The following is a 111649-nucleotide window of genomic DNA, read 5'->3' on the forward strand; positions in this document are numbered from 1 at the left end:
ACCGCACCAGTTGGTCGGTCTCACGAGCGCCGTCACCACGCACCTCGAGTCCGCGCGAGGGCCGGTAGAGCACGAACACCGGCTTGCCTGCCACGAGTTCCGGCTCCACCCGGCGCGGCTGCGGCGGGACGGCGGGCTGCGCTGCCGACGGTGCCGACGGCGCCGACTGTGCCGGCACGTAGGGCTGCTCGGCGCCCGCGGTCGAGGAGGTGATGCGGGACGGCACGACGAGCGGGTCGGCGTCGTCGGCGCGGTCCCAGCCGCGGTCGGTCACCGGGACGGTGTCCACCCGCCTGCTGGGTACGGAGATCGTGCGCTGCTCGCCGGGTCCGCGGCCGGGCGGGAACGCCGCGAAGGCCCCGGCCTGCGCACCGCCGGCGGCGGGCAGCGCGGGTCGGTCCGCGGCCGGACCGGCAACGCCCGGCCAATGCGCGGAAGGGTGCATACCACCGGCCACCGGCGCGTCGAGCCGCTGCGCGTTGGCGAACACCGTCGCCTCCGGCCGGAACCTCCTGCCCGCCGTCGCGCCGCCGTGCCCGCGGGTTCCGGCGCCGCCTTCGGCCTCGTCGGTGTCGCGGACGTTCCGCCAGAACTCGTCCTGCGGCGTCGGCTCGGTGGAATGCTTGCGGAACCGCGAGAACAGCCCGCCGCGGGGCGTCGGCACGGCCGAACCGACCATGCCGACCGACATCTCCACCATCTGCCACAGCCGCCTGGCCGGCCGTCCCACCAGGAACAGCAGGATCGTCACCAGGCCCGCCAGCACCATCTGCGTTAGCATCGACAACGACGTCCCCGTCGCGAAGATCGCCTGCAGAAGCAGCGCGTGCACGCCGGCAAGCACCGACAGCACGATGAGGTTGAACGCGACCGCGCCGACCACCCGGCCGACCCGGCGCAGGATGTCGTGGTGCAGGATCGCCACCAGGCCGATCAACGGCGCGGTGAGCGTGAACAGCCGCACCAGGATCTGCGCCAGCAGCACGGCCGCCTTGGCGAAGAGCTGGAACAACGCGTAGGCCAGGCTCTGCAGCAGCGACAGGAATCCGGCGCCCGTGCGGCTGCCGTCCTCGCCGGTGAAGTAACCGCTGGCGGGGCCGAGCTGGTTGGCGATGCTCTTGAACTCTTCTTTCTTTCCGTTGATGACGGCCTCGTCGGCGTCGTCACCGTTGCGCAGCTGTTCCCACGTGAACGCCTGCGCGTCCAGCAACCGCCTGCCGAACTGCTCGGCCTGCGGCGCATCCGGCGAGCCGAACTCGCCGCGCAGCCAGTTCTCGTAGACCACCTTGGTGTGCAGGTCGGTCGGCAGCACGTGCCGGACGACCCGGTCCTCGGCCTCGTCGACGAACCCGGCCTGGATGTTCGTGGTCGTCTGGACGATGGCCCGATCGATCTCGTCGTAGTAGCGCAGCAGCGCCAGGGACGACGCCGCCAGCCACACGCCGCCGAGCGCGAACAACGCCCGCTTGCTGACGGTCGCGAGGTCACCGCGCCAGATGTTGCGGAACAGGAAGATGGCCAGCAGCAGCGCGACGAGCCCGAACAGCTGCATGTAGACGTTGGTGTAGACGGCTTCCGCGCCGGAGGCCACGGCGTTGTAGATCGGGTTGAGCAGACCGCCCTCGAGCACCGTGTAGTGCAGCGAGTTGGTGGCGCCGACGATGTTCTTGCCGATGTTGAACAGCTGGTTGCCCGCCCACGTGTCCACGGTCGTGTTCGGGTCGGTCATCCCGAGCGCGCCGCTGTCGCAGTCGTAGACGTTCCAGACCATTCCGGCGTAGCCGTAGTCGAGGTAGGCGCTGCCGGCTTCGCCCTGGCCCGTGGTGGGGTCGAGCGCGCCGACCATGCCCGACCCCGGACGTTCCGGGTTGGGCGCCTCGCACCCGTCGGCGAACGCGGGCGGCGCGGTGGCCACGGCCTGCAGGCCGAGCAACGCGATCGTGGCGATCAACGCCGGATACCGTTTCCGCGCGACGGCGGGCTCGCCCTGACCGCGCCGCCTGTTTCGCGCGCGGTGCCACATCCGGGCGCCCAGGAGCAGGGCGAGCAGCGTCAGCAGCGTGGTCATGCCGCGTCCCTGCCGGTGCCGTTCTTCCCGGCGCCCGCACGCTGTTCCTGCTTGTCCCGGTCGGGCGCACCATCGGTCTCCTCGAGCACCTGCTGCTCGGTGAGGCCGACCTCGAGCTCGGCGGCGAGTTCGAGGTCCTCCTCCAGGTCGTCCTCGGGCGGCTCGGGCACGTGGTACTCGGCCTCCGGCTTCTCGTCGGCGGCCGGTGGGGCCGCCCGGTCCGGCACCGAACCGGGCGTGGTGTCCAGTGCCTCGCGCAGGTGTGCGAGGTGCGGCCCGGAGAAGTCCACCCGGATCCGCTCGACGCCGCCCGCGCCGTCGCCGAAGATAAACTGCCGCGGGTCGCGGTCGCGTTCCGCCTCACGGTGGGCGCCGGGACGCCTGCCCAGCGCGGACACCACCTGCTCGTACCCCACGCCCACGGGAACCTTGAGCAGCCGGAGGGCGTCGGCCTGCGCCTCGTCGTCGTCGAGCCGGCCGACGAACACCGAGTCCAGCAGTGCCACGAAACCCTGGATCTTCAGGAAGTCCGACGGAATCTGCGACGACAGCAGCACCCGGACGTTCCACTTTCGCGAGTCACGCGCGAAGCGGTTCATCAGGACCCGGCCGGTCGGCACCTCGGAGAGGAAGAACGCCTCGTCGATCCAGACACCCTTGCGGTGTGCCTTGGGCTTGTCGTACACGGACCGGGCCGTCAGCCACGCCGCGAGGTTGAGCATCTCGACGCCGAGCGCCTCGGCGTCGGTCCAGTGCTCGCGGCCGACACCTTCCTTCGGCAGCGTGAGCCCGGCCATGGTGAGCACGGTGAGCCGGTCGTCGCGCGTGTCGGAGTACGGGTCGGCGCCGGCTTCCGGAATGAGCAGCGACATGCGCTCGCGGAGTTCGTCGAGGAAGTCGGCGACCACGACGGCATGTTCGTGGTGCTCGCTCGCGTCCCGGCGCAGGGCGTCGATCACCTGGCCGGGATCGGCGTCGTAGCGGCCACCGACCGCGCGCACCGCGCGCAGCAGCACGATCCGGGTCTGCGGCATCCGCGCCACGTCGTAGGGCAGGACGCCGGTGAGCACGTCGAGCACCAGCCGTCGCCGCGTGGCGCCGGCGAGCGCCCGCTCGCGCCGCCATGCCCGTTCCGGGTCCTCCTCGTCCAGGAAGTGCTCGAGCTGCGGCTCGGCCACCACGCGGTAGGGGTTGAGGATGCCCGGCTGGGCGTTGAGCAGGTTGATCGGCCGCGCGTAGGGCCGCAGCTCCGGCAGTTCGCACAGCCGCGACAGCGGGCCCGACGGGTCGAGCACGGTCCAGTGCGCCCCCGCCCGCAGTGTCTTGTAGACGATGCCGCCACCGAGGAACGACTTGCCGCCGCCGAGACCGGCGACCATCGCCGTCAGACCGGAGCCGTCCCGGATCTCCTGCGCCATCCACGGATCCCACGCCACGGGACGCCGCGTCGCCGTGCACGTCTCGCCGAGCAGAATGCCGCGCCGGTCGCCGACCTCCGCGGTCGCCGTCGGCACCGAGGCCGCGGCCCAGATCACCGAACCCCGTCGCATGTACGCACCGGACGACAACGGCTCACCCGGGATGAACTCCCGCGCCAGCGCGTACTGCGCCTCGGGATGCTCGATAGCGATCTTCGGTTTGTAGAGGTCGAGCAGTTGCTGCGCCAGCCGCAGCGCCTCACGTTCGGTGTTGCCCGACACCGCCAGCCGCCACCACGACCGCACACGCGTGGCCAGCGCGGTGAAGCCCGTGGTCATCTCGTCGTCGATCTCGAGCACGCGGGACGCCTGGCGCGCAAGCGATTGCGGCGGTTCGAGCTCGTGCTCGTCGGTGTAGTGCTTGACCTGCGAGCGCACCTTGTTCATCTGCCGCTGCAGCTCGCCCGCGACCTCCTCGGGCCTGCGGACATAGATTCGCGCCGACCATTCGACCGGCGCGGGCAGGCGATCGGCGTGCTGCACCCACGGATCGTCGACCTCGGGGATCTGCAGGCCGTGCATCTGCCCGACGGTGAGCACGGCCACGTGCCTGCGGACGCCGGCGTTGGATCCGGTGCGCCCGCGCACGGTGACGGTGGGCGCGTACGGCTCGGCGTGGAAGTCGGCGGCGTCGGTGAAGCTGGCGAGGTCCTCCGGTTCCCATTCCGAGCCCGGCACCGCGGGCAAGTTGCGTGGAGCGGGCAGGCCGAGCGAGCACGACCGGTGCATCAGCCAGGACATCTCCTCGGCGCTGACCGGCCTGCCCTCGAGCCCGGACGAGCCGATCACCTGGTCCAGGTGCTCGACCTCGGAGTCCAGCGCGGCCAGTTCCGCGTCGACCGCCTCGGGCAGGATCTTGCGCAGCAGCGGAGCCGCCCGCTCGACGGCGCGGTCCACCACGCGGCGGGTCTGGACCTGTACGCCGAGGTAGACCTCCTTCTCCGCCATGGACCGGCCCATCAGCTGTTGCTGCTCACCGACGAGGTAGTCGTCGAACGACATCGCGCCCGGGACGTCGGCGGGGCGGTCGAAGGCGTTGTGCACGTGCGCCTCGGCCCACATCCGGATCGGGTACGGGCGCGTGGTGACGCGCAGGTGCATCCAGCGGCCCTGCAACTCGGCGTACTGGCCGGCGATCGCGGCGATCAGGTCGCGGCGCTGGGAGTCGGAGCGGAACGACCAGCGCTGCGGGGCCAGGCGGTACCAGGCGTAGACCTCGTGGCCGGTGCGCAGCAGGTGACCGTCGATGCTGCGGGCCGCGATCGACGGCGTGTACGTGGGTATCGCCTGCTCACCGGGCAGCCGCCTGCCACGGCGGCCGCCTTCGGCCTGCTTCGACTGGGCCGGCTGCTGGGTGTTCCGGCTGCGGTCGCGACCGAACAAGGACTACCTCCCGACCGGCGCCGAGGTTCGGCGGCGGCGCGCTCGTGCTGTGCTCTCTCGTGACGGATGGTGGGACCGGCGGTTCGCGTCCGGGCGGGACCCTCCTCGCTTGCGTCCGGGCCGCGGCCGCTCGGCGCGCACTTTGATCTTGCTCGCACTCGCCGCGCCACCGGCGGCCCGGGTCTTCTCGCGGGGCGTCTGCAGTTCTCGCAGCCACATGGTGAAGACCGCACCGAGCGGCCGCTCGTGGCTGATCTTCGAGGTGATGAGGCGGGTCAGCGCGATCGTGATGACGAACGCCCACGCCGTACTGAAGAACCCGAAGCCGATCCCCAGCTGTCGTTCGACTCCGAGAACCACCAGAAAGAGTGGTACGCCGACGCCCCACGCCACATAGCGGGCACGCCACGGGAACGTGGCCTTCGGCGGGCCGAGCCAGACGGCGTCGACCCGGTAGACCTCGTCATCGGTACGGATGCGCACGTCCGCGAGTCCCGGATCAGCTTGTGAACAAGCCGGCGATCCATTCGCCGACGTCGACACCCATTCCGCTCACGGCAAGCCCGATGATCGCGAGCGCGATCACCACACCCGCGAGCCTGCGCATGACTCCGGCGTTGTCGCCCTTGCCGCCGCCCAGCCAGAGCAGCAGCAGCGCGACGGACAGCAGCACCAGCGGAACGATGTTCTCCAGGAGCCAGTCCCGGACTCCGCGCGTGCCGAGTTCTCCTTGCGCCAGAGCCGCAAGCGTCATCGTGGTCATCGACTACTCCCGAGTGCCCGGAGTGTGGTACGCGGCACAGTGGTTTGCACCGCGCAAGGGATCCAGCACTTGCCGTGTTCGAACAACATCATGGCGTCACGACGTGTAGTGGTCAAAGGCCCATGTGGGTGCGACAGCCCGACCGCGGGGGTACGTGTCGTAAGCGCGCTCACCGAAATCGTCCGTCCTCCATCTTCGCCGTAACGGCCTCCAGGATTAACCCTGAACACCCGGATTTCCTAGTGTGCGCATGGCCTCACTCACACGCCTAGATCGTTCTCACTGTGGGTCCGACGTTCACCGCTCGATGGTGGCGCGACCAGTGAACCATGACCCGTTCGGCGGTATGACAGGGCTCCACTCGGTGACAGGGCTTCACACACGCGAACGCGTCGATCTCCATCCCATCGAGCGATTGCGGTTACAGCGCGCACTAGCCGAGCCGCCACTTTGGACACTCTGCGTGACACATCGCCCGTTGCGGGGGTTTTCGGTGATGTTCACCTACCGTCGGCGAACAAGCCGGGAGGGAAGGCACCGGCGGACTGGACCACCGCCGAGAGCTCCCCGCCGAGCCGCTCGATGCGGGCGACCGTCTCGGCCCCGGCCATCGCGTACGGTGCTGCCGCCGCGGCGTCGGTGTCCTCTTCGATCCGGCGGCGCGCCTCGGCACCGGCATCGGTAAGCCCGTGCTCGTCGAGGAGCCCTTGCTCCCGCAGTTCCTCGGCCGCGCTCGCCCACTGCTCGTCGGACCAGCCGCGCAGCTTCTTGGCGTTCGCTTCCGTGAAACCCTTGCCCGTCACCGTGTGCGTGACGAGTGCGGGCAGACCGGCGAAGCCGTGGTTCACCAACGCCGCGATGTGACCGTCACCGCGGTACTCCCGCAGCAGGGTCGTCGCGTGCCAGAGTTCGATCAGGGAACCCTTGGGCCACTCGAGGTCGGCGTGCGCGGCGTACAGCGGCCTGCCCTCGGGGCGGCAGGCGTCGGCCACCCCGCGCAGCAGTCCGGCAAGCTCGGCGACGGCCTCCGACTCGGCGCGCTCCTCGCCGAGCAGCCTGCGCAACGCGCGGTCGGCCACCTCGAACCTGGCGTCGACCACGTCCGCGGGCGCGGCGTGCGACCACGCCCGCGGAATGTGGCGGGCGACGAGCTCGGGGTTGAACGAGTAGAAGGTCGCGGCGATCACTCCCGGCCCGACGGCGCCGAGCGGTCCGCCCCGGCTGGCGAAGTAGGCCATGCGACCGGGTTCGAGGCCCAGCGAGGCGTAGACCTGCTGCGTCTCGCTCGCGAAGTAGACCATCGCGTGCAGCGGTTCGAGGACGGCGTGGCAGCGGCGGGCGGCTTCGCGCGCATCATCGCGGTTCATGGCGGCAGCGTACTGGCCGGATCGCCGGTGGGGGAAAGCTCACGACGAACGCGGTGCGAAGCGGGCACCGTGCCCGGCCGGCTGGACACGGTGACGGCCGGCCGGGATCACCGATCACCGCGAACCCGCCGCGCGACGATGGCGGCGTGGGGTCGACGGCCCGGGTCGACGCGGCTTTCCGTTGCCTCCACGTGGAAACCCGCCTCCCGGAGGCGCTGCGACATCTCCCCGATCGACCAGAAGTAGGCGGTCGTCACGGCGTGCGGGAACGGCTCCACCCGTGGGCCCTCGAACATGCCGAGCAGCAGGCTGCCGCCATCGCCCAGGCACCGTGCGAACTCACCGAGGATGCCGGGCACGAGCCCTGGGTCGGCGTGGATGACCGAGTACCACGAGAGGATCCCGGCCACCGAGCCGTCGGGCACGCCGAGATCGTCCAGTTCGCCGACCCGGAACGCCGCGCCGGGAAACCGCGACCGGGCGATGTCGACGAATCGCGGCACCAGGTCCACACCCTCGATGTCGCAGCCCTGGCCGCGCAGCAAGTCGGTCCACTGCCCCGGCCCGCAACCCGCGTCGATCATGCGCCCGGATATCTCGCCGGCCCACCGGGACACCAACGTCCGGTCCGGCTCGGGCATGGCCTCCCGTGAGCCGAACAGATCCGCGTACTCCGCCGCCCGCCGGCCATACGCGTCTCGCACCTCGTCCACCGACACCGGTCACCCCCAGGATCCTCGGTCACCCCCGGCGGCACGTGACCGGCGCCGGCACCGAGACGATCTCGGCGCCGACATATTCCCACCGTTCGCTGCAGACCCGCCGCCGCATCGGCAGTCATGAGAAGAGGACGAGTTGGCATGTAAGCCGGATTCTGTGCCACGGCGAGGCCGTGGCGGCGACCATCCATCTCGGCCTGCCGTCGCCGACAGGCTCCAGCGGCCTACCCGCAGGCATCGGACGGGCCGCCCTCGAACGCCTGCGCAGGAGCCGAAGCTCCCTCTTGGCCTTGCTCCGGGTGGGGTTTACCGAGCCGCCCCGGTCACCCGGGACGCTGGTGGTCTCTTACACCACCGTTTCACCCTTACCTGACGCCGGGCGCCAGGCGGTCTGTTTTCTGTGGCACTGTCCCGCGGGTCACCCCGGGTTGCCGTTAGCAACCACCCTGCCCTGTGGAGTCCGGACTTTCCTCGATACCGCGCCCTCGCGGGCACGGCGTCGCGGCCGCCCTGCCAACTCGTCCATGGATCGAGGTTACCCCTCACCCGGCCGCGATTCTCAGCGCAGGTGGGAGATGTCGTTGACCAGCCGGACGCTCGCGTTGCCGTCGGGGTAGAAGTCGACGATCGAGAGCGACGCGGGGTCGAGGTGCAGCCGGAACAGCAGGGAGGGACCCGCGTCGAGGGCGATCCGCAGCAGCGATTTGATCGGCGTGACGTGGCTGACCACCACGATCGTCCGGCCGCCGTAGCGTTCGCAGAGCTGGTCCATGGCCTGCGCCACGCGCCGGTGCACCTGGTCGAAGCTCTCGCCGCCGGGCGGAGGCACGGACGTGTCGCTCATCCACTGCCGGTGGACGTCGGGGTCGCGCCGGGCGGCCTCGCCGAACGTCAGGCCCTCCCACTCGCCGAAGTCGGTCTCCCGGAGCGTCTGCAAGGTCTCGACCCGGCTGCCGAGCGCGTCGGCCACCGCCTGAGCCGTCTGCACCGCGCGCGTGAGCGGCGAGGACACCACGGGCAGCGGCTCGGCGCCGAGCCCGTCGAGACCTGCCAGCCGCTTCGCCGCCGCCTGCGCCTGCCAGCGACCCTGCTCGGTGAGCGACACGTCACCCGCGCCGGAGTAGCGCCGGTCCACCGACATCTCGGTCTGGCCGTGCCGCAGCAGCAGCAGGCGCGTGGGGGTGCCGGTCGCACCGGTCCAGCCGGCCGGCGACACCCGGTCGTCCCGGCGGGGTGCGGGTTCGGGTTCCGGCTCCTCGGCGGGCGCCGAGGAGCCGGAACCCGCCTGGGTGTCCATCGCCTCGTTGGCGAGCCGGTCGGCATGGGCGTTCTTCGCCCGCGGCACCCACTCGTACCGCACCCGGGAGAACCTGCCGGCCAGGTTGCGCGCTTCGAGTGCGAGCGGCTGCAGCGCCGCGTTCTTGATCTTCCACCGGCCGGACATCTGCTCGACCACGAGCTTCGAGTCCATCCGCACGTCCACAGTGGACGCGCCGACCTCCGCGGCCGCCTGCAGGCCCGCGATGAGCCCGTTGTACTCGGCCACGTTGTTGGTGGCCACGCCGAGGCCCGCGCGGCGCTCGGCGAGCACGCGGCCGGTCTCGGCGTCCTTCACCACCGCGCCGTACCCCGCCGGGCCCGGGTTGCCCCGCGACCCGCCGTCGGCCTCGACGATGACATGCTCGCTCACAGGCCCGACTCCAGGGTCCGCACCAGGATGGCGCCGCAGTTCTCACACGTGACGACCTCGTCGTCGGCCGCGGCCTTGATCTCCGAGATCTGGCTGCGGTCGAGCTCGAGCTGGCAGGCCCCGCAGCGGCGCGCGCGCAGCAGCGACGCGCCGATGCCCTTCTGCTCCCGGACCCGCTCGTAGAGCTTCAGCAGCGGCTCCGGAAAGCGCGGCGCCAGGCCCGCGCGGTCGGCCTCCCGGCGTGCCTGCGTGGTGTCCAGGTCGGCCAGTGCCTCGTCCCGGCGCTTGGCGGCGTCGGCGAGATCCTGCTCGGCCTTGTCCACCTCCGCGGCGCTGCGCTGGACGTCGGCGCCCACGGCTTCCCGGCGCTCCATCAGTTCGAGCAGGTCGTCCTCCAGCGCCGCCTGCCGCCGGGCGAGGGTCTCCAGCTCGTGTTCGAGATCGGTGAGCTGCTTGGAGGAGACCGAGCCCGACTCCATGAGCTTGCGGTCCCGGTCGGCGCGCGCACGTACCGACTCGACCTCGCGCTCCTGCCTGCTCACCTCGCGGTCGAGGTCGGAGGCCGCGGTCTGGGCGGCCACCAGGGCGTCGCGCCGCTCGCGCAGGGTCTTCTCCGCCTCGGCGATCTCGGTCAGCTCGGGCAGGTTCCGGCGCCGGTGCGCCACCCGGGAGAGCTCGGCATCGACCTTGGCGAGCTCCAGCAACTCGCGTTGCAGGGACGGGTCTGCCTTCACGTCGTACTCCCGTTCGCTCGGACGTTCCACGGATCCGTGCATCGCGTGGAGACGTGGACCTCGACGGTACCCGCACGCCGGATGACCTCGGCGGCTTGCCCGCACCACGGCCATTCGCTCGCCCAGTGGGTCACGCCGACGAGCGCGGGAACCGGGCCGCGCTGTTCGAGGTGCTCGCCCGCCGGGTGGTGCCGCAGATCCGCGGTGACGTAGGCGTCGACCCCGGCTTCGGTGGCGGCGGCCAGGTAGCTGTCGCCCGCGCCGCCGGACACGGCCACGGTCCGGATCGGACGGTCGGGATCGCCGGCGCCGTACACGCCAGGGCTCGTGGCGGGCAGCGCAGCACCGACCCGCTCGACGAACGCCGAGAACGGCTCCGGCTCGGCCAGGACGCCGATGCGGCCGATGCCGGTCTCGGCCCCGTCGGCGTGCGGGGCGAGCGGCCGCCGCACGGTCAGGCCGAGCGCGCCGGCGAGCGCGTCCGACACGCCGGGGTTCGCGGCGTCGGCGTTGGTGTGCGCGCAGAACAACGCGACCCCGGAGCGGATCATGCGGTGCACCAGCGACCCCTTGCTGGTGTCGGCGGGCACACCGTGCACGCCGCGCAACAGCAGCGGATGGTGCGCGACGATCAGCTGGGCTCCGAGCTCGACGGCCTCGTCCACGGTCGCCGTGACCGGGTCGACGCACACCAGCACGCGCTCCACCGGTTCACCGGGGTCGCCGCACACCAGGCCGACGGCGTCCCACGACTCGGCCAGCTCGCGGGGGTAGGCCGCGTCCAGCGCGGCGATCACGTCGGAGACTGTGGCTGGCATGGGCCCGATCCTCCCATGCCTGCTCGTGCCCGGGCCGACCGTCCGGTGACCGTTCGGCACACTGGGGGCCATGCACGTGTGCTTCGTCTGCTCCGGCAACATCTGCCGCTCCCCGATGGCGGCCGTGGTCTTCCGGGAGCACTTGCGCAGGGCCGGTCTCGCCGACGACGTCCGCGTGACCAGCGCGGGCACCGGACCGTGGCACGTCGGCGAGCCCGCCGACCCGAGGGCGCGGTCCACCCTGGTGGCGGGCGGCTACGCCGGCGAGCACGTGGCCGCGCAGATCGGGCCCGAACACCTGGACGCCGACCTGTTCGTGGTGGCCGACAAGGGACATCTGCGAGACGTCCAGGCGCTCGTCGACGACCCGGATCGGGTGGTGCTGCTGCGTGGTTTCGACCCGTCCGCGCCGCCGGAGGCCGAGGTGCCCGACCCCTACTACGGCGACGGCGACGGGTTCGCCGACGTGCTCGCCATGATCGAGCGCGCGATGCCGCGGCTGGTCGACTGGGTGCGGGAGCGGCTGTGAACGGCGCCGGCGACGCCACCGCCCTGGCCGCCGTCCGCCGTTACACGGACGCGACGCCGTTGCACTGCTACCGCCTCGGAGGTGGCGCGGCCGTGGTGAGCCTCGACGGTGGCGGCCAGGTCGTCGCCAAGGAGGGTGCCGGGCCGAACGCCGCGCGGGCCGAAGCGACCGGGCTGATGTGGCTGGGCGAGTCCGGCGACGTGCCGGTGCCGGCGGTTCACGGCTACGGCGACGACTGGGTCGTCATGGACTACGTCCCGCCCGGACCGGCCCACCCGGAGGCGGCCAAGGCGTTCGGCCGCGGGCTCGCGGCCCTGCACCTGCGGGGCGCACCGGGTTTCGGGTCACCACCGCCGGACGGACCGGCCGACGCGTGGATCGGTCTGGCCCCCATGCGCAACGAACCGCACGTGGACTGGCCGTCCTTCTACGCGAGCACCCGGATCGAGCCCTACGTCCGCACCTGTGTCGACCGCGGGGTTTACGACACCGACGAGGCCGCCGTGTTCGACGCCGTGTGCGCGCGGCTGCCCGAGCTGCAAGGCCCGCCGGAACCACCCGCCCGGCTGCACGGTGACGCGTGGAGCGGCAACGTGCACTGGTCCGACGACGGCCGGGCCTGGCTGATCGATCCGGCGGCCCACGGCGGTCACCGCGAGACCGACCTGGCCATGCTGCGCCTGTTCGGCACGCCGCTGCTCGAGCACATCCTCGGCGGCTACGCCGAGGGCGCCGCGGACGCGGGCAGCCCGCTGGCGGACGGCTGGCAGGATCGGGTGCCGCTGCACCAGTTGTTCCCGCTGCTGGTGCACACCGTGCTGTTCGGTGGCGGCTACGCCCGGCAGGCGCTGAGGGCGGCGCGCGCGGCGCTCGGCTAGCCACGTCGGCAGCCCGTCGCGCCGGTCACCCGCGCTGGGAGTGACGGTGCCGAGCGCATACCGTGGACGTGTGCGGTGGAAGCTCCTGCTCAAGCCTGGCTGGCTGGCGTTGACGTTGGTGGTGTTCGTCTTCGCCACCGTCTGCTACACGCTGCTCGCCCCCTGGCAGTTCCACCGGCACGAGGAACGCGCGGCCCAGAACGCCGCCGTCTCGGCGTCCACCACCGCCCCGTCGAGGCCGCTGTCGCAGGTGCTGCCCGCCGGACAGGCACCGACGGAGCGGACGCAGTGGCAGCGGGTGCTCGTCACGGGCACGTATCTCCCGGACGCCGAGGTCATCGCCCGGTTGCGCACCGTCCAGGGTGAGCCGGCCTTCGAGATCCTCACCCCGCTGCGCACCACGGACGGCCAGATCGTCCTCGTCGACCGGGGTTTCGTGCGCCCGGACAACGACACGGGCGTCCCGCGCTACGCCGCGCCGCCGCGCGGTCAGGTCACCGTGGAAGCGCGGCTGCGGCTGGACGAGCGCGACCCCGAGGCCCGGGACGCCTTCGCCGACGCCACGACCAAGGGCAGGCTGCACGCGTACACGGTCGACTCGCAGGTGGTCGGCCGTGCGACCGGGCTCGACATCCGGCCCGGCTACGTGCAGCTGGAGCCCGGCCAGCCCGGCGTGCTCACCGCGCTCCCGCTGCCCCAGCTCGAGGCAGGCCCGTTCCTCTCCTACGCCCTGCAGTGGATCGCCTTCGGCACGATGACGTTGCTCGGCTGGCTGTACTTCACCGTCCGCGAGCTCAAGCCGGGCGGCGCGCTCGCCGGCGACCAGGGCGGCAAACGCCCGGCCCCGGAGCGGCGCAAATCGGTGGCGCAGATCCTCGCCGAGGACGAGGAACGCGAGCAGGCCGGAACCCCGTAGCAGGCTGGGAGACCTACCCCGGCCGGAGGTCGCGACCCCACTTTCGGCGTGAGCTGTTCGTCGGAAATTTACCGATTTCGCGTGTATGCGGTGATCGTCCGCGGGAGGTTGCCCGCGTGCCGAACCCCCACGGCACTGGACAACCTGCGGAGGTTCCATGCGAACACGGATGTACTCCCTGCTCGCCGTTCTGGCCTTGGTGGTCGGCGGCCTGACGGCGGCGACGATGGTCACCCCGGCCACCGCCCACGCCGACGACTGCTACACGTGGGACCGCACCCTGCAACGAGGTGCGAGCGGCTCCGACGTGGCCGAACTGCAGATCCGGGTCGCCGGCTGGGTGGCCTCGGGCGAGCACCTGGTCATCGACGGCGAATACGGCCCGGCCACGGAGGCCGCCGTGAAGCGGTTCCAGGAGGGCTACGGGCTCGGCGCCGACGGCGTCGCGGGCTCGCAGACCTTCAACAAGATCTACGAGCTGCAGGACAGCGACTGCACCCCCGCGCACTTCGACTACTCGGAGTTCGACGACAACTGCGGCGCCAACAACTTCGAGGGCGGCAAGGTCTCGGCCGCGACGGCGAAGGAGAACACCCGGCGCGTGATGTGGCAGCTCGAGGCGATGCGGCACAAGCTGGGTGACCGGCCGATCGTGGTGACCTCCGGATTCCGCAGCGTGTCGTGCAACGCCTCCGTCGGCGGCTCGTCGAGCAGCCGCCACATGTACGGCGAGACCGCCGACATGGGCGCGGCGAGCAACTCGATCCCGCAGTGCGAGCTGTACCACGCGGCGTGGAAGGCCGGGTTCACCGAGATCCTCGGGCCGGGCTACCCCGGGCACAACGACCACGTGCACGTGGCCAACGACCCGAGCCCCTTCCGGAGCGCGCCGAACTGCTAGGCCACGCCGAGTCCCTCCCTGGACGAGACGTCGCGTCCGCCCGGGGAGGGTCGCCTGGGTGCAGCGTGGAGCCGGACCTGCTGGGCAGCGACCGCCGGGGACAGCGCACGACGCTCTCCGGCTTGGCCACGCGGGTGGAGATTTCCGGGAAGCTGTGTTGCGCGTACTGCGCGAGCGGCAGACACGGCGACGTGGGCGGCGCACACGGCTACCCCAACGGCAGACACGGCTACCCAAACGGCGCACACGGCGGCGTGGGCAATACCGCCCGCCTTGCCGGGCCGGGCGGGCTACCGGCCGTTGCGGCGTCGGCGCAGCCCCAGCACCAGGGCGAGCGCGGCCGACGCCGCGCCCGTCAACCAGCCGACCACCCGCGACAGCTCCACCGCGCGGGTGACGTGGCCGGCGTCGGGGTTGCGGCCGATGCCGAGCACCGGCAGCTCCTCCACACCGTGCGGGTAGGCCGTCCGCCCGCCGAGGCGAATCTCGAGCGCCCCGGCGAACGCGGCCTCCACCCGGCCCTCGTTGGGGCTGGGATGCACCACGGTGTCGCGCCGCCAGGCCTGCCAGGCACAGCTCGCCGAGCCGCCGACCACCGGGGCCCCGGCCGTCGTCAGTGCCGCGGCCGCGCGGGTCGGCACGAGGTTGACCAGTTCACCGAGGCGCACGGCCACCCACCCGAACCGCCGGTACCGCGGCGCGCGGGTCGGGGCCAGCCCGCTCAGCACGGTCACGGCGCGGGCCCCCAGCAGCCCGGGCACGCCCGCCACGGCGCCCCAGAACAGCGGCGCCACGACGGCGTTCGCCGTCTGGTGCGCGACGACCTCCACAGCGGCCCGCGAAAGCCCGGTGACGTCCAGCTCGTCGGCGCACCGCGAGTCCACGGTAGACAGACGCGTGCGTGCGGCGCCGAGGTCACCGGATTCCAGCTCCCGGACGAGTTCCGTGCCGGCGGTGGCGATCCGCGCGCCGCCGAGCACCGCCCACGTCCCCAGCGCCGTGGTGGCGAGCCGGAGCACGGGATGCCGCCTGCCCACACGCTCGATGAGCACGCCGACGAGCACCGCACCGCCGGCCACGGCACCGGTACAGGCGGCACCGGCGGCGTGGTTGTCGGCGTAGAGCCTGCCTTCGAGGGCGCGTGCGGCCTTCGTGAAGGCTGTGACGCAACGTCCGTTCCGCGGGTCGCCGACGGCACCGTCGGCGGCCACGCCCAACAGCAGTCCGATCGCCCGCGCCGCGCTCAACTCGACAAAGCCCCCTGATCCGCCCCGATGGATGCGGCGAGACTATCGAGTGACGCTCAGGCCTCCGCCTGTGCCCACGCCTTGAGCATCACGTAGGCGATGGAGGTGCTGCCCGGCAGCATCAACGTGTCGCTGGTCCCGGCGAAGGCCGCCCGCAGCTCCGCCCGGGAGCACCACCGCGCTTCCTCGATCTCGCCGTCGGCCGGCCGGAGCTGGGCACCCGCGTCCGCACGGGCGGTGAAGCCGAGCATGATCGAGCGCGGGAACGGCCACGGCTGGCTGCCGAGGTAGCGGATGTCGCGCACCTCGACGCCGACCTCCTCGCGGATCTCCCGCTCGACACAGCCCTCCAGCGACTCCCCGGCCTCGACGAACCCGGCGAGCACCGAGTACCGCTTCGGCGGCCACACCGGCTGGCGGGCGAGCAGGACGTGCTCTCCGTTGACGCCGACGTCGTCGTGCACCAGGCAGATCACCGCGGGGTCCGTCCGCGGGTACTCCTCGCGTCCGCACTGCTCGCACTGTGTCGCCCAGCCGAACTGCCGCCGGTGCGTCCGGCCGCCGCAGCGGGCGCAGAAGTGTGCCCGCCAATGCCAGTTGCGCAGCGCCTCGGCCGTGGTCAGCAGGCCCGCGGACGTGTCGTCGAGCAGCGCGCCGTGGCCGCGCAGTTCGATCCACGCTTCGCCCTCGGCGGCGGGCGCCTCCTGCGACACTCCCCAGCCGCCGTCCACGCTCACCGAGGCGGCGTCCTCGGGCGGGCTGCCCGGCAGCATCCAGTAGTCGGCACCGTTCCACTCGCCGAGGAAGCAGGCCTCCTCGGGCGGCTGTTCACCGAAGCCGATCGCCTTGCGCGGGGCCAGCGGGATGCCGCCGGGGGGAACGTCGTGCACCGCGTCGAGCGGCACCGGCGAGCGGCCGAATCGGTCGACCACCAGCACGCGGGCGTCCGGCCAGCGTGCGCGCAGCCGCTCCGGGTCGGAACGCAGCATCTCCTGACGGTCCACAGTGGACCTCGACAGGGCGGGCAGGCCGCCGAGCCGGAAGGGTTCTGTCGTCATGAGGCGGAATCGTCCACTCGCACACCACCGAGCGCCGACAGCTGCGGTGCGAGCGTCTCGGCATCTCCCACGACGACCCCGGTGAAGCGGGCGGGCGCGAAGAACTCCAGCGCTGCCGCCGCCACCTCCTCGGTGGTCACCCGGGCCACCCGCTGCGGGTGCTCGAGCAGCCAGTCGAGACCCAGCCCCACGACGGACAGGCCCAGGAGCTGGTTGGCCAGCCCGCCCTGCGACGACGACCCGATGAGCAGCGAGCCGATGGCGTACTGCCGCACCGACTCGATCTCGGCGTCGGTGGGCGGCACGAGACCGAGCCTGCCCAGCTCGTAACGGGTCTCCAGCAGCGCGGCCGCGGTGACCTCGCTCGCGGTGTCGGCCTCGACCTGCACGGTCGCCTTCTCCCCGGTGAACTCGAACCCGGAGTGGGCGCCGTAGGTGTAGCCCTTGTCCTCTCGGATGTTCTCCACCAGCCGTGAGGAGAAGTAGCCGCCGAGGGTCAGGTTCGCCAGCTGGAGGGCCGCATAGCGCGGATCGGTCCGCGGGACGGCCTGCGCCGAGAGCCGGATCTGCGACTGCACCGCGCCGGACCGGGGCACCAGCAGCACGTCACCGCCGGCAAGGTCGGGCAGCGGTGGCAGCTCGCGGGCGGTGGCGTCCGACCGCCAGCCACCGAGCGCCTTCTCGATGTCGCCGACCGCGGCGTCCGGATCGATGTCCCCGACGAGGACGAGCACCGAGCCCCTCGGCAGCACGGCGGCCGGGTGCAGCGCGCGCACGGCCTCCGGGGTGACGGCCTCCACGTCCGCGGGCTGCGGGACCTCCCGGGTGCAGGGGTGGTCGCCGTAGCGGTGCCGCTGCAGCGCCTCGCGCGCGATCACGCGCGGCTGCGTGCGGGCGACGGCCAGCCGCTCGACGAGGCGGGCGCGCTCCCGCTGCACCTCGTTGTCCGCGTAGGACGCCTCGGTGAGCACGTCGGCGAGCACGTCCAGCAGCGTCGGGAGTCCACTGGCGAGGGCGCTGCCGGAGATCGACAGGTGCTCCGGGTCGACCCCGGTGCCGAGGTCGCCGCCGATGAGCGCGAGCTCGGTGTCGATCGCCACCCGGTCGCGGCGCCGAGTGCCGGTCACGATGGTCTCGGCGAGCACCTCGGCCGTGGCGGCGTGCAGCGGGTCGTCGCCCGCGAACGGGATCGCCAGCCGCAGCTCCACCAGCGGGACGTTGGCCTTGCGGACCGCGACCACGCGCAGTCCGTTGCCCAGCACCGTGTCGACGTGGGCCAACTCGGCGGCGGGCCGCTGCTCGCCCAGCGGCGGCAGCTCGCGCGGACCGGCGGCGGTGCGGCCGATCTCCTCCGCGCTGCGATGTGACTGGCGAGTCGCTGACGTCACTGGGCACCTCCCTGTTCGGGGTGGACGACGAGGACGGCACGCGCATCCGGCCGCAGGTTCTTGGCGGCCTCGGCCACCTGTTCGGCGCTCACGGCGGCGATCCGGTCGGCGACCCCGTAGGCCAGCGCCGGGTCACCGTAGAGCAGCTCGAACGCGCCGAGCGTGAGCGTGCGCGACACCAGCCGGTCGTGGTCGGAGTGCAGGTTGGCGCTCCACCGGGCGGTGACCTTGGCGAGCTCCTCCTCCCCCGGCGGGGTGCTGGCGAGAGCGTCGAGCTCCTCGTCCAGTGCGCCGAGCACGCGGTCCGCGGAGACGTCGGGCGCGTGGATGGCGGTGACCGAGAACGTGTCCGGGTCCCGGGCCTCGAAGGGGCCGAACAGACCCGCGCCGGCGTTGATGTCGGTGACCAGCGGCTCCCGGTGCACGAGCCGCTGTTGCAGCCGCGAGCCGTCACCGTCGGCCAGGACACCGCCCAGTACCAGGTGCGCGAGGTAGCCGTCGAGCTCGTTGATCGGGTCGGGCATCCGGTAGCCGACGGCGAGCGCGGGCAGCGGCGCGTGCGGGTCGACGTGGGTGTCGCGCAGCTCGCCGGTGGGCCGCGGCTCGGAGAACGAGGGCCGCTGCGGACGCGGGCGCGCGGGCACGTCCCCGAAGTGCTTCTCGACGAGTTCGCGGGCGTGCTCCGGCTCGAAGTCACCCGCCACCGTGAGCACCGCGTTGGCAGGCGCGTAGAAGGTGTCGAAGAAGGCCGCGCAGTCGTCGAGCGTGGCCTGTTCGAGGTCGGTGAAGTCGCCGTAGCCGTTGTGCGCGTTGGGGAAGGTCGAGTACAGCACCGGTGGCAGGAGGATCCACGGGAACCCGCCGTAGGGCCGGTTCAGCACGTTGAGCCGGATCTCTTCCTTGACCACGTCGATCTGGTTGGCGAGGTTCTCGCGCGTCAGTTTCGGCGCCCGCATCCGGTCGGCCTCGAGGAACAGGGCGCGCTCGAGCGCGGCCGAGGGCAGCACCTCGAAGTAGTCGGTGTAGTCGGGGTGGGTCGAGCCGTTGAACGTTCCCCCACTGCCCTGGATGTGCCGGAAGTGCGCCAGCTTCTCCAGACTCTCACTGCCCTGGAACATCAGGTGCTCGAACAGGTGCGCGAACCCCGTCCGCCCCTCCGGCTCGGAGCGGAAGCCCACGTCGTAGTGCACGCTCACGCCGACGACCGGCGCGCTCCGATCCGGTGCGAGCACGACCCGCAGGCCGTTGTCCAGGGTGAATCTGTGTAGCTCGGGTACGGCCATGTCCACACCCTACGGGAGTGCCGGTGGTCTCAGCGTGCGGTTCCGTGGGTCAGGCGCCGATAGCGTGATCTTGGTGAGGGGGCGGCTCCCGCGAGACCCGCCACCGGACGCAACGTGGCCGCTGCACATGTTTCCGGGTGGCTGTGCCGTCTGGTGTTGCCCTCCGGCGGCCCCGCGCACCGCGTGCACGTCCACGAGTTCTTCCGCGGCCCGAGCCCCGGGGGGCGATGGCGTGCACTCGCCGGGTGCTCCCCGGACGTGCGGCAGCTGTTCGCCAACCTCCTCGACCTCGCCGACCTCGCCGACGTGCTCGCCGACCGCGACATCCCGCTCGTCCTCATGGGTGCCGCCCCGCTGCGGGATGCGCTCGCGGGCGAGAACCTTGCCTACGACATGGAGCGCACCGCGAGCAGGCCGGGTCTGCTGCGCGAGGGGTGACGCCGGGAGGGAAGGTGCCTCATGCGACCACTGTCCGAACAGACCATCCTCATCACCGGAGCCACGAGCGGGCTCGGCCGCCACGTCGCGGCCGAGCTGGCGCGGCAGGGGGCGCACGTGCTCGCGCACGGCCGCGACCTCGACCGGCTGGCCGCGCTGCGCGAGGAGCTCGACGTCGACACCGTGCGGGCCGACCTCGCCGACCTGCGCCAGGTCGAGCGGCTGGCCGAGGAGATCACGCAGCGCCACGAGCGGCTCGACGTGCTGGTGAACAACGCCGGCGTGGGCTTCGGGGCGGACGAGTCCCGGCGTGAGGAGAGTGCCGACGGCATCGAGCTGCGCTTCGCCGTGAACTACCTCGCCGGCTACCACCTCACCCGCAAGCTACTGCCGTTGCTGGCCGCACCCGCGCGCATCGTCAACGTCGCCTCGGCGGGCCAGCACGAGATCGACTTCGCCGACCCGCTGCTGCGCCGCCGCTACAGCGGCACCCGCGCCTACGGGCAGAGCAAGCTGGCGCAGGTCATGTTCACCATCGACCTCGCCGAGGAGCTGCACGGCGCGGGTGTGACGGTGAACGCGCTGCATCCGGCGACCTACATGGACACGACGATGGTCCGGCAGGCCGGGATCACGCCGCTGAACAGTGTCGGCGACGGCGCCGAGGCCACCCTGCGGCTCATCACCGACCCCGATCTGGGCGCCGTCACCGGCCACTTCTTCAACGGCCTGCGCCCGGCCCACCCGCACCGGCAGGCCGAGGATCCGGTGGCCCGGCAGCGGCTGCGGGAGCTCAGCGACCGGCTGATCGCCGAGGCCCTCAGTTCGGCGGGGTGAACGGGGTGTCGCCGGGCGATTCGGGGTGCCTGCGGTCAGGTTCCGGTGCGGGTTCCGGCCGGCCGGGCTGGGCGCTTCCCGCGTTGGGTGCGGGCCACCTCTCACTGCCTCCCGCGCCTCGCCGGTCCGGCTCCGGTGCGGTCCACCCGGCTGCCGGAGCACCGAGTTCCCGGCGGGGCGCCGCGAGCGAGACGCGCGCGTACTCGCGGGCCTGGCGCTCGGCCAGCACGGCGGAGAGGTAGGCCCACGGCGGGGTACCGGGCGGCACGGGCGTGCCGATGCGGTGCGCGACCTGCGCCGCCAGCTCACCGCCCACTCTCTCCCGTGCGCCCGCGTTGAGCTCATGGTAGCGCCCGAGGTACTGGCGGGAGCGCAGCGCGAGCACGTCCGGCAACCCGGCCAGATCGAGCGCGCCCGCCCACGACGCCAGCGCGGGCGGCATCGCGATGCCCTCCGGGTCCGCGCTCGGCACCCGCTCCCGGATCACCACGGTGCCCGCCAGCACGTCACCGACCCGCTTGCTCCGGCGCGAGACCAGTGAGGCCATGAACCCGACGACGCTCCACGCGCCGAACGGTCCGAAGTCGACGAACGCCCCCGCGAGCGCGCGGACGAGCGCGTGCCGGAACCGGATCGGCCCGCCGTCGTCGCGCACCACCCGCAGTCCGCAGGCGATCTTGCCGAGCGTGCGGCCGCGCGTGAGCGTCTCGCACACGGCGGGGTAGCCGACGAGCACGCCCAGCTGCACCACCGTGATGACGGTGACCAGCAGTGCCGTGTCGTCCGGCACGCCGGCCACCGCGAAGATCACGGCGAGCAGCAGTAGCGACACCACCTGCACGAGCACGTCGATCCCGTACGCGACGGCCCGGCTCGCCGAGCGCGCGAGCTGCAGCTCCAGCACGACGGCGTCGCCGGTGACGAGATCGGAATCGGGTGGCACACCGCCCAGTATCGTGGCGACGACGGCGCCAACCGAGCGGCAGGGGTGTACGCGTGGACCTCGACGTGTTCGTCGCCACCCACAACGCCGAGTGGCAGCGGCTCGCCGACCTCGTCCAGCGGGCGGGCCGGCTGACCGGCGCCGAGGCCGACGAGCTGGTGCGGCTCTACCAGCGCGCGGCCACCCATCTGTCGATCCTGCGTTCCACGGCACCCGACCCGGCCGTGCTGGCGCGGCTGTCGTCGCTGGTCGCGCGGGCGCGGTCGGCGGTCACCGGCACGCACAACCCCGCCTGGCGCGAGGCAGCGCTGTTCTTCTCGCGCCGGTTCCCCGCCGCGCTGTACCTCAGCCGCGCGTGGTGGGGCGCGACCGCCGCGGTGTTCCTCGTGGTCACCGGCGTGCTCGCCGTGTGGATCGCCGGCGACGAACGGGTACGCGCGACCATCGCGGCGCCCGAGCAGATCCGCGCGATGACCCGGCCGGGCGGCGACTACGAGACCTACTACTCGAGCGAGGCGGCCGCGTCGTTCGCCGCGCAGGTGTGGACGAACAACGCCCGCGTGGCCGCTGCCTGCCTGCTGCTCGGGGTGCTGCTGGGCGTTCCGGTGCTGCTGGTGTTGTGGCTCAACGCGCTGAACCTGGGCGTCGGCATCGGCCTGATGTCGGCCGCGGGACGGGGCGAGTTCTTCCTCGGCCTGCTCGCTCCGCACGGCCTGATCGAACTGACGGCGGTCTTCGTCGCCGCGGGCGCGGGGCTGCGGCTCGGCTGGACGGTGATCGACCCCGGGGGCCTGCCGCGCACGGTGGCGCTGGCCAGGGCAGGCCGGTCGGCGGCGGCGCTCGCGCTCGGCCTCGTGTGCGTGCTGTTGGTATCTGGTGTCATCGAGGCTTTCGTGACACCGTCGGGATTGCCCCCCCTGGGCGCGGGTCGGCATCGGCGTAGTGGCCGAGGCCGCCTTCCTCGGCTACGTGTTCGTGCTCGGCAGGCGCGCTGCCCACGCGGGCGAGACCGGCGACGTGGACACCCGCCACGCCGGCGACATCGTTCCTTCGGCCGGGTGAGGAGGCCGTCATGGACAAGCAGCGCGTCGAGGAGTTCGCCGGCAGGCTGTTCGGGTTCTACACCGGTGCCCTGCTCAGTGATCTCATCGCCATCGGACACCGGACCGGCCTGTTCGAGGCCGCCGCGCAGGGCCCCGCGACCAGTGCCGAACTCGCCACCCGCGCCGGCCTGCAGGAACGCTATGTGCGGGAGTGGCTCGGCGCGATGGCCACCAGCGGGGTCCTCGACTACGCCGCGGCCACGGCGGCGTTCACGCTGCCCGCCGAGCATGCCGTGTGCCTGACCGGTCCCGCCTCGGCCAACCTCGCGCCGTTCAGCGAGGCCACGACGTTGCTCGGGCAGCACGTCGACGGCGTCGAACGCGCGTTCCGCGAGGGCGGCGGGGTGCCTTACGAGGAGTTCCGGCCCCGGTTCACGGCCGTGATGGACGGGCTGAGCCGTGGCGTGTTCGACGAGCAGTTGCTCACCGCGATCCTGCCGGTGACGGGCGAGCTGCCTCGCCGGCTCGAGCAGGGCGTGCGTGCGGCCGAGATCGGCTGCGGCACCGGGCACGCGCTCACCCTGCTCGCGCGGGCGTTTCCGGCGTCGGAGTTCACCGGCTTCGACCTCGCCGCCGACGCCATCGAGCAGGGCCGCGCCGAGGCCGCCGACCAGGGCCTGACCAACGTGAGCTTCGAGGTGCTCGACGTCGCCGAGCTGCCCGCCGACCCGGTGTTCACGGCCGTGTTCGCCTTCGACACCATCCACGACCAGGCGACCCCCGCCGCGGTCCTGCGCCGGGTGCACGAGGTCCTGGAACCGGGCGGCTGGTTCGTCATGATGGACACCAAGGCGGCGACCGATCTGGAAGCGAACCTGCAGAACCCGTTCGCCCCGCTGCTCTATTCGATCAGCACCCTGCATTGCATGACGGTGTCGCTCGCGCGGCGCGGTGCGGGCCTCGGCACCGTGTGGGGCGAGCAGCTGGCGAAGACGATGTTCGCCGACGCGGGGTTCGGTGCCGTGGACGTGCACGACGTGCCCGACGATCCACTGGACGCCGTGTACGTCACGCGCAAACCCGCGTGACGGCGTGTCTGCCGTTCCGGTCGCCGTGTCTGCCGCCTGCGTCACCATGAGCGCCGCTCACAGCTCGCCGGCCGCCTTCAACGCCAGGTAGCGATCGGCCAGTGCGGGCGGCAGCCGGTCGGGCTCGGCGTCCACGACGTCGGCGCCGTGCCGGGCGAGCAGCGCGGTGACGTGCCTGCGCTCGGCCAGGGTGCGCTCGGCGGCGGCCGCCCCGTACACGGCCTCGGCGTCGCCGCGGGCGCGGGCCATCCGCGTGACGGCGGGATCGGCGACGGCGGCCACGAGCAGCCGGTGCCGTGCGGTCAGCGACGGCAGGGCCGGCAGCAGGCCCTCCTCGACCGGCGCCGGGTCGAGACCGGTCAGCAACACCACGAGGGAACGCCGTCGAACCCGGCGCAGCACCTCGCCGACCATGCCTCGCGCGTCCGGCTCCACCAGTTCCGGTTCCAGCGGAGCCATCGCCGTCACGAGCGCGGGCAGCAGCTCCGCGGCCGAGGCGCCCGCGACGGCGGCCCGCACGCGGCGGTCGTAGGCCAGCAGGCCGACGCGGTCACCGGCCCGGGAGGCCAGCGCCGCCAGCAGCAGTGCCGCGTCCATGGCGGCGTCGAGCCGAGTGCCGTCGCCGACCCGCCCCGCGGCCGTGCGCCCGGTGTCGAGGACGAGCAGCACGTGCCGATCACGTTCGGGCCGCCAGGTGCGCACCATGACCTCCGGCGCGCGGGCCGTCGCTCGCCAGTCGATCGAACGCACGTCGTCGCCGACGACGTACTCGCGCAGCGAGTCGAATTCGGTTCCCCGGCCGCGGACGTGCGCGGCCCGACGGCCGTCGAGCTCGCGGAGCCGCTCCAGCCGGGCGGGCAGGTGGCGCCTGCTGTGGAACGGCGGCAGCGCGCGCAGGGCCCACGGCACGTCGTGCGAGCCCTGCCGGGCGGCCACGCCCAGCGGGCCGACGGCGCGGACGGTGACGCGGTCGGCGCGCCGGTCGCCGCGGCGGGTCGGATGCAGCCGGGTCACCACCGTGCGCGCCTGCCCGGCGGGCACGCTGAGCCGGTGCCGGTCGGTCACCACCCCGGCGCTGGGTGGCCAGGCGTCGCGGAGCATCCCCCGCACCGGACGGCGACCCGGGTTGGCGACGCGCAGCGACACCTCGGCGTCCTCGCCGAGCCGTACCGTGCCGGCGCCGGAACGCGTGAACGTCAGCGTCCGCACGCTGCCCGCCAGCACCAGGTCCACCGCGATCGCCGCGAGCACCACCCCGCACACCGCCACGACGCCCGCCCACGACGGCCACAGCAACGCCACGACGGCCGCGCCCACCAGGGCGAGCAGCCCGGCCCGTGCGGTGAGAGCCATCAGCGCGGCACCGGGACGGTCGCGAGGAGCCGGTCGAGCACGCCGTCGGCACTCGCCCCCTCCAGCTCCGCCTCGGGCCGCAACTCCAGCCGGTGGCGCAGTGCGGGGCGGGCGAGCGTCTTCACATCGTCCGGGGTCACGTACGCGCGGCCGGACAGCCACGCCCACGCGCGGGCCGCCGCCAGCAGCGCCGTCGCGCCGCGAGGCGAGACGCCCAGCCGCACGGGCGGGGCCTGCCGGGTGGCCCGGCACAGGTCGACGATGTAGCCGGTGACCTCGGGGCCGACGGCCACCGTCCCGACGGCGGCGCGGGCGGCCTCCAGGTCGGCGGCTCCGGCGACGGGACGCACGCCCGCGGCGTCCAGGTCACGGGGGTCGAACCCCGCCGCGTGCCGGGTCAGGATCGCGATCTCGTCCTCCCGCGCCGGCGCGGGCATGGTGAGCTTGAGCAGAAACCGGTCGAGCTGGGCCTCCGGCAACGGATAGGTGCCCTCGTACTCCACCGGGTTCTGGGTGGCGACGACGACGAACGGGTCGGGCAGCGCGTGCGGTTTGCCGTCGATCGACACCTGCCGCTCCTCCATCGCCTCCAGCAGCGCCGACTGCGTTTTCGGCGGGGTGCGGTTGATCTCGTCGGCGAGGAGCAGGTTGGTGAACACCGGGCCCTCGCGGAAGGAGAACTCGGCGGTGTGCGCGTCGTAGACCACCGACCCGGTGACGTCGCCCGGCATCAGGTCGGGAGTGAACTGCACGCGCGTGGTGCGTAGTTCGAGTGCCGCGGCCAGAGCCCGCACAAGCAGGGTCTTCGCCACGCCCGGCACGCCCTCCAGCAGCACATGGCCCCGGCAGAGCAACGCGAGGACGAGCCCGGTGACGGCGGCGTCGTTGCCCACGACGGCCTTGCCGACCTCGGCCCGCAGAGCCACGAGTGCCTGGCGTGGATCGCCCGGTGCGGAAGCAGTCACTGACCAACCTCGTTCTCGAGTGCGTCCAGGGAACCGGCGAGCCGCACGAGCGCGGCGTCGTCGGCGGGTGAGGGACCGTACAGCACGTCGTGTGCGTCGCGGCCGGTCCGCGCCGCGACGGCGGCGACCACGGCCTCGGGCTCGGCGTCGGCGGGCAGCCCGAGCGCGGGCAGCAGCCGGTCGCGGGTGGCCCGGCGCAGCGCCTCGGCGGCGTGGTCGCGGGCGCCGGCCCGGCGGTACAGGCGGGCCCGGCCCTCCACCGTCTCGGCACCCCGCACCACCACCGGCAGCGGCTCGGTGACCACCGGGCCGAGCCTGCGCGCCCGCCACAGCGCGAACAGCGCCGCCGCGACCCCGAGCTGGACGGCGCCGAACACCCAGCTGCCGGGCAGGAGGTCGTAGAGCGACTCCTGGCCGCCTCGCAGCCCGGGGTCGCCCGCCGACGGCTGATACCAGACGAGCCGCTCGTGGCCGCCGAGCAGGCGCAGCGCGAGTGCGGCGTTGCCCTCGTCGTCCAGCGCGGTGTTGGTGAGCGGGTGGCCGCTGCCGAGCACGGTGACGGCGTCCGAGGCGGCCAGCGCGCCGTCGTAGCACGTCGCCGGTGCGCGGTAGGCGGTGCCGCCGAGCGTCACCGGTCCGGCCGCGACCGCGTCGGCTCGGCCGCAGCCGGGGTGCCTGGTCGTGGTGGTGAGGACATCGCCCGCCGTCATGCCGGGAGCGACCGCGTCGAGCGCCCGCTGATCGGGTGCGATCAACACGACCGACGCCGCCTCGGCCGCGAGCGTGCGCAGGGCCGCGTCCGCGACCAGGCCGGGCGAGGTCACGAGCAGCGTGGCCCCGGCCGCGGAGACGTCGGCGCTGCTGGTCACCGGCTCCACCCGCACGCCCTGGGCAGCGAGCAGCCGCGCGAGGGCACGGCTGCCGCCGGGCTCGGCCGAGGCAGGATCGAGGTCGCGGCCGTCGCCGCCGCTGCGGGCAAGACTCAGCACCACGCCCGTCAGCAACACGAGGACCACGATGACGACGGGCGTGCGCGCCGCGCGCCACACCGCCCGGGCGTCGGCGGACACGGAGGTGGTCACCGCGGCACCGGCCTCGGACGGGCCCCGCGGACGGCTTCCTCGAGCGCGGCGAGGCGCGTGCAGGCGGCCAGGTCGGCGTGCCGTCCGCCGTAGTGCACGTCGTCGAAGAGCGCCGCGGCCGCACGCAACCCGGCCGCCTCGGCGGGCAGCTGCCGCCCGGCTTCGGTGGCGGCCTCGGTCGCGGTCCGGCCGGAGCGTTCGTCCAGCACCCCGCGTTCCTCCAGTGAGCGGACGATCGCGCGGAACCACTCGCGCACGGCCTCGTCGGCGTCGCCGCGGGCCTGGGCGGCCTCGGCGGCCTGCCGGTGCGCCGCCGCGGTCCGCACAGTGCCGTCGAACACCCGGCCCGGCCGGAGCCGGGCAGGTCGCGCGATGCGGCCCGCCCGCAGCCGGATGACGACCACGAGCACCACCAGCACCACGGCCAGCACCAGCAGGCCGGCGCCGCCACCCGGCGGGAGACCACCGAGCAGGCCGAAGACGTCGGCGAGCCGGTCGCCGATCCAGTCGACGACGCGGGCGGGCAGTGACGGCTCGGCCTCGGCGTAGACCGGGTCGGCCAGTTCCTCGGCGGCGGCGCGGCGGGCGTCGTCCCGTCCGACGTCCACGGGCACGCCTGCCCGCGCGGTCATGCCTGGCCGGCCGCGCGCGCGAGCTCCAGGTCGAGACCTTCCCGGCGCATCCGCTGGTCGATGTAGATCAGTGCGGTCACCGCGGCGGAGAAGGGCACCGTGATGGTCGAGGCCACCGCGTAGCCGAGCTCACCGATCAGCAACTGGCCGACCGAGGCGTCCTGGCCGATGTCCGCGCCACCGAGGAACCCGAACGGCAGCTGGATCACCAGGCTGATGACGAACGCGATCAGCATGGCCAGCACGAGCAGGCCGAACACCCGCCACCACGAGCCGCGCACCAGCTCCGTGGACCGGCGCAGCGACATGCCGACCCGGCCGCGTTCGAGCACGAGCGCCGGCGTCGCCAGGCTGAGGAACACGTACGCCGCGATGCCGGGGATGATGAACAGGAACGTCCCCACCGTCACGATGACGGCCACCAGCACGGTCAGTCCCAGCAGCGGCAGAAGCCGAGGTTTGAGTTCCTCCCACGCCTCGCCGAACGTGATCCGCCGGCCGAGCACGGCCTTGCCGACCACCACCATCAGCAGCCCGGTGAGGAACGTCTGGGTCAGCAGCGTGACCACCAGCACGACGCTGTTGGCGGCCAGGGCGTCACCGAGCGCCGACCACAACTGCTCGAGCTGCTGCTGCTCGCTGGCGTTCGGGTTGATCGTCACCGGTTCCACGCGGTCGAGCACCCACAGGTCGGCGGCCAGGAAGAGCAGCGCGCTCACCAGCGCGACGGCGGCCGACGAGCCGAACACGATGCCGGCGTGCTTGCGCATCGTCGCGATCGCACCGTCCAGGATCTCGCCGACTCCCAGTGGACGCAGCGGGATCACACCCGGCTGCCCGCGGAAACCCTGGCCACCCTGCTGCGGGTGGCGCGGGTATTGAGGCGGCTGCTGCGGCCGCGCGGGCCCGTCGTCCGGGTCCGGCGACGACCAGCCACGGGAATCACTCATGGGCCAATCCTCGCATTCCCGGCCCACCGGGCGGGTGCCACGCTTCGCCGCGGTTCGCCGAAGCCACGCCTGCGCCCGGGGTGCCGTCGTTATGCTGATGCGCCGAAGTCGATCTACTGCCGGGGACACCACATGACGCAACCGCCGCAAGGGCCGCAGGGCCCTCAGTGGCCTCATGGACCTCAGGGGTACGGCCACCAGCCGCCCGGCCCCTACCCCGGTCAGGCCGGGTTCGGCTACCCGCCACCCGGATATCCGCCGCCGCGGCCGCCCAACCGCGGACCGATCATCGCGGTGGCCCTCGGCGCCGTCACACTGCTGGCGCTGGCGTCGGTGCTCGTGGTCACCCTCGCCTCCGGCGGCGACGACGACAACTCCGCCTACGGCTACACCAACAACGGCGCAGGCAGCACGGCCACCTCGACCACCACGACCACCACGTCGAGCACGCCGCCGACCACCACGACGACGACCACGAGCAGCGAGACGTCGACGTCGAGCAGCAGCGTGAGCGCCCCCGAGGGTCCGCGCAAGATCCTCAAGCTCGCCGACCACCCCATCCTGCAGGACCCGAACGCGGGGCTGCAGAACCGCGCGTGCCACCTGCCTGCCTGGCAGAGCACCCCGGCCGCGGCCGAGGCCTTCTTCACCGCCGCCGCCGACTGCCTCGACGCGGCATGGGGCCCGTTCCTGGAGTACTACAACCTGCCGTTCTCCTCGCCGGTGCTGCACTTCCCGGCAGGCGAGAGCTTCCGAACACCGTGCGGCACGATCCAGGTCGGCATCGCCACCGCCGCCTACTACTGCGAGAACAACCTCTACGTGCCCTTCGCCGGCCTGCAGACCGACCAGTACGGCGACAACCCCGGCGTCTACCTGGCCCTGTTCGCCCACGAGTACGGCCACCACGTGCAGGAGGTCGCCGGGATCATGGACGCCGCGTGGGAGCGCATCTACGCGGCGGGCCAGAACAGCCCCGAAGGGCTCGAGATGTCGCGGCGCAAGGAACTGCAGGCGCAGTGCTTCTCGGGAATGTTCCTGGGCGCGCACGTCGACCGGGGCGGCTCCATCACCCGCGACATGTACGACAAGGCCTGGTACGACCAGGAGACGCGCGGCGACGACACCTCGGGCACCCAGGACCACGGCAGCAACGCCAACTACGCCGCCTGGTGGCGGGCCGGTGCCTACGACAACCGGATCGTCGACTGCAATACCTTCGCCGCTTCCAGCGCCGACGTCGCCTGAGTCCGTCCGGAAGCAGAGGCGGCGAGGTGGCGGGCCGCTCGCGTGTTCCGGGTCAGGCGAGCGCGAGCCGGCGCGGCCCCCGCGCGAGCAGGTAGGCGTAGGTGGCGCCGGCGGCGCAGCCGAGCACCAGGAGCGCGAGACCGACCGGCCTGCGCAGGTCGCTGGTGCCCGGAGCGGTGCTGGCGAGCTGCACGTCGATGAGCCCGTCGGGCGGATCGTGCGGCACGGCGATCTCGACCTGCTCGTCCCGGTTGTGCCCGCAGCCGCTCAGCGTGCCGTTGCGGGTGGCCCCGTCCAGCTCGAAGCGGACCGTCTCCTCCGCGTTCGGGTTGGTGCACTCCGCGGGCAGCGTCACCGTGGCCTCGACGGTGCGGGTCTCCGCTTCGGGGGCGCTGCCGAACAGCGACGGACCGGCCCACCACGCCAGAAGCACGACCAGGATGCCGGTGACGGCGGCGACGCCGAGAACCCGCCAGGTGAGCGGCGGCATGTGCCGCCCTGTGTTCACTCGCTGCCGCACGGCGCCAATCGTTCCAGATCCTCACGCGCCGGCACAGAAACCAGCGGTACCCGCAACATCACACGACCGCGCGATCAGCGGTTCCGGTTCTCCGGCGGCGCGACTTTGCGCACATACAGCAGCCGGTCGCCGGGCTCGATCGCGTCGGCCTCGGGCGCGTCCACCCGGTAGAGCTGCCCCGCGCGCACCAGCCCGAGCACGATGTCGGGCAGGTGCCGCGGCGACCCACCCTCCTCGGACGGCTCCACCGGGCGTTCCGCGATGGCGAGACCGGTCTCGGGGGTGAGCAGGTCCTCCACCATGTCCACCACGAGCGGGGTACGGGTCGCGATGCCGAGCAGCCGGCCCGCCGTCTCGCTGGAGACCACCACCTGGTCGGCGCCGGACTGCTTGAGGAGGTGGACGTTCTCCGCCTCCCGCACCGAGGCCAGAATGCTCGCCTTCGGTGCGAGCTCCCGCGCCGTGAGTGTGACGAGCACGGCGGTGTCGTCGCGGTTCGGCGCGATGACGATCGCCCGTGCCCGCTGCACGCCCGCGACCCGGAGCACGTCCGAGCGCGTCGCGTTGCCGTGCACGGTGATGAGGTCCAGCGCACTCGCCGAGTCCAGCGCCTGCTGGTTGGTATCGACCACGACCACCTGGTTCGGCTCGACGTCCTGCTCGGCGAGCAGCGCGTTGATCGCCGAGCGGCCCTTCGTACCGAACCCGACGACCACGACATGGTCCCGCACCCTGTTCCTCCACTTCTGGATCCGCAGCGCCTGGCGGGAACGCTCGGTCAGCACCTCCAGTGTGGTGCCGACCAGCACGATCAGGAACATCACCCGCAGCGGTGTGATGACAACGATGTTGACCAGCCGGGCCGTGCTGGTGACCGGCGAGATGTCACCGTAGCCGGTGGTCGACAGCGACACGGTGGCGTAGTAGATGCAGTCCAGGAAACTCAGCCCGTCGCCGTTCGCGTCGCGGTAGCCGTCGCGGTCGAGGTAGACAATGAACACCGCCGCGAACAGGAACAGCAGCGCGCCGACGATCCGCCGGACGATCGCGTTCAGCGGACTGACCTTCGCATCCGGCATCCGGATGACGCCGACGAGCGCGTGGCCCGGCTGGTCGGACAGCGGCCGCTGCCGGAGCAGACCCTTGATCACGCTCCGCAACTCTAGCCCTCCCGTCTCCCCCCACCACCCAAACGGTCCCTCCGGGGCCGACTCGATCTTCCGTCTCCCCCCACCACCCAAACGGTCCCTCCGGGGCCGACTCGATCTTCCGTCTCCCCCCACCACCCAAACGGTCCCTCCGGGGCCGACTCGATCTCCCGTCTCCCGGAGTCGGCACGTTCCCCGGCTGACTCCGGCTACTCCGCGGGCACCGACCGGAGCAGCGCGCGCAGCCCGTCCGCGTCGAGCAGGTCGACCGGGCGCAGGGTGTGGTCGTGCCGGACGTAGTGGAACGCCGCGCGCACCTTCTCCAGCGGAGTGCCCGACAGCCCCGCCCAGGCCAGCCGGTAGGCGGCGAGCTGCACCGACAGCGCGGGAAGCCGGGTCTCGTCGGGCACCGCGCCGGTCTTCCAGTCCACGACTGTCCAGCCGCCGTCGGCGTCGGCGAACACGGCGTCCATCCGGCCGCGCACGGTGACGCCGTCGATGACCGTGGAGAACGGCACCTCCACCTCGTGCGGTGTCCGGTGCGCCCAGGCGCTGCGCTCGAACGCCTCCCGCAGCGCGTCCAGCTCGGCGTCGCTCGCCGCGCCGACGTCGGCGGCGCCGGGCAGGTCGTCGATCTCCAGCAGCCGCTCCCCCGCGAACCGCCGTTCGAGCCAGCCGTGGAAGGCCGTGCCGCGCCGGGCGAACGCGTTGGGCGGGAACGGCAACGGGCGGCGCAGCCTGCGGGCCAGCTCCTCGGGCTCCCCGGCGAGCTCGACGAGCTGGCTCACCGACAGGTGGCCGGGCAGGGCGATCTGTTCGGTCCGGCCCGACGCGCGCTCCCGTTCGGCGAGCAGCACGTCGGTGTCGGCGATCCAGCCGTCCGGGTCGTCCTCGTCGATCGGCAGGTCGAGCTCCTCGAGCGCCGCCAGCACCAACCGGGCGCCCTCGGCCACGGCGGCGCGCCTGGCTCCGAGCGGGTCGGCAGGCCACACCGCCGAGTCGGACGCGGTGACCAGCGGGTTCTGCAACTCGTCGGGCTCCTGCGGCTCGGGTGCCCAGTGCGCGATCGTGCCCACGCGGTCGTCGGCGGCGATGGTCTCGGCGAGCTCGGTGAGGAACTCCGACGGTCCCTTGGGCCGCGAGCTCGTCTCGTTCCACCAGTGTCCGGAGGCGAACAGGTAGTGCTCGCTGCGGGTGAGCGCCACATAGCAGAGGCGGCGTTCCTCATCGGCGTGCCGCGCGGCGAAGGCGCTCTCGTGCTCGGCGCAGGCCTCCTGTACCTCCTTGCGGTCCTCGCCGCCGTGCAGCCGGAGCTCCGGCAGGTCCTGGCTGTCGCCGCGCAGCGGGGCGGGCAGCTCCGTGACGGTCCTGAGCCACGACGACGACCTGCGCTTGCCGGGAAAGGTGTCCTTCACCAGGTGCGGCACGGCCACCACGCGCCATTCGAGGCCCTTCGCGGAGTGCACGGTGAGCACCTGCACCCGGTCGGCGACCACCTCGACCTCGCCGGGCGGCAACCCGTCCTCGGCGTGCTCGGCCGTGGCGAGGTAGTCCAGGAAGGACATCAGGGTGCCGGTGGGCGAGTTCTCGGCGTATTCGGTGACGACGTCGGCGAAGGCGTCGAGGTGTGCGCGGCCCGCACCGCCGGGCCGGGACATGGCCTCGACGTCGAGCAGCATGGTGCGTTCGACGTCGGCGACGAGCTCGGGCAGCGGCTGGTCGAGCCTGCGCCGGAGGCCCTCGAGCTCCCGGCTGAGCCGGCGGATCCGGGCGTAGCCCTCCTCGGAATAGCGCGCCGGATCGCCGGGGTCGTCGAGCGCGTCGACGAGCCCGGCCTGCTCGGCGCGTTCGGCGACGACGAGGTCGCCCGCGGCGGACAGTTCGCCCGCCCGGCGCCACAACGCGGCGAGGTCGGCGGCCGCGAGCCGCCAGCGGGCGCCCGTGAGCAGCCTCGCGGCGGCGGTACCGGACAGCGGCTCGGACAGCACGCGCAGTGTCGCGACGAGATCGGCCACCTCGGGTTCGTCGAGCAGCCCACCGAGCCCGACCACCTCCACCGGCAGGCCGCGCGCGCGCAGCGCGGCGGCGATGGGCGCCATATCCGCCCGGCGGCGGACGAGCACGGCCGCCGTCGGCGGTGTCCCCCTCTCGGCCCGCTCGGCGAACCACACGCGCGCCATCTCGTCGGCGAGCCACTCACGTTCGGCCCGCACGTCCGGCAGCAGGGCGCACCGCACCTCCGCCGGGTGGGCCCCCTCGCGGGCACGCAGCTGCTGCACACCCAGCCCCTGGGCACGCAGCGGCTCCGCGATGCCGTTGGCCAGGGTGAGCACCTCGGCCGGGTTGCGGAAACTCGTGAGCATGCCGTACTCGCGGGCAGGCCGCAGTCCCTCCGGGCCACGCCGGGGGAAGTCGGTGGTGAACCGCGGCAGGTTGGCGGCACTCGCGCCGCGCCAGCCGTAGATGGCCTGCGCGGGGTCGCCGACGGCGGTCACCGGCAGCGGGTCCCCGGCGGGCTCCCCGCCGAAGAGTGCCCGGAGCAGCACGCGCTGGGCGTGGCCGGTGTCCTGGTACTCGTCCAGCAGCACGGCCCCGTAGCGTTCCCGCTCCCCCGCGACGACTTCCGGATGTGCCTCGGCCAGCCGCGCGGCGAGCGACATCTGGTCGGCGAAGTCGAGAGCACCCTCGGCGCGTTTGCGCTGCCGGTACGCCTCGACGAGCGGCAGCAGCTCGAGCCGGAACCGTTGCGCCGCCAGGATGTCCTTCAGCTCACCGGGAAGCTCGTGGCGCTGCCGCTTGGTCTTCGGCGCGTTCTCGATCAGCGAGCACAGCCATGTGGTGTACTCACGCAGCTTCTCCGGCTCGACCAGGTGCTCTCCCAGCTCGCCCGCGAGGCCCAGCAGGGCGGCCGTGACGGTCGGCGGGATGCGGTCGGTGTCCAGGTCGTTGTCCCATGTCGACACCACGCGGTGGGCGAGCTGCCAGGAGGCGGTCTCCGACAGCATCCGCGCGCCGGGCTGCACGGGCAGCCGCAGCCCGTGTTCGGCGAGCAACCTGCCCGCGTACGCGTGATAGGTGAGCACGGTGGGTTCGCCCGCCAGGACGGCGGTCCGCCGCTCGCCACTCGGGTCGAGCCGGTCGAGCAGACCCGATCCGGCGAGGCGGCGCAGCCGCGCCCGCACCCGGTCGGAGAGCTGCCGCGCGGCCTTGCGCGTGAACGTCAGCCCGAGCACCCGCTCCGGCGTGACGAAACCGTTGGCCACCAGCCACACCACGCGGGCCGCCATCGTCTCCGTCTTGCCCGCCCCCGCGCCCGCCACGACGAGCGCCGGCTCGGCGGGTGCGGCGATGACGGCGGCCTGCTCGTCCGTGGGCGGGTGGATGCCGAGCGCGTCGGCGACCTCGGCCGGGCTCACCAATTCCGTCACGGACCCGTCACCTGCCTGCCTTCCGGCCGCAGCGGGCACGACGTGCGCGCGGGGCACCGATCGCAGTCGGCGTTCTGCTGCGCCGTGTACTCGGGCCCGGCGGTGGCCGCGGCGGCCTGCCGCACGAGCTGCAGCCACTGCCTTCCCGCCTCGTCGTCGAGGGGTGGCTGCTCGCGCTGGGCGGCGCCGGTCTTGGTGTTGGCCTTGGCCACGTAGACGAGCTTGGCGCCGCCCGGTGTGGCCCCGGATCGTTCGAATGCTCCGAGCAGCACCGCCAGCTGGTACGCGGCCAGCTGCGGGTGCTTCTCCGCGTCCGTGCCGCTGATCGGGTTCTTGCCCGTCTTGACATCGACGATGACGGGCCGGCCCTGCCGGTCGACCTCCAGCCGGTCGACGCGCCCGGTGAGCTTCACGCGCAGCTCGCCGGTGGCCTCGGCGTCCCCGGTGCCGGTGTCGGCAGGCGGCAGCTCCACCTCCATGTCCTGCTCCACGCCGACCTGCGTGAGCTCGGACCGGCTCTGCCGCAACCACGCCAGGAAGTTCTGCATCATCTGGTCGACGCGCCTGCGCTCCCGGCGGGAGAACCACGGGGCGCCCGCGTCGACCTTCGCCCACTCCGCGTCGAGCTGGGCCTTCAGTTCCGCGTCGTCGGCACCCGAGGCCGCCGCCTGCGCCAGCGCGTGCACGAGCGTCCCGGTGACGGCAGCGAGCTGCGCCGGGTCGCTGCCACCGTGCCGTTCGAGCAACCAGCGCAGGGGACACTTCGCCAGGATGTCCACAGTGGACGGGGAGACGCGGACCAGCTCGCCCGGCTGCCGCAGCGGCATGGTCGTGCTCGGCTCGCGGAGCCCGTACCACTGGTCCGGGTGCGCACCAGGCACGCCCGCCCGCGCGAGCCGCGCGAGTTGCCGCACCGCCAGCGCGCGCCGCTTCGGCTCGGCCTCCGCGTCGCACGCCACCGACCGCAGCTCACCGACGAGCTCGGAGAGCACCAGCGAACGCTCGCGGGTGTAGGTGCGCACGTCCGGCCCCGCGCCCGCGACGTCGGTCTCGCCGATCAGCTCCTCCACGAACCGCGACGGCTGCTCGTCCTCGCCCTGGACGGCCGACACCAGCAGCACCCGGCGGGCCCGGCTCGTCGCGAGATAGAAAAGCCTGCGCTCCTCGGCCAGCAGCGGGGCCGTGATGGAGACGTGCTCGTCGTCCACTCCGGACAGCAGGTCGACCAGCCGCTCGACACCGAGCAGCGTGCCGCGCGGGCGGAGATCCGGCCAGCTGCCCTCCTGCGCGCCGGCGACGGCGACGACCGTCCATTCGCGACCGGCTGCGGCGTGCGCGGTGAGCAGCGAGACGCCCGTGCCGCGCGCGGCGACCGGGGCGAGACTGTCCCCCGCGATGTGCTGGGACGTCAGGTACTCAGCGAACCCGGCCACGCTCGCCCTGGGCAGCCTGTCGACATAGCGCCCCGCGGCGTCGAACAGCGCCACCACCGCGTCCAGATCCCGGTCGGCCTGCGCGGCCAGCGACCCGCCGCGCTCGATCTGCCGCAGCAGACGGCGTTCCAGCCCGCTGGCCTGCCACACCCGCCACAGCACGTTCTCGACGTCGGCACCGCTGTCCACGGCCTCGGCCGCGGTGGCCAGCAGGCCGCCGACCCGCCGCACGGGCGCCGCTTCGGCCTCGGCCAGCCCGGCGAGCTTGTCGTTGTCGCGCAACGCTTCCACGAGCAGCTCGTCACTGGAGCGCTCCCCGCCCGCGGCGAGCTCGAGCCTGCGCAGCCCGCGCCGGAGCCTGCGCAGCGCGAGCGGGTCGGCACCACCGAGCGGCGACGACAGCAGCATCTCGGCGAGGTCGGCGTCGAGCACATCGGGATCGGTGGCCAGCCGCAGGATCGCCAGCAACGGCCGGACCCCGGGCTGGCGGGCGAGCGGCAGTTCGTCCGTGGCCGTGGCGATCGGCACGCCGGCCGCCCCGAGCGCGCGTTGCAGCACCGGGAACGACCGCGTCGGCGACCGCACGAGCACCGCCATCTCCGACCAGGGCACCTCGTCGAGCAGGTGGGCGCGGCGCAGCTGGTCGGCGATCCAGCTCGCCTCGGCGGCGGGCGTGGGGAACAGCCTGGTCCGCACCACACCCTCGGAGTCGTCCGCGGCAACGACGTCCCGGTGCGGCCCGGTGCCGGGCAGCCCGGCACCGACGCGGGTGACGGCCGCGTGCACGGCCTGGGTCATCCGGTGGCTGCGGGTGAGCGTGATAGTGCGTGCGGCGGCACTGCCGGAGTCGGCGAACAGCCGGGGATCGGCGCCCCGGAAGGAGAACACGGACTGGTCCGGATCACCGGCGAGCACGAAGTCGTCGGCCGCGCTTCCGAGCAGGCGCACCAGGCGGAACTGCAGTGGATCGAGGTGCTGGGCATCGTCGACGAGCAGGTGCCGGACCCGGCGCTGCTCGCGCAGGAGCAGGTCCGGGTCGCCCTCCAGCTCCACGAGCGCGCTCGCGACGAGCTCGGCGGCGTCGAGCGCGGGCGCGCCCGGCGTGCCGAGTGCGTTGCCCCCGGACCCCTGTAGGAGCGTGACCTCCTCGTACTGCCGCCAGAACTTGCCTGCCGCCACCCATTCCTCGCGCTGCTGCTGCTTGCCCAGCTTGCCCAGGTCGTCGGGGCCGAGCCCGCGCTCGGCGGCGCGCAGCAGCAGATCGCGCAGTTCCTCGGCGAACCCGGGAACGGCCAGCGCCGGCCGCAGGCGTTCCGGCCAGTCCGGCGCGCCGCGTTCGAGGTCGCCCGCGAGCAGCTCCCGGACGACGACGTCCTGCTCCGGACCGGACAGCAGCCGCGGCGCGGGCAGGTCCTTGAGTCCGGCCTGCAGGCGCAGCACGGCGAAGGCGTAGGAGTGCACGGTGCGCACGAGCGGTTCCCGGATCGTGCGGCCGGTGTGCGCGGTGTCGGCGGTGAGCCTGCGGGTGATCTCGGCGCGCACCGCCGCGGCCGCCCGCCGCGACGCGGTGAGCACGAGCAGGCTTTCCGGGTCGGAGCCCTGCCGGATGCGTTCCACGGCGAGGGCGGTCAGCAGCGCGGTCTTGCCCGTGCCCGGCCCCCCGACGACCCGGACGAACCCCCTCGGCTCGGCGAGCAGGCGCTCGGCGTCGGCCTCCCACGTGCGAGGCGGCACCGCCGTGGCGGGCGCGCGCACCAGCCGCGCGTTCAGACCATTCCTGCTCACGCCTCGATGGAACCATGCCGCCCCGACAAATCCGCACGCACGTGGCCGGCCGTCGCCGTGTCCGCCACTCGCGTCACCGTGTCCGCCGTTCCCGTCGCCGTGTCCGCCACTCGCGTCGCCACGCACCCGGGGACCGGTACCCGCCCGCCCCTCCTCCCGGCTACGGTCGCCCCGTGGACGAGGCACTGCACGAACGGGTGCGGGAGATCGTGGCCGCCATCCCGCCGGGAACGGTCGCCACCTACGGCGACGTGGCCGCCGCCGCGGGCGCCCGCACACCGCGGCTCGTCGGGCGCATCCTCGCCGAGGACGGCGCCGATCTCCCGTGGCACCGCGTGCTGCGAGCGGACGGCACCCCGGCGCCGCATCTCGTGCATCGCCAGCTCGAGCTGCTGCGCGCCGAGGGCGTTCTGGCCGACGGGCAGCGCGTGAACCTCAAGAGGTACCGCTCGCGGCTTTCATAGGTTAGCCTCGCCTAATGACCCAGGTTGCGCAGTCCCGGCCGGTGGCACCCCAGCTGGCCTACCGCACGGTCGAGGTAACGGCCGTCCGCCGGCTCACTCCCCACCTCACCCGCATCACCTTCACCGGCGAGGATCTGCGCGACTTCGTCAGCGCCGCGCCCGACCAGTACGTCAAGGTCTTCTTCCCGCTGCCCGGACAGCGGTTCCCGCAGCTGCCGCCGCCACTGGAGTCTCCCGACACGACGTCGTGGTACCGCACCTACCTCGCGATGCCCGACGGCATCCGCCCGCCGATGCGGACCTACACCGTCCGCGCGCATCGCCCCCACGCCCTCGAGATCGACATCGACTTCGTGCTGCACCCCGACAGTGGCCCGGCCTCGGCGTGGGCGACGCAGGCCCACCCCGGCGCCCGGGTGGCGCTGCTCGGTCCGCACGGCCTGTACGCGGTGCCGCCGGGTACGTCGTGGCAGGTACTCGTCGGCGACGAGTCCGCCGTGCCCGCCATCGGCTCCATCCTGGAGCAGCTGCCGGAATCGGCACGAGCACTGGTGTTCATCGAGGTCGGCGACCTGGCCGACCGGCAGGAGTTCACCTCGCCCGGCGACGTCCACGTCCAGTGGGTGCGGCGCGACGGCGCCGCCTACGGGGAGGCCGTGCTGGCGGCCCTGCGTGCGGCGACGCTGCCCGCGGGGCAGCCGTACGCGTGGCTGGCGGGCGAGGCCGAGCTCGTGAAGTTCACCCGCAGGCACCTGGTGCGCGAGCGCGGTGTCGACAAGCGCGCGATCACGTTCACCGGCTACTGGCGCCGCGGCCGCTCCGAGGACGACGAGGGCCGCGAGACCCTGCGCAAGCTCGACAGCGGCGAGCCGCTGGAGACGGAGTAGCCGTCACCGGCCGAGTTCGGCGACCAGCAGCTTGACGAGCGCGCCTAGACGTTGCCGCTCCGGCTGGACCACCGGCACGCCGATCTCCGCCAGCGGAGCCGCCGTCACGGGACCGACGCACGCGCACAGCACGTCCTTGCCGAGTGCCGCGACGAACCGCTCGTAACGCCCGCGTTCGCGCGCCAACGTGAGCAGGTTCGCCGTCGCGGGCGCGCTGGTGAACGCGAGCGCGTCCACCTCGCCGTCGAGCACTCCGTCGACGAGCCGGTGCGCCGGGTCGAGGTCGGTGGGCCACTGCCAGCGATACGGCTGCAGCTCGATCACCGACGCGCCCGCCTCCCGCAGCGCCTCGGTGTGTTCGGGCAGCGGCTGGCCGTGCAGCTGTACGGCCACCCGTTTGCCGCGGACGCCCGCGGCGAGCAGGTGAGCGAACAGTTGCCGGCTGCTCTCCTCGGGTGCCGACCACTCCTCCGTCAGCCCGCAGCCACGCACCGCTCCCTTGGCCTTGGGGCCCCGCACGTAGAGCCGCGCGCCGGACAGCGTCGCCCGCAGCCGGTCCGCGATCCCCCAGCCCTCGGCGGCCGCGAGCCAGCCACGGAATCCGGCCCCGGTCGTCACGGCCGCGATGTCCACGCCGGTGGCGACGACCTCCTCCGTCGCCGCCCGCAGCCGCTGGTCGTCGGCCAGCGGCACGATGTTGATCGTCGGCGCATGCCACACCGTGGCGCCACGGCGTTCGAGTGCGTCGATGAACTCGTCCGCGCGCCGCTGCGCGGTGATGCCGATGGCGATACCACCGAGGTCACCCATACAGCGCACCCATCCTCGCTACCGCCCGTGCAACCTGTTCCCGGAGGTCGGCGGGTTCCAGCACCTCGAGTTCGGGACCGAAGTGCAGGAGCTCGCCGAGCGCCGGAGCGCCCGGCTCGACCGGTAGCCGCACCACCGACCACCCGTCGGGATCCGGTGCGTCGGCGCTGTCCGCCAGCGCACGTGCGCCGACCGCTCCGAGGTAGAACGGTACGAGGTCGCGCCCGAGCGGCGACAGGCGCACCACGGCAAATCTGGGAAACATCCGCCGTTCGAAGCGCTCGGACCATTCGCGCCAGTATCCGGCCAGGTCGAAGCTGTCCGGACGGGAGAACTCCCCGGCGTCGGTCAGCTCGTCGATCCGGGAGACGCGATAGGTCCGTTCGCTGCCGTCGCAACGCGCGACGACGTACCAGTTGCCCGCCTTGAGTACGAGACCCAGCGGCTCGAGCACCCGCTCGACGGCGCTGTCGTCCCACCGCCGGTACCGCACCCGCAGCCGCCGCTGGTGCCATACCGCGTCGGCGACGGAGGCGAGCTGGCCAAGCCGCTCGATGTCCCGGTGCCAGCCCGGAATGTCCAGGTAGAAGCGTTCGGCGACCTGACCCGCTCGCGTGCGCAACTCCTCCGGCAGTGCGGCGAACAGCTTCAGCTGCGCGGCGGCGAGCACCGTCCCCAGGCCGAGCTCCGCGGCGGCGACGGGCAGTCCGGCGAGCGCGAGCGCGGACGCCTCCTCCTCGGTCATGCCGGTGAGCCGGGTGCGGTAGCCGTCGACGAGCTGGTACCCGCCCGAGCGGCCGCGGTCGGCGTACACCGGGACGCCCGCCTCGGACAGCGCGTCGATGTCGCGGTACACGGTCCGCACGGAAACCTCGAGTTCATCGGCGAGTTCCTCGGCCGTCATGCGCCCCCGGTTCTGCAACAGCAGCAGGATCGAGAGCAGTCTGCTCGCACGCATGCGCCGATTCTCGCCCGAAAACCTGACAGAAGATGACAGTCAATTCGCGGAGAGTGGTCGCATGACCGACAACACCTACACCATGCGCAGCTGGGACGAGCACGTCGTCGCCGGCCCGGAGAACGGCCCCCGCTACGCCCACGTCCACGCGACGTTCGCCTACTCCGGCGTCATCGAGGGCAGATCCACGTGCGACTACCTGCTGTACTACCCCGGCGAGGGCTACGACGGAGGCGGGCAGCTCGCGCCGGGATTCGAACGCATCGAGGGCAGCGTCGAGGGCCGTAAGGGCAGCTTCGTCATCCGGCACGACGTGGGTTACGGCCCGGACGGCATCTCCGACACGTGGTCCGTGGTGCCCGGCTCCGGCACCGGCGAGCTCAGCGGACTCACCGGCGCAGGCACGGCGACGGGCAGCACCGAGACGATCGCCTACACCTTCGACCACAGGTTCGCCTAGAACCACGTCCCAGACCATCCAGGAGGACACCGTGCTGAACGTGGACCGACAGCAGGTGCTGGCCTACCGGATCGCGGCGCACGGCCTGCACCGGGACGTGACCGACCCCGCGAAGCTGGCCGTGCTCGACCTCGGGGTCCAGGACGTGGTCGCGCGCGACACGGCGATTCTGGCGCTGGCCGCGCGCGTGCCCGGGGTGCTCACCGCCGAGGAGCTGACGGACGACGCGCGGTTCACCCTGGGCTGGTCACTGCGCGGGGCACCGCACTACCACCGCAGCGCCGACTTCCCCGGCCTCGCCTCCGCGCTGTTCCCGCTCGACGACGCCGACGCCAGTGCCCGGCTGGCCTGGCAGCGCGCGGACATCGAGCAGGCGGGCATGCCCGGCCTGGAGGTGATCCGGACGGCGGCCCGCGGGCTGCGCAAGGTCGTCGACCGCACCATGACGAAAGGAACGGCAAGCGAGGCGGTGACGAAGATCCTGCCCGCCGGGCTGAGCCGGTGGTGCCGCCGCTGCGGGGCCACCCACATCCACGACCAGCTCATGCGGGTCGCGACCCCGCTCGCCGGCATCCGGCTCGTCGCGGGCGCGACCCCGGCCACGCTCACCGCGCTGGAGAAGCGCCCGCGCGTGCCGACGGCCACCGACCTCGCCGCGGCCACCGGACTCGTGCGGTCCTACCTCCGCCTGCACGGCCCCGCGACGGCGGCCGACGCGGCGAGCTTCCTCAGCACCACGCGCACGCATGTCACCGGCCGGCTGTGGCCGGACGATCTCACGGAGGTCCGCGTCGACGGCCGCAAGGCCTACCTGCCCAGCGACCGGATGGCCGAGCTGGAGAACCCGCCGAAGCCCTCCGCGGTGCGGCTGCTGCCGCCGTGGGACCCGTTCCTGCAGGCGCGGGACCGGGCGACGCTCGTGCCCGATCCGGCACACCGCAAGGAACTGTGGAAGATCCTCGGCAACCCCGGTGCCCTGCTCGCCGAGGGCGAGCTCGTGGGCGCATGGCGGAGCAAGTCGACGGCCAGACGCCTGGAGCTGACGATCACGCCGCTGGTGCCGGTGCCGAAACCGGTGCGCGCGCAGGCCGAGGCCGAAGCCGAGCGGGTGGCCGCCGTGCGGGGTTACGCCGAGATGCGCGTGGTGTGGTCGTAGCCCAGGGCGCCCGAGAGCCGCGCGTCGGCGTACCGGCGCAGCACGAGATCGGCCACCGCGGGGTGGGAGCCCAGCGGCTGGGACACGAGGTCGGCGCCGGAGTCCTCCAGGCGCCGCTGGAACAGGCCGGGCGCCAGGAGCCACGACGCCACCACGACGCGGCGGCCGGGCCGTCGCGCGGCGTCGACGGCCTCGGCGACGCTCGGGCCGGCAGTGGCGGCGTAACCGACTCGCACCGGCGTGTGCAGCCGTGCGCCGAGTGCCCACGCGGCCGTCGCGACGTCGCCGAGTGCGCGCGGGTCGCTGGACCCGGCAGCGGCCAGGACCACGGCGTCCCCGGGCCGGTAGCCGGCCCGGCGCACCCGGTCGGTGACGGCGTCGAGCAACTCAGGCGCGGGCCCGAACGCCGCCGCCCGCACCGCCCCGGGGTGCCGGCTCGCCGCGATCTGCCGCGGGATGTCGGTCCGGACGTGGTAGCCGGCGGCCAGGAACGCGGGCACCACGACCGGCGGGACGGCGAGCGTGTCGAGCACCGCCGTGACGTCCGGGGCCAGCACGTCGGCGTAGGCGACCCGCACCTCCGCGCCACGGGCGCGCACCCGGGCGGCGAGGTCGTCGATCACCCGCGGGCCCGCCGGGTCGCGCGTGCCGTGAGCGGCCAGAACGATCACGAGAGCTCATCCTCGGGCGGGACGACGGCGAGCCGGTATCCGCGCTTGACGACGGTCTGCACGAGCCTGCCCTCGCCGAGAGAGGTGCGAAGCCTGCCGATCGCGGTCTCCACGGCGTGCTCCTCGCCACCGCTGGGCAGCGCCGCCGTCAGCTCGCGACGGGACACCACGCGGCCGGGCTGCTGGGCCAGTGCGCGCAGCACGGCCATGGGAGCCGGCGCCACCTCGCACAGCTGGCCGTCCACCACCGCCGCCTGTCCGCGCAGCTCGATCTCCCGCCCGGCCGCACACAGCCGTGGCGAGCGCGCGATGAGTGCCTCCGCCAGCGTCCGCGCGAGCGCCCCGATGCGGGCCCGCTGGGGCTGTACTGTCGGGATGCCGAGCGCCGCGAGCGGGCCCGCGGTGATCGGGCCGACACAGGCGACGACGACCCGCCGGGTGAGGGCGTCCACCAGTGCCGCCTGCCGGCCGGTGCGCTTGGCCATCGCGAGCATGCTCGCGGCCGCCGGGGCACTGGTGAACGGCAACGCGTCGATGGACCCGTCGAGTACCGCGTCGATCAGCCGGTCGAGCGGCCCCGGATCGGCCGGCCCCACCCAGCGGTACACCGGAACCTCCACGACGTCGGCCCCCGCGGAGCGCAGCGAATCGACGAAGTACGGCAACGGTTCGCCGTGCAACTGCACCGCGATGCGCTGACCCTCCACACCGGAGTCCAGCAGGTGCTGCAGCAGCTCGGCGTTGCTCTCGGACGCGGGCGAGTACACCTCGGACAGTCCCGCCGCGCGCACCGCGCCCTTGGCCTTGGGACCGCGGGTCAGGACGTTCGTGTGCGCGAGCCGTTCGAGCAGTTCCTCACCGAGTCCCCACCCTTCGGCAGCCTCGATCCAGCCGCGGAAACCGATGCCCGTCGTGGCCACGACGGCGTCCACCGGCTCGTCCAGCAACCGCTTGGTGGCCGCATGCAGCTCCGTGTCGTCGGCCAGCGGCACGATCCGGATCGCCGGGCCGTACCGCACCGTGGCGCCCTTGCGCACCAGCAGTGCGCCCAGCTCGTCGGCCCGCCGGGCGGCGGTGATGCCGATGGCGTACCCGGCGAGCGGCATGACCGCGTTCACGGCGATCCCACGTGCACCACGCCGCCGGCGACGCGGACCGGATAGGTGGCGATCCGGACGGTCTCGTCGTCGAGGCATCGGCCCGTGCGCAGGTCGAAGCATTGCTTGTAGATCGGCGAGGCCACCACCGGCACGCCTTTGACATCACCGACGATGCCGCGCGAGAGCACGGCTGCCCCGCTGAACGGGTCGATATTGGACAGTCCGTAGAACTCGTCGTCGTCGGTGCGGAAGATCGCCACCTGCTCGCCGCCGTCGAGCAAGGCCGCCACGCCGGAGGCGCGCAGCACCACCCTCTCCTCGCACACCGCGACCCACGTCTGTTCGGCCATCTCGGGCATTGCGGTCATCGGCTCACCACCTCCGGGACACCCAGCATCACGGGCACGGGCTGATCGCGCTCGGTACGGAAAGAGATGGTCGGGTCCGGTGTGCCCGGCGCGTTCACGAACGAGGTGAACCGCGCGAGCTTGTCCGGATCCTCCAGCACGCCCTTCCACTCGTCGCGGTAGTTCGCGACGTGCTCGGCCATCGCCTCTTCCAGCTCGGCGCAGATGCCGAGGCTGTCGTCGACGATCACCGAGCGCAGGTGGTCGAGGCCGCCTTCCATCTCCTCGAGCCAGGCCGCCGTGCGCTGCAACCGGTCGGCCGTGCGGACGTAGAACATCAGGAACCGGTCGATGATCCGGATCAGCGTCTCGGTATCCACATCGGACACCAGCAGGTCGGCATGCCGCGGGACCGCTCCGCCGTTGCCCGCCACATAGAGGTTCCAGCCCTTCTCCGTGGCGATGATGCCGAAGTCCTTGCTCCGCGCCTCGGCACATTCGCGTGCGCAGCCGGAGACCGCGGACTTGAGCTTGTGCGGTGAGCGCAGGCCCCGGTAGCGCAGTTCGAGCTCCACGGCGAGACCGACGCTGTCCTGCTGGCCGTAGCGGCACCACGTGGTGCCCACGCAGGACTTGACCGTGCGCAACGCCTTGCCGTAGGCGTGTCCCGACTCGAACCCGGCGTCGACGAGCCGCTTCCAGATGTGCGGGAGCTGGTCCACGGTGGCGCCGAACATGTCGATCCGTTGCCCACCGGTAATCTTGGTGTAGAGGCCGAACTCCTTGGCGACCTCGCCGATGACGATGAGCTTGTCCGGAGTGATCTCGCCACCCGGGATGCGCGGCACCACGGAGTAGGTGCCGTTGCGCTGCAGGTTGGCGAGGAAGTGGTCGTTGGTGTCCTGCAGCGTCGCCTGCTCGCCGCCGAGGATGTGCCCGTTGCCGAGCGTGGCGAGGATCGAGGCGACCGCCGGCTTGCAGATCGCGCAGCCCTTGCCCGTGCCGTGCTTGGCGATGAGCTCGCTGAACGTCGCGATGCGCGTGGCGCGGACGATCTCGAACAGCTCGGCACGCGACTGGGTGAAGTGCTCGCACAGCGACTTCGACTGCTCGACGCCGCAGGCCGCCAGCACCTTGCCGATCATCGGTACGCACGAGCCGCACGACGTGCCGGCGCGGGTGCACTCCTTGATCCCGGCGACGCTGTCGCAGCCCTGCTCGGTCACCGCCAGGCCGATGGCGCCCTTGGTGACGGCGTTGCACGAGCAGATCTGGGCGTCGTCGGGCAGTGCCTCGACGCCCACGGTGCCGTCGCCGCCGCCCGCGGGTGCGATCAGCGCCGCGGGTTCGGCGGGCAGTTCGTTGCCGACGAGCGGGCGCAGCAGGTTGTACTCGCCGGCGTCCCCGACGAGCACGCCCCCGAGGAGCGTCTTGGCGTCGTCGGACACCACGAGCTTCTTGTACGAGCGGTTGACGGCGTCGTTGAAGACGACCTCGAGCGCGCCCTCGGTGGCGGCGTGGGCGTCACCGAAGCTGGCGACATCCACCCCCATCAGCTTGAGCTTGGTGGAGGTGTCGGCGCCGGGGAACGACGCCTGCTTGCCCAGCAGCGTGGCGGCGGCCACCTCGGCCATCGAGTAGCCCGGCGCGACGAGCCCGTACACCCGGCCCTGCATCGCCGCGCACTCGCCGATGGCGTACACGTCCGGGTCGCTGGTCCGGCAGGTCTCGTCCACGAGCACGCCGCCGCGCTCGCCGAGGTCGAGCCCGCAGTCGCGGGCGAGGTCGTCGCGCGGCCGCACGCCGGCCGAGAACACGAGCAGGTCGATGTCGAGTTCGGTGCCGTTGCCGAGCTTGGCGCACAGCCGGCCGCGGTCCTCCTCGATCGCGTCGGTCGACGTTCCCGTGTGGACGGTGACGTCGAGCTCCGTGATGAGCCTGCGCAGCAGGCTGCCGCCGCCCTCGTCGACCTGGAGGGGCATGAGCCGGGGCGCCATCTCGACGACGTGCGGCGACAATCCCATGTCCCGCAACGCCTTGGCGGCCTCGAGCCCGAGCAGGCCACCGCCCACCACGGCAGCCGCCGGCCTGCCGCGGCCCGACCTCGCCCGTTCGACGGCGTCGCGGATCGCGTCGAGGTCCTCGATCGTGCGGTAGACGAAGCATCCGGGAAGGTCGCGGCCCGGCACCGGCGGCACGAAGGGCCGCGACCCGGTGGCCAGCACCAGGGCGTCGTAGGCCTGGGTGAACCCGCTCGCCGTGCGCACCCGCTTGGCGGCACGGTCGACCTCGACCACCGCGTCGCCGAGCCGCAGGTCGACGTTGTCGTCACCGGCGTAGTCCGAGCCCGGCAGGGCGAGGTTCGCGGGATCCCACGAGTCCACATAGGACGTCAGCCCGACTCGGTCGTACGCGGGCCGGTTCTCCTCCCCGAGCACGACGATGCGCCAGGTCGCGTCGACGTCGTCGGAACGGACGGCCTCCACCAGTCGGTGGGCCACCATTCCGTGCCCGACGACCACCAACGTTCGACTCATGAACCAAACCTCCGTAGAACTGCCTTCCATGCTCACCGGAGCTCGTATCCGGCTTGCTTCCCGTGTGTTGCGGCGCGGTTACCAAGACCTCCCTTCGCAGGTCAGCGCACGGTGCTGTGACTCAGATCCCCGCTGTGGCCAGCGCGGGCTCCTCACCGGCGCGGCGGGCGCGGGCGCGCGCACCGCGCAGGTAGACCGTCCAGGTGGTGACGAAGCACAGGCCGTAGAAGACGAGGAACGACACGAACGCGGGCACTCCGCCTCCGGTGCCGAGGAACGAGGCGCGGAACGCGAGGTTGATGAACAGTCCACCGAGCGCGCCGACGGCACCGGCGATCCCGATCAGCGCGCCGGAGAGCCTGCGCGCCCGGGCCAGCGCGGTCTCCCGCACCTCGCCTGCGGCGATCCCGCGCAGCGCCTGCTGGTGGAAGATGGCCGGGATCATCTTGTAGGTGGAGCCGTTGCCGATGCCGGAAAGCACGAACAGCGCGATGAATCCGGCCGTGAACAGCCCCAGCGAGCCCGCGTTGGACGCCACGATGCACAGCACCGTGCCCGCCGCCATGCCCAGGAACGTCCACAGCGTCACCGTGGCACCGCCGATCTTATCGGCGAGCCAGCCGCCCACCGGACGGATCAGCGAACCGACCAGGGCACCGATGAAGGTCACCTGAGCGGCCTGCAGCGGCGTGCGGTCGAACTGGTTCTGCAACACCAGGCCGAAGGCGAAGCTGTAGCCGATGAACGAGCCGAACGTTCCGATGTAGAGCAGCGACATCACGTAGGAGTGCTTGTCCTTGAGCACCTCCCGCATCGCGTTGCCTTCCTGCTTCACGTTCGCGAGGTTGTCCATGAACAACGCCGCGCACGTGATGGCGACGATGACGAGCGGCAGGTAGATGTAGAAGATGATCTGCGGCGCGCCGCTGCCCGCGGTGCTGATGACGATCAGGCCGACGACCTGGATCGCCGCGACACCGAGGTTTCCGCCGCCCGCGTTCAGCCCGAGCGCCGCGCCCTTGAGCCGTTCCGGGAAGAACGAGTTGATGTTGGTCATCGACGACGCGAAGTTGCCGCCGCCCACACCACCGATGGCGGCGACGAGCATGAAGACCCACAACGGCGTGCCCGGCTCCATCACGATCCCGGCCAGGATGGTCGGGATCAGCAGCATCCCGGCGCTGATGATCGTCCAGTTGCGGCCGCCGAACTTCGCCACGGCCAGCGTGTAGGGGACCCGCAGGATCGCCCCGACGAGCGACGGGGTCGACACGAGCAGGAACTTGTCCGCGGCCGAGAGCCCGTATTCCGGCCCCATGAACAGCACGAGGACCGACCACAGCGTCCAGATGGAGAAACCGATGTGCTCGGCCAGGATCGAGAACCACAGGTTGCGAGTGGCGACCTTTTTGCCTTCGGCTTCCCAGAATCGAGTATCTTCCGGATCCCAGTGTTCGATCCACCGTTTCCCGGTGAGAGTCGGAGCGGACATGGTGACTTCCTCCTCGTAGGGCCGGCGGTGGGGACATGCGCGTGCCGAGCGCGAACCTAGGCACCGCGGATTTCGAGAACAGCGTCGCCCTGTCGCGGCGCTGCTAATTTCTGCTCACCGGCGCGAATCACGCGCGGTGAGAACGGGAAGTATCAGGACGTGCTGGCGAGCCACTCGGCAATGCCGCACACGGCGTCCCGGCAACTGCCGCAGCCGGTGCTCGCACGGGTCGCGGTCGCCAGATCGTCCACAGTGGACGCACCGGACCGCCACGCGTCCACGAGCCTGCCCTTGCTCACCGAGTTGCACCGGCAAACGACCGCCGAGGCCGGCAGGTCCGCGGGACTGGCCGCCCCGGGCGCACCCGAGGGCAACGCGCGGCCCAGCAGCAGCGCGAGCCGGTCACTCGGCACCGGGCCGCCTCGGTCGTAGAGCTGCGTGATGGCGGCCGCCGCGTCGGGCACACCGAGCACGATCGCGCCCGCCACCTTCTCGTCGCGCACCACCAGCTTCGCGTACCGGCCCCGGGCCGGATCGTTGACGCACACCACCTCGGCGTCCTCGTCCTCGGTGTCGGCCTCGGTCTGTGTGTCACCCACCGCGGCCAGGTCGACGCCCCGCGCCTTCAGCCGGGTGACCACCGACGTGCCCCGGTACCTGGCCGCGGTGTCGGTGCCGGTGAGCAGGTCGGCCAGCACCTCCGCCTGCTCCCACGCCGGCTGCACGAGCCCGGACGGCGTTCCGGGGTGCTGGGCACAGTCGCCGAGCGCGTGAATGCGGCCGTCGCTGGTCCGCAGCGCGTCGTCCACGACGACACCACGGTCCACCGCCAGCCCGGCGGCCTCGGCGAGCCCGGTCTCGGCACGCACGCCCGTCGACACCACGAGCAGGTCGGCGTCCACGTGGCTGCCGTCGTCCAGTTTGAGCCCGTCCCCCGGTACGTACTTGGCCGCGGTCCGGCCGAGCCGGAAATCGATGCCGAACTCCGCGAGGGCGCGGCCGAGCACCCGGCCCGCGCCGCGGTCGAGCTGCCGTTCCAGCACGTGCGGAGCCGGGTGCACCACCGTGACGAGGTTGCCGCGACCGGCCAGGCCGCGCGCCGCCTCCAGCCCGAGCAGGCCACCGCCGAGCACGGCCACCGGGGCGCCGACGCGGGCGGCGTCGAGGATGCGGTCGCAGTCGTCCAGTGTGCGGAAGGTGAGCGCCCCCTCGGCGAGCGAGCCGTCCTCGTTCACCAGGCCCTCCACCGGCGGCAGCCACGGGCGGCTGCCGGTGGCGAGCACGAGCGCGTCGTATCCGACCGTGCTGCCGTCGGAAAGCCGCACCGTCCGGGCGGCGCGGTCGATCCCCGTCGCGGGTGTGCCGAGCCGAAGATCGACCCCGTGCCGCTGCGCCCAGTCGTCGTCGTGCAGCCGCACCGTCTCCGGCCGCATCGTGCCCGCCACCACCGCGGAGAGCAGCACGCGGTTGTACGCGGCGTGCGGCTCGGCGCCGATCACGGTCAGTGTCACCCGCTCGCCATGCGGGTCCCGGCGGCGGATCTCGTCGGCGAGCCGCGCGCCCGCCATGCCGTATCCGAGCACGACCACCTTGCGGGCGCTCATGCTGCACCGTCCTTTCCGGACTGCGGGCCGAGCCGGACCGCGCACACCTTGAACTCCGGCATCCGGCTCGTCGGGTCGAGCGCCGGGTTGGTCAACAGGTTCGCCCGCTGCTCTCCCGGGAAGTGGAAGGGCAGGAACACGACCTCCGGCCGCATCGACGTCACACAGCGCACGCGGGCGGTGACCTCACCTCGGCGCGAGGTGACGACGGCCAGATCGCCGTCGGTGAGCCCGGCCCGCTCCGCGGTGTCCGGATGCACCTCGACGCAGGCCTCCGGAACGGCGTCGGCCAGTTCCGGGACGAGCCGGGTCTGCGCTCCCGACTGGTAGTGCTGCAGCACCCGGCCGGTGGTGGCGACCAAGGGGAACTCGGTGTCCGGCCGTTCGGCCGGCCCGGTGTGCTCCACGGGCACGAACCGCGCCCGGCCGTCGGGATGCGCGAAGGAGTCGAGGAACAGGCGTGGCGTGCCCGGATGCTCGGTGCCGGGCACCGGCCAGTACAGCGCCTCGCCCGCCCGCAACCGCTCGTAGCTGACGCCCGAATAGTCGGCGGGCCCGCCCGCCGAGGCCGCGCGCAGCTCGGTGAACACGGTCTCGGCATCCGCGGGGAACCGCTCGGGCGGCTGCCCCAGCCGGACGGCGAGTGCGGCCAGCACGTCGAGGTCGGTGCGCACCCCCTCGGGCGGGTTGATCGCTTTGCGGCGCAACAGAACCCGGCCCTCGAGGTTGGTCATCGTGCCGTCCTCCTCGGCCCACTGGGTCACCGGGAGCACCACGTCGGCGAGCGCGGACGTCTCCGACAACACGAGGTCCGCGGTCACCAGGAAGTCCAGTTCGGACAGCCGGTCGGCGACGTGTGCGGAACGGGGCGCCGAGACCACCACATTGCTGCCGAACACCAGCAGTGCTCTCGGCCCGTCCTCGGTGCCGAGCGCGTCGAGCAGTTCGTAGGCCGACCGGCCGGGGCCTGGCAACGACTCGGCGGGCACTCCCCACACGCCCGCGACGTGCTCGCGCGCGGCCGGGTCGGCGATCTTGCGGTACCCCGGCAGTTGGTCGGCTTTCTGACCGTGCTCGCGGCCGCCCTGGCCGTTGCCCTGGCCGGTGAGGCAGCCGTAGCCGGAGCCGGCGCGGCCGGGAAGTCCGTGGGCGAGGGCCAGGTTGATCCACGCGCTCACCGTGTCGACGCCGGTGGCGTGCTGCTCGGCGCCGCGCGCGGTGAGCACGTAGGCGTTGTCCGCCCGCGCGAGCATCGCGGCGACCCGGCGCTGGTCCGCGGCACTGACCCCGGTGATGCGCTCGACCCGCTCGGGCCAGTACGCGGCCGCCACGCGCCAGGCCGGTCCGAACCCGGTCGTGCGTCCGTCCACATAGGCCTGGTCGAGCAGACCGTCGGCCACGGTCGCGTGCAGGATGCCGAGGGCGAGCGCCAGGTCGGTGCCGGGCGCGGGCGCGAGGTGCAGGTTCGCTTGCTCGGCGGTGGGTGTACGACGCGGATCGACGACCACGAGCCCGCCCTTGGCCGCCGCACCGCGCAGGTGCTGCACGAACGGCGGCATGGTCTCGGCGGGGTTGGCCCCCACGAGCACGATCACGTCGGCGCCGGCGAGATCGGTCAGCGGGAAGGGCAGGCCCCGGTCCAGGCCGAACGCCTTCATCCCCGCCGCGGCCGCCGACGACATGCAGAACCGGCCGTTGTAGTCGATCTGCGACGTGCCGAGTGCCACGCGGGCGAACTTGCCGAGCAGGTAGCTCTTCTCGTTGGTCAGCCCCCCGCCGCCGAAGATCGCGACCGAGTCCTTGCCGTGTTCGCGCTGAAGTGTGGTCAGCCGGTCGGCGATGAGGTCGAGCGCGTCGTCCCAGCTCGCGGGACGGAGTTCGCCGCCGGAGCGGATCAGCGGAGTGGTCAGCCGGGCCGGGGAGGCGAGCAGGGCGGGTGAGGTCCAGCCCTTCTGGCACAGCCCGCCCGCGTTGGTGGGGAACTGGCGTGGCGCCACCTCGGCCGCCGGGCCGAGCGTCATCCCGCACTGCAGAGCGCAGTACGGACAGTGGGTCTCCACCTGGGTTTTCACGTGGGCTTCCGCGGTCGTCGTCGCCGGATCGGCGGTCAGCGTCAACGGACACCTCCTGTTGCTCGCTGGCAGCACCCGACGGTAGGTAGCCCGTGTTACTCGAAAATGGCTGAATGTTTCAGGCGTGCGACATTGACCGCCCACGGCGGGCGGTGCGTGGTGAACGTCAGAGCAGCTCGCTCACGGCACCCGCGGCCCGGCGCAGGCCGTCGAGGGCGACGTCGGTGGAATGCGGGTACAGCGCGTTGTAGGCGAGCCGGAAGAGTGTCGCGCGCAACAGCAGCTGCGACCATTCCGGCAGATGAGACCAGCGACGGAACAGGTCGGTGTCGGCGTCGCCCCAGGCGACCGCGTCGACGGCGGCCACGGCCGCACCCCACTCGGCGGGCCGGAAGGCGGGAACGAAGTCGACGATGCCGGGCGGAGCGTCGCCGTCGAAGAGCACCGTGCCGAACAGCTCACTGTGCACGAGCTGGTCCGGTGAGGCCACCGGGCGCCGGGCGGGCGCGAGGATCTCGAACCACCGGCCGCCCTTGCGCTCGTCGAGCTCCATCTCCAGCTCGCCCCATGCCAGCCGTTCCGCGTCGGCGGCGATGCCCTGCCGTGCGGGAACGGTGTCGGGCCGGGCCAACTCCGCGGTGGCCTGGTGCAGTTTGACGGCCGTGAGCACGATCTCGTCGGGCCGGTTCTCCGGCTTGCCGGACACGTACCGGCTGGCCGCCCAGCCGCCGATCACCCACCTGCCGTCGGTGGTGCGCAGCGGACGTGCGATCCGCAGATCCGGGACGTCGAGCGCGGCGAACGTACGGGCCAGCCACACCGCGTGGGCGCGATCGGCGACCTGGCGCAGCACCACCTCGCCGCAGCGCCACGCCGTGCCGCCGGGGAGCGGCTCGGCGTCGACGGCGCCCAGGCCGAACGCCGTGCACACATGCGCGGGGGGACGTTCAGTGGTAGGCGGCACAGCGTCGGACGTTACCGCGACCACACAACGGGCGGCGAGAGGCGCTCCGGCACCCGACGACAACGAATCCGACACGACGCGAGGGCCCCGCCCGCGCCGTGACGCGAACGGGGCCCTCGCTGCACCCGGAAACCGGCTTGTGGTGAATCAGTAGGTCGGCAGGCTGGTGTCGATCTGCTTGGCCCAGGCGAGCACGCCGCCACCGAGGTGGGTGGCGTCCTTGAACCCGGCGCGGTGCAGGGCGGCCAGCGCCTCGGCCGAGCGGGCACCCGACTTGCAGTGCAGCACGATCGGCTTGTCCTGCGGCAGCTCCGCCAGCGCCTCCCCCGAGAGGATCCGGTCCTTCGGGATCAGCTTGGCGCCCTTGATGTTGACGATCTCGTATTCGTGCGGCTCGCGGACGTCGATGAGCTCGAAGTCCTCGCCCGCGTCGAACTTGGCCTTCAGCTCCGCCGGGGTGATGGTGCTGCCCGACGCCGCCTGCTGCGCCTCGTCCGACACGACACCGCAGAACGCCTCGTAGTCGATCAGCTCGGTGATCTTCGGGGTGTCCGGATCCTTGCGGATCTTCACCTCGCGGTAGCGCATCTCGAGCGCGTCGTAGCTGATGAGCCTGCCGAGCAGTGGCTCACCGATGCCCGTGATGAGCTTGATCGCCTCGGTCACCATGATCGAGCCGATGGACGCGCAGAGCACGCCCAGCACACCGCCCTCGGCGCACGACGGCACCATGCCGGGAGGCGGCGGCTCGGGGTAGAGGTCGCGGTAGTTGAGGCCCTGGCCGTTCGGCGCGTCCTCCCAGAACACGCTGACCTGGCCCTCGAACCGAAAGATCGACCCCCACACGTACGGCTTGCCCAGCAGCACGGCGGCGTCGTTCACCAGGTAACGCGTGGCGAAGTTGTCCGTGCCGTCCAGGATCAGGTCGTAGCCGCGGAAGACGTCCAGCGCGTTGTCCGTCGTCAACTGCTCCTGGTGAAGGACGACGTTGACGAACGGGTTGATCTCCGCCACCGACTCCTTCGCCGACTGCGCCTTCGGCTTGCCGACGTCGGACTGGCCGTGGATGACCTGGCGCTGCAGGTTCGACTCGTCGACGACATCGAAGTCGATGACGCCGAGAGTGCCCACCCCGGCGGCGGCGAGATACAGCAGCGCCGGGCTGCCCAGGCCTCCGGCCCCGATCACCAGCACCTTCGCGTTCTTCAGCCGCTTCTGCCCGTCCATCCCGACATCCGGGATGATGAGGTGCCGGCTGTAGCGCGCCACCTCCTCCTTGGTGAGCTCGGCAGCCGGCTCGACGAGCGGCGGCAGCGTACCCGACATCAGGTCCTCCATCTCGCGCTTATCGCGGTCCATCAATCTATAACCGCTGGAGCGGTCCAGAACTTCCCCGCGTCCACATCCTGGACGCCAGGGTCAGCGCGCCTGTGGGTTCGGCCACGCGTTGGGCTTGCAGACCTTGCCGTCGGCGGGCACGGTGCCCTGGTCCCCGCCCGGCGTGTTGTTGAGCCGGGCCACGTAGTCGTTGGCGACGCCGAACGTCTGCTGCATCATCACCGGCGCCAGCGCGCCGTCCTGCGCGCAGCCCTCGTGGCCGTTGCCGAGCGCGTGCCCGACCTCGTGGTTGATGGCGTACTGGCGGTACCCGATCATGTCGCCGCTGAAGGCGAGCGCACCCCGCACCCAGCGGGCGAGGTTGATGACGACGCGGTTCTCACCGTCGACGTCGCGGCGATAACAGGAGGCCTCGAACGGGATCGAGTTGCCGCAGATGTCCGGCCGGTGCGCGGTGTCGGGCGTGGTCAGGCTGACCCGGAAGTCGGGGTCGGGATGGCTCGCGTCGACCCGCTGCAGCGACACCTCGCCGGTTCCCGTCCAGCTGCGCGGATCGGAGAGGATGCCCTCGACGGCCTGCGCGAACCCGTCGTCGCCGAGGTAGCTCGCCGGGTCGATCCCGTCCTCGACCTCCACGGTGTAGGTGTAGAGCTCCCCGCCGTCGCCGGCCTTCCGGCCGGTGCCCGGCACGACGTGCCAGGTGCCCCTGCCCTTGCGGGTGTAGTCGCCGCCCTCGGGCAGCTTCGCAGTCGGGATGTTGAGGTCGACCTGCTCGGCGGGCTGCTCGGGCACGCCGGCTGCCTCACCGGAGGACAGCGTGCTCGACGTGCCGGAACTCCCGCTGTCGCCGCTCGCGCCGAGTTCGGGATCCGTGCGCGTGGTGTCCACCACGACGAGCGCGGTGATGACCAGCAGCACCGGGACGGCGTAGACCCGCCAGCCGTAGGTGCTGAGCAGCCTGCGCAGCTTCGACCGCCGGCGAGGCGGTGTGTCGCCGTCCGTGCCCGCCGTCCCGGACTCGTCCCCGGTCGCGGGCTCGTCGGCGTCCTGCCGTGGCCGCCACGACGCCCGCAGCGGCTCGCCCGTCGCCCTGCGTGTCCCCGGGCGGTAGCGGTCGCCGGAGGCGCGGTCGCCGCGGGCGCCGCGCCCGCGGGCACGGCTGGTGGCGCCTCCGTCCGCAGGCCCGGTTCGCGAACCGTCACGCCGTGCTCCGTGCGACACCCTGTCCACGGGCCAAGGGTGCCACACGCCCGCGATGTCACAGGGCGGCACCGGCCGCGCAGTGGTCCGGGCCTCTCCTCACCACCGGCCCGATTCGACGTGTTCCCACATCCCCAGCACGGCCCGCGCCACGGTCACCGGACGCTCCATCTGAGCGACGTGCCCGGTCCTCGGGAGCACCAGCAACCGCGCGTTCGGGATGAGCTTCGCGGTGCGCTGCGCCCTGCGCACGGAGATCACCTTGTCGTGGGTGCCCCATACGACAAGCGTCGGTGCCTGCACCGTCGGCGCCACGCGCCAGAGCGAGTTGGCGCCCCGGCTGAACCACGTGCGGAAGATCTCTAACGTGCTGCGCGCCATCGCCAGGTTGGCCCAGGCGAACTCCGCCCTCGCGCCGTGCTCCTCGGCGAGCTCGGCCAGCCGGTGCTCGGGGAAGGAGTCCGGGTCGGCGAAGCACAGCCGGATCACCTGCTGGGCCCGCTCGTGCGGGGTCAGCGCGGCGAGCTGCCTGCGCGCCCGCTTGCCGATCACCGGCAGGTAGGCCAAGGCGAGCCGCGGGTCGGAGAGCCTGCGCGGATCGAGCCGCCGGTCCGGCATCGCGGGCGAGATCAGCGTGAGTGTGCGCACGAGGTCCGGGCGCCGCGCGGCGAGTAGGAGCGCGACGGCGCCACCCATCGAGTTGCCCACGACGTGCACCGGGCCGGGCGCGTCCCCCTCGATGAAGGAGGCGACGACGTCCGAGTGGGCGGTCAGGCTGAACGGGAAGCCGTCCAGCGGTTCGGAGAAGCCGAATCCGGGCAGATCGAGTGCCACGCCCTCGGCGTGCGGCGCGAGTTGGGCGGCCAGGTCGGTCCAGTTGGTGGAGGAGCCGCCGAGTCCGTGCACGTAGACCACGCGGGCGTCCTCCGCACCGGGCGTGCGCCGGACGTGCAGCCGCAGGTCCCCTACCCTTTCGGTGCTGCCCTCCCACGGCGTGAGCGTGGGGTCGAACGGCGGCAACGGCGCGGTCGACAGGGGAACGTGCGTCAGTGGCGCCCGCCTGCCGGCGGGTGCGGCGAGGCGGCCGGGCAGTGTTTCGGACACGACTCCAGGATGCCTCATGGCACCGGTCTTGGCGTCCGGCGCGTACCGGCGAGTAATGTTCGACGGGATGAAGTTCTGGAGGGCCGCATGACTATGCGGACCGACCGGGTGCGGGTGCCCCGCACGACAGTGGAGGCGGGATGACTGAGACGGCGCGACCGCAGACCGACGCGAGCGCGAGCACCGGATCGGCACAGTACGGCCGGGGAGTTCGGCTGCCCCGCACCGAGCGACGCGCACAACTGCTGGCCGCGGCGCAGCAGGTGTTCGCCGCGAACGGCTACCACGCCGCGGCGATGGACGACATCGCCGAACGTGCCGGGGTCAGCAAGCCGGTGCTCTACCAGCACTTCCCCGGCAAACTCGACCTCTACATCGCGCTGCTGGAAAGCCACGTCGACCACCTGGTGACGGCGGTGCGGGCGGCCCTCGCCTCCACCACCGACAACAAGCAGCGGGTGAAGAACGCCGTCGGCGCGTTCTTCGACTTCGTCAACGGCGACGCCGGTGCGTTCCGCATGGTCTTCGAGTCGGACCTGCGTGGTGAGCCCGCCGTCCAGGAGGCCGTGGACCGCGCCACGTCGGCGACCGTCGACGCGATCGCCGAGACGATCATGTCCGACGTGGGCCTGGTCGAGGAGAAGGCCCGGCTGCTGGCCGTCGGCCTGGTCGGGATGAGCCAGGTCAGCGCACGCTACTGGCTCAACCAGAACAGCTCGATCAGCCGGGACGACGCCGTGGCCCTCACCTCGACGCTGGCGTGGCGCGGGATCGGCGCGGGCTTCCCGCTGCAGCACCCGTGAGCTCGGCGAGCACCGCGGCGACCTCGCGGTGCCGTTCCTGAGCCAGCATGTGCCCCGCACCCGGGTAGAGCACGAGCCGCGCACCGGGCAGTTCCTCGGCGATGGCCTCCGCGTGCGGGAGCGGGGTCAGCCGGTCGGCCTCACCGGCGAGCACCACGGCCCGCGTCGTGCGCAGCGCCGCGAGCGCGGTCCGGCGGTCGTGCAGGTTGATGGCGTTCTGGAACCCGCCGAGGCTGCGCGGATGTGCCCGCAGCAGCTGGTCGGCCACCGACGCGACGTCGGCGCGCCGGGGCTTCCTGCCGAACACGAGCCACCGCGCACCGGCCTTCGCCGCCGCGGGGCCGACCGGCAGCGCGTCCTTGCGGTACTCGAGCAGCAGCTTCGCCAGCCGGCGTTCCACGCGCGTGGCCGCCCTGCCCAGCGCACCCGGCAGGCCGAGCGTGATCCGGTCCATGTTGCCGCAGGAGGTGGCCACGAACGCCACTCCGGCGACCCGCTCGGCCACGAGATCCGGATGCCGGTCGGCCAGTGCCATGATCGTCATGCCGCCCAGCGAGTGCCCGGCGAGCACGATCCGGCCGTCCGGCACCCGGCCGGCGAGGAGCTCGGCCAGGTCGTCGGCGAGCTGGTCGATGGTCGCGGTGCCGGGCGGCGCGGGCGAGGAGGAGCCGTGCCCGCGCAGGTCGTAGCGCAGGATCCGCACCGACGGCGGCAGCTCGCGCACCACGCGGTCCCAGGTCCGCAGGTCCTGGGTCCACCCGTGCACCAGCACAAGCGTGACCTCGGCGTCGGCCGGGCCGGTGAGCTCGGTGTGCAGGCGCGTTCCGTCGGTGGTGACGAACGGCTCGCTCATCGCGGCAGCAGGAACGAGCTGCGCCACAGGTGCATGCCCGGCGCGCCGACCAGACCGGCCTCCTCCAGGAACGGCATGATCCGCTCGCCGGAGTACCGGATGGTCTCCTGCCAGTTCGGGTTGTTCAGCGCGGCCTGGTAGCCGTCGCGCGGGCGGATACCGACGGCCTTGTAGACGTGCGGGTTGATGAGGCTGCGCGTGATGTGCCACGAGACGTAGGCGATGAGCCAGCGCTGGTAGATCCACTCGGCCTTCGACAGCGTCTTGACCCGCCGCATGACCTCCTCGCGCGCGAAGGTGACGTGCCGCGCCTCCTCCAGCACGTGAATCCGGTTGACCATGCGCACCAGCGGCTGGATCTCGGGGTCGTTCATCTGCTCGCGCTGGAGCCGGTCGAGGATCTCCTCGGCGACCAGGATGGAGCCGTACAACGCGGGGCCGTAGCCGATGACGGGCAGGATCTTGGACAGCTTGTGCCGCCACTTCACCGGCCCGTACGCGGGGCAGCCGATGCGCTCGGCCATGCGCGCGAACATCGTGGAGTGCCGGCACTCGTCGGCGATCTCGGTCAGCGCGTACTGGGCGTGCCGGGTGGTCGGGTCGGCGTCGTAGACCTCCTTGAGCAGCAGCTGCATGAGGATGACCTCGAACCAGAGGCCGTTGGTCGCGACGCTGGCGATCTCGTGCTTACCGAGCTCGATGCGCTGCTGCGGCGTCAGCTTCTCCCACAGCTCGGTGCCGTAGAGGCTGGACCGGTGTTCGGGGATGTAGCGCTTGCCCTCGACCAGTGGCGCGTCCCAGTCGATGTCGACCTCGGGGTCGTAGAACTTGTTGGCCGATGACTTCAGCAGCCGGTCGGCTGTCTTCTCGCGTCCTGCGTCGTCCAGGGTCCGCGTCATCGCGGCCACCATCCTTCCCGACTGGATGTAACTTCCGGTAACAGTTACTTCTGGTAGCATGAAGTCCATGTCCGACCGTGTCAAGCGCAACAGTCCGGCGCCCGTCGATCAGGGCACGACGCCCGGCTCCGGCGACGCCCGCCGCGACCGGTGGCGCAAGCACCGCATCGCCCGGCGCGCCGAGTTCGTCGACGCCGCGCTCGCCGCGCTCGAGGAACACGGTCCCGACCTGGGCATGGAGGACGTCGCCGCGGCCGCGGGCGTCACCAAGCCCGTGCTGTACCGGCACTTCGGGGACAAGGCCGACCTGTATCTGGCGCTCGGGGAGCGCGGCACGGACCTGCTGTTCCAGCGGCTGCTGCCGGCCATCAACGCCGAACTGGCCCCGGTGCCGCGGATCCGGATGGCGCTCGACGCGTTCTTCACGGTCATCGAACAACACCCGAACCTGTACCGGCTGCTCGCGCGCAGGCGCTTCGCCGACAAGCCCGTGGACGCCGACGTCGTCGCCGAGGACAAGGAACTCATCGCCACGGCACTGACGGCCCTGCTCGGCGACTACCTGCGCATGTTCAACCTGGACTCCGGCGCCGCCGAGCCGTGGGCACACGGGGTGGTCGGCATGGTGCAGAACACGGGCGAATGGTGGCTGAACAAGCGGACCATGAGCCGCGACAGCGTCGTGGAGTACCTCACGCAGATCATCTGGGCGGCCATCGACGGACTGGCCAGGCAACACGGCCTGACGATCGATCCGAACAAGCCGCTCGAGGTGAACAAGGTCGTCCAGCTCTCCCGGAGCAGCGACCGGACAGCACGCACTGGCAACGAGGCTGGAGGAGCACGGTGAGCGAGCACGAGCACGAACACGACGAGGACGGCTACACCGGCGCCGCCACCCTGGTGGTGGACGACACGGAGCTCGAGGTCGAGGTGGAGCTGCGCGGCCACTTCCAGCCGATCGACGGCTACTACCACTGGTACGGCCGCATCCGGCAGAGCGAGCGGCTCTCCGGGCTCGCGGGCGGTCGCAAGCGCAAGGTCGAGATCCGCACCCCGCACGGCACGGCGGCCGGCGAGATCTCCGACCCGGACCCGTGGGACCGCTACCGCATCATGGGCACGAGCACGCCGCCGTTCGCGGTGCCCACGTCACTCGAGGAACTCGAGGAGCTGCCGGGCTGAACCGGCACCGGCACCCGCACCGGCACCCGCACCAGCACAGGACGAAACGGGCACCCGGCAGATCGAGCCGGGTGCCCGTTGTCGTGAGCTGGGGTGTGTCGTCAGGAGCCGACGGCGAAACCGACCCTGCGCACGTCCGACGGCGCGATCTCGACATACGCGATCCGGTCGGACGGGATCAGGTACTTGCGGCCCTTGTCGTCGGTCAGGCGGCACAGGCCGTCGTCGGCACTCAGCGCGTCGGCGACCAGCTTCTCGACCTCGTCGGCCGTCTGGCCGCTGGACACCACGAGCTCCCGCGGGGTGTCCTTGATGCCGATCTTGACCTCCACGTGCAACCTCCGCCTGGTAAATGCCGGTGCGTTTCGAGTCAAGGCTAACCGAGACCGAGCACCTGCATCCGCTTGGAGTGAGCCTGCTGCAGCCGGCGGAACAACGCCGCGATCCCGGACAGGTCACCCGAGCCCGTGACGATGAGCTCGGCGAGGCCGTCGCGCTCGGCCACGATGTACTGGGCCTGCGTCAACGCCTCACCGAGCAGGCGGCGTGCCCACAGGGCGAGCCGGTCGCGCTGCTTGGCGTCGGCCTCGATGGCCGCCGCGACTTCGCGCTCGGCGAACGCGGAGTGCCCGGTGTCCGCGAGGACGGTGAGCACCAGCTGCCGGGTGTCCTCGTCGAGCACCTGGGACAGCTCTCGGTACAGATCCGCGGCCAGGTTGTCGACGACGTAGGCCTTGACCAGCGACTCCAGCCAGGTCCTCGGCGCGGTCGACTGCTGGAAGGCGTCGATGTGCCGCCGGAAGGGGTTCATCGCCTCCTCGACGGCGACGCCGTGTGCCGCCAGTTGTCGCGCCAGCATCTCGTAGTGCCCGATCTCGGCAGCCGCCATCGACGCCAGCGCAGCGCGGCCGGCGAGCGTCGGCGCGGACCGCGCGTCCTCGGCCAGCCGGTCGAACGCCGACAACTCGCTGTAGGCGAGCACCCCCATCAGGTCGACGACACCCGGGCTGATCTCTGCCTTCGCCTCACTCACGCGCTTCACCGTAGTTGAGCCGTTTCCGGGCCCGGGACCCGCCGGAGAGAGCAACGACACGTATCCGGTTGCGACCGCGGTCACCGAACTCGGAGCTGGACAAGGTAGACTTTGGACTGATAGTGAATTTTCACTTGCTCGTGTGCCGCCGCACGTCGGTGAATACCACGTGGGTGAGAAGCAATGTGCGTGCACGCCTCGGGGGTGTTCCCACGCAGGACGCGTTTCGCCTGGTCACGCCGCGAAACGAAGGGATCCGCGTGGTCGAGTACCGCGGAATGCCTGGCTTGCGCGCCGGTATGAGAGAGGCGATCGGAAATCGACCAGAACGTCAACCCCACCACCAATCCCAACGAACTGGAGCCCACCGAAACCCGTAGCGAGCCCGAGACTCCCACTTTTGCCGAGTTCGGCGTGCGGCCCGAGATCGTCTCGGCGCTGCAGTCGGTGGGCATCGAACGGACCTTCGCGATCCAGGCCCTGACCCTCCCGCTCGCACTCAAGGGCGACGACGTCATCGGCCAGGCCCGCACCGGCATGGGCAAGACGCTCGGGTTCGGTGTGCCGCTGCTGCAGCGGCTGGACCTGCCCGGCGACGGCACCCCGCAGGCCCTGGTCGTCGTGCCGACCCGGGAACTGTGCCTGCAGGTGAGCGCCGACCTGACCGACGCCGCGAAGAACCTCGGCATCCGCATCGAGGCCATCTACGGCGGCCGCCCCTACGAGCCGCAGGTCGCGTCGCTGCGCAAGGGCGTCGACGTGATCGTGGGCACGCCGGGCCGGCTGCTCGACCTGGCCGAACAGCGGCACCTGGTGCTCGGCAAGGTCCGCATGCTGGTGCTCGACGAAGCGGACGAGATGCTCGACCTGGGCTTCCTGCCCGACATCGAGCGCATCCTGCAGATGGTGCCCGACGAGCGGCAGACCATGCTGTTCTCGGCCACGATGCCCGGCCCGATCATCAACCTGGCCAGGACGTTCCTGCACCAGCCGACGCACATCCGGGCCGAGGAGAACGACGCGGGCGCCGTGCACGAGCGCACCACACAGTTCGTCTACCGGGCCCACTCCCTGGACAAGCCGGAGCTCATCGCCAAGGTGCTGCAGGCGAAGGACCGCGGCCTGACGATGATCTTCACCCGCACCAAGCGCACCGCGCAGAAGGTGGCCGACGACCTCGCCGAGCGCGGGTTCGCCGCGGCCGCCGTCCACGGTGACCTCGGCCAGGGCGCGCGGGAGCAGGCGCTGCGCGCGTTCCGCTCGGGCAAGGTGGACGTGCTGGTGGCCACCGACGTCGCCGCGCGCGGCATCGACGTCGACGACGTTACCCACGTCATCAACTACCAGACGCCCGAGGACGAGAAGACCTACGTCCACCGCATCGGCCGCACGGGCCGCGCAGGCAAGACGGGTGTCGCCATCACACTGGTGGACTGGGACGAGATCCCGCGCTGGAAGCTGATCTCCGACGCACTCGGCCTCGACAAGCCCGAGCCGGTGGAGACCTACTCGACGTCGAAGCACCTGTTCACCGACCTCGGCGTTCCGGAGAACGCGACCGGACGGCTTCCGCTGGCCAAGCGCACGCGCGCCGGCCTGTCGGCCGAGCCGGAGGAGGACCTGGGCGGCAAGCGGCGCAACACCCGGTCGACGGAGTCGCCCCGGCGTTCGCGCAGCCGGTCCCGGCAGCGCACGCGCGGTGGCCGCGACGTCAAGAGTGAGACGACGGGCGAGGCCGACCAGGGCGAGCAGTCCGCGTCCGGCGAAGGCACGCGCTCGCGCTCCCGCCGCCGCACCCGTGGCGGCTCGAAGCCCGCGAGCGAGGGCCACGCGGCCACCGCACCCTCGGAGAAGCACGACTCCCCCGCCGCGGAGGCCGCCGAGCGGCCCGCCCGGCGGCGGCGCAGGCGTCGCTCCGGGGTGTCCAACACGGCCGAAACGTCCGCGAGGGCAGACTGAGCACGTGACTTCCTCCGGACGGCACCGCGACCAGGACACCGGTGATCGCGAGGGCGCCGCACCGCCCGTGGGCACCGAGGACGTGTTGAGCGACGCGGAGCCGGCACCGGAGGAGGACACGCGCGCGGCCGCGCCCGCCCGGGCGCGCCGCTCACCGTGGAACCGCCGCCGCGACCGGGTGATCGCCGCGCTGCTCGCGGTGGTCGCCGTCGCCGGGGCTCTGCTGGTGTGGGCGGGCTCCGACAGCCGCGCGACGATCCAGGAGACCGCGGACGGCCCTCCGCCACTGCCAGGCGAACCCGCGGACGTGCCGGCGACCCTGACCGAGACGTGGCGGGCCGAGAGCCCCGCCACGCCCGAACCGGTCGCCGAGGAGTCGACGGTCGTCACCGGCTCCGGTGGTGAGGTCACCGGCCGCGACCCGCGCACCGGCGAGGTCCGCTGGCGCTACGCCCGCGACCTGCCGCTGTGCACGGTCGAGGCCGAGTGGGACACGGCGCTGGCCGTGTACCGCAAGGACACCGGCTGCAGCGAGGTCACCCAGCTCGATCCGGCGACCGGCGCCCGCACCGGCCAGCGCAACGGCGACGCCGAGCTCGGCACCCGGCTCGTCGGCGACGGCGGCCACGTGACCACCACCGGCGACCGGCTGCTCAACACGTGGCGCAACGACCTCGTCAAGAGCCTCGAGTTCGGCCGCGTCTACGCCACGGTCAACCCCGAACGGCAGCCGCGGCCGAACTGCACCTACGGCACGGTCGCGGTGGCGTCGGGCCGGGTCGGCGTCATCGAGCGGTGCCCGAACGAGACCGGCGCCCGGCTCACCGTGCTCAAGGCCGCGGGCGAGGAGGCCGACGAACCGGAGCAGGTGTTCTCGCAGATGCTGCCGGAACGCACGGCGAAGCTGGTGGCCATGTCGGGTGCGGGCATCGCCGTCGTGCTGCCGCAGAGCGGTCAGCTCGCGCTCTACGACCCCGAGGGGCAGGAGCGCGAGCGGTTCCCCCTCGACGTGCCCGCCGCCGACCTCGCCCGCGAGCCCGAGGACGGTGTGATGCCGACGGCAACCGGCACCGAGCACGTCTACTGGTTCACCGGTTCGAGCACAATGGCGTTGTCGAGGAAAGACCTCACCCCGCAGTGGACGGTCCGGGGCACGCTGGGCCCCGGCACGTCGTACGCGAGCCGCTACGTGGTCCCGATCGAGGGCGGGCTGGCCGTGCTGAACGAGTCGACCGGCGAGACCATCCGCACCGTCGGCGTCGACCGGAGCGGTCACCGAGGCGACGTGGAGCTCGCGGCCGCGGGACCCGTGTTGCTCGAACAACGTGGAGGCACTGTGGTGGCGCTGCGATGACCGCGGCTTTCTCTCAACTCTCGCCACATGGCGCGCGCCGGGTCGAACTGCCCGGCAAGTACGGTCCGATCGCTGCGCTGTCCGGTCCCGAACCCGCCGAGCCGCGCGCCACGGTGCTGCTCGTGCCCGGATACACGGGCTCCAAGGAGGACTTCGCGCCGCTGCTGGACGACATCGCGGCCGCCGGTTTCCATCCGGTGGCCGTCGACCTGCCGGGCCAGTACGAGTCACCGGGGCCCGCCGACGAAACGGCGTACCTGCCCGGCCCGCTCGGCGAGGTCGTCGCGGATCTGGTCGCCACACTCGCCGGGGACGGCCGTCCCGTACTCCTGCTCGGCCACTCCTACGGTGGCCTGGTCGCGCGCGGCGCGGTGCTTGCTGGCGCCCCGATCGCCGGGCTGACCCTGCTGGACAGCGGCCCGGAGAAGCTGCCGCCCGGGTTCCGGTTGAGCGCGCTCGACGTCGGTGAGCCGTTGCTGCGCAGCCGCGGGGTCGAGGCAGCCTACGCGCTGCGCGAGGAGATCAGCGCCCGCACGCCCGGCTGGGTGGCACTGGCGGAGGAGCTGAGGGCGTTCCTGCGTGCGCGGTTCGTGGCCTCGACCGCCGCCGGCCTGCTCGGCATGGCTCATGCGCTGCGCACGGAGCCGGACCGCGTGGAGGAACTGGCCGCCGCGCTCGCCGCCCGGAAGGCCCCCGCGCTCGTCGTGGCCGGTGAGCGCGACGACGCGTGGACCGTCGATCAGCAGAAGGACATGGCCCGGCGGCTCGATGCTCCCTTCGCCGTCGTGGAGCATGCCGCCCACTCGCCCAACACCGAGAACCCCCGGGGCCTGCTGGACATCCTGCTGACGGAATGGCGGTCCTGGCTCGGCTGAGCGGGCGCGCCCACGACAGCGGCCGTCACGCCCACCAGAACAGCCACAGCGTCGCCGCGGCCACCGCGAGGATCCCGGCCGCGGCGACGCCGGCCGGCGCTCCCCTTCTCCGGTCGATCACGAGGGCCTGCGCTGCGACGGCGACGGCCGCACCCGCGAGGTGCCCGATCAGCGCCACCATGCCGGGTCCATCCGCCCCGGTCGTCCAGCCGACGAGCTGAGCCACGGCCACCACGATCGCCAGCACGACCAGCCCGGCCGCCAGCGACCCGGTGAGCCCCCGCCAGATCCGCCCGGTACGGCGCGGCTGCTCGGGTGACGGCACGTTCACGGCAAGCTCCACCGTCTCGACGTCCGACGTGCGCGGTGCGGGCATCTCACTCCACGTGTGTCTCTCGGCTCAGCGGTGCCAGTAGTTCCCAGGACCGGGCGGCCGGTGCCGCCCGCTGCCCCTCGGGGCAGCTCGGCCGGAAGTCGCACCACGCACAGCGTCGGCCGGTGCGCGCGGGGAACAGGGCGTCCGGATCACCGCCCGCTGCAAGGGTATCCGTTGCCGCGCGCACGTCGTTGGCGCTCTCCTCGGCCCGCGCGACCTGCCTGCGCAGGCTCTCCGCCGTGTGCTCGGCGGCCGCGACCGTGCCGCTCGGCAGGTGGTGCAGCTCCACTCGGTGACACGGCTTGCGCAGGGTCCGCGCCGCCGCGACCGCGTACAGCGCGAGCGCCTGCGACCCGCGGGCCTCGTCCTCGTCGGGAGCGCGCTTGCCGGTCTTGTAGTCGACGATCACGAGCTCGCCGTCGCGTTCGTCGATCCGGTCGGCGCGGCCCTCGACGATCATCGTCGACGGCCCGTCGCTGCCACTCGCCGGCGCGGACACCCAGCGTTCGAGGCCGAGTGGCTCACCCGTGACGTCGTGGTGCTCCACGTAGTCGGCCACCCATGCCTTGGCGAGCGTGCGGTAGCCGGCGGCCTGCGCGGCGTCGGCGAACCCGGAGTCGCTCCACTGCTCACCGACGAGCGCGGCCGCCCTGGCCGGGGTGCGTGAGCCGGCGGGCAGCTCGAACAGCGCACGCAGGGCGTTGTGGATCACGGCGCCGAGCGTGCTGTGCGCCCACGGGCCGGTGCGCTGCGGCGTCGGCCGGTCGAGGTAGGTGAGCCGGTAGCGGCGCGGGCAGTCGTCGAAGGTCGCCAGCCGCGCGGGCGTCACCTTCATCAGCCGCCGCGGCTGCACGCCGAAGTCGAAGCCCAGCTGGCCCATGTGCACCTCCGAATCCGAACCTAGGCCGTCACCCACCCGCGGCGAACCCGCGTACCGCGTCCGCCACGAGCTGCACCGCGATCGCGGCAAGCAGCAGACCGGCGATCTTGGCCAGCAGCGTGATACCGCTCTCGCGCACGACCCGGATCAGCACACCCGAGTACCGCAGGCAAGCCCAGAGGATCACGTGTACCACCACGATCGCGAGCGCCAGGGCGAGGTAGGCGCCGAGCCTGCCGTCGGCCTGCCGCACGAACACGATGGTCGCAGCGATCGCGCCCGGTCCGGCCAGCAGCGGTGTGCCCAGCGGCACCAGAGCGACGTTGACGTCCTCGGCGGCCTCCGGCTCGGTGCCGCCACGCCCGGTCAGCAGATCGAGGGCGATCAGCAGCAACAGCAGACCGCCCGCGCCCTGCAGAGCGGGGATGCCGATGCCGAGGTAGGCCAGGATCGCCTGCCCCGCCACCGCGAAGAGCGAGATCACCAGGAACGACACCAGCACCGCCTGGCGGGCCGCCTTGGCCCGCGCCACCGGCGGCTTGCGCCCGACGAGGCTCAGGAACACGGGCACCGTGCCGGGCGGGTCCATGATGACGAGCAGCGTGATCGCCGCCTCGAAGAACAGGGTCGCGTCGAACCAGCCGCCGACCGCCACGGCTAGCCCACCTCGACGGGCGTGCCCGTGGCCTGTGCGACGAGCGCCTCGAACTCCTCGGGGTCGGTGGTCTCCTCGCCGAGTCCGATCGTCTTGTTGGTGCCGTGGTAGTCACTGGAGCCGGTACGCACGAGCCCGAGTTCCTTGGCGAGGTCGCGCAGTTCGGCGCGAGCCTGCTCATCGTGGTTGGGGTGGTCCACCTCGACGCCGGTCAGCCCGCGCCCGGCGAGGTCGGCGATGACCTCGGGGGTCACCGTCGGCCCGCGGGAGGTGGCGAAAGGGTGCGCGAGCACCGTCACCCCGCCCGCCTTGCCGATCATGTCGATGGCCTCCTCGACGGGCGTGTCGCGCCGCGGCACGTAATAGCCGCGCCCGCTGCCGAGGTAGCCGGCGAACGCCTCGTCGACGGTCTCGACCAGGCCCGCCCGCACGAGCGCCTGCGCCAGGTGCGGCCTGCCCGCCGGGGCGTCGGGGTCCAGCAGGCCGAGAATCTCGTCGGCGTCGATGGGCAGGCCGTCGGCGGCCATCCTGGTCGCCATCGTGCGCAGCCGGGTTCGCCGTTCGCGGCGGAGCCGTTGCTGCTCCGCGACGATCGCCGGGGCCGTCGGGTCGAACAGGTACGCCAGGAGGTGAACGCTGACCCGCCTGCCGTAGGCGTCCACGGATTCGCACGAGAGCTCGGCGCCGGGCACGAGCCGCATCCCCGGCGGCAACGCCCGGATCGCCTGTTGCCAGCCTGCGGTGGTGTCGTGGTCGGTCAGCGCGACCGCGCCGAGACCGGCCCGCACCGCCGCGGCGACGAGTTCCGCCGGACTGTCCGTGCCATCCGAGACGCTGGAATGGGTATGCAGGTCGATGCGCACGCGTGCCATTGTCCAGCGGCGCGTCCGACGAGCCTCAGCCGACCATCCGCTTGCCGCGTGCCGCGCGCTGTGCCTTGATCATCGAGAACCGCTCGGCCTGCTTCTGCTTGTCGCCGAACACCAGCTCCGAGATGGTGTCGTAGAACTCCTCCGGCCGCGGCAGGTACTCGATCCGGTTCAGCGCCTGGATCTGACCGGCCGACTCCACGACCATCGTGCCGTAGCCGAGCATCCGGCCCCAGAACGAGCGCTCGTAGGTGAGGTCGGTGACCTTCGTGATCGGCATCATCAGCACTTTGGTGGTCCAGACCCCGGTCGTCATGATGAACCGTTTGTCCGTGACCACCAGCCGTTCCACCCACCATTCGATGACCTGGTAGGCGAATCGCAGGACGACGAGCAGTGCGACGTACCAGAGGATGTTCTGGACCACCCACATCGACGGCGGGAGGACGTAGGACACCATCACGCAGATCGCGAGCAGCGCGACGGCCTCGAACATGTCCCAGGCCAGGCAGGCCCAGTGCCGCCTGATCCGGATGACCCTCCGCTCGGTGTCGAGCAGGTACTCGTCTGGGTCGCGCGGCGCGAACATACCGACAGCGTAGCGCTGATCAGCTGAACACGGTGCTGACGAACGTGATGACCGCTTCGGCCGCGTCGCGCAGGAAGCCGATGATGTTGTCGACTAGGCCCGCGGCTTGCCCTGGCTGGGCGATCACGAAGAACAGAACCAACGCGATACCAGCGAAAGTCGCAAGCTTTTTCGCGTTCACGGCGATCAATCCCGTCTCTCGAGTGCAGACCTGGTGGCTAAGCCACTAAGTTTGTACCGCACTGCGCTGCGTTACGGGAGGAAAGTCCTGCGCTTGGGGCAGTGCGCTGGGCTATCGGCACCCTGCGGCTACACAGCGTGACAACGAGGTGGTCTGGATGAGCCAAGTTCGCTGCGTAGGCGGCATTCTGCACGACGACGCGGGCCGCCTGCTGCTCATCCAGCGTGCGCACGAGCCCGGTCGCGGACGCTGGTCGCTGCCCGGCGGGCGCGTCGAGCCGGGCGAGACGGACGAGGCCGCCGTGACGCGCGAGGTCGCCGAGGAGACGGGCCTGGTCGTGGAGCCGGGAGCGCTGGTCGGCAGCGTGGTCCGGGGCCCGTACGTGATCTACGACTACGCCTGCACGGTCCGTGGCGGGCGGCTCCTCGCCGGCGACGACGCCGCCGATGCCCGCTGGGTCGACGCGGCCGAGTTCGCTCGGCTCAACCACGCGAACGCGCTCACCGACGGACTTGTGGACACGCTGCGTGACTGGGGTGTCCTGCCCCACAACGTGGAGTGACCTAGCCCCGCACGCGGGACGCGTGACCCGCCCAGTCGCGTTCCCTGAGCTGGAACTTCTGGATCTTGCCGGTGGACGTCTTGGGCAGCGCGTCGACGAACTCCACCACGTCGGGCACCTTGTAGCGCGCGATCTGCCCGCGTGCGTGCTCCCGCAACTCCTCGGCGGTGGCCCGCTCCCCCGGCCGCAGCACGACGTAGGCCTTCGGCCGCTCGCCCCACTTCTCGTGCGGGACACCGACCACGGCGACCTCGGCGACCGCCGGATGCGAGTCGAGCGCGGCCTCGACCTCGATCGTGGAGATGTTCTCGCCGCCGGACACGATGATGTCCTTGGCGCGGTCGCGCAGCTCGATATAGCCGTCGGGATGCCGGACGCCGAGGTCGCCGGAGTGGAACCAGCCGCCGCGGAACGCCTTCGCGGTGGCCTCGGGATCGCGGAAGTAGCCCGACATGACGTTGTTGCCGCGCATCACGACCTCGCCCATCGTCACGCCGTCCCGGGGCACGTCGGCCATGTTCTCGTCCACCACACGCACGCCGTCGGTGACGACCATGCCGACGCCCTGCCGCGCGAGCAGCTTGCTGCGGGCCTCGACGTCGAGCCTCGCCCAGCCGTCCTGCCACTCGCACACGGTGTAGGGGCCGTAGGTCTCGGTCAGGCCGTAGACGTGCACCAGCCGCGCGCCGAGGGCGGCCATGCGCTTGATGACCGTCGGGCTCGGCGGGGCGCCCGCCGTGGTCACCACCACCTCCCGCTCCAGCGGGTGCGCGCCCTCGTACCCGGCGATGGTGTTGAGCACGGTCGGCGCGCCGTTGAGGTGCGTGATGCCCTCGGTGTCGAGCAGCCGCCAGATCTCCGCCGCGTCGACGGCCCGCAGGCAGACGTGCGTGCCGCCGATCGCGGTGATGGCCCACGTCGTGCACCAGCCGTTGCAGTGGAACATCGGCAACGTCCACAGGTACCGCGACTCGGTGGTGTGCCGGGAATGCACGAGCTCGGCCAGCGAGTTCAGGTAGGCGCCGCGGTGGTGGTACATGACGCCCTTGGGCCTGCCCGTGGTGCCGGACGTGTAGTTGATCGAGATCGTGTCGCGCTCGTCGGAGACGGTCCACGAGAGCGGCTCGGCGGGCTCGGCGCTGCCCCGGGCGAGCAGGTCGGCGTAGGAGATGCCGCCGACGGCCGGGTCCGGCTCGGCGCCGGACGCCGGGTCGGTCACCGTGACGATCTCGCTCACCGGCGGCCGCTCGGGCAGCGATCCGTGCAGCGCGCTGTCGACGACGAGCACCTTCGCCCCGGAATGGTCGAGGATGTAGCCGACCTCGGCGGGCGCCAGCCGCGTGTTGATCGCGACCAGCACGGCGCCGGCGAGCGGCACGGCGAAATGCGCGACGAGCATCTCCGGGATGTTCGGCAGCAGGTAGGCCACCCGATCGCCCGGCCGTACCCCGCCGGCCCGCAGGGCATCGGCCACGCGGGTCACCTCGGCGGCGAACTCCCGGTAGCTGATCCTGCGGTCGCGGTAGACGATCGCGGTCTTGTCGGGGAACACCTCCGCCGAGCGTTCGAGGAACGCCAGCGGGGTCAGCGGGGTGTACCAGGTGTCTTCGTCGGCGACCATGCCGTCAATCCTCGCCACCCGGCGAGGAGGTGACAACCGCCTAACCGGCCAGCCACGTCATGCGCTGGCCGTGCGGAGCCGCGAGCGCGAGCGCCCGCGCCCTCGGCTGCCCGTCCTCCCACGTCGTCGTGCCGATCACGGACTGGCCCGTGCGCGCGAACGCCAGGTCGTCCCGGCCCGGCAGCACGTGCGCCAGCGCGGCGTCGTAGGACTCGGACGCGACCCACCACAGTGGACGCCGTGCCGCCAGCTCCGCCAGCGCGGCGACGAACTCCGCACGCCGCTCGGCGGTGAGGTAGACGAGCAGGTGGCTCGTGAACACCACGAGCGGCAGCTCCCCCGGCACCCGGGCGGCGGCGGTCGCCAGGTCGTCGACGGCGTCGCCGGCGACCAGCTCGGGCGGGTCCTTGCGCTGGGCGGCCGCGGCCGTCCGCAGCAGCCGGATGCGCTCGGGCTGGTCCGCCCACACGCACGCCTCGAGCCAGGCCAGCTCGTCCTCATCGGCGCTGTCGACGGGGTGCCGGTCGAGCCCCACCTTGGCGCCGACCGTCAGTTTCTTCGGCACCGTGGGCAGCGCCGCACCTTCGGCGAGTTCGACCGCGCAGTGCAGTCCCACGGCCGTCTTCTTCGGCCCGGCGACGAGCTGCTCGCCACCGGGGCACTGGTACTGGTAGCCGTAGGACCCCATGCCGAGCAGCAGGCCCGCACTGCAGCCGACCTCGAGCAGGCCGACCTTGCCGCGGGCCTGCTTGGCGGCCATCGCCACCGCCGGGTACAGCGTGGCGGCGCGCCGGACCTCGTTGGTCTGGGTGAAGCGCGTGCTCACGATCTCCCGGACCCGGTCGGCGCGTTCCAGCAGGAACGCCCGGAACAACGGCCACGTCTCGCCGTCCACACCGTCGAATCCGCCGAGCGAGGGGTAGTACCGCGACAGCGGATGGATCGGGTCGGCCTGCACCAGCCGGTGCGCGGCGGCCAGCAGCAGCGTCGGGTGCGCATCCTGCACCGCGGGCGCCGCGAGCAACAGGCCCGCGATGTCGTCGTCCTCGGCTGCGTGCGCCGCGAGGTGGGAGTACAGCGGTGAGATTCCCGCCGCCTCCTGCTCGGCGAACCGGCGGAGGCGGCGCTTGACGACGTCGAGCTCACTCATGCGGAACCGGACGCCCTGGTTGCTCGCCGCCACGGTTTTCGCCGTAGGACACCTTCGGCACCATGACCTTCCTGCGGAACGTACAGACGATTGTGCCGCCCTGCTTGTACCCGCGGCTCCCCACGTACCCGGCGCCGCGATCGTCCTCGGACTTCGACGGCGTCTTGGCCGGCACCTCGCTCTCACCGTAGATGGTGTCGCCGTGGTGGTTCATGGTGAGCACGCGGAAGAGATGCTCGTCGTACTCGGTGACCGTCGTGCCCGGCCGGTCTTCGCAGACCGCGCCCACGTCGAATTCCTCGAAGTACCGCCCGAACCGCACGTGGGTGCCTCCTCGCAGATTGACGTCACACCGCCCTGCGGTGACGTTCGCCGAACCTGGGGAGTACCCTTGACCATTGGCGCGCAGTGCGTCAACGCGAGCAAGACCACCATGCCGGCCCGAGGAGGTGAGGAACGCCGATGAGTAGTGGCGATAGTCCGCTCCCTAGTTCAGCCAGCGTTCCCCTCGTCCGAGCCGGCTTCTGCGTTCTCCGGTAAGCGGCTCCGGCGCGGGACGCTGGCAGTGCCGTGGCGGATTCGTTCCGTCCGCCCGGCCCGTCGTCATGACCAACGACGTCCAGCCTGGAGATGCCATGCCTGCGATTCCTTCCCTTGGTGGCCTGCGCGCCCGCGGCAACGTCCGGAACGGCCGCGCACCCCACGCGGTGCCGCAGCACCGGCCGTTGTCGGCGTCCGTCGTCGACTGCGGCGTCTACATCGACGGCGAACGGCAGCCGGGCACCTGGACGCACGCCGAGGCCATCCAGGAGGTCCGCGACCGCGGCAAGGGTTTCGTCTGGATCGGACTGCACGAGCCCAACGAGGCTCAGATCCAGGGCATCGCGGACACCTTCGGCCTGCACGAGCTCGCCGTCGAGGACGCCGTGCACGCCCACCAGCGGCCCAAGCTCGAGCGCTACGACGACACGCTGTTCATGGTGTTCCGCACCGTGCGCTACGTCGAGCACGAATCCCCCACCACGGCCAACGAGATCGTCGAGTCCGGCGAGCTCATGGCGTTTCTGGGCAAGGACTTCATCATCACCGTCCGGCACGGCAACCACACCGGGCTCGCGACCCTGCGCCGTGAGCTGGACGCCGACCCGGAGCGGGTGCTGACCGGACCCGCCGGCGTGCTGCACGCCATCGCCGACCACGTGGTGGACCACTTCCTCGACGTCACCGACAAGATCGAGGACGACATCGACGAGATGGAGTCCGAGGTCTTCGCCCCGCGGACGCGGATCACGTCCGAGCAGATCTACCTGATGAAGCGCGAGGTGCTCGAGCTGCGGCGGGCGGTGGCCCCACTGGCGACCCCGCTGCGCAGGCTCGCGGAGGGCTACACGCGGCTCGTGCCCGACGAGGTCCGTTCGTACTTCCGCAACGTGCACGACCACGTCACCACCGTGGCCGAGCGCGTGCAGGCCTTCGACGAACTGCTCACCACGCTCGTCGACGCCACGCTCGGAAAGATCACGCTGCAGCTGAACTCCGACATGCGCAAGATCACCGCGTGGGCGGCGATCATCGCGGTGCCGACCGCGATCGCGGGAATTTACGGCATGAACTTCAAGTACATGCCGGAACTCAATTTCAAGTACGGCTATCCGTTGGTACTCGGCGTCATTCTCGGCGTCTGCCTGTTGCTCTATCGAATATTCCGAAAGAACCGCTGGCTGTAACTTTCGAAATCTTCGACGCGGCATGGGAGTACGTCATGATCCGGATGCTCACCAACCTCAAGTTCTGGGCGCTCGCCGTCGCCCTGACCTGGCTGGTCGTGGTCGTCGCCGTCATCGCGAAGAATCCCGACTACGCGCTCAGCGTGCGCTGACGGCCTACCCTGGAGCCATGCCCCGCGCGCTGGTGGTCTCCGACGAGGTGGACGAATCGCTGTGGACGGAACGCGTCCACGGACTGTCCGTCGACCTCGTGCTGGCCGCCGGTGACCTGCCGTTCGAGTACCTCGAACACCTCGCCGACGCGCTCGACGTGCCGCTGGTGTTCGTGCCCGGCAACCACGACCCCGACCTGACCGGCTTCACCCGCTCCCGCGGACTGTTCCTGCGGGCGGGGTTCCCGGCCCAGTGGCCGGGCCCGACCGGCGGTGTCAACGTGGACGGCCGGGTCGCCGAGGTCGCGGGCCTGCGCATCGCCGGGCTCGGCGGTTCCGTGCGGTACAACGGCGGTCCGAACCAGTGGACCCAGCGGGAGCAGGCGCGCCGCGCCCGGCGGCTCGTCCGGAGGGCGCGCGGCAAGCCCGTGGACATCCTGCTCACGCACGCACCGCCCCGGGGCGTCGGCGACCTCGACGACCGGGCCCACCAGGGTTTCGACTGCCTCCACCAGGTCGCCGACCGGCTGCGGCCGCGGTGGCTGCTGCACGGCCACATCCACCCGTACGGCGAGCACGTGCGCGACCGGCACCTCGACGGGACGCTGGTCCGCAATGTCGTCGGCTCGCACCTGCTGGAGCTCGACACCGAGGAACCCGCGGAGGCACGGTGAGCAGCAGGGACACCGGCTTCCCGCGCGCCGACGCCGAGCACGACTTCCTCCGGGCCCGGCGCAGGCAGGTGCTGTCCCGGCTGGCCAACTGGCTACGCCGCGAACCCGACGACGTCAACATCACGCTGCCCTTCGACGAGGTGGTCGACGCGCTCGGCTGGGAGAGCGAGCGCAGGATCGGCCTGCGCGTGATCCGGCTGGACTCGATCGTCGGCAGCGTCAACCGCGGCACCGACTTCGACCGCCGGTTCCGGCCGACGTCCGGACGCGTCCGGCAGCGCTGGGAGCGGCTCGCGGTCGCCAGCAGGCGTGGCGAGGCGATCCCGCCCATCGAGGTGTACCGGGTGGGTGAGCTGCACTTCGTCATCGACGGCCACCACCGCGTGTCCGTCGCGCACGCGCTCGGGCTGGAGACCATCGAGGCCTACGTCATCGAGGTCCGCACCAAGCTCAACCCGGCCGGAATCCGCTACCGCGGCGACCTCATCGTCAAGGACTACCGGCGGTTGTTCCTCGAGCGGGTGCCGCTGACCGGAGAGGCCCGCGCGGCGGTGATCGTCACGGATCCGTGGGACTACGCGGAGCTGGGCGAGCACATCGAGGCGTGGGGCTTCCGGCTGATGCAGGACGAAGGCACGTTCCTCGACCGCGCGACGGTCGCCGCTCGCTGGTACGAGAGCGAGTACCAGCCCGTGGTGCAGATGCTGCGGCAGGCCGATCTCGTCGGCGACCGCACCGAGGCCGAGGCCTACCTGTGGGTGGCGGGCGAGCGGTACCGGCTCATTCGGACGCACCGGTGGGACGACGACGTCATCGAGACCTTGCGCGCCAGACGGAAGTGACTCGGGCCGGTCGCCGAGGTCCAAGGCGGACAATCGACGCGTGGTCCATCGTGGACGGAACACCTGCGGCGACCAGGGCACCCGGTGCGGGCGTGGTCACCGCGGCGACCACGTCCGCACCGGGCCGAACCGGGCGATCCGGTTTCAGCTGCCGGCAGTGGTCATGGCACGACCGGTCTCCAGGAGCGTCTTCAGGCTCGCGAGCACCCATGGCCAGCCGCCGCCGCCCTGCTCGACGTCGCCGTTGCCGGCCACGTCGCTCGCCGTCTTCGGCGCATGCGTGACGTCGTGCGTGAGGGTCACGCGCGTGAGGCCCGACGGCCCCTGGACGAGCTCGTAGGTGAGCCGCTGCGGGGGCTCGTCCAGGTGCCAGGCGGCCTGGAAGTCCAGGACGAGCCGGTTCGGCGGGTCGATCTCGACGACGGTGGACGTCAGGGCGACGTCACCCATCCCCATCTGCTTCATCGCGGGCGTGGTGTGGTGGATCATCTTCCCGCCCGGCTTGGGCTCGAGGGTGAGGTCTCCGCCGTAGCCGTACTTGTTCGTGTACTCGGAGCTGGTGAGCGCCTCCCACACCTTCTCGGCGGGGGCATCGATGTAGATGGAGTGGATCTGCGTGGTGCTGCCTGCGTCAGTCATTGTCGTGTCCTTCACGTTCGGAGAGGGCCTTGAGATCCGTGAGCGCACGGATGTGCGGCTCGGTGTACTTGTCGATCCACCGGTCGTGGATCAACCGGATGGGGACCGCGTTGAGGTAGTGCAGTCGTTCACGGCCCGACTTGCGGACGATCACGAGGTTCGCGTCGGCGAGAAGGCGCAGGTGCTTGGCCACCCCGTACCTGGACATCTCGGTGCGCTGGTTGACGACCTTCTCCAGCTCTCCGAGCGAGCGGCCGTCCCGCTCGAAGAGTGCGTCCAGGAGCCGGCGGCGGGTCGGGTCCGCCAGCGCCTTGAACACGAGGTCGTCGTCCATGCGGCAAATTTATGTGACCAAATGGTCACATGTCAACAGGCAGCGTCGCCGCCCGCGACCGAGGGGCGAACCCGCGTGCCCGCGGTCGCGGGACCACGACCGCGGCCACCGTCCCCACACGCAACAGGGCGCTCCGGCCACTCGGTGACCGGAGCGCCCTGGGGCTACGGCGTCAGCCCTCGTAGGTGAAGTTCGTGCCCGACTTCGGATCGAACAACTGGATCCGGTCGGGGTCGAACCACACTTCGAGCGGCTGACCTTCGCGCACCTCGGAGGCGGCGGACAGCCTGGTCACGATGGTCGAGCCGGTGCCGGGGACGTCGGTGGCACCCGCGTCGGCGGCGAGCTCCTCGAGTTCGGCCGTGGTCGCCAGCTGCTCCTCCACCGTGAAGTACGCGTACTTCTCGGCGCCCATTGACTCCAGCACGTCCACCGTCGCGATGAACGTCGAGCCGGACTCCTTGTGGTGCGCCTCGAGCAGCGCCGCGTCCTCGAAGTGCTCCGGCCGGATGCCCGCGACGACCTCTCGCGGCGCGTTCGCCGCCTCGGCCAGCCTGCGCACCCGGTCGGTGAGCGTGACCGAGCCGAGCGGGCTCTTCAGCATCCCGTCCTCGAGCGTCGCCGGCACGAAGTTCATCGACGGCGACCCGATGAACCCGGCGACGAACAGGTTCGCCGGATGCTCGTACAGGAACTGCGGCGAGCCGATCTGCTGGACCACCCCGGCACGCAGCACGACGACCCGGTCGCCGAGCGTCATGGCTTCCGTCTGGTCGTGCGTGACGTAGACGGTGGTGGTCCCGAGCTGGCGCTGCAGCTTCGACACCGACGTCCGCATCTGGCCGCGCAGCTTGGCGTCCAAGTTGGACAGAGGCTCGTCCATGAGGAACGCCTTGGGGTTGCGCACGATCGCGCGCCCCATGGCGACCCGCTGCCGCTGCCCGCCGGAGAGGTTCGACGGCTTGCGGTCCAGATGCTGGGTGAGGTCCAGGATTTCGGCGGCTTCCTCCACCTTGGACTTCACGGTGGCGTCGTCCACCTTGGCCAGCCGGAGCGGGAAGGCCATGTTCTCCCGTACGCTCATGTGCGGGTACAGCGCGTAGGACTGGAACACCATCGCGATGTCGCGGTCCTTCGGCGCCTTCTCGTTGGCGCGCTGACCGTCGATGCGCAGCTCCCCGGAGGTGATGTCCTCCAGGCCCGCGATCATGTTCAGCGCGGTGGACTTCCCGCAGCCGGACGGTCCGACCAGGATGACGAACTCGCCGTCCGCGATCTCGATGTTCATCTCCGACACGGCCAGCGCACCGTCGGGGTAGCGCTTGGACACCTTGTCGAGCACGATCTCAGCCATTGCCTTACCCCTTCACCGCACCGGACGTCAGCCCCGCGACGATGCGGCGCTGGAAGAACAACACGAACAGAATGATCGGAATGGTGATGACCACGGCAGCCGCGGAGATCGTCCCGGTCGGGTCCTCGAACTGCGAGGTCCCGGTGAAGAACGACAACGCCGCGGGCACCGTGCGGGACGCCTCGGTGGACGTCAGCGAGATGGCGAACAGGAAGTCGTTCCAGCAGAAGATGAACACCAGGATCGCCGTGGTGAACACACCCGGCGCGGCCAGCGGCGCGATCACCCGCCAGAACGCCTGCCCCGGCGTCGCCCCGTCCATCTTCGCCGCCTTCTCCAGTTCCCACGGGATCTCACGGAAGAACGCCGAGAGCGTGTAGATCGCCAGCGGCAGCGCGAACGTGATGTAGGGCAGGATCAGCCCCGGCCACGTGTCGAACAGGCCCAGCTCACGCTCGATGTTGAACAGCGGTGTCACGAGCGAGATCTGCGGGAACATCGCGATCAGCAGCGACACCCCGACGAGGAGCTTCTTGCCGGGGAAGTCCAGCCGGGCGATGGCGTAGGCCGCCATCATCCCGAGCACCACCGCGATGAGCGTGGCGATGATGGATATCCCGATCGAGTTGATGAGCGGACGGATGAACTCGTTGGTGGCGAAGATGTCCCGGTAGTTCTGGAACGTCCACTCACGAGGGATGAAGTTGCCGTCGGCCAGCGTGTCCTTGGACTTGAACGACAGCGACACGATCCACAGCACGGGAACGAGCGCGTACACCACGACGACGATGTCGATCAGCGCCCACCTGGCTTTGCGGCCGGTCGTGACCGCACCTCCGACAGCCATCAGCGGTTACCTCCCTGGTCACTGCCCGGCGCCGCGGTACCGAACACCTTGACGAAGATCACCGCGATGATCGCCACAGTGATGAAGATCAGCACGGCCATCGTCGAGCCGATGCCCAGGTTCAACCCCTTGATCAGGTTGTTGTAGGTCTGCATCGACACCGACGAGGTGTCGTTCGCACCGCTGGTGAGCACGAAGATGTTGTCGAAGATGCGGAACGCGTCGAGCGTGCGGAACAACAGCGCCACGAGGATCGCCGGCTTCATCACCGGGATCATCACCTTCGTGAACCGCTGCCACGCGTTGGCGCCGTCCATCGACGCCGCCTTCAGCAGGTCGTCCGGCACGAGCGCGAGCCCGGCCATGAGCAGCAGCGCCATGAACGGCGTCGTCTTCCACACCTCGGCCAGGATGATGATCCACAGCGACGGCCATTGCTCGGTCAGCGGCGCACCGTCCCCGGCCAGCGCGTTGGCGAGGTAGCCGGTCTCGGGCGTCCACGCGTAGAACCACGAGAACGCGGCCACGACCGTCACGATGCCGTACGGCACCAGCGTGACCGTGCGGACGAGGCCTCGGCCGACGAGCGTCCGGTGCATGATGAGCGCCAGCGCCATGCCGAGCACCAGTTCGATCGCCACCGACACGACGGTGAGGAACATCGTCGTGCCGAACGCGGTCCGCCAGTAGGAGTTGGTGAGCACGGCGACGTAGTTGTCGAAGCCGACGAACTCCCGGTCGCCGGGGAAGCGCAGATCGTAGCGCTGCAGCGACAACCAGATCGAGTAGGCGATCGGATAGCCGGTGACGGCGATCATCACGATCGCGGCCGGCGCGCACAGCAGCAGACCGAGCCGCCGCTCCGCCTTCTTGCCCTCGCTCAGGGCCGGCTTGCCCTTGGGAGGCGCCGTGGTCTTGGGCGCCTCGGTGACCGCCTGGCTCATGGGATCACGCCCTTCGAGTCGAGCGCGTCGGTCAACTGCTCACGCAGCTGCTCCGCCGTGCCTTGCGGGTCGATGTCGGATGGTGGCGAGAGCACCTTCGACATCACCGTGGACAGGTTCTGGTACGCCGGCGTCAACGGGCGCACAGCGGCGTTCTTCAACGCGTCCTGGATCGCCATCCGCATCGGGTACTCGGTCGCCATGCTCGGGTTGTTCTCCGGGTCGGCGGGTTTCGAGGGGTCGAGCGGGGTGGTGTCGTTGTAGACCGACTCGATGCTGGGCGGCACGCCGTCCTTCAGTGCCGAGAACTTCTGGCTCTCCTTGCTGCGCAGGCACAGGGCCGCCTCGAACGCCTCGGGCTTGTGTTGCGAGGAGGCGCTCACGGCGAGGTCGTAGCCACCGATGGTGGTGCGGCCCTCCTGATTGGACCCGACACCCGGGTACGGCGCCCACTTGAAGTGCCGGACGTCCTCGGGCTTCTCCTCGGCGTAGGAGGCGTACACGAACGGCCAGTTGAGCTGGAACGCGCCGCGGCCCTGCTGCATGGCGAGCCGGACCTCGTCCTCCTGCTGGTTGGTCAGGGACGGGTCGGTGAGCCCGGACGAGCTGACCTCCTTGAGGATCTCCAGCGCGCGCACCGCGCCGTCATTGATGACGACGCGCTGGCCGTCCTCGGACAGGATGCGCCCGCCCGCGGACTCGACGATCGAGTTGTAGACGACCACGAGGCCCTCGTACTGAGCACCCGTGAAGAGGATCTGGTACGGCTTGCCCTGCGCCTTGAGCTGCCGGGACATCTGCATCATCTCGTCCCAGGTGCGCGGGGGATTCGGCGTGATGCGGTCGTCGTACCAGAGGAGCTGGACGTTGGTGTTCTTCGGCGCCGCCCACAGCTTGCCCTGCCACCGGGCGGTCTCCAGCGGCCCCGGCAGAACGTCGCGCTCGGCCTCGGCCTTGTTGGCGCCGGTCCACTCCTCGACCCAGCCCGCCTCGGCGAACTCCGGCACCCACGTCACGTCGAGACCGAGGACGTCCATCGACTCGTCACCCGCGGCGAGCCTGCGCACCATCTGCTCGCGCTGCCCGTCGGCGTCCCGCGGCAGCTTGTGGTAGACGATCTCGTAGCGGCCGCCCGCCTGCCGGTTGCAGTTGTCGACGACCGTCTGGAAGTTGTCCTCGGGGGCGTAATAGACGTTGATCTGTCTGCCGCCCTCGGAACCACACGCCGTGAGCAGTCCGGCTCCGATGATGAACGCGCCGGCCAGCGCCGTCGCCCTGGCGGGCGAGCGGCCTCGCCTCGGCCGCGTTCGGGATGTCGCCATCACGTCTCCCTCCACATCACACACGCGAGGAGGGATCGTGTCGCACACCTCGTCGTGCGTGAACATCCAAACCACGGATCTTGCGCCGCGCGGTGACCGATGAGGAGGAACGTAGGCCCCGCCGATCACCGTCGGCACGCACTCACAGTAACGATCCGGTAGTCAGCCCGCTGGGCAACCTCAACAAAGTGAGTGAAAAAGAGATCAGCCTTGCGTACCCATCGCGAGCTTCGCGAGGAGGTCGCGCCCCTGCTCGGCGTTGCGCGGCTGGCAGAGCACGTCGTACCGGCCCGCGACGAGCTGGCTCGCCGACGAGAAGTCCCGGCGGCCACGCGTGGACGCATAGCTCAGCGCCGCGAACACCACACCGAAGAGCACACCGGCGAGCAGCCCGACGAGGATCGGGGCGAAGGTCATGCCCTGCGCGCTGTTGAACATGCCCAGCAGCAGGCCCACGAACAGACCGAACCACGCGCCGGACAGCGCTCCGGTTCCGAGCACCCGGCCCCAGGACAGCCTGCCGATGACCCGCTCGACGAGCATCAGATCCACGCCGACGATCGTCACGTCCTGCACGCTGAAGTCGTTGTCGGCGAGGTAGTCGACGGCGCGCTGCGCCTCCTCGTAGGTGCCGTACGACCCGATCGGCCAGCCGGTCGGCGGCGTCGGCAGACGGGGAAGCCCCGGCGCCTGCCGTCCAGACGAAAGTGGACCGCTCACGATCATCACCTGTGCCCTGCGTTGTCTGCGCTGTAGGCCTCACCAGCGCGGGTACCCATCATCTCATCCTGCCAATACGGACGTAACCATACGAACACGACGCGCGGGACGATCACCTGCCGTGATCCGGTTGCCGCCCGAGGTGATGCGCTACCTCGGCAACGGCAGGCCGGTGCCGAGGCCGGGGGTGCTCGCCCACGACCTCCCTCGGCTGCTGCGCCGGCACCCCGGAACCGGCGCGGTCTGCTTCCGCTTCCGGGCGGCCGAGGACCGCGGGAGCGGGCGGTTGCCGGGCTGGTTCGGGCTGCGCCCGCTCGACCACGACGGCGCCGCGGTCGAGCCCGGCTACCGGCTGTGCCGCGGGGCGTGGGGCCACGGCTACGCCACCGAGGGCGGCCGCGCCCTGGTGCTGGAGGCGTTCACCGAGCTCGGGGCCGAGCGCGTGGTGGCGACCGCGATGGCCGTGAAGACACGGTCCCGCCGGGGGCTGGAGAAGTGCGGGCTGCGCCTGGTCGGCACGGCCACCGCCGAGTGGCCGGAGCCCATCGAGGGCGCCGAGCACGGCGACGTCGATACGCGCTGGAACGCCATGCGTGGGCAGACCACGACGCGGACCGACCCGGGCCGGTTGTCGGTGCCGCATCCGTCCGCCGCCGTGGTCGATGCCGCATCCGGCCGGCAGGCACCGCGGTCAGCGCTGGGCGTGCCCGGCCGTGGTCTCGTCCCCCGCGGCCAGGGGAACGCCGCGCCGGCTGCCGTCCGCCTCGCCCCGGGTCTGCTCCGGCACGGCCTTGGCGGTCGATTCTTCGCCTGCCTGCGTCACCGTGTCGACGAACCGCAACAGCTCCACCGGGAACGGCAGCACGAGCGTCGAGTTCTTCTCCGCCGCGACCTCCACGACGGTCTCCAGCAGCCGCAGCTGCAACGCCGCAGGGGTGTGCGCCATCTTCTCGGCCGCCGCGGCCAGCTTCTCCGACGCCTGCAGTTCGCCGTCGGCGGCGATCACGCGGCCACGCCGCTCGCGTTCGGCCTCGGCCTGCCGCGACATCGCGCGCTTCATCGCCTCCGGCAACGCGACGTCCTTGATCTCCACGCGATCGATGTGGATGCCCCAGCCCAGCGCCGGGCTGTCGATCATCAGCTCGAGTCCCTCGTTGAGCCGCTGGCGGTTGGAGAGCAGGTCGTCGAGGTTGCTCTCGCCGATGATCCGCCGCAGGCTGGCCTGCGCCACCTGCAACATCGCGAACCGGTAGTTCTCGACGCCGACGATCGCCTGCACCGGATCGATCACCTTGAAGTACACGACCGCGTCCACGCGGACGGTGACGTTGTCCCGCGTGATGCCGTCCTGTGCGGGGACGGGCAGCGTGACGATCTGCATGTTGACCTTGGTCATCCGGTCGACGCCGGGCACGATCACCGTCAGGCCGGGTTCCTTGGGTGCCCGGCTCACCCGGCCGAAGCGGAACACCAGGCCCCGCTCGTACTGCTTCACCACACGCACGCTCGACGCCAGGCCGATGACGCCCAGGGCGGCCACGGAGCTCAGGATCTCGACCAACATGGCGGCTCCCATCGGTGAACCCCTGTGCCGCCGATCGTACGCCCGCCTGCCGCGATCGGGGGCCTCGAGAAAGCCGCGGAGCGGGGGGCCTGGCGGCGCGCGCTGTCGCGGAGGCGCCGGAGGTTGCCTAGGCTGATCTCATGGCAGCCGTGAACCGGGTTTTCGCAGCTCAGCTGGCAGGACTACCGGTATTCGGCCCCGACGGCGAATCGATCGGCAAGGTGCGTGATCTCGTCGCCGGGCTGCGGCTCGACCAACTCCCGCCGCGGGTGCTGGGGCTCGTCGTGGAGCTCTCGACGCGTCGCCGGGTGTTCGTCCCCATGTTGCGGGTGACGTCGATCGAGTCCAACGCCGTCACCCTGGCCACCGGGTCGGTCAACATGCGCCGGTTCCACCAGCGGCCCAACGAGGTCCTGGTGCTGGGACAGCTCCTGGACGCCCACGCCCGGCTGGCGAGCACGGGGGCGAGGGTCGCCGTGGTCGACGCCGCGATGGAACAGACCCGCACCCGCGATTGGGTCCTGGCCAGGCTGGCCGTCCGGGAACGCACGGGACCGCTCGGGCTCGGCAGGCGCCGCGCGAACCTGCAGGTGCTGGCCTGGGGTGAGGTGGCCGGTCTGGGCCTCACCGACCTCAGCGGCCAGCCGCAGGGCGCGGGCGAGCTGCTGATGCTGTTCGACAGCATGCGTGCCGTCGACATCGCCGCCACCCTGCGCGACCTGCCGCTGAAGCGCAGGCACGAGGTCGCCGACGCGATGGACGACGAACGGCTGGCCGACGTCCTGGAGGAGCTGCCCGAGGACGACCAGAAGGAGCTCGTCGCCTACCTCGCCGAGGAACGCGCCGCCGACGTGCTCGAGGCCATGAGCCCGGACGACGCCGCCGACCTGCTGGCCGAGCTCAACCCCGTCGAGCAGAACCGGCTGCTGGAGCTCATGCACCCCGACGAGTCGGGACCGGTGAAACGGCTGCTCAAGTACTCCTCGGACACCGCTGGCGGGCTGATGACGCCCGAGCCGGTGGTGCTCGCGCCCGACGCGACCGTGGCGGAGGCGCTCGCCCACATCCGCAACCCGGACCTGACCGCGGCACTGGCGAGCATGGTGTTCGTGTGCCGCCCGCCGAGCGCGACACCGACCGGCCGCTACATCGGCTGCGTGCACTTCCAGCGGCTGCTCCGGGAGCCGCCGGCCGAGCTGGTCGCCGCGGCCGCGGACACCGACCTGCCCCCGCTCCCGCCGACGGCGTCGCTTACCGAGCTCACCCGCTACTTCGCCGCCTACAACCTCACCTGCGCACCCGTCGTCGACTCCGAGGACCACCTGCTGGGCGCCGTGGCCGTGGACGACGTGCTCGACCACCTGCTCCCCGAGGGCTGGCGCGAAACCGGTCTGCGCGACCTCGATCCCGAGACGGAGCCCGAACATGCCTGAGCTGCAAAGCCGGCGCCGCCTCGACCAGCCCCGCCAGGCGCGGCGGTTCGCGCTCCACGTCGACCCGGAGGCGTTCGGCCGCATGTCCGAACGCCTCGCCCGGTTCCTCGGCACCGGCAAGTACCTGTTCTGGCAGACGCTCATCGTGATCGTCTGGATCATCCTGAACCTGACGGCCGTCTCGCTGCGCTGGGATCCGTACCCCTTCATCCTGCTGAACCTCGCGTTCTCCACGCAGGCCGCCTACGCCGCGCCGCTGATCCTGCTCGCGCAGAACCGGCAGGATGACCGCGACCGCGTCTCGCTCGAGGAGGACCGGATGCGGGCGGCCCAGACCAAGGCCGACACCGAGTTCCTCGCGCGCGAGCTCGCGGCGCTGCGGCTGGCGATCGGCGAGGTCGCCACGCGCGACTACCTGCGCAGCGAGCTGGAGAAGTTACGCGAAGACCTCGACGGGCAGCCACGTAGCATGAGGAGAGCAAACGCAACCGCCAGCGACAGAAGGTCGGTGCCCGAGCAGTGACCACCACGCAAGAGACCCCCAGTGTCGAGGATGTCCGTACCGCGTTGAACGGCGTCCAGGACCCGGAGATCCACAAGCCGATCACCGAGCTCGGCATGGTCAAGGACATCACCGTCGGCGACGACGGTGTCGTGACCGTCGCGGTGTATCTCACGGTGGCGGGCTGTCCCCTCAAGGAGACCATCACCCGGGACACGACGGCGGCCGTGGGCAAGCTCCCCGGCGTGAAGGACGTGCGGGTCGAGCTCGACGTGATGAGCGACGAGCAGCGCACCGAGTTGCGCCGGAAGCTGCGCGGCAACGCCGAGGAACCGGTGATTCCGTTCGCGCAGCCCGGCTCGCTGACGCGGGTGTACTGCGTGGCCTCCGGCAAGGGCGGCGTCGGCAAGTCGAGCGTGACGGTGAACCTCGCGGTCGCGATGGCGCAGCGCGGGCTCTCGGTGGGGGTCGTTGACGCCGACATCTACGGCCACTCGATCCCCCGGATGCTGGGCGCGAGCGAGAAGCCCACCAAGGTCGAGAAGATGATCATGCCGCCGCAGGCGCACGACGTGAAGGTCATCTCCATCGGCATGTTCACCCCGGGCAACACCCCGGTGGTGTGGCGCGGGCCGATGCTGCACCGCGCGCTGCAGCAGTTCCTCGCCGACGTGTTCTGGGGCGATCTCGACATCCTGCTGCTCGACCTGCCGCCCGGTACCGGTGACATCGCGATCTCGGTGGCTCAGCTCATCCCGAACGCGGAGATCCTCGTGGTGACCACCCCGCAGCAGGCGGCGGCCGAGGTCGCGGAGCGGGCGGGCGCCATCGCGCTGCAGACCCGCCAGCGGGTCGCGGGCGTGATCGAGAACATGTCCTGGCTGGAGACGCCGGACGGCTCCCGGATGGAGATCTTCGGCTCCGGCGGCGGGCAGGCCGTCGCCGACTCGCTGTCGAAGTCGGTGGGCGCGGAGGTTCCGCTGCTCGGCCAGGTGCCGCTCGACCCGCGGCTGCGCGAGCAGGGCGACGCCGGCACGCCTCTGGTGCTCGCCGAGCCGGACGCCCCGGCTTCTCAGGTGCTGCGCAACGCCGCGGAGAAGCTGTCGGTGCGCGCCCGCGGCCTCGCCGGGATGATGCTGAACGTCTCCCCCGCCGGTCGCTGATCGAGGCGATACCGGAGCCGATGGCCCCGCCGCGGCGGGCAGCGCGGAGCTCCGGCCTGGTAGCCGCCCGCTAGCGCCGCGCGCGGGCGTTGAGCCGGGCGGCCTGACGCGTCAGGTGATCGCGCTCGGCCAGGTTGGCAGCCGTGCGGGCCGCCTCGGTGTACAGCCGTGCCGCCGTGTCCAGGTCGCCGTCGCGCTCGTGGAGGTAGGCCGCCGCCGCGGCGTGGCGGGGCAGCGAGTCGTCCAGCTCGGCGAGCGCGGCGAGCCCGGCGCGCGGTCCGTCCGCCTCGCCGACGGCCACCGCGCGATTCAGCCGGACGACCGGGCTGTCGGTCAGGCGCACGAGCTCGTCGTACCATTCGACGATCTGCACCCAGTCGGTCTCCTCCGCGGAGGGCGCGTCGGCGTGCAGTGCCGCGATGGCGGCCTGGGCCTGGTACTCGCCCAGCCGGTCGCGGGCGAGGGCGGCCTGCAGGATCTCGACGCCCTCGGCGATCAGGCGCGTGTCCCACCGGCCACGGTCCTGCTCGGCGAGCGGGATCAGGCTGCCGTCGGGCGCGGTCCGGGTGGCGCGCCGCGCGTGGTGGAGCAGCATGAGCGCGAGCAGCCCCGCCACCTCGGGGTGGTCGATCACGGCCGCGAGCTGCCGGGTGAGCCGGATGGCCTCCGCGGCAAGATCGACGTCACCCGAGTAGCCCTCGTTGAAGACCAGGTAGAGCACGCGCAGGACGGTGGCGACATCGCCGGGCCGGTCGAACCGGACGTCCGCGACGGTGCGCTTGGCTCGGCTGATGCGCTGCGCCATCGTTGCCTCGGGCACCAGGTAGGCCTGGGCGATCTGGCGGGTGGTCAGCCCGCCGACGGCGCGCAGGGTGAGCGCGACCGCGGACGACGGTGTCAGTGACGGGTGGGCACACAGGAAATAGAGCTGGAGTTCCTCGTCCACCGCGGGCCCGGAACCCGGCTCCGGAGCCCCCTGCGCCAAACCGGCACCGAGGACGAGTTCCTCCCGCCTGCGGCGGGAGGTCTCGGCCCGGGTCGCGTCGAGGAATCGGCGCCAGGCCACGGTGACCAGCCAGCCCTTCGGGTCCTGTGGCGGGCCGGCGGGCCAGACGCGGAGCGCCTCGAGCAGCGCGTCCTGCACGGCGTCCTCGGCCGCCGCGAAGTCGGCTCCGCGGCGGACGAGGATTCCGAGCACTCCCGGCGTGAGGCTGCGCAGCAGCGCCTCGTCCATTGCCGTGGTCATTCCGTGATGGTGGGCGGAGCGGTCAGGAACGGGCGCACCTCGAGCCACTCGTGGATCGGCTTTCCGCCCGCACCAGGGGCGGCCGAGAGCTCCCCGGCCAGTTCGAGCGCGCGCTCGTAGCTGTCGACGTCGATCACCATCCAGCCGGCGATGAGGTCCTTGGTCTCGGCGAACGGTCCATCGGTGACCGGCGGCCGTCCCTCACCGTCGTAGCGCACCCACGTCCCCTCGGGGGCGAGCGCCTGACCGTCGACGAACTCCCCGGTCTTCTCGAGCCGGTCCGCGAAGTCCTGCATGTACCGCATGTGAGCCGAGATCTCCTCCGGTGTCCACCGGTCCATGGGGACGTCGTTGACCGCGGGCGGGGCGCCGCGGTAGTGCTTGAGCAACAGGTACTTGGCCATGATGTTCTCCTCGGTGCCGATGCGACCCATTCTGGTCGCACTCACCACAGGGACGGAGCGCGTCGCGGGTTCTCGACATCGGCGTCCGGGTTTCTTTCTCGGTCCGGAATCAGTCGTCCGTCCACTGGGGACCTACCGGGCGCGGACGATCACGAAATCGGGCCGTGCGAGCGGTGCGCGGCGACGGGACATCCCGCCCGGCAAGATCCATTTCCCGCGCACGGCCACGAATGGGCTCGCCCGTGCGACGGTTCGCCACTGCGCTGCGCAGGTGAATAATTTTTCCGCATGCGGTATACAGCAAGGCCTGCACCTGCGGAATTACATAGTTTGTAATTGCAACTTGAACTTCTCGTAATGCAAGCCACCTTGCATTCCTATGCCCCATGCACGATTTTTCGCCTAACGTCGATTTCAGTCAAAGCGGACCACCGCGGCGACCCAGCGCAGCCACCTCCCTCGCCACGCCGGAGCATCGCACTCCGGACACGGTGCCGAAGCCGTCGCCGACACGGGCGAGGCGGTGACTGTGAATCGCTTGTCGTGGACGGGTTTCGGCGCCCACGCAAGGCAAGCCGGACAAACAAAAAATGATCAAGCCGACGGGTGCCCGCTTGGTTTCGCGGGCTCGCTCAACCCCGGCTCTGCAGCCGCCTTCCACCGGTGCTCGGTGGCCGTGGATCCCCGCCGTCACCCGACGATGACGACACCCCGGACGTCATCGATTGCATTCGCGACGGCACCGGGAGTGACCGGTCTCCGGACTGGTGAGGTGCTCCGTCGGTCTCTTGCGGGGAGAGATACCCGATGCCCGACGAATACAGGGTTGCCGACTACGCGTTCCCCCCGGTCGCACGCAGGTGGAACGGCTTCACGCTCAGCGTCACCGCCCGAGAGGCGGACTACGGCGTGGTGATGATCGCCGCTCAGGGCGAGCTGGACCTGCAGACGACGCCCCTGCTGACCAGGGCCTTCCTCACGTACCGGCATCAGCGACTGGTCCTCGACCTGGCCCCGGTCACCTTCTGCGGGGTGGCCGGAGCCCGAGCGCTGCACACGCTGAGCCTGATCGAGGACCACGTGGCCCTGGCGGCCAGCCACCCCGTCCGACGCGTCCTGGAGATCACCGGACTCGGCTCGTCGCTGCGCCAGTACCCGGCGATGGCCGACGCCGTGCGGGCGGTCCTGCCCGCGAGCTGAGGCCGAGCGGCTCCTCGCGGCCTGCGTCCGGTGGTGTTCAGGCACCGACGTAGGCCGCGAGGTGCTCGCCGGTGAGGGTGGAGCGGGCGTCGACCAGTGCCCGCGGCGTCCCCTCGAAGACGATCCGGCCGCCATCGTGACCGGCACCGGGACCCAGGTCGATGATCCAGTCCGCGTGGCCATCACCGCTTGGTGGTGCTCGATGACGATCACCGACTTGCCGGAGTCCACCAGCCGGTCGAGCAGGGCCAGCAACTGGTCGACGTCGGCGAGGTGCAGGCCGGAGGTCGGCTCGTCGAGGACGTAGACGCCGCCCTTCTCGGTCATGTGGGTGGCCAGCTTCAGCCGCTGCCGCTCGCCACCGGACAGCGTCGTGAGCGGCTGGCCGAGCCGGAGGTAGCCGAGCCCGACGTCGACGAGCCTGCCGAGGATCTTGTGCGCGGCCGGTGTGCGCGCGTCGCCGGTGCCGAAGAACTCCTCGGCCTGCGCCACCGACATCGCCAGCACCTCGCTGATGTCGCGACCGCCCAGCGTGTACTCCAGCACCGACGCCTGGAACCGCTTGCCCTCGCATTCCTCACAGGTCGTCGTGACGCCCTGCATCATTCCGAGGTCGGTGTAGATGACCCCGGCGCCGTTGCAGGTGGGGCACGCGCCCTCGGAGTTGGCGCTGAACAGGGCCGGCTTCACGCCGTTCTCCTTGGCGAACGCCTTGCGGATCGGGTCGAGCAATCCGGTGTAGGTGGCCGGGTTGGACCGGCGCGAGCCCTTGATGGCGCTCTGGTCGACGATCACCACGCCGTCGCGTCCCTCGAGATTCCCGTGGACGAGGGAGCTCTTGCCGGAGCCGGCGACACCGGTCACGACGGCGAGCACGCCGGTCGGGACGTCGACGTCGACGCCCTGGAGGTTGTTCTGCCGCGCGCCACGGATCTCCAGCGCACCCGTAGGTGCGCGCACCGAGTGCTTGAGCGCGGCCCGGTCATCGAGATGACGGCCGGTGATGGTGCCCGCCGCCCGCAACCCGTCGACGGTGCCTTCGAAGCAGACGGTGCCGCCCTCCGTACCCGCACCCGGGCCGAGGTCGATCACGTGGTCGGCGATGGCGATCGTCTCCGGTTTGTGCTCCACGACGAGCACCGTGTTGCCCTTGTCGCGCAGCTGTAGCAGCAGGTCGTTCATCCGCTGGATGTCGTGCGGATGCAGCCCGATCGTGGGCTCGTCGAAGACGTAGGTGACGTCGGTGAGCGACGAGCCGAGGTGCCGGATCATCTTGACCCGCTGGGCCTCACCTCCCGAGAGCGTGCCGGACGGACGGTCGAGCGAGAGGTAGCCCAGTCCGATCTCGACGAACGAGTCGAGCGTGTCGCCGAGCGCCGTGAGCACCGGTGCCACCGACGGTTCGTCCAGCCCGCGCACCCATTCCGCGAGATCGCTGATCTGCATCGCGCAGGCGTCGGCGATGCTGATGCCCTTGATCTTCGACGACCGCGCCCCCTCGTTGAGGCGCGTGCCGTCGCACTCGGGGCACGTGGAGAAGGTGATCGCGCGGTCCACGAACGCCCGGATGTGGGGCTGCATCGCCTCGCGGTCCTTGGACAGCATCGACTTCTGCAGCTTCGGGATCAGACCCTCGTACGTCAGGTTGATGCCGTCGACCTTGATCTTGGTCGGCTCCTTGTAGAGCAGGTCGTTCAGTTCCTTCTTGGTGAACTTGCGGATCGGCTTGTCCGGGTCGAAGAAGCCACAGCCGATGTAGATGCGCCCGTACCAGCCGTCCTTGCTCCACCCCGGGATGGTGAACGGGCCCTCCCGGAGCGACTTGCTGTCGTCGTACATCGCAGCCAGGTTGAAATCGCTGACCGAGCCGCGGCCCTCGCAACGCGGGCACATGCCGCCGGTGACGCTGAAGGAACGACGCTCCTTCACGGTGCGGCCACCACGTTCCATGGTGACCGCACCCGCTCCGCTGATCGAGGCGACGTTGAACGAGAACGCCTGGGGAGAGCCGATATGTGGCTTGCCGAGCCGGCTGAACAGGATCCGCAACAGGGCACCGGTGTCGGTGGCGGTGCCGACCGTCGAGCGCGGGTCGGAACCCATCCGCTCCTGATCGACGATGATCGCCGTCGTCAGTCCCTCGAGCACGTCGACGTCGGGCCGGGGCATCCTCGGCATGAAGCCCTGCACGAAGGCGCTGTAGGTCTCGTTGATCATCCGCTGCGACTCGGCGGCGATCGTGCCGAACACCAGCGAGCTCTTGCCCGAGCCGGATACACCGGTGAACACGGTCAGCCTGCGCTTCGGGATCTCGACGCTCACGTCCTTGAGGTTGTTCTCCCGCGCGCCGTGCACACGGATCAGATCGTGGCTGTCGGCGATGTGCGGCACCGGTGTTTGCGGGTCCGTCCTCGTGGCCATAGGTGTTCTCCCCATCCGGCGCCGGTCAGCGCCGCGTGAGTCGGATGACCGGGTACACCCGGTCGCTTCTGCGTTGGTATGTCGCGATACGCGGCTTGTCGGCGGCGATGCGCTGCCACGCCTGCTCTCGCTCGGAACCGGCGAGCCGGGTCGGCGTCACCCGCACCGGGCCGGATCCGTGGAACTCGACCGACGCCCGGTCGGGATTCGTCAGGAGGTTGGCGCACCAGTCCGGGTTCCGGTTCCCGCCGCCCGAGGCGACGACCAGCCGGCCCGCGTCGCCACCGGGAAACCAGGCCACCGGTGTCTGGTGCGGCTGCCCGCTGCGGTGTCCCACGGTGTGCAGGACGAGCAGCTCCATGCCCATGGAGGTGCCGCCCTTGCGCCGGATGCGCGCGACCCTGCCGGTGTTCGCCCGCCGCTGCAGCCACCGGGAGAACGCGCCCGGCCCGCCTGTCTTCTGTTCGTGCTCCCCGGCCACTCAGCGCACCTCGAAGATGCGGATCATGTTCCCCGCGGGGTCACGGAATGCGCAGTCGCGGATCCCGTACGGCTGGTCGGTGGGCTCCTGGACGACCTCGGCGTCGCGGGCCTGCACCTGCTCGAACGTGCTGTCGACGTCCTTGGTGGCCAGGTTGATGCCGGCGAAGGTGCCCTTGGCCATCATCTCGGTGATGACTCGGCGCTCGTCGTCAGTGATGCCGGGGTCGGCCTCCGGCGTGTGCAGGACGATCGAGGTGCCGGGCTGATTCGGCGGTCCGACCGTGATCCAGTGCATGCCGCCGTACTCGACGTGGTTGCGGACCTCGAAGCCGAGTGTGTCGCGATAGAACGCCAGGGAGGCGTGCGGGTCGTCGTAGGGAAGAAAGACCTGGTGAATGGTGATGTCCATGACGGTCACGCTAGCTGCGGCGCGCGCGTCGTCGCTTCTCGATTCCTGACCGGTCTGGTGACCTTCTTGGCGACGCACGGCGGTATGCCCGCGGTCTCGTCCCGCGCCTGGCGCCGGTAGACGCTGGGCGGTATCCCGACCAGCTCGGTGAACCGCGTGCTGAAGGTGCCCAGCGACGAGCAGCCGACCGCGAAACAGACCTCGGTGACGCTGAGCTCGCCGAGGCGCAGCAACGTCATCGCCCGCTCGATGCGTCGCGTCATGAGGTAGGAGTACGGCGATTCCCCGTAGGCCTGCCGGAACTGGCGGCTGAGATGCCCGGCCGACATGTGCACGCCGCGGGCGAGCGCCTCGACGTCCAGCGGCTGCGCGTACTCCCGGTCGATCCGGTCACGGACGCGGCGCAACCGCGCGAGGTCGCGCAGTCGCTGCGCCTCCGGGGTAGCCTCGGGCGACTTCCCGGCCGCCGCCGGTGCGGGTCTGCTGCTCACCTGCGAAATCGTGCCACGCCACGCCGGCGTTGCCCAGTGCCCGCCCGCGTCCGGCTGCACCTCGGCCGGCACCGGCCGGATTCCGGGCTCAGGTGGCGTCGGGGTCGACCGGTGGCTTCTCCCCTGGCTTGAGCGGTTCGGGCGCAGGCGGCACCGACAGCGGCTTCGAGACCCCGTTGGAGTGCCCGTTGCCGCCGATCGGCGAGGTGCCGTTGATGTTGTTGAGGCCGATCGGGTCCGGGTCACCGTCGAAGAGGTGCTGGGTCACCGCCCGTTTCGGGTCGAAGCTGCGCAGCTGGCGCAGGTCCTCGATGGGCTTGCGGAACTCCTCGTACTCCGGACCCATCTCCTCTTTGAGCTGCTGGCGCGCGCCGGTGGCGAACTCGCGCACCTTGCGTACCGAGCGGCCCAGCCACGCCGCCGCCTCCGGCAACCGCTCGGGGCCGAGGATGAACAGCGCGGCCACGAGCAGGACGAGAATCTCGCTCCAGCCAATGTTCTCGAACACCTGGCAAACCTCCGCCTCGAACCCGCTCGGGCCCAGCGTACAAGGTCAGTCTGAACCCAAGGTGACGTCGACGGTAAGGGCCCGTCCGTTCCGGACCAACCGGATCGGCACCACATCACCGACATCGTGCTCCCGCACGGCCACGGTGAGCTCCGCGGCGTTGCGGACCTGCCGGTCGCCGACCCGCGTGATGACGTCGCCCTCGGCGATACCCGCCCTGGCCGCGGGGCCGTTGTCCACGACGTTCTGGATCTGCGCGCCCTCGGAGGTGTTGGCCGACACCGACGAGGCGTTGACCCCGAGGTCGGCATGCTTGACCTCGCCGTCCCGGATGAGCGCCTCGCTGATCCGCATCGCCTGGTCGACCGGGATGGCGAAGCCGAGGCCGATGCTGCCGCCCTCGCCGTCGCCGACCGTGCGGATCATCGAGTTGATGCCCACCAGCGCACCGGTGGAGTCGACCAGTGCACCACCGGAGTTGCCGGGGTTGATCGCGGCGTCGGTCTGGATGGCGTCGTAGGTGACGGCGGGGTCGCCGTTCTCACCCGGCGCGGTGACCGGCCGGTTGAGCGCGCTGACAATGCCCTCGGTGACCGTGTTCTCCAGCCCGAAGGGCGAACCGACCGCGATCACGGTGTCGCCGGCGGCCAGCTCCGACGACTTGCCGATCTCGATCACCACCGGGTTGGCGACGTTGACCTTGATGACGGCGAGGTCGGTCTTGGGGTCCGTGCCGACGATGCGCGCCCGCGCGCGAGTGCCGTCGGTGAACACGGCGGTGATCTCGGCGTTGTCCTCGCGAGCGGCCTGGGCGACGACGTGGTTGTTGGTCAGGACGTAACCCTGCGGATCGATCACGACGCCCGAGCCGACGCCGCCCGCCTGGCCCGACTTCACCTCGATCGACACCACCGCCGGGGCCACGCGCTGCGCGATCCCGGCGATCGAACCCGCCGGCCGTTCCTTGTTGGCCTGGGCCTCGGCGAGGTTCAGCTCGCCGGTGAGTTCGTCGCCCGCGTTCGCCAGCGCCCAGCCCACGACTCCGCCCGCGGTGCCCACGAGAAGCGCGATCGCGGCGAGCAGGGCCAGCGCGGTCGGCTTCACGCGCCGGCCGAACAGCACCTCGGGCAGGCTGAGCAGGGCGCCGCGCGGGCGCTCGGTGTCCTCGTTCCCGTCGTCGTCGGGTGCGACGGCGGGGCCGCCGAGCACGGCACCGGCGCCCGGGTCGCGCCACGGGTCGTCCGGCGACGACCACAGCGGAGCATCCGGCTCGGACTCGGGGCGGGAGCCGTTGTCGTCGAGCGGGCGCTGCAGCACCACGCCCTCGGCACCCGGTGGCCTGCCGAACGCCTGGGCGAGCGACTCGGGCGTGGGCGGGGCACCGGTCGCGCCGTTGCGATGCCCGGCGCGGTCGGGTTCGCGGAGCCGGTCGAACGAGCCTTCCACGCCGCGTGGCCTGCCGAAGGTCGCGGCGAGCGCCGGATCCACGGAAGGGCGCGCGATCGGCCGCGGGCGCAGCCGTCGCTCCTGCTCCCCGGGCTCCTCGTGGGGCGGGTTCGCTGGCTGGTTCATCTTCCCCCGACAAACGGCTTCGGTGCTCGGTGACTCGAACGGACCCTACGCGCCGAGTCTCAGAGAGATACTGCCGTCCCAGCGGTGAAGTCGGCGTGGGTCAGCGCGGGTCGCCCACGGGCACACCCGCGGAGGCACTGACCTGCGCCGACACCGGCGTCGGGCTGGTGGTCGTGGGAATGGTCGCGCTCGTCGGCGTCGGAGCCGCCGCCGTGCCGCCGAACTGCGCCCGCAACACCCCTGCGGGCGGAGTACCGGGCCGGTCGTGGTCACCGTCCTCCGCGGTGCCGCCACCCGCCGTGGCGACGAGCGCGAGGGCGCTCAGCACGAGGCCGGAGACGACGACACCGGGGCCCTGCGCCGCCCGGCGCCTGCCGGAACCGAGCCGCTCCCCGCTGCCCAGCACGTTGCCGGACTGGCCGAGCGGAGCCGAGCTGCCCAGCGGCGCGCTCCGCAGCCCGGCGACCCGATCGGGCCGCTGGACGGCGACGAGCTGACCGTCCGCCGAGATGGCGAGGTGGTCGGGCGTGGTGCCGAGGTCGGTGTGCTCGGGAATCGAGCGGAGGCTGGCGAGGAAACCGGGCGACATGGCCGGTGCCTGCGCACGCCGCACGGCGGCTCTGGCCTGGCGCTGCGCGTGCACGTCGGCCGCACAACCCGGGCACCGGGCGATGTGCGCCGCGGCGCGCTCGTGGGCGCCCAGCGACAGCTCGTTGTCGACGAACGCCACGACGGCGTCCGGCAACAGGTGCGACTCCCCCAAACCGAATCCCCGGTGTTCACTCATACGCGAGCCTCCTGGCCGAGCGCCCGGCGACGTTCCAGCGACGCCTTCAGAGCCTGGCGGCCACGGTGAATCCTGCTGCGCACGGTGCCGAGCTTAACTCCGAGCGTCGCGCCGATCTCCTCGTAGGAGAGGCCTTCGACGTCACACAGCACGACCGCGGCGCGAAACTCCGGCGGGAGGTCGTCGAGCGCGGACTGCAGGTCGGGATCGAGGTGGGTGTCCGAGTAGACCTGCTCCGGGCTCGGATCGTCGCCGACGATCCGGTCGGTGTCCTCGGGCAGGCCCTCCATGCGCACCCGCGAGCGGCGGCGCGCCATGTCGAGGAACAGGTTGGTGGTGATGCGGTGCAGCCAGCCCTCGAACGTCCCGGGCTTGTACGACGCGAGGGAACGGAACACGCGGATGAAGGTCTCCTGCGTGAGGTCCTCGGCGTCGTGGCTGTTGCCCGTGAGCCGGTAGGCCAGGCGATACACCCGGTCGGCGTGCTCGCGGACGACCTCGTCCCAGGACGGCGGCGTCCAGGCCACCTCTCCGGGCTCGCCCGCGGCACTCACCGTGCTCATCGCGGTGGGCTGGACCGCCTCGGTCGGCATCGGCGTCTTCGTGCTGTTCTGTGACAGCGGAGGCACCTCCATCGGCCTGTTCCCCTTGTGTCAGGTGTACAACGCTCCGGACCCGTCTCGTGTTCCCACGGATTCCACGTGTTCCCACGGATTCCACACTGAGACGAAGTTTCCCGCACCTCCTTATGGTTCTCATGTGCGTCGGCTGAGAGCGGCCTGAGAGATCCCCTCGCGCGTGGTTGACGGGGTTGGCCACACGAGCGCGCTAATCTTCTGCGCGTGACCTCCGAGACTCCCATCACGGGGCCGGTCGATCTCGGCGACTTCGGCGACTTCGGCGACTTCATCGAGGGCTACCTGCCCGACGACGAGGCGGTGGCCGCCGCCCGCGGCCGTGCCCACGAGCTGGGCTGCAGGCCGGTGTCGCCGGCCACGGGCGCCGCGCTCGGCTTCCTCGCCGCGACGCTGCAGGCCAGAGCCGTGGTGGAGATCGGGACCGGGGCCGGCGTGAGCGGGCTGCACCTGCTCCGCGGCATGGCCGTCGACGGGGTGCTCACCACCATCGACCTCGAACCGGAGTTCCACCGCTGCGCGCGACGCAGTTTTCTGGACGCCGGGTTCCCACCCGGCCGCACGCGACTCATCATGGGCCGCGCCCTCGACGTGCTGCCCCGGCTCACCTCCGGTGGCTACGACCTGGTGTTCGCCGACGCGACCCTGCTCGAGTACCCGAGCTACTTCGACGCGGGCGTGCAGCTGCTCCGCCCGGGCGGGGTGATCGTGTTCCACAACGTGCTGGCCGACGGCAGGCTCGGCGACCACGCCCGCCGCGACCCCGAGCTGCTGGCCCTGCGCGAGGTCGCCCGAGCCATGCGCGACGACGAGCGGCTGCGGCCCGCGATCATCCCCGTGGGGTGCGGGCTGCTCGCCGCCGCGGTGGGCGGCTGCTGAGCATCGCCAGCGCCTGCCAGCCGACGACGGTCGCCACGAGCCAGCCCCAGCCCGCGTGGCCGTACACCACGCTCCCGAGCGTGCCGCCGACGCTGCTGCCCAGGTAGTAGGCGAGGTTGTAGAGGCCGGACACCTGACCGCGGGCTCCCGGCGGCGCCTCGGCGGCGGCCCATCCGTTCGCGACGGAGTGCGCCGTGAAGAAGCCGAAGGTGAACACGAGGAAGCCGGCCGCCACCGCCACGAGCGAGTCGGGCAAGGTCAGCGCCGCACCCGCCGCGGTGGCGCCGATTCCGGCCAGCAGCGAGCGGCGGCGGCCGAACCGCGCCACGAGCCTGCCCGACGACGCCGAGGCGAGCGTGCCCACGGCGTAGGCGAGGAACACCAGCGACGCGACGGCGGTGCTGAGGTTCAGCGGCTGCCCGGTGAGGCGGAATCCCGCGACGTTGTAAAGGGCGACGAACGAGCCCATCCCCAGCATCGCCACGGCGTACTGGGCGACCAGCAACGGATCACGCACGGCCACGCCGAGGCCCGCCACGACGCCCCGCAGCCGGGGTCGCCCGGTGTCGCGGCGCGGCACTCCGGGCAGTGTCGCGACCGTGACCAGCGCGCACACCAGCGCCACGGAACCCACGGCGGTGAGCGCCCCGCGCCAGCCGAGCCAGTCGGTGGTGAACCCGGCGGTGAGCCTGCCGAGCATGCCGCCGAGGGTGTTGCCCGCGATCATGGCGCCCACGGCCGCGGCGACTCCCGACCGCCCGAGCCGTTCCGCCAGGTACGCCGACGCGACGCCGGGGAAGCCTGCGATGGCCACGCCCTGCAGGACACGCAGCGCCAGCAGCACCTCGAAGGAGGGTGCGAACGGGAGCACCAGCCCCAGCGCGGCCGAGGCCAGCACCGAGGTGAGGATGACCGGCCGCCTGCCGACGATCTCGGAGAGCACCGCGATCGGCAGGACCGCGACGGCCAGCGCGCCCGTCGCCACGCTCACGGCGAGGGAGGCCCGGCCGGGGTCGAGCGCGTACTGCTCGGCCAGCTGCGGCAGCACGGCCTGAGGTGCGTAGAGGAGCGTGAAGGAGCACACGCCCGCGGCGGCCACCGCGAGCGTGACCCGCCGGACGGAGCTGCGCGGTGCGTCGAGGACGGCTGCGGAATCGGCCACGTCCTCCGACGCTAAGCAGCCCTGATCGATACTTCCAATGCGCCAGTGGCGCATAATTCATGCCGTGGTGCATGAATCGGAGGATGCGCGGCTCGTGGCCGATCTGGCACCGCACGCGGCGCTGTTGCGCGTGCTGAAGGTCACCGGAAACCTCACCCGGGCAGCGGCGGAGCTGGGCGTCCCGCAGCCGACCGCGAGCAGGCGGCTCGCCACGCTCGCGGCCCACCTGGGTACGCCACTGACCGTCCCCGACGGACGCGGGATCCGGCTGACGCGCGCGGGTGAGCTGCTCGCCGACGCCGCCGGGCGCGCCGTCGCCGAGCTCGAACACGGCATCCGGCAGGTCCGCGAGGAGGTCGACCCCGAGCGCGGACACGTGGTGCTCGGCTTCCTCCACCTGCTCGGGCGCTCCCTGGTCCCCCGGCTGCTCCGCGACTTCCGGGCACGCCACCCGCACGCGCGGTTCACCCTGGTGCAGGGCGCACGGCAGGAGATGCTCGACCGGCTGCATCAGGGCGAGCTCGACCTGGTGCTGGTGGCGCCGCCGCCTGCCGATGCGGAGCTGGAGTCGTTCGCGCTCGGCGAGCAGGAGCTGTTCGTCTCGGTTCCCGCCGGGCACCGGCTCGCGGGGCGCGAGTACGTCCGGATGGCCGAGCTCGAGCACGAGGTCTTCGTGATGCTCGAACACGGCTACGGGCTGCGCCAGATCACCGACGAGCTGTGCGCGCGGGCGGGATTCCGACCGGAGGTGGCGTTCGAGGGGCAGGAGTCCGACACCGTGCGCGGACTGGTCGCGTCAGGATTGGGGATCGCCCTGTTGCCCAAGTTCGAGCCGCACAGCCGGGCCGACGTGGTCGAGGTGCCCCTCGAACCCACGGTGACCAGGACGATCGGGCTCGCGTGGCCCGCGGGCAGGCCGCTGCCGCCCGCCGTGGCCGCGTTCCGCGACTTCGTCCGCGTATCGTCCCGGGCGGCCGAGCCGGCGCGGACCGGGCCGGCTCAGGCGTCGGCGTACGACGCGGCCAGCTCGACAAGGGTCCGCGCCGCGAAGCCGGTGCCGCCGGGCACCACCTCGTCGTAGGTCTTCTCCGCCCGCGCCGGGCCCGCGATGTCGAGGTGCGCCCAGGGCAGGCCGCCGGTGAACTCGCGCAGGAACAGCGCCGCCGTGATGCCACCGGGACCGGGCGCCGACTGCTTGACGTCGGCGATCTCGCTGCGCACGTCCTCGGCGTGGTCCTCCACGAGCGGCATCCGCCACCACTGCTCACCCACTCGCTCGCCCGCCGAGCGCACCCGGTCGGCGAGGTCGTCGTCGGTCGCGAACAGCCCGCCCGTGCGCAGGCCGAGCGCGACCTTCATGGCACCCGTCAGCGTTGCGACGTCCACGACCGCGTCCGGTGAGAACCGGCGCACGCCGTAGACGAGCGCGTCGGCCAGCACCATGCGCCCCTCGGCGTCGGTGTTGCCGACCTCGGTCGTGCGGCCGCCGTAGTGGCGGACGATGTCGCCCGGCCGGTACGCCGACCCGGAGACGTGGTTCTCGGCGGCGGGCACGAGCGCGGTCACCCGCACCTTGAGCTTCAACGCGGCGATGGCCCGCATGGCGGCGATCACCGCGCCGCCACCGGACATGTCGGTGCGCATCAGATGCATCCCGGCGGCGGGCTTGAGCGAAATGCCACCGGTGTCGAACGTGATGCCCTTGCCCACCAGCAGCAGATGCGCCGTCGCCCCGCGCGGCCGGTAGCTCAGCTCGATCAACCGCGGCGGGCTCGCCGAGCCGCCGCCCACCGCGAGGACCCCGCCGAACGACTGCGAGGCCAGCCACGCCTCGTCGCGGATCGTCGCGGTCAGCCCGCGCGTCTGGGCGGCCACGCGCTCGGCGACGTCCGCGAGCCAGGCGGGGTTTTTCACGTTGGACGGGGTGTTGGCGAGGTCCCTGGCGAGCGCCGACGCGGCGGCGAGCTCGCGTGCCCTGGCCACCGCGTCGCCGGCCTCGGCAGGCGTGCCGTCCTCCGCCACCAGGCGCACGGCCGCCACGCTCGGTTTGGGCTCCTCGGCCGTCACGCGGTAGCGGTATCCGCCCAGCAGCACTCCGGTGGTGAACGCAGCGTAGTGCTCGGCGGCCACGTCCTCGGGCAGCCGGACAGCGACGCCCGAGGGCGCGCGCCTACCCGCGTCGGCCTCCGCCTCCGCGAAGGAGTTGGCCGCTCGGACGAAGGCGGCCCCCGCCGACCGGTACTGGGCCGGCTCCCCGTCGCCCACGCCGACGAGCCAGCGCGGTCCGCCGGTGCCGGGTACCAACAGCACCTCGCCGGCCTTTCCGGTGGCCCGCAGTTCCTCGGCGAGGTCGGCGTGGGGGGACTCACCGTCCTTGCGCAGCAGGACGGCGAGCGGCTCCCCACGGCGAGCGTCGCCGCCCACCTCCACCTCGATCAGCGGACTCGGCACGGGCGGCAGCGGAGAGCGCGCCATCAACGGCCTCCAGGCACAGAGAGACGACCGGCCCGGCGACCTGCCGGGACCGGCGGTGGGGACAGGGACAGGGGTGACTAGCTCGTGGCCTCCTGAAGGGCCGCACCGAGGTCCTTGGCCTCCTCGGCCGACAGCTCGACGACGAGTCGCCCACCGCCCTCGAGCGGTACGCGCATCACGAGGCCCCGCCCCTCCTTAGTGACTTCGAGGGGACCATCTCCGGTCCGGGGCTTCATGGCCGCCATAGCGTGCTCCCTCCATCTGAACCAGCGCGCCCGGCTCGCGCTCGCCGAAGCAACCGGGTCGTGACCATTGTCCCCCATCCGCACTCCGCGGCGAACGCCGCCCGATCTTAGCGCCGGGACATCGGCGCTGGTATGCGCCTCGCGGGCCTGTCAGACTCGCGGGGCGACGAGATGGATCGGAGGGTTACCGTGACGACAGAGGACGTGCTGCGGCTGGCCGACGACGAGGCCGGGATCGGTGTGCGCACGCTGATTCTCAACCGGCCCAAGGCCTACAACTCGCTGACGGTCGAGCTCAAGGAACGCCTGCTGGCGGCGTTGACCGAGGCCGCCGACGACCCGGCCGTCCGGGCGATCGTGCTCACCGGGGAGGGCAAGGCGTTCTGCGCGGGCCAGGACCTCAAGGAGCACGTCGGCCTGCTGCAGTCCGGTGACGAGTCCCCGCTGCGGACGGTCTCCGAGCACTACAACCCCCTCGTACGGGCCATCGTCGGAGCGCCCAAGCCGGTGATCGCCGCCGTGAACGGACCTGCCGCGGGCGCGGGAGCGGCCCTCGCCTACGCCGCCGACCTGCGGATCGCGGCCCGCTCGGCGAACTTCCTGATGGCGTTCGCCAACGTCGGCCTCGGGCCGGACACCGGCGCGTCGTGGACGTTGCAGCGGCTCGTCGGCTACGGCCGCGCCGCGGAGCTGATGATGCTGGCCCGCCGGGTGGACGCCGACGAGGCGTTGCGAATCGGCCTGGTGGGCGAGGTCGTCGCCGACGAGGACCTGGCGAGCCGGGCGCAGGAGGTCGCGGCCAAGCTCGCCTCCGGCCCCACCGTCGCCTACGCCAAGATCAAGTCGACGCTCTCCGCGGCAGCCGAGAGCACGCTCGAGGAGGCGCTGGCCGCGGAGGACGCCGCGCAGACCGAGCTCGGCCGCACGGCGGACCACTCCGAGGCCGTCGAGGCGTTCGTCGCCAAGCGCAAGCCCACCTTCACCGGTCGCTGAGGCCGGCGGTGGAGCCGACGTCGAACTGGCCGCGGGGCGGCGCGAGCGGTGATCAGACGGCCCGGAAGCAGCCCTCGACGTGGTCGTCGACCATGCCGGTGGCCTGCATCAGCGCGTAGCACGTCGTGGGCCCGACGAAGGCGAACCCGCGCTTCTTCAGCGCGCGCGCCATCGCCGTCGACTCGGGCGTCACAGCGGGCACGTCGGCCATCGTGGCCGGCCGGACCCGGCTCTCCGGGTCGGGCGCGAACGACCACAGCAGCTCGTCCAGTGGGACGTCGAGCTCGGCGATCGCACGGGCATTGGTGATGGTGGCGAGGATCTTGGCCCGGTTGCGGACGATGCCCGCGTCGCCGAGCAGCCGCTCCACGTCGGCGGGTCCGAACTCCGCGACCCGGTCGGGGTCGAACCCCGCGAACGCACGCCGGAACGCCTCGCGCTTGCGCAGGATGGTCAGCCACGACAGTCCGGATTGGAACGCCTCCAGCGACAGCCGCTCGAACAGCGCCGCCTCCCCGTGCAGCGGGACGCCCCACTCGGTGTCGTGGTAGGCGGCGTAGTCGGGCGCGGTGTTGCCCCAGGCGCAGCGTGCGATCCCGTCGCTGCCGAGCAGTGCCGCGCTCATCCGCCCACCGTGTACGACTCGGCGAAACGAGCGAAGTTGTGCAGCGACCGGCGCAGCCCGAGCGTGAACACCGGTTTGACCACGGGCCAGCCGAGCCTGCCCACCAGTCCCAGCGGCAGGTCGAGCTGCTCCGACCAGACGAACACCGACCGCTGCGGTCCCCGCCCCTGGACGTGGAACGACCCGGTGCCGCGCACGATCGAGCCGAGGTGGCGCATCGTGCACCGCACCGGCGGCTCCCAGCTGATGATCTCCATCGTGTCGGTGAACCCGACGCCGGCGATCCCGGTGAAGGCCTCCAGCCGCGAGCCGACGCTCCGGCCGTTGCCCTCGACCACCCGCACCTCGGTGCCGAGCATCCACTCGCGTTGCCGCTCCCAGTCGGTGAGGGCGAGCCAGGTCGTCCCGACGGGCGCCGCGACCTCCACGGAGACGGCGAGATCGGTCACTGCGCCGCTCCGTGTTCGGCCCGCCGGTCGAGTTCGGACTCCAGCTCGGCGACCCGGGCCCGCAGGCCGTCGATCTCCGAGCCGAGCCGGGTCAGCACCCAGTCCACCTCGGACATCTTGTAGCCGCGCAGCACCAGCTGGAACTTCACCTTGCCGACGTCCTCGCCGGTGATGTCCTCGGCGGGCAACCGAGTCGGGGAACTGCCCGGCGGCAGCGGGGCGAGCTCCTCGCCACGGCCGAACACGACGGCCGCCAGCAGGTACACGACCGCGGCCACGAGCAGCATGACGACGAGGTAGATGAGCGCGGTGGTCACGTCACGATCGTGGCACACACCCGGGCACGCCGTCCGGGAAGCACGCCCTCGGCGCCGCCCCGGTCAGGGCAGCTCGCGCACGTCCCGCATCGGGGGCCGATCGGACACCGGCACGTCGGTGACCTCGGGCAACCACTCCCCCTCGACCTGGGTGAACTGGGTGAGCGCACCGTCGGTGGCCGGTACTCCGCAGCGGTCCAGCGCGGTGCCGAGGATCTGCCGGGCCATCACCCCGAGCTGCAGCAACGAGCGGTTGCGGTGCTTGCGCACGCCGAGATTCACCTGGGCGACGGCGTCGACTCCGTATTTCGCCTCGACGTCGAGGAGCAGCCCGATCTCCACCCCGTAGCCGGTGGCGAACGGCACCGATTCGAGCAGCTCACGGGTGGCCGCGTACTCGCCGCTCAGCGGCTGCACCAGGCCGGACAGCGCGGGCCGCAGCGCCGACAGCACCGGCCGGGCCAGCAGCTCGGTCACCCGGCCGCCACCCGTGCCCAGCTCGGCGGACTCCAGCCGCAGCGGCCTGCGGTAGAACCCCTTGACCAGATGCACGCCGGCCTCGACGAGCAGCGGACCGAGCAGCGCGGGCACGAACCCGGGGTCCGGGTCGACCAGGTCGGAGTCCAGGAACACCACCAGATCGCCCGTGGTCGCCGCGAGCGAGCGCCACAGCACCTCGCCCTTGCCCGGAAGCGGCGGCCACTCCGGCAGCACGTCCTCCCGGCGCACCACCGTGGCGCCCGCGCGGGAGGCCGCGCCGACCGTGTCGTCGCTGGACCCGGAATCCATCACCACGAGCTCGTCGACGAGCGTGCCCCGCAGCGGTGCGACCGACGCGACGACGTCACCGACCGTCTCCTCCTCGTCCAGGGCGGGCAGCACCACCGACACCCGTCGTGCCCCCTTCGCCCGCAGCAGCTCCTCGGGAGTCCACTGTGGATACTGCCACGTGCGCTGGGCGAACCAGTCCTCGTTCATCGGCGCCGATCGTGCCATGCTGGACCCATAACCGCTGGAGGAGACGTGCTGCACCTGTTGATCCGCCGGCTGCTCGCGCCACTGGCGAGGTTGCTGTGGCGGCCCGACGTGCGGGGAGCGGAGAACGTTCCCGCGACCGGTCCGGTGATCCTGGCCGCGAACCACCGCTCGGCCATCGACACGGCGGTGATCCCGCTCGTCGCGCCGCGACCGGTGTCGTTCCTCGGCAAAGCCGAGTATTTCACCGGCAAGGGAGTGAAGGCACGCCTGCTCGCCGCTTTTCTGTCGGCACTGGGCTACGTCCCCGTCGAGCGCGGCAACGCCGCCGCCGGACTCGCCGCGCTCGGCGCAGCCCGGACGGTGCTGGAACACGGCGGGGCGTTCGGCATCTATCCCGAGGGCACCCGCTCGCTCGACGGCCGCCTGCACCGCGGCCACACCGGAGTGGCCGCGCTGGCGCTCGCGACGGGCGCCAAGGTGGTCCCCGTCGCGCTCGTCGGCACCGAGCGCCTGCTGCCCGTCGGCTCGAAGATCCCGCGCCTGGCGAAGGTGTCGGTGCGCTTCGGCGAGCCGCTCGACTTCGCCCGCTACGACGGTCTCGCGTCGTCGCCCGCCATCCGCCGCTCCGTGACCGACGAGGTGATGTACGCGATCATGGAGCTGTCGAAGCAGGAGTACGTGGACGTCTACCACAAGCGCCCCGACGCCGGTGCCGCCTGAGCGCGCTCAGCTCGCCCACTTGTCGACCGGCACGGTGTCGTGCCGGGCGAAGGCGTCGAGCAGCGCCACCGGGTCCGGATCGATCGTGATGACCTCGCGGCTCGGGGTGTTGAGGAACCCCTCGTCCACCATGTGCTCCACGAACTCGCCGAGCTTGGCGTAGTAGCCACCCACGTCGAGGATCCCGACCGGCTTGGCGTGCAACCCGAGCTGCGCCCACGTCCACACCTCGAACAGCTCCTCCAGCGTGCCCGCACCGCCCGGCAGCGCGAGGAAGCCGTCCGAGAGCGCCGCCATGGTGGCCTTGCGCTCGTGCATGTCCTCGACGACCTTCAGCTCGGTGAGATGCTGGTGGGCGATCTCCACCCGCATCAGGTGTTTCGGGATCACCCCGATCACCTCGCCGCCCTCGGCCAGGGCTCCGTCGGCGACGGCCCCCATCAACCCGACGCTGGCACCGCCGTAGACCACACCGATGCCACGCCGAGCGAGGAGCCTGCCGAGCTCGTGGGCGCTCTCGGCGTAGCGCGGGTCCTTACCGGCCGACGATCCACAGAAAACACAGAGCCGCTGCACTAGTGCGTGTCCTCCCAAGCCTTGTACGCCTCGAGCACGACCTTCACCGCTTCGTCGACATCGTCGGTGACGTAGAGCAGATCCGCGTCCGCCTCCCCGATCTTGCCGTTCGCCAGCACCGTGTCGCGAACCCATTGGTAGAGCCCGCCCCAGTACTCGCTGCCGAACAACACGACCGGGAACTTCGTCACCTTCTTCGTCTGGACGAGGGTGAGCGCCTCGAACAACTCGTCCAGCGTGCCGAACCCGCCCGGCAAGCAGATGAACGCCTGCGAGTATTTGATGAACATCGTCTTGCGGGCGAAGAAGTACCGGAAGTTCACGCCCAGATCGACCCACGGGTTCAGGCCCTGCTCGAACGGCAGCTCGATGCCGAGCCCGATGGAGAGCCCGCCTGCCTCGGAGCAGCCGCGGTTGACGGCCTCCATCGACCCGGGGCCACCACCGGTGATGGCGGCGAAGCCCGCGTTCGCGAGCGCGGCGCCGATCTCGCGGCCCTGCTGGTACTCGGGGTGGTCACGCGGCGTGCGCGCGGAGCCGAACACGGTCACCGCCCGCGGAACCTCGGCCAGCGCGCCGAAGCCCTCCACGAACTCCGCCTGGATGCGCAGGACGCGCCAGGGGTCGGTGTGCACCCAGTCGCTGGGCCCGCGCGAGTCGAGCAGGCGCTGGTCCGTGGTGGAGTCCGTGGAGCCTCCCGTCTGCTGGCGGCGCAGCACGATGGGGCCACGGAAGGTCTCCGAGGGGTGGTCGCCGTCGTCGCGACGATCTTCGTTCGCCTGGTCGGTCACAGCGACCAGCCTAAGGTCACCCGGCCAGGAAGGAGGTGAGCACTCCGGCCACGCGGCGAATCTCCTCCGCAGCCACGTGCTCACCCTGCGTGTGCGCGAGCGTCGGGTCACCGGGCCCGAAGTTGACCGCGGGCAGGCCACGCGCGGCGAACCGCGCCACGTCGGTCCACCCGAGCTTCGCGGCGACCCGGCCACCGGCCGCGGTGACCAGCTCGGCGGCCGCGGGCGCCGACAGGCCCGGCAGGGCGCCCGGCGAGCTGTCGACGACGGTGATCTCGTAGCCGTCGAACACCTCGCGCAGGTGCTCCTCGGCCTGCTCGGGGCTGCGGTCGGGGGCGAACCGGTGGTTGACCGCGAGCACCGCCGCGTCCGGCACGACGTTGCCGGACACCCCGCCGCCGATACGCACGGCCTGCAGCCCCTCGCGGTAGGTCAGGCCGTCGATGTCCACCACCCGCGGCCGGTACTCGGCCAGCCTGCGCAGCGGTTCGCCGAGCGCGTGGATGGCGTTGACGCCCATCCACGCGCGGGCCGTGTGCGCACGCGTACCCGATGTGGTGAGCTCGATCCGCATCGTGCCCTGGCAGCCCGCCTCGATGACGGCGTTCGACGGCTCGCCCACGATGGCGAGGTCGCCGGTGAGCCAGTCCGGCAGCTCTCGCTCGATGCGGCCGAGTCCGTTGCGGACGGCCTCCACCTCCTCGCAGTCGTAGAAGACGAACGTCACGTCGTGCCGCGGTTCGGGCAGCGTCGCGGCGAGGTGCAGGAAGACGGCGTCGCCGCCCTTCATGTCCACCGTGCCGAGGCCGCGCAGGATCTCGGTGTCGCCGGAACCGCTGCGCGAGCCAGGCAGGTTGTCGTTCACCGGCACCGTGTCGAGGTGCCCGGCGAGCACGACGCGCGACGGCCTGCCCAGCGACGTCCTCGCCAGCACCGCGTCGCCGTTGCGCACGACCTCCAGGTGCGGCGCCTGCGTGCGCAGTGCCTGCTCCACGGCATCGGCGATCTCGGCCTCCTCCCCGGACACGCTCGGGATGTCCACGAGGGCGGCGGTGAGGTCGACGGGATCGGTACGCAAGTCGAGCGAGGTCATGACCGCACCGTAGCGCCCGGTGCGTACGGTGATGACGTGCGCATCCGGACTGTTCTCGTGGCCCTCGCCGGTCTGTTGCTGGTGGTGTTGTCGGCGTGTTCGCGAGAGGCGGGCCCGACTCCGCAGGGTCCCGGCGACGACCCGGGACCCGACGCGCTGCGGGTGAAGCTCAACGCCCTCACGGTCGACGTCTGCTACCGCACGCCGACCGAGATCGACCCGCCGAGCTGCCAGAAGTACGTCACGCAGCTGGCCAGCGTGCCGGGCACGGCACGCGAGTTCGCCCGCGGCGACCACCCGGAGCTCGCCGAGGCGGCCAACGCGCTCGAGAAGTCCATCCGGGCCTACCGCGGCAACGGGTGCGGCACCGGCGGCAGGCCGGAAGCGTGCACGGAGTCGCTGGTCGACATGGCGGAGGCTCTCGGCAACGTCGAGTCCGGCGTGCTGCGGCTGCCCGAGGTCTCGGCACAACCAAGCTGAGGTGCGGGTTACCGTAGCGGACGTGAGTGAGCAGACCCCCAATCCCGAAACGACCGGCGCCACCGGCGTCGGGCTGGCCACCCTCGCCAGCGACGGCACCGTGCTGGACACCTGGTTCCCGCACCCCAAGCTGACCGAGGGTGAGGGCACCGAGGGCACCGAGCGGCTGACCGCCGAGCAGGCCGCGGAGTCGCTCGGCCAGGAGGCCGTGGCGCTGCTCGGCCCCGACGACGCGCGCGGTGTCGAGGTGGTGGCCGTGCGGACGTCGATCGCGGCGCTGGCGAAGGCACCCGCGGACGCCCACGACGTCTACCTGCGCCTGCACCTGCTCTCCCACCGGCTCGTGCGCCCGCACGGCCAGAACCTGGACGGCATCTTCGGCCTGCTGGCCAACGTCGTGTGGACCAACCACGGCCCGTGCCCGGTGGAGGGTTTCGAGGCGACGCGGCTGCGACTGCGTGCGCGGGGGCCGGTCACCGTCTACAGCGTCGACAAGTTCCCGCGCATGGTCGACTACGTCACGCCCAGCGGCGTCCGGATCGGCGATGCCGACCGCGTCCGGCTCGGCGCGCACCTGGCCAGCGGCACGACCGTGATGCACGAGGGCTTCGTGAACTTCAACGCCGGCACGCTCGGCGCCTCCATGGTCGAGGGCCGCATCTCGGCCGGTGTGGTCGTGGGCGACGGCACCGATGTCGGCGGCGGCGCGTCGATCATGGGCACGCTGTCCGGCGGTGGCAAGGAGGTCATCTCGCTGGGTGAGCGCTGCCTGCTGGGCGCCAACGGCGGGGTCGGCATCTCCCTCGGCGACGACTCGGTCGTCGAGGCCGGCCTGTACGTCACGGCGGGCACGAAGGTCACCGTCGAGGGCAAGGCCGTGAAGGCCCGCGAGCTGTCCGGCATCTCGAACGTGCTGTTCCGCCGCAACTCGGCGACCGGCGCGGTGGAAGCCGTGCCGCGCAGTGGCACCGGCATCGAGCTCAACGCCGCCCTGCACGCGAACGACTGAGCGGCCTTCGCGACTGAACGCCTGAGCAGGAGGCGGCCGGCCCGGCGGTTTTTCGCCGTGCCGGCCGCCTGCATAGCCGTGTGTGCCGCCTGCGTAGTCGTGTCGGCCGTCTACGTCGCCGTGTCCGCCGTCTGCGTCGGCCTGCTGGTCGGCCGCGGCAGCGGTTCGACGGGCTCGGCAACGCGAACGGCAGACACGGCTACCTAAACCGCAGACACGGTGACGGGAACGGCAGACACGGCTACCCGGACGGCAGACACGGCCGCCTCGGCGCGCTTCAGGCGGCCAGGCGTTCGGCGGCGGCGTTGACGCGTTCGTCCGTCGCGGTCAGGGCGACTCGGACGTGCTGCCCGCCCTTCGGGCCGTAGAAGGTGCCGGGCGCCACGAGGATGCCGCGCTCGGCGAACCAGCCGACGGTCGCGGCCGCGTCCTCGTCGCGGGTCGCCCACAGGTACAGGCCCGCCTCGGAGTGGTCGATCCGGAACCCGCTGTCCTGCAACGCCTTGCGCAGCACCGTGCGCCGGGCGGCGTAGCGGTCACGCTGTTCGGCGAGCAACTCGTCGTCGGCGAGCGCGACGGTCATCGCCTCCTGCACCGGCCGCGGAACGATCATGCCCGCGTGCTTGCGCACCGCCAGCAACTCGCGCACCAGTGCGGGGTCACCGGTGACGAAGCCGGCCCGGTAGCTGGCGAGGTTCGCCGACTTCGACAGCGAATGCACGGCGAGCAGGCCGTCGAGCCGTCCGCCGTGAACGTCGGGGTGCAGGATCGACAGCGGTTCGGCGTCCCAGCCGAGCGCGAGGTAGCACTCGTCGGAGACCACGACGGTCCCGCGATCCTGTGCCCACCGCACCACCTTGCGCAGGTGCTCGATGCCCAGCACACGGCCGGTGGGATTGGACGGTGAGTTCAGCCAGATCATCGCCGGCTTCTGGGGTCCGAGGGCCGTCAGCCCGTCGGAACGCAGCACCTGCGCACCGGCCAGCAGGGCCCCGACCTCGTAGGTCGGGTAGGCCAGCTCGGGAATGACCACCAGCTCGCCCGGGCCCGCGCCCAGCAACATCGGCAGCCACGCCACGAGTTCCTTCGACCCGATGGTGGGCAACACGGCGGCCGGGTCGATCCCTACAACCCCATGGCGCCTGCGCAGCGCCTCGACGGCGACCTCCCGCAGCTCGGGCGTGCCGTGGGTCATCGGGTAACCGGGGATGTCCGACACCGACGCGAGAGCGTCCCGGATGGCGGGAGGCACCGGATCGACCGGCGTGCCGACCGACAGGTCGACGATCCCGTCCGGGTGTGCCCTGGCCTTCGCGGTGTGATCGGCCAGCGAGTCCCAGGGGAAGTCGGGTAGCCGGAAGCG

110 protein-coding genes, 1 other RNA gene and 3 pseudogenes (2 of these 114 only partly in view) are annotated in these 111649 nt (G+C 71.7%); 34 read left to right on the forward strand and 80 right to left on the reverse strand.

The features are described from left to right. The 10 genes from ACFSZT_RS27065 to ACFSZT_RS27110 all read right to left on the reverse strand — a co-directional run. Positions 1-2068: the 5' portion of a magnesium transporter gene (locus ACFSZT_RS27065; RefSeq protein ID WP_377393462.1), read on the reverse strand. It extends 2 nt beyond the left edge of the window; only the first 2068 of its 2070 coding nucleotides appear in the window; it begins with the start codon at positions 2066-2068; only part of the stop codon is in view: it crosses the left edge, with 1 base visible at position 1. After that, a complete protein-coding gene (locus ACFSZT_RS27070; protein ID WP_377393459.1) occupies positions 2065-4929 on the reverse strand; it encodes an ATP-binding protein in 2865 nt (954 codons plus the stop codon). Before ACFSZT_RS27070 ends, ACFSZT_RS27065 begins: the two co-directional genes overlap by 4 nt. A gap of 3 nt (positions 4930-4932) precedes the next feature. After that, entirely contained in the window at positions 4933-5412 is a 480-nt protein-coding gene (locus ACFSZT_RS27075; RefSeq protein ID WP_377393456.1) for a hypothetical protein, read from the reverse strand. A 16-nt stretch (positions 5413-5428) separates the two neighbouring features. Beyond that, the gene (locus ACFSZT_RS27080) at positions 5429-5692 is read right to left on the reverse strand and encodes a hypothetical protein (protein WP_377393453.1); all 264 of its coding nucleotides are present in this window, start codon (positions 5690-5692) and stop codon (positions 5429-5431) included. Between the two features lie 500 nt (positions 5693-6192). Beyond that, the gene (locus ACFSZT_RS27085) at positions 6193-7059 is read right to left on the reverse strand and encodes an SCO6745 family protein (RefSeq protein ID WP_377393450.1); all 867 of its coding nucleotides are present in this window, start codon (positions 7057-7059) and stop codon (positions 6193-6195) included. Between the two features lie 107 nt (positions 7060-7166). Further along, positions 7167-7772: a class I SAM-dependent DNA methyltransferase gene (locus tag ACFSZT_RS27090; protein WP_377393447.1), complete on the reverse strand. Its 606-nt coding sequence runs from the start codon at positions 7770-7772 to the stop codon at positions 7167-7169. Between the two features lie 134 nt (positions 7773-7906). Beyond that, positions 7907-8299, reverse strand: an RNA gene (gene rnpB, locus ACFSZT_RS27095) — RNase P RNA component class A. A gap of 38 nt (positions 8300-8337) precedes the next feature. After that, positions 8338-9468: a bifunctional RNase H/acid phosphatase gene (locus ACFSZT_RS27100; protein ID WP_377393444.1), complete on the reverse strand. Its 1131-nt coding sequence runs from the start codon at positions 9466-9468 to the stop codon at positions 8338-8340. Further along, positions 9465-10202 (reverse strand): zinc ribbon domain-containing protein, encoded by a 738-nt coding sequence (locus ACFSZT_RS27105; RefSeq protein ID WP_377393441.1) that lies wholly within the window; start codon positions 10200-10202, stop codon positions 9465-9467. The genes ACFSZT_RS27100 and ACFSZT_RS27105 overlap by 4 nt, the downstream gene beginning before the upstream one ends. After that, positions 10199-11020, reverse strand: a complete 822-nt coding sequence (locus tag ACFSZT_RS27110) for a Nif3-like dinuclear metal center hexameric protein (protein ID WP_377393437.1) — start codon at positions 11018-11020, stop codon at positions 10199-10201. Before ACFSZT_RS27110 ends, ACFSZT_RS27105 begins: the two co-directional genes overlap by 4 nt. Before the next feature lie 70 nt (positions 11021-11090). On the opposite strand from ACFSZT_RS27110, the gene ACFSZT_RS27115 reads away from it, so the two are divergent. The 4 genes from ACFSZT_RS27115 to ACFSZT_RS27130 all read left to right on the forward strand — a co-directional run bounded on the left by ACFSZT_RS27115 (position 11091) and on the right by ACFSZT_RS27130 (position 14244). Beyond that, positions 11091-11549: a low molecular weight protein-tyrosine-phosphatase gene (locus ACFSZT_RS27115; protein ID WP_377393434.1), complete on the forward strand. Its 459-nt coding sequence runs from the start codon at positions 11091-11093 to the stop codon at positions 11547-11549. After that, positions 11546-12427, forward strand: coding sequence for a fructosamine kinase family protein (locus tag ACFSZT_RS27120; protein ID WP_449301422.1), 882 nt, complete (start codon positions 11546-11548; stop codon positions 12425-12427). The genes ACFSZT_RS27115 and ACFSZT_RS27120 overlap by 4 nt, the downstream gene beginning before the upstream one ends. A gap of 70 nt (positions 12428-12497) precedes the next feature. Further along, positions 12498-13343 (forward strand): SURF1 family cytochrome oxidase biogenesis protein, encoded by an 846-nt coding sequence (locus tag ACFSZT_RS27125; RefSeq protein ID WP_377393430.1) that lies wholly within the window; start codon positions 12498-12500, stop codon positions 13341-13343. A gap of 157 nt (positions 13344-13500) precedes the next feature. Further along, positions 13501-14244 carry a D-Ala-D-Ala carboxypeptidase family metallohydrolase gene (locus ACFSZT_RS27130; RefSeq protein WP_377393427.1) on the forward strand — a complete coding sequence of 248 codons (744 nt, stop codon included), beginning with the start codon at positions 13501-13503 and terminating at the stop codon, positions 14242-14244. A 290-nt stretch (positions 14245-14534) separates the two neighbouring features. Here the strand turns inward: ACFSZT_RS27130 and ACFSZT_RS27135 are convergent, their stop codons facing one another. The 4 genes from ACFSZT_RS27135 to ACFSZT_RS27150 are packed head-to-tail and all read right to left on the reverse strand — an operon-like array spanning position 14535 to position 19220. Beyond that, positions 14535-15491, reverse strand: coding sequence for a cobalamin biosynthesis protein CobD/CbiB (locus ACFSZT_RS27135; protein ID WP_377393424.1), 957 nt, complete (start codon positions 15489-15491; stop codon positions 14535-14537). Between the two features lie 56 nt (positions 15492-15547). After that, entirely contained in the window at positions 15548-16549 is a 1002-nt protein-coding gene (gene nudC, locus ACFSZT_RS27140; protein WP_377393421.1) for an NAD(+) diphosphatase, read from the reverse strand. After that, complete coding sequence (locus tag ACFSZT_RS27145) at positions 16546-17937, reverse strand: M16 family metallopeptidase (protein ID WP_377393418.1); 1392 nt, start codon at positions 17935-17937, stop codon at positions 16546-16548. The genes nudC and ACFSZT_RS27145 overlap by 4 nt, the downstream gene beginning before the upstream one ends. Then, positions 17934-19220: a M16 family metallopeptidase gene (locus ACFSZT_RS27150; protein WP_377393415.1), complete on the reverse strand. Its 1287-nt coding sequence runs from the start codon at positions 19218-19220 to the stop codon at positions 17934-17936. Before ACFSZT_RS27150 ends, ACFSZT_RS27145 begins: the two co-directional genes overlap by 4 nt. A gap of 114 nt (positions 19221-19334) precedes the next feature. Between ACFSZT_RS27150 and ACFSZT_RS27155 the strand changes: the two genes are divergently transcribed. Continuing rightward, positions 19335-19658, forward strand: coding sequence for a hypothetical protein (locus ACFSZT_RS27155; RefSeq protein ID WP_377393412.1), 324 nt, complete (start codon positions 19335-19337; stop codon positions 19656-19658). Positions 19659-19679: 21 nt separating this feature from the next. Next, entirely contained in the window at positions 19680-20495 is an 816-nt protein-coding gene (locus ACFSZT_RS27160; RefSeq protein WP_377393409.1) for an SDR family NAD(P)-dependent oxidoreductase, read from the forward strand. Here ACFSZT_RS27160 and ACFSZT_RS27165 read toward each other — a convergent pair. Next, complete coding sequence (locus tag ACFSZT_RS27165; protein WP_377393406.1) at positions 20479-21438, reverse strand: RDD family protein; 960 nt, start codon at positions 21436-21438, stop codon at positions 20479-20481. The two genes, ACFSZT_RS27160 and ACFSZT_RS27165, sit on opposite strands and share 17 nt — an antisense overlap. Positions 21439-21491: 53 nt before the next feature. Here ACFSZT_RS27165 and ACFSZT_RS27170 point away from each other — a divergent pair. Next, a pseudogene (locus tag ACFSZT_RS27170) lies at positions 21492-22500 on the forward strand (stage II sporulation protein M). Positions 22501-22510: 10 nt separating this feature from the next. Further along, positions 22511-23569, forward strand: coding sequence for a class I SAM-dependent methyltransferase (locus tag ACFSZT_RS27175; protein ID WP_377393400.1), 1059 nt, complete (start codon positions 22511-22513; stop codon positions 23567-23569). 57 nt (positions 23570-23626) lie between these two features. On the opposite strand, the gene ACFSZT_RS27180 is transcribed toward ACFSZT_RS27175, so the two are convergent. Genes ACFSZT_RS27180 through ACFSZT_RS27200 form a run of 5 tightly spaced genes read right to left on the reverse strand, consistent with a single transcriptional unit; the run spans position 23627 to position 28551 of the window. Further along, a complete protein-coding gene (locus ACFSZT_RS27180; RefSeq protein ID WP_377393397.1) occupies positions 23627-24922 on the reverse strand; it encodes a DUF58 domain-containing protein in 1296 nt (431 codons plus the stop codon). Further along, positions 24922-25887, reverse strand: coding sequence for an AAA family ATPase (locus ACFSZT_RS27185; RefSeq protein ID WP_377393394.1), 966 nt, complete (start codon positions 25885-25887; stop codon positions 24922-24924). The genes ACFSZT_RS27180 and ACFSZT_RS27185 overlap by 1 nt, the downstream gene beginning before the upstream one ends. Beyond that, positions 25884-26969: a DUF4350 domain-containing protein gene (locus tag ACFSZT_RS27190; protein ID WP_377478371.1), complete on the reverse strand. Its 1086-nt coding sequence runs from the start codon at positions 26967-26969 to the stop codon at positions 25884-25886. The genes ACFSZT_RS27185 and ACFSZT_RS27190 overlap by 4 nt, the downstream gene beginning before the upstream one ends. Then, positions 26966-27601: a DUF4129 domain-containing protein gene (locus ACFSZT_RS27195; RefSeq protein WP_377393388.1), complete on the reverse strand. Its 636-nt coding sequence runs from the start codon at positions 27599-27601 to the stop codon at positions 26966-26968. The genes ACFSZT_RS27190 and ACFSZT_RS27195 overlap by 4 nt, the downstream gene beginning before the upstream one ends. Continuing rightward, positions 27598-28551: a YciC family protein gene (locus ACFSZT_RS27200; RefSeq protein ID WP_377393385.1), complete on the reverse strand. Its 954-nt coding sequence runs from the start codon at positions 28549-28551 to the stop codon at positions 27598-27600. The genes ACFSZT_RS27195 and ACFSZT_RS27200 overlap by 4 nt, the downstream gene beginning before the upstream one ends. A 132-nt stretch (positions 28552-28683) precedes the next feature. Between ACFSZT_RS27200 and ACFSZT_RS27205 the strand changes: the two genes are divergently transcribed. Further along, positions 28684-29799 (forward strand): neutral zinc metallopeptidase, encoded by a 1116-nt coding sequence (locus ACFSZT_RS27205; protein ID WP_377393382.1) that lies wholly within the window; start codon positions 28684-28686, stop codon positions 29797-29799. Between the two features lie 52 nt (positions 29800-29851). Here ACFSZT_RS27205 and ACFSZT_RS27210 read toward each other — a convergent pair whose 3' ends face one another. The 4 genes from ACFSZT_RS27210 to ACFSZT_RS27225 all read right to left on the reverse strand — a co-directional run bounded on the left by ACFSZT_RS27210 (position 29852) and on the right by ACFSZT_RS27225 (position 38113). Beyond that, entirely contained in the window at positions 29852-30289 is a 438-nt protein-coding gene (locus ACFSZT_RS27210) for a hypothetical protein (protein ID WP_377393579.1), read from the reverse strand. Positions 30290-30393: 104 nt separating this feature from the next. Next, positions 30394-31398 carry a potassium channel family protein gene (locus ACFSZT_RS27215; RefSeq protein ID WP_377393576.1) on the reverse strand — a complete coding sequence of 335 codons (1005 nt, stop codon included), beginning with the start codon at positions 31396-31398 and terminating at the stop codon, positions 30394-30396. A gap of 278 nt (positions 31399-31676) precedes the next feature. Next, positions 31677-34895 (reverse strand): ATP-dependent helicase, encoded by a 3219-nt coding sequence (locus ACFSZT_RS27220; RefSeq protein ID WP_377393379.1) that lies wholly within the window; start codon positions 34893-34895, stop codon positions 31677-31679. Beyond that, complete coding sequence (locus ACFSZT_RS27225) at positions 34892-38113, reverse strand: ATP-dependent helicase (RefSeq protein ID WP_377393376.1); 3222 nt, start codon at positions 38111-38113, stop codon at positions 34892-34894. Before ACFSZT_RS27225 ends, ACFSZT_RS27220 begins: the two co-directional genes overlap by 4 nt. Before the next feature lie 173 nt (positions 38114-38286). Here ACFSZT_RS27225 and ACFSZT_RS27230 point away from each other — a divergent pair, with 173 nt between their 5' ends. Together ACFSZT_RS27230 and ACFSZT_RS27235 are read left to right on the forward strand one after the other, a co-directional pair. After that, positions 38287-38577: an MGMT family protein gene (locus ACFSZT_RS27230; protein ID WP_377393373.1), complete on the forward strand. Its 291-nt coding sequence runs from the start codon at positions 38287-38289 to the stop codon at positions 38575-38577. Positions 38578-38591: 14 nt separating this feature from the next. Beyond that, a complete protein-coding gene (locus tag ACFSZT_RS27235) occupies positions 38592-39464 on the forward strand; it encodes a siderophore-interacting protein (protein WP_377393370.1) in 873 nt (290 codons plus the stop codon). 3 nt (positions 39465-39467) lie between these two features. Here ACFSZT_RS27235 and ACFSZT_RS27240 read toward each other — a convergent pair whose 3' ends face one another. Both ACFSZT_RS27240 and ACFSZT_RS27245 read right to left on the reverse strand, forming a co-directional pair. After that, the gene (locus ACFSZT_RS27240) at positions 39468-40274 is read right to left on the reverse strand and encodes a uroporphyrinogen-III synthase (protein ID WP_377393367.1); all 807 of its coding nucleotides are present in this window, start codon (positions 40272-40274) and stop codon (positions 39468-39470) included. After that, on the reverse strand, positions 40267-41232 hold the full coding sequence (locus ACFSZT_RS27245; RefSeq protein ID WP_377393364.1) for a helix-turn-helix transcriptional regulator: 966 nt from the start codon (positions 41230-41232) through the stop codon (positions 40267-40269). The genes ACFSZT_RS27240 and ACFSZT_RS27245 overlap by 8 nt, the downstream gene beginning before the upstream one ends. 61 nt (positions 41233-41293) lie before the next feature. Here ACFSZT_RS27245 and ACFSZT_RS27250 point away from each other — a divergent pair, with 61 nt between their 5' ends. After that, positions 41294-41692 (forward strand): DUF3224 domain-containing protein, encoded by a 399-nt coding sequence (locus tag ACFSZT_RS27250; protein WP_377393361.1) that lies wholly within the window; start codon positions 41294-41296, stop codon positions 41690-41692. A gap of 31 nt (positions 41693-41723) precedes the next feature. Further along, positions 41724-42848, forward strand: a complete 1125-nt coding sequence (locus tag ACFSZT_RS27255) for a DNA glycosylase AlkZ-like family protein (RefSeq protein WP_377393358.1) — start codon at positions 41724-41726, stop codon at positions 42846-42848. Here the strand turns inward: ACFSZT_RS27255 and ACFSZT_RS27260 are convergent. The 11 genes from ACFSZT_RS27260 to ACFSZT_RS27310 form a co-directional block, all read right to left on the reverse strand. Then, the gene (locus ACFSZT_RS27260; protein WP_377393355.1) at positions 42818-43519 is read right to left on the reverse strand and encodes a sirohydrochlorin chelatase; all 702 of its coding nucleotides are present in this window, start codon (positions 43517-43519) and stop codon (positions 42818-42820) included. The two genes, ACFSZT_RS27255 and ACFSZT_RS27260, sit on opposite strands and share 31 nt — an antisense overlap. Next, positions 43516-44637 (reverse strand): uroporphyrinogen-III synthase, encoded by a 1122-nt coding sequence (locus ACFSZT_RS27265; RefSeq protein WP_449301423.1) that lies wholly within the window; start codon positions 44635-44637, stop codon positions 43516-43518. The genes ACFSZT_RS27260 and ACFSZT_RS27265 overlap by 4 nt, the downstream gene beginning before the upstream one ends. Further along, positions 44634-44978, reverse strand: a complete 345-nt coding sequence (nirD, locus tag ACFSZT_RS27270; RefSeq protein ID WP_377393571.1) for a nitrite reductase small subunit NirD — start codon at positions 44976-44978, stop codon at positions 44634-44636. Before nirD ends, ACFSZT_RS27265 begins: the two co-directional genes overlap by 4 nt. 5 nt (positions 44979-44983) lie before the next feature. Then, positions 44984-47503: a nitrite reductase large subunit NirB gene (nirB, locus tag ACFSZT_RS27275; protein ID WP_377393352.1), complete on the reverse strand. Its 2520-nt coding sequence runs from the start codon at positions 47501-47503 to the stop codon at positions 44984-44986. Between the two features lie 121 nt (positions 47504-47624). Beyond that, positions 47625-48995: a nitrate/nitrite transporter gene (locus ACFSZT_RS27280; RefSeq protein WP_377393349.1), complete on the reverse strand. Its 1371-nt coding sequence runs from the start codon at positions 48993-48995 to the stop codon at positions 47625-47627. A gap of 152 nt (positions 48996-49147) precedes the next feature. Further along, the gene (locus ACFSZT_RS27285) at positions 49148-50599 is read right to left on the reverse strand and encodes an FAD-dependent oxidoreductase (RefSeq protein WP_377393346.1); all 1452 of its coding nucleotides are present in this window, start codon (positions 50597-50599) and stop codon (positions 49148-49150) included. Next, positions 50596-52716, reverse strand: a complete 2121-nt coding sequence (locus tag ACFSZT_RS27290) for a molybdopterin oxidoreductase family protein (protein ID WP_377393343.1) — start codon at positions 52714-52716, stop codon at positions 50596-50598. The genes ACFSZT_RS27285 and ACFSZT_RS27290 overlap by 4 nt, the downstream gene beginning before the upstream one ends. A 121-nt stretch (positions 52717-52837) precedes the next feature. Further along, positions 52838-53635 carry a TIGR02569 family protein gene (locus ACFSZT_RS27295; RefSeq protein WP_377393341.1) on the reverse strand — a complete coding sequence of 266 codons (798 nt, stop codon included), beginning with the start codon at positions 53633-53635 and terminating at the stop codon, positions 52838-52840. Positions 53636-53782: 147 nt separating this feature from the next. Beyond that, positions 53783-54961: an adenylyltransferase/sulfurtransferase MoeZ gene (moeZ, locus tag ACFSZT_RS27300; RefSeq protein WP_377393568.1), complete on the reverse strand. Its 1179-nt coding sequence runs from the start codon at positions 54959-54961 to the stop codon at positions 53783-53785. A gap of 93 nt (positions 54962-55054) precedes the next feature. Beyond that, on the reverse strand, positions 55055-56203 hold the full coding sequence (locus ACFSZT_RS27305; protein ID WP_377393338.1) for a DUF3152 domain-containing protein: 1149 nt from the start codon (positions 56201-56203) through the stop codon (positions 55055-55057). 69 nt (positions 56204-56272) lie between these two features. Beyond that, entirely contained in the window at positions 56273-57277 is a 1005-nt protein-coding gene (locus ACFSZT_RS27310) for an alpha/beta hydrolase (RefSeq protein WP_377393335.1), read from the reverse strand. 140 nt (positions 57278-57417) lie between these two features. Here ACFSZT_RS27310 and ACFSZT_RS27315 point away from each other — a divergent pair, with 140 nt between their 5' ends. Next, entirely contained in the window at positions 57418-58080 is a 663-nt protein-coding gene (locus tag ACFSZT_RS27315) for a TetR/AcrR family transcriptional regulator (protein ID WP_377393332.1), read from the forward strand. On the opposite strand, the gene ACFSZT_RS27320 is transcribed toward ACFSZT_RS27315, so the two are convergent. Both ACFSZT_RS27320 and ACFSZT_RS27325 read right to left on the reverse strand, forming a co-directional pair. Then, the gene (locus tag ACFSZT_RS27320) at positions 58022-58933 is read right to left on the reverse strand and encodes an alpha/beta fold hydrolase (protein ID WP_377393329.1); all 912 of its coding nucleotides are present in this window, start codon (positions 58931-58933) and stop codon (positions 58022-58024) included. The two genes, ACFSZT_RS27315 and ACFSZT_RS27320, sit on opposite strands and share 59 nt — an antisense overlap. Then, positions 58930-59832: an AurF N-oxygenase family protein gene (locus ACFSZT_RS27325; protein WP_377393326.1), complete on the reverse strand. Its 903-nt coding sequence runs from the start codon at positions 59830-59832 to the stop codon at positions 58930-58932. The genes ACFSZT_RS27320 and ACFSZT_RS27325 overlap by 4 nt, the downstream gene beginning before the upstream one ends. A gap of 58 nt (positions 59833-59890) precedes the next feature. Here ACFSZT_RS27325 and ACFSZT_RS27330 point away from each other — a divergent pair, with 58 nt between their 5' ends. Continuing rightward, on the forward strand, positions 59891-60682 hold the full coding sequence (locus tag ACFSZT_RS27330; protein WP_377393323.1) for a TetR/AcrR family transcriptional regulator: 792 nt from the start codon (positions 59891-59893) through the stop codon (positions 60680-60682). Further along, on the forward strand, positions 60679-61017 hold the full coding sequence (locus ACFSZT_RS27335; protein WP_377393321.1) for a DUF4873 domain-containing protein: 339 nt from the start codon (positions 60679-60681) through the stop codon (positions 61015-61017). The genes ACFSZT_RS27330 and ACFSZT_RS27335 overlap by 4 nt, the downstream gene beginning before the upstream one ends. 101 nt (positions 61018-61118) lie before the next feature. Here the strand turns inward: ACFSZT_RS27335 and ACFSZT_RS27340 are convergent, their stop codons facing one another. Together ACFSZT_RS27340 and ACFSZT_RS27345 are read right to left on the reverse strand one after the other, a co-directional pair. Continuing rightward, positions 61119-61349, reverse strand: a complete 231-nt coding sequence (locus ACFSZT_RS27340; RefSeq protein WP_377393318.1) for a DUF3107 domain-containing protein — start codon at positions 61347-61349, stop codon at positions 61119-61121. Positions 61350-61393: 44 nt separating this feature from the next. Next, positions 61394-62050 carry a ferritin-like fold-containing protein gene (locus ACFSZT_RS27345; RefSeq protein WP_377393315.1) on the reverse strand — a complete coding sequence of 219 codons (657 nt, stop codon included), beginning with the start codon at positions 62048-62050 and terminating at the stop codon, positions 61394-61396. Positions 62051-62407: 357 nt separating this feature from the next. Here ACFSZT_RS27345 and ACFSZT_RS27350 point away from each other — a divergent pair, with 357 nt between their 5' ends. Genes ACFSZT_RS27350 through ACFSZT_RS27360 form a run of 3 tightly spaced genes read left to right on the forward strand, consistent with a single transcriptional unit; the run spans position 62408 to position 66238 of the window. After that, positions 62408-64009: a DEAD/DEAH box helicase gene (locus tag ACFSZT_RS27350; RefSeq protein WP_377393565.1), complete on the forward strand. Its 1602-nt coding sequence runs from the start codon at positions 62408-62410 to the stop codon at positions 64007-64009. Positions 64010-64013: 4 nt separating this feature from the next. Further along, positions 64014-65363 (forward strand): Rv3212 family protein, encoded by a 1350-nt coding sequence (locus ACFSZT_RS27355; protein WP_377393312.1) that lies wholly within the window; start codon positions 64014-64016, stop codon positions 65361-65363. Further along, positions 65360-66238: an alpha/beta hydrolase gene (locus ACFSZT_RS27360; protein WP_377393309.1), complete on the forward strand. Its 879-nt coding sequence runs from the start codon at positions 65360-65362 to the stop codon at positions 66236-66238. The genes ACFSZT_RS27355 and ACFSZT_RS27360 overlap by 4 nt, the downstream gene beginning before the upstream one ends. Positions 66239-66263: 25 nt before the next feature. Here the strand turns inward: ACFSZT_RS27360 and ACFSZT_RS27365 are convergent, their stop codons facing one another. Genes ACFSZT_RS27365 through ACFSZT_RS27390 form a run of 6 tightly spaced genes read right to left on the reverse strand, consistent with a single transcriptional unit; the run spans position 66264 to position 69788 of the window. Further along, on the reverse strand, positions 66264-66614 hold the full coding sequence (locus ACFSZT_RS27365; RefSeq protein WP_377393306.1) for a hypothetical protein: 351 nt from the start codon (positions 66612-66614) through the stop codon (positions 66264-66266). A 1-nt stretch (position 66615) separates the two neighbouring features. Continuing rightward, complete coding sequence (locus tag ACFSZT_RS27370) at positions 66616-67494, reverse strand: RecB family exonuclease (protein WP_377393303.1); 879 nt, start codon at positions 67492-67494, stop codon at positions 66616-66618. A 28-nt stretch (positions 67495-67522) separates the two neighbouring features. Further along, positions 67523-68149 (reverse strand): MarC family protein, encoded by a 627-nt coding sequence (locus tag ACFSZT_RS27375; RefSeq protein ID WP_377393300.1) that lies wholly within the window; start codon positions 68147-68149, stop codon positions 67523-67525. Between the two features lie 2 nt (positions 68150-68151). Next, the gene (locus ACFSZT_RS27380) at positions 68152-69021 is read right to left on the reverse strand and encodes a PHP domain-containing protein (protein ID WP_377393297.1); all 870 of its coding nucleotides are present in this window, start codon (positions 69019-69021) and stop codon (positions 68152-68154) included. Between the two features lie 25 nt (positions 69022-69046). Beyond that, on the reverse strand, positions 69047-69607 hold the full coding sequence (locus ACFSZT_RS27385; protein ID WP_377393294.1) for a PH domain-containing protein: 561 nt from the start codon (positions 69605-69607) through the stop codon (positions 69047-69049). A 19-nt stretch (positions 69608-69626) separates the two neighbouring features. Then, positions 69627-69788 (reverse strand): hypothetical protein, encoded by a 162-nt coding sequence (locus tag ACFSZT_RS27390; RefSeq protein ID WP_377393291.1) that lies wholly within the window; start codon positions 69786-69788, stop codon positions 69627-69629. A 157-nt stretch (positions 69789-69945) separates the two neighbouring features. On the opposite strand from ACFSZT_RS27390, the gene ACFSZT_RS27395 reads away from it, so the two are divergent. Continuing rightward, positions 69946-70350, forward strand: a complete 405-nt coding sequence (locus ACFSZT_RS27395; RefSeq protein WP_377393288.1) for an NUDIX hydrolase — start codon at positions 69946-69948, stop codon at positions 70348-70350. Position 70351: 1 nt separating this feature from the next. Here the strand turns inward: ACFSZT_RS27395 and ACFSZT_RS27400 are convergent, their stop codons facing one another. From ACFSZT_RS27400 to ACFSZT_RS27410, 3 genes are read right to left on the reverse strand one after another with little or no spacing between them, the layout of a single operon-like run. After that, positions 70352-71971, reverse strand: a complete 1620-nt coding sequence (locus tag ACFSZT_RS27400; RefSeq protein ID WP_377393285.1) for an acyl--CoA ligase family protein — start codon at positions 71969-71971, stop codon at positions 70352-70354. 40 nt (positions 71972-72011) lie between these two features. Next, positions 72012-73121: a DUF2332 domain-containing protein gene (locus ACFSZT_RS27405; RefSeq protein WP_377393282.1), complete on the reverse strand. Its 1110-nt coding sequence runs from the start codon at positions 73119-73121 to the stop codon at positions 72012-72014. Continuing rightward, the gene (locus ACFSZT_RS27410) at positions 73114-73443 is read right to left on the reverse strand and encodes a hypothetical protein (RefSeq protein WP_377393279.1); all 330 of its coding nucleotides are present in this window, start codon (positions 73441-73443) and stop codon (positions 73114-73116) included. The genes ACFSZT_RS27405 and ACFSZT_RS27410 overlap by 8 nt, the downstream gene beginning before the upstream one ends. Positions 73444-73756: 313 nt before the next feature. On the opposite strand from ACFSZT_RS27410, the gene corA reads away from it, so the two are divergent. From corA to ACFSZT_RS27425, 3 genes are all read left to right on the forward strand, one after another. Then, positions 73757-74848 carry a magnesium/cobalt transporter CorA gene (gene corA, locus ACFSZT_RS27415; RefSeq protein WP_377393276.1) on the forward strand — a complete coding sequence of 364 codons (1092 nt, stop codon included), beginning with the start codon at positions 73757-73759 and terminating at the stop codon, positions 74846-74848. A 169-nt stretch (positions 74849-75017) separates the two neighbouring features. Next, a complete protein-coding gene (locus tag ACFSZT_RS27420; RefSeq protein WP_377393273.1) occupies positions 75018-75674 on the forward strand; it encodes a metallophosphoesterase family protein in 657 nt (218 codons plus the stop codon). Continuing rightward, the gene (locus tag ACFSZT_RS27425) at positions 75671-76516 is read left to right on the forward strand and encodes a chromosome partitioning protein ParB (RefSeq protein WP_377393270.1); all 846 of its coding nucleotides are present in this window, start codon (positions 75671-75673) and stop codon (positions 76514-76516) included. The genes ACFSZT_RS27420 and ACFSZT_RS27425 overlap by 4 nt, the downstream gene beginning before the upstream one ends. Positions 76517-76660: 144 nt before the next feature. On the opposite strand, the gene ACFSZT_RS27430 is transcribed toward ACFSZT_RS27425, so the two are convergent. The 7 genes from ACFSZT_RS27430 to ACFSZT_RS27460 form a co-directional block, all read right to left on the reverse strand. Beyond that, positions 76661-77155, reverse strand: a complete 495-nt coding sequence (locus ACFSZT_RS27430) for an SRPBCC domain-containing protein (protein ID WP_377393267.1) — start codon at positions 77153-77155, stop codon at positions 76661-76663. Further along, positions 77148-77489, reverse strand: coding sequence for an ArsR/SmtB family transcription factor (locus tag ACFSZT_RS27435; protein WP_377393264.1), 342 nt, complete (start codon positions 77487-77489; stop codon positions 77148-77150). Before ACFSZT_RS27435 ends, ACFSZT_RS27430 begins: the two co-directional genes overlap by 8 nt. A gap of 172 nt (positions 77490-77661) precedes the next feature. After that, positions 77662-78843, reverse strand: a complete 1182-nt coding sequence (locus tag ACFSZT_RS27440; RefSeq protein WP_377393261.1) for an ABC transporter ATP-binding protein — start codon at positions 78841-78843, stop codon at positions 77662-77664. A 4-nt stretch (positions 78844-78847) separates the two neighbouring features. After that, positions 78848-79690 (reverse strand): carbohydrate ABC transporter permease, encoded by an 843-nt coding sequence (locus tag ACFSZT_RS27445; RefSeq protein WP_377393258.1) that lies wholly within the window; start codon positions 79688-79690, stop codon positions 78848-78850. Next, positions 79690-80634, reverse strand: a complete 945-nt coding sequence (locus ACFSZT_RS27450; protein WP_377393255.1) for a carbohydrate ABC transporter permease — start codon at positions 80632-80634, stop codon at positions 79690-79692. The genes ACFSZT_RS27445 and ACFSZT_RS27450 overlap by 1 nt, the downstream gene beginning before the upstream one ends. Further along, on the reverse strand, positions 80631-81956 hold the full coding sequence (locus ACFSZT_RS27455) for an ABC transporter substrate-binding protein (RefSeq protein ID WP_377393252.1): 1326 nt from the start codon (positions 81954-81956) through the stop codon (positions 80631-80633). The genes ACFSZT_RS27450 and ACFSZT_RS27455 overlap by 4 nt, the downstream gene beginning before the upstream one ends. 204 nt (positions 81957-82160) lie before the next feature. Next, positions 82161-82682: a general stress protein gene (locus ACFSZT_RS27460; protein ID WP_377393562.1), complete on the reverse strand. Its 522-nt coding sequence runs from the start codon at positions 82680-82682 to the stop codon at positions 82161-82163. 139 nt (positions 82683-82821) lie between these two features. Here ACFSZT_RS27460 and ACFSZT_RS27465 point away from each other — a divergent pair. Further along, positions 82822-83124, forward strand: a pseudogene (locus ACFSZT_RS27465) (GNAT family N-acetyltransferase); the annotation flags it as partial. On the opposite strand, the gene ACFSZT_RS27470 reads toward ACFSZT_RS27465, so the two are convergent. After that, entirely contained in the window at positions 83055-83267 is a 213-nt protein-coding gene (locus ACFSZT_RS27470; RefSeq protein WP_377393250.1) for a hypothetical protein, read from the reverse strand. The pseudogene ACFSZT_RS27465 and the gene ACFSZT_RS27470 sit on opposite strands and share 70 nt — an antisense overlap. Positions 83268-83367: 100 nt before the next feature. After that, on the reverse strand, positions 83368-84240 hold the full coding sequence (locus ACFSZT_RS27475; protein ID WP_377393247.1) for a slipin family protein: 873 nt from the start codon (positions 84238-84240) through the stop codon (positions 83368-83370). 140 nt (positions 84241-84380) lie between these two features. Here ACFSZT_RS27475 and ACFSZT_RS27480 point away from each other — a divergent pair, with 140 nt between their 5' ends. From ACFSZT_RS27480 to ACFSZT_RS27490, 3 genes are read left to right on the forward strand one after another with little or no spacing between them, the layout of a single operon-like run. After that, positions 84381-85673: a magnesium transporter MgtE N-terminal domain-containing protein gene (locus tag ACFSZT_RS27480; protein ID WP_377393244.1), complete on the forward strand. Its 1293-nt coding sequence runs from the start codon at positions 84381-84383 to the stop codon at positions 85671-85673. After that, complete coding sequence (locus ACFSZT_RS27485; RefSeq protein ID WP_377393241.1) at positions 85666-86196, forward strand: DUF1003 domain-containing protein; 531 nt, start codon at positions 85666-85668, stop codon at positions 86194-86196. Before ACFSZT_RS27480 ends, ACFSZT_RS27485 begins: the two co-directional genes overlap by 8 nt. Then, on the forward strand, positions 86193-87338 hold the full coding sequence (locus ACFSZT_RS27490) for an Mrp/NBP35 family ATP-binding protein (protein ID WP_377393238.1): 1146 nt from the start codon (positions 86193-86195) through the stop codon (positions 87336-87338). The genes ACFSZT_RS27485 and ACFSZT_RS27490 overlap by 4 nt, the downstream gene beginning before the upstream one ends. Positions 87339-87408: 70 nt before the next feature. Here the strand turns inward: ACFSZT_RS27490 and ACFSZT_RS27495 are convergent, their stop codons facing one another. Together ACFSZT_RS27495 and ACFSZT_RS27500 are read right to left on the reverse strand one after the other, a co-directional pair. Then, positions 87409-88572, reverse strand: coding sequence for an RNA polymerase sigma factor (locus ACFSZT_RS27495; RefSeq protein WP_377393559.1), 1164 nt, complete (start codon positions 88570-88572; stop codon positions 87409-87411). An 8-nt stretch (positions 88573-88580) separates the two neighbouring features. Continuing rightward, on the reverse strand, positions 88581-88988 hold the full coding sequence (locus tag ACFSZT_RS27500; RefSeq protein ID WP_377393556.1) for a YciI family protein: 408 nt from the start codon (positions 88986-88988) through the stop codon (positions 88581-88583). 807 nt (positions 88989-89795) lie between these two features. Here ACFSZT_RS27500 and ACFSZT_RS27505 point away from each other — a divergent pair. Next, complete coding sequence (locus tag ACFSZT_RS27505) at positions 89796-90188, forward strand: STAS domain-containing protein (RefSeq protein WP_377393235.1); 393 nt, start codon at positions 89796-89798, stop codon at positions 90186-90188. A 37-nt stretch (positions 90189-90225) separates the two neighbouring features. Here the strand turns inward: ACFSZT_RS27505 and ACFSZT_RS27510 are convergent. The 8 genes and pseudogenes from ACFSZT_RS27510 to sigE form a co-directional block, all read right to left on the reverse strand. Beyond that, positions 90226-92609 (reverse strand): annotated as a pseudogene (locus ACFSZT_RS27510) (ATP-binding cassette domain-containing protein). A gap of 25 nt (positions 92610-92634) precedes the next feature. Next, positions 92635-93090 (reverse strand): nitroreductase family deazaflavin-dependent oxidoreductase, encoded by a 456-nt coding sequence (locus ACFSZT_RS27515; protein ID WP_377393232.1) that lies wholly within the window; start codon positions 93088-93090, stop codon positions 92635-92637. Next, positions 93091-93501: a VOC family protein gene (locus ACFSZT_RS27520; RefSeq protein ID WP_377393229.1), complete on the reverse strand. Its 411-nt coding sequence runs from the start codon at positions 93499-93501 to the stop codon at positions 93091-93093. It abuts the gene before it with no gap. Positions 93502-93506: 5 nt separating this feature from the next. Then, complete coding sequence (locus tag ACFSZT_RS27525) at positions 93507-93992, reverse strand: helix-turn-helix transcriptional regulator (RefSeq protein WP_377393226.1); 486 nt, start codon at positions 93990-93992, stop codon at positions 93507-93509. Between the two features lie 88 nt (positions 93993-94080). Continuing rightward, entirely contained in the window at positions 94081-94500 is a 420-nt protein-coding gene (gene tatB / locus ACFSZT_RS27530; RefSeq protein ID WP_377393223.1) for a Sec-independent protein translocase protein TatB, read from the reverse strand. A gap of 45 nt (positions 94501-94545) precedes the next feature. Continuing rightward, positions 94546-96072: a trypsin-like peptidase domain-containing protein gene (locus tag ACFSZT_RS27535; RefSeq protein WP_377393220.1), complete on the reverse strand. Its 1527-nt coding sequence runs from the start codon at positions 96070-96072 to the stop codon at positions 94546-94548. A gap of 100 nt (positions 96073-96172) precedes the next feature. Further along, positions 96173-96859, reverse strand: coding sequence for a zf-HC2 domain-containing protein (locus ACFSZT_RS27540; protein ID WP_377393217.1), 687 nt, complete (start codon positions 96857-96859; stop codon positions 96173-96175). Next, on the reverse strand, positions 96856-97494 hold the full coding sequence (gene sigE / locus ACFSZT_RS27545) for an RNA polymerase sigma factor SigE (RefSeq protein WP_377393214.1): 639 nt from the start codon (positions 97492-97494) through the stop codon (positions 96856-96858). Before sigE ends, ACFSZT_RS27540 begins: the two co-directional genes overlap by 4 nt. A gap of 207 nt (positions 97495-97701) precedes the next feature. Here sigE and ACFSZT_RS27550 point away from each other — a divergent pair, with 207 nt between their 5' ends. Further along, positions 97702-98373, forward strand: coding sequence for an O-methyltransferase (locus tag ACFSZT_RS27550; RefSeq protein WP_377393211.1), 672 nt, complete (start codon positions 97702-97704; stop codon positions 98371-98373). Here the strand turns inward: ACFSZT_RS27550 and ACFSZT_RS27555 are convergent. Next, positions 98324-99535 carry an MFS transporter gene (locus ACFSZT_RS27555; protein WP_377393208.1) on the reverse strand — a complete coding sequence of 404 codons (1212 nt, stop codon included), beginning with the start codon at positions 99533-99535 and terminating at the stop codon, positions 98324-98326. The genes ACFSZT_RS27550 and ACFSZT_RS27555 overlap by 50 nt on opposite strands. A 37-nt stretch (positions 99536-99572) precedes the next feature. Here ACFSZT_RS27555 and ACFSZT_RS27560 point away from each other — a divergent pair, with 37 nt between their 5' ends. Then, positions 99573-100616, forward strand: coding sequence for a LysR family transcriptional regulator (locus ACFSZT_RS27560; protein WP_377393205.1), 1044 nt, complete (start codon positions 99573-99575; stop codon positions 100614-100616). Here the strand turns inward: ACFSZT_RS27560 and ACFSZT_RS27565 are convergent. Both ACFSZT_RS27565 and ACFSZT_RS27570 read right to left on the reverse strand, forming a co-directional pair. Further along, the gene (locus ACFSZT_RS27565; RefSeq protein WP_377393202.1) at positions 100535-102010 is read right to left on the reverse strand and encodes a leucyl aminopeptidase; all 1476 of its coding nucleotides are present in this window, start codon (positions 102008-102010) and stop codon (positions 100535-100537) included. The genes ACFSZT_RS27560 and ACFSZT_RS27565 overlap by 82 nt on opposite strands. A gap of 77 nt (positions 102011-102087) precedes the next feature. Next, complete coding sequence (locus ACFSZT_RS27570) at positions 102088-102255, reverse strand: DUF3117 domain-containing protein (protein ID WP_009152618.1); 168 nt, start codon at positions 102253-102255, stop codon at positions 102088-102090. Positions 102256-102444: 189 nt separating this feature from the next. Between ACFSZT_RS27570 and ACFSZT_RS27575 the strand changes: the two genes are divergently transcribed. Then, entirely contained in the window at positions 102445-103248 is an 804-nt protein-coding gene (locus ACFSZT_RS27575; protein WP_377393198.1) for an enoyl-CoA hydratase-related protein, read from the forward strand. 52 nt (positions 103249-103300) lie between these two features. Here ACFSZT_RS27575 and ACFSZT_RS27580 read toward each other — a convergent pair whose 3' ends face one another. The 4 genes from ACFSZT_RS27580 to ACFSZT_RS27595 all read right to left on the reverse strand — a co-directional run bounded on the left by ACFSZT_RS27580 (position 103301) and on the right by ACFSZT_RS27595 (position 105617). Continuing rightward, complete coding sequence (locus ACFSZT_RS27580) at positions 103301-103873, reverse strand: DNA-3-methyladenine glycosylase I (protein WP_377393195.1); 573 nt, start codon at positions 103871-103873, stop codon at positions 103301-103303. After that, a complete protein-coding gene (locus tag ACFSZT_RS27585) occupies positions 103870-104322 on the reverse strand; it encodes an SRPBCC family protein (protein ID WP_377393192.1) in 453 nt (150 codons plus the stop codon). The genes ACFSZT_RS27580 and ACFSZT_RS27585 overlap by 4 nt, the downstream gene beginning before the upstream one ends. Next, entirely contained in the window at positions 104319-104639 is a 321-nt protein-coding gene (locus ACFSZT_RS27590) for a DivIVA domain-containing protein (protein WP_377393189.1), read from the reverse strand. Before ACFSZT_RS27590 ends, ACFSZT_RS27585 begins: the two co-directional genes overlap by 4 nt. A gap of 63 nt (positions 104640-104702) precedes the next feature. Continuing rightward, positions 104703-105617: a glucosyl-3-phosphoglycerate synthase gene (locus tag ACFSZT_RS27595; RefSeq protein WP_377393186.1), complete on the reverse strand. Its 915-nt coding sequence runs from the start codon at positions 105615-105617 to the stop codon at positions 104703-104705. A 45-nt stretch (positions 105618-105662) separates the two neighbouring features. Between ACFSZT_RS27595 and ACFSZT_RS27600 the strand changes: the two genes are divergently transcribed. Then, on the forward strand, positions 105663-106337 hold the full coding sequence (locus ACFSZT_RS27600) for a lysophospholipid acyltransferase family protein (RefSeq protein ID WP_377393183.1): 675 nt from the start codon (positions 105663-105665) through the stop codon (positions 106335-106337). A gap of 6 nt (positions 106338-106343) precedes the next feature. Here ACFSZT_RS27600 and ACFSZT_RS27605 read toward each other — a convergent pair whose 3' ends face one another. Genes ACFSZT_RS27605 through dapE form a run of 3 tightly spaced genes read right to left on the reverse strand, consistent with a single transcriptional unit; the run spans position 106344 to position 108797 of the window. Then, on the reverse strand, positions 106344-106913 hold the full coding sequence (locus ACFSZT_RS27605; RefSeq protein ID WP_377393180.1) for an LOG family protein: 570 nt from the start codon (positions 106911-106913) through the stop codon (positions 106344-106346). After that, on the reverse strand, positions 106913-107704 hold the full coding sequence (locus tag ACFSZT_RS27610) for an LOG family protein (protein ID WP_377393177.1): 792 nt from the start codon (positions 107702-107704) through the stop codon (positions 106913-106915). Before ACFSZT_RS27610 ends, ACFSZT_RS27605 begins: the two co-directional genes overlap by 1 nt. Positions 107705-107720: 16 nt before the next feature. After that, on the reverse strand, positions 107721-108797 hold the full coding sequence (gene dapE / locus ACFSZT_RS27615; RefSeq protein WP_377393174.1) for a succinyl-diaminopimelate desuccinylase: 1077 nt from the start codon (positions 108795-108797) through the stop codon (positions 107721-107723). A 36-nt stretch (positions 108798-108833) separates the two neighbouring features. On the opposite strand from dapE, the gene ACFSZT_RS27620 reads away from it, so the two are divergent. Continuing rightward, positions 108834-109277: a hypothetical protein gene (locus tag ACFSZT_RS27620; RefSeq protein ID WP_377393171.1), complete on the forward strand. Its 444-nt coding sequence runs from the start codon at positions 108834-108836 to the stop codon at positions 109275-109277. 22 nt (positions 109278-109299) lie between these two features. Next, a complete protein-coding gene (dapD, locus tag ACFSZT_RS27625; RefSeq protein ID WP_377393169.1) occupies positions 109300-110286 on the forward strand; it encodes a 2,3,4,5-tetrahydropyridine-2,6-dicarboxylate N-succinyltransferase in 987 nt (328 codons plus the stop codon). Positions 110287-110563: 277 nt separating this feature from the next. Here the strand turns inward: dapD and dapC are convergent, their stop codons facing one another. After that, positions 110564-111649, reverse strand: the 3' portion of a protein-coding gene (gene dapC, locus ACFSZT_RS27630; protein WP_377393166.1) for a succinyldiaminopimelate transaminase. It continues 6 nt past the right edge of the window; only the last 1086 of its 1092 coding nucleotides appear in the window; the start codon falls outside the window, past its right edge; its stop codon occupies positions 110564-110566.

It is taken from the genome of Prauserella oleivorans (genome assembly GCF_042685745.1).
GTDB classification, from domain to species: Bacteria; Actinomycetota; Actinomycetes; order Mycobacteriales; family Pseudonocardiaceae; genus Prauserella_A; species Prauserella_A oleivorans.

What these genes read in the sequence shown, in the direction of transcription:
- ACFSZT_RS27405 (WP_377393282.1), bottom strand. Translation starts at nt 73,121, where the DNA reads ATGAGTGAGCTCGACGTCGTCAAGCGCCGCCTCCGCCGGTTCGCCGAG.
- nirD (WP_377393571.1), bottom strand. Translation starts at nt 44,978, where the DNA reads ATGCCCGAGATGGCCGAACAGACGTGGGTCGCGGTGTGCGAGGAGAGG.
- corA (WP_377393276.1), top strand. Translation starts at nt 73,757, where the DNA reads ATGCCTGCGATTCCTTCCCTTGGTGGCCTGCGCGCCCGCGGCAACGTC.
- ACFSZT_RS27285 (WP_377393346.1), bottom strand. Translation starts at nt 50,599, where the DNA reads ATGAGCGCCCGCAAGGTGGTCGTGCTCGGATACGGCATGGCGGGCGCG.
- ACFSZT_RS27250 (WP_377393361.1), top strand. Translation starts at nt 41,294, where the DNA reads ATGACCGACAACACCTACACCATGCGCAGCTGGGACGAGCACGTCGTC.
- ACFSZT_RS27365 (WP_377393306.1), bottom strand. Translation starts at nt 66,614, where the DNA reads ATGCCCGCACCGCGCACGTCGGACGTCGAGACGGTGGAGCTTGCCGTG.
- ACFSZT_RS27440 (WP_377393261.1), bottom strand. Translation starts at nt 78,843, where the DNA reads ATGGCTGAGATCGTGCTCGACAAGGTGTCCAAGCGCTACCCCGACGGT.
- ACFSZT_RS27330 (WP_377393323.1), top strand. Translation starts at nt 59,891, where the DNA reads ATGAAGTCCATGTCCGACCGTGTCAAGCGCAACAGTCCGGCGCCCGTC.
- ACFSZT_RS27320 (WP_377393329.1), bottom strand. Translation starts at nt 58,933, where the DNA reads ATGAGCGAGCCGTTCGTCACCACCGACGGAACGCGCCTGCACACCGAG.
- ACFSZT_RS27505 (WP_377393235.1), top strand. Translation starts at nt 89,796, where the DNA reads ATGCCCGACGAATACAGGGTTGCCGACTACGCGTTCCCCCCGGTCGCA.
- ACFSZT_RS27540 (WP_377393217.1), bottom strand. Translation starts at nt 96,859, where the DNA reads ATGAGTGAACACCGGGGATTCGGTTTGGGGGAGTCGCACCTGTTGCCG.
- ACFSZT_RS27085 (WP_377393450.1), bottom strand. Translation starts at nt 7,059, where the DNA reads ATGAACCGCGATGATGCGCGCGAAGCCGCCCGCCGCTGCCACGCCGTC.
- ACFSZT_RS27595 (WP_377393186.1), bottom strand. Translation starts at nt 105,617, where the DNA reads ATGAACGAGGACTGGTTCGCCCAGCGCACGTGGCAGTATCCACAGTGG.
- ACFSZT_RS27245 (WP_377393364.1), bottom strand. Translation starts at nt 41,232, where the DNA reads ATGCGTGCGAGCAGACTGCTCTCGATCCTGCTGCTGTTGCAGAACCGG.
- ACFSZT_RS27450 (WP_377393255.1), bottom strand. Translation starts at nt 80,634, where the DNA reads ATGAGCCAGGCGGTCACCGAGGCGCCCAAGACCACGGCGCCTCCCAAG.
- ACFSZT_RS27445 (WP_377393258.1), bottom strand. Translation starts at nt 79,690, where the DNA reads ATGGCTGTCGGAGGTGCGGTCACGACCGGCCGCAAAGCCAGGTGGGCG.
- ACFSZT_RS27110 (WP_377393437.1), bottom strand. Translation starts at nt 11,020, where the DNA reads ATGCCAGCCACAGTCTCCGACGTGATCGCCGCGCTGGACGCGGCCTAC.
- ACFSZT_RS27400 (WP_377393285.1), bottom strand. Translation starts at nt 71,971, where the DNA reads ATGGTCGCCGACGAAGACACCTGGTACACCCCGCTGACCCCGCTGGCG.
- ACFSZT_RS27520 (WP_377393229.1), bottom strand. Translation starts at nt 93,501, where the DNA reads ATGGACATCACCATTCACCAGGTCTTTCTTCCCTACGACGACCCGCAC.
- ACFSZT_RS27160 (WP_377393409.1), top strand. Translation starts at nt 19,680, where the DNA reads ATGCGACCACTGTCCGAACAGACCATCCTCATCACCGGAGCCACGAGC.
- ACFSZT_RS27500 (WP_377393556.1), bottom strand. Translation starts at nt 88,988, where the DNA reads ATGGCCAAGTACCTGTTGCTCAAGCACTACCGCGGCGCCCCGCCCGCG.
- ACFSZT_RS27150 (WP_377393415.1), bottom strand. Translation starts at nt 19,220, where the DNA reads ATGGCCGTACCCGAGCTACACAGATTCACCCTGGACAACGGCCTGCGG.
- ACFSZT_RS27360 (WP_377393309.1), top strand. Translation starts at nt 65,360, where the DNA reads ATGACCGCGGCTTTCTCTCAACTCTCGCCACATGGCGCGCGCCGGGTC.
- ACFSZT_RS27280 (WP_377393349.1), bottom strand. Translation starts at nt 48,995, where the DNA reads ATGTCCGCTCCGACTCTCACCGGGAAACGGTGGATCGAACACTGGGAT.
- ACFSZT_RS27420 (WP_377393273.1), top strand. Translation starts at nt 75,018, where the DNA reads ATGCCCCGCGCGCTGGTGGTCTCCGACGAGGTGGACGAATCGCTGTGG.
- ACFSZT_RS27235 (WP_377393370.1), top strand. Translation starts at nt 38,592, where the DNA reads ATGACCCAGGTTGCGCAGTCCCGGCCGGTGGCACCCCAGCTGGCCTAC.
- ACFSZT_RS27570 (WP_009152618.1), bottom strand. Translation starts at nt 102,255, where the DNA reads ATGGCGGCCATGAAGCCCCGGACCGGAGATGGTCCCCTCGAAGTCACT.
- ACFSZT_RS27395 (WP_377393288.1), top strand. Translation starts at nt 69,946, where the DNA reads ATGAGCCAAGTTCGCTGCGTAGGCGGCATTCTGCACGACGACGCGGGC.
- ACFSZT_RS27580 (WP_377393195.1), bottom strand. Translation starts at nt 103,873, where the DNA reads ATGAGCGCGGCACTGCTCGGCAGCGACGGGATCGCACGCTGCGCCTGG.
- ACFSZT_RS27475 (WP_377393247.1), bottom strand. Translation starts at nt 84,240, where the DNA reads ATGTTGGTCGAGATCCTGAGCTCCGTGGCCGCCCTGGGCGTCATCGGC.
- ACFSZT_RS27240 (WP_377393367.1), bottom strand. Translation starts at nt 40,274, where the DNA reads ATGGGTGACCTCGGTGGTATCGCCATCGGCATCACCGCGCAGCGGCGC.
- ACFSZT_RS27495 (WP_377393559.1), bottom strand. Translation starts at nt 88,572, where the DNA reads ATGGACGAGGCGCTGCTGCGCAGCCTCACGCCGGGAGTGCTCGGAATC.
- dapE (WP_377393174.1), bottom strand. Translation starts at nt 108,797, where the DNA reads ATGACCTCGCTCGACTTGCGTACCGATCCCGTCGACCTCACCGCCGCC.
- ACFSZT_RS27385 (WP_377393294.1), bottom strand. Translation starts at nt 69,607, where the DNA reads ATGTTCGCGCCGCGCGACCCAGACGAGTACCTGCTCGACACCGAGCGG.
- ACFSZT_RS27535 (WP_377393220.1), bottom strand. Translation starts at nt 96,072, where the DNA reads ATGAACCAGCCAGCGAACCCGCCCCACGAGGAGCCCGGGGAGCAGGAG.
- ACFSZT_RS27370 (WP_377393303.1), bottom strand. Translation starts at nt 67,494, where the DNA reads ATGGGCCAGCTGGGCTTCGACTTCGGCGTGCAGCCGCGGCGGCTGATG.
- ACFSZT_RS27485 (WP_377393241.1), top strand. Translation starts at nt 85,666, where the DNA reads ATGCCTGAGCTGCAAAGCCGGCGCCGCCTCGACCAGCCCCGCCAGGCG.
- ACFSZT_RS27175 (WP_377393400.1), top strand. Translation starts at nt 22,511, where the DNA reads ATGGACAAGCAGCGCGTCGAGGAGTTCGCCGGCAGGCTGTTCGGGTTC.
- ACFSZT_RS27325 (WP_377393326.1), bottom strand. Translation starts at nt 59,832, where the DNA reads ATGACGCGGACCCTGGACGACGCAGGACGCGAGAAGACAGCCGACCGG.
- ACFSZT_RS27435 (WP_377393264.1), bottom strand. Translation starts at nt 77,489, where the DNA reads ATGGACGACGACCTCGTGTTCAAGGCGCTGGCGGACCCGACCCGCCGC.
- ACFSZT_RS27455 (WP_377393252.1), bottom strand. Translation starts at nt 81,956, where the DNA reads ATGGCGACATCCCGAACGCGGCCGAGGCGAGGCCGCTCGCCCGCCAGG.
- ACFSZT_RS27380 (WP_377393297.1), bottom strand. Translation starts at nt 69,021, where the DNA reads ATGGCACGCGTGCGCATCGACCTGCATACCCATTCCAGCGTCTCGGAT.
- ACFSZT_RS27130 (WP_377393427.1), top strand. Translation starts at nt 13,501, where the DNA reads ATGCGAACACGGATGTACTCCCTGCTCGCCGTTCTGGCCTTGGTGGTC.
- ACFSZT_RS27315 (WP_377393332.1), top strand. Translation starts at nt 57,418, where the DNA reads ATGACTGAGACGGCGCGACCGCAGACCGACGCGAGCGCGAGCACCGGA.
- ACFSZT_RS27565 (WP_377393202.1), bottom strand. Translation starts at nt 102,010, where the DNA reads ATGGCGCGCTCTCCGCTGCCGCCCGTGCCGAGTCCGCTGATCGAGGTG.
- ACFSZT_RS27470 (WP_377393250.1), bottom strand. Translation starts at nt 83,267, where the DNA reads ATGGCGTTCCAGCGCGTATCGACGTCGCCGTGCTCGGCGCCCTCGATG.
- ACFSZT_RS27460 (WP_377393562.1), bottom strand. Translation starts at nt 82,682, where the DNA reads ATGATCGTGAGCGGTCCACTTTCGTCTGGACGGCAGGCGCCGGGGCTT.
- ACFSZT_RS27560 (WP_377393205.1), top strand. Translation starts at nt 99,573, where the DNA reads ATGCGCCAGTGGCGCATAATTCATGCCGTGGTGCATGAATCGGAGGAT.
- ACFSZT_RS27115 (WP_377393434.1), top strand. Translation starts at nt 11,091, where the DNA reads ATGCACGTGTGCTTCGTCTGCTCCGGCAACATCTGCCGCTCCCCGATG.
- ACFSZT_RS27205 (WP_377393382.1), top strand. Translation starts at nt 28,684, where the DNA reads ATGACGCAACCGCCGCAAGGGCCGCAGGGCCCTCAGTGGCCTCATGGA.
- ACFSZT_RS27200 (WP_377393385.1), bottom strand. Translation starts at nt 28,551, where the DNA reads ATGAGTGATTCCCGTGGCTGGTCGTCGCCGGACCCGGACGACGGGCCC.
- ACFSZT_RS27180 (WP_377393397.1), bottom strand. Translation starts at nt 24,922, where the DNA reads ATGGCTCTCACCGCACGGGCCGGGCTGCTCGCCCTGGTGGGCGCGGCC.
- sigE (WP_377393214.1), bottom strand. Translation starts at nt 97,494, where the DNA reads ATGGAGGTGCCTCCGCTGTCACAGAACAGCACGAAGACGCCGATGCCG.
- ACFSZT_RS27195 (WP_377393388.1), bottom strand. Translation starts at nt 27,601, where the DNA reads ATGACCGCGCGGGCAGGCGTGCCCGTGGACGTCGGACGGGACGACGCC.
- ACFSZT_RS27430 (WP_377393267.1), bottom strand. Translation starts at nt 77,155, where the DNA reads ATGACTGACGCAGGCAGCACCACGCAGATCCACTCCATCTACATCGAT.
- nudC (WP_377393421.1), bottom strand. Translation starts at nt 16,549, where the DNA reads ATGACGACAGAACCCTTCCGGCTCGGCGGCCTGCCCGCCCTGTCGAGG.
- moeZ (WP_377393568.1), bottom strand. Translation starts at nt 54,961, where the DNA reads ATGTCGGGTACGCTGCCGCCGCTCGTCGAGCCGGCTGCCGAGCTCACC.
- ACFSZT_RS27480 (WP_377393244.1), top strand. Translation starts at nt 84,381, where the DNA reads ATGGCAGCCGTGAACCGGGTTTTCGCAGCTCAGCTGGCAGGACTACCG.
- ACFSZT_RS27080 (WP_377393453.1), bottom strand. Translation starts at nt 5,692, where the DNA reads ATGACCACGATGACGCTTGCGGCTCTGGCGCAAGGAGAACTCGGCACG.
- nirB (WP_377393352.1), bottom strand. Translation starts at nt 47,503, where the DNA reads ATGAGTCGAACGTTGGTGGTCGTCGGGCACGGAATGGTGGCCCACCGA.
- ACFSZT_RS27210 (WP_377393579.1), bottom strand. Translation starts at nt 30,289, where the DNA reads ATGCCGCCGCTCACCTGGCGGGTTCTCGGCGTCGCCGCCGTCACCGGC.
- ACFSZT_RS27215 (WP_377393576.1), bottom strand. Translation starts at nt 31,398, where the DNA reads ATGCCGGATGCGAAGGTCAGTCCGCTGAACGCGATCGTCCGGCGGATC.